Consider the following 114,600-nt stretch of genomic DNA (forward strand, 5'->3'; position numbering starts at 1 on the left):
CACACTCGCCAGCCGCTCCGGGGCAACCGTTCCATCTTATCCTACCAGCCTCACCGGCGCAAGCCGAGACGCTGAACAGAATCTAACCGGGATGGAAGCACCACCGTACACGACGGTGAACTTCCGATGTACCAGGCGCCTTCGTCCAACCTCGTGTCCCCCGCCTTCCGGCCGGGGTCGGTGTCCGTGTCGCTCTGACCTGGAATAAGTTACGCGAAGGGAAACTGCTTGCCAAATCGCCAGGTCACGGTGTTCGCCGGTTCGGATTCCGCTGGTCAGAGCCGGTGTGCCGGAACCGATTCGGCGTTCTGCCGCTCACACCGGCCGCTGTGACGCCGGACTCACCGCTGAGAAGCGGGATCCGCGGCCACCCTTTCGATGCGGCCGCCGAGTTCCTGGAGGATCTCGACGAAACGGGGGTAGCCCCGGTCGATGTGGAAGACGTCGTGCACTTCAGTCACGCCGTCGGCGACGAGTCCCGCCAGCACCAGGCCGGCGCCGGCCCGGATGTCCGAGGACCACACCGGCGCACTCGACAGCTGCGCGATTCCCCGGATCACAGCGTGGTGACCATCCGTCCGAGCATCGGCACCCAACCGGATCATCTCCTCGACGAACCGGAACCGCGCCTCGAAGACGTTCTCCGTGATCATCGACGTTCCCTCCGCGACCGCGGCGAGACCGATGGCCATCGGCTGGAGGTCGGTGGGGAAACCCGGATAGGGCAGAGTCGCGAAGTTGACGGCCGTGGGCCGCGCTTCCTGGACCACCCGGAATCCGTCGGACTCGGCCGTGACTTCGGCTCCGGCCACCCGCAGCTTGTCGAGCACCAGGCTGAGGTGCTTCGGGTTGACTCCGCGGACTCGCACGTCGCCACGGGTCATCGACGCGGCGATCCCCCACGTCGCTGCGACGATCCGATCGCCGATGACCCGGTGCGTGGTGGGCTCGAGTTTGGGGACGCCCTGGATCGTCAGCGTGGACGTGCCGGCACCCCGGATCTTCGCGCCCATCTGAATCAGCATGTTGCACAGGTCGACGATCTCGGGTTCGCGGGCCGCGTTGTCGATCACCGTCTCACCCTTGGCGAGTACGGCGGCCATCAGGATGTTCTCGGTCGCCCCCACCGACGGGAACGCGAGCCGGATGTTCGCGCCGTGCAGGTCGTCGGCCTGCGCCACCACGCAGCCGTGTTCGATCGTGCTGTGCGCGCCCAGCAATCGCAGCCCCGACTGGTGCATGTCGAGGGGCCGCGATCCGATGGCATCGCCACCCGGTAGCGCGACCACGGCGCGTCGGCACCGCGCGACCAGCGGTCCGAGCACACACACCGACGCGCGGAACTGACGTACCGCGGCGAAATCGGCGTGGTGTTTCGGCTCCGCGGGTGTGGTGATCCGGACGATGGAATCGTCGAGGTCCACCTCGCAGCCGAGGCCGCGCAGGACGTCGGCCATCAAAGGGACATCGAGGATGTCCGGGCAGTTGGTGACAGTTGTGGTGCCCTCAGCCAACAGCGCTGCCGCCATCAGCTTGAGAACGCTGTTCTTGGCGCCCCCGACAGACACTTCACCTACGAGGCGGTTACCGCCGGTGACAAGGAAGCGTTCACTCACAGAACACAGCCTAGAGCCAGGGATACCGACCCCGGAGGCCGGTACCGTAACGCTATGGCCGTACACCTCACCAAGATCTACACCCGGACCGGCGACGACGGGACCACCGGACTCAGCGATTTCTCCCGTGTGTCGAAGAACGATCCGCGGCTGATCGCCTACGCCGACTGCGACGAGGCGAACGCCTCGATCGGGGTCGCGGTGGCATTGGGCGACCCGCCCGAGGAGATCCGGTCGATCCTGCGGCAGATCCAGAACGACCTGTTCGACGCCGGCGCCGACCTCTCCACCCCGGTGGAGGAGGAACCGAAGTACCCGCCGCTGCGCATCTCCGACGAGTACATCGACCGTCTCGAGGGCTGGTGCGACGAACTGAACGAACGCCTGGAGCCGCTGAACTCCTTCATTCTCCCCGGCGGCACGGCACTCGGAGCGCTGCTGCACGTGGCACGGACCGTGACCCGGCGGGCCGAGCGGTCTGCGTGGGCGGCCGTCGACGCGAACCCGGAGACCACCAACGCACTTCCGGCGAAGTATCTCAACCGGCTGTCGGATCTGCTGTTCATCGTCAGCAGGCTCGCGAACCCCGAGGGCGACGTGCTCTGGAAGCCCGGAGCCGGGAAGTCCTGATCAGAGTCGGCGACCGCGAACCGATCGGCCGGACGGTCGTGATTCGACCCAGGACAGGAACGCGGTCAACGCTCCCCCGTCCAATGCGATCTCGTACGAGCTACCGCGGTCCTTGACCGACAGGATGATGATTTCCTCGGACATGATGTCGAACTCGGAGCCCTCCGGGCTGCGACGACCTGCGACTTCGATGCCCTGGCGGTCGATGCGCGAATCAGGGCCGGGGCGCAAACTCGACAGTTTGAAGAAGACGAGGGAACCCTCGCCGTAGCGGATGACGCCGTGGCGCCACCCGGTGTCCCCCGGGGCAGGCGTCACCCGAAGGATCGCCGCGGTGCCACCGCGGCGCAGTACTGCAAGCCGATACAAAAAGACCGCGACGAAGGCCGCGAGCAGCACAACCAGAATGATCAACACAGTCATTCCGATTGTCACTGTTCGTCGGCTCCGTCGCGGTCTTTCTCGTGCAGCCTAAGCGCGCTCTACAGCGCGGATCCGACCCTTGGCGACAGCAATCGCCTCGAGATCGTCTCCACTCTCTGCGAGCACGGCCTTGGCCGCTTCCACATCGATGTCCTCGGCCAAGTCGGCTGACTCGGCGAGGATCGTGACTGTCTTCGCGGTCACGGACAGGAACCCGCCGTGCACAGCAGCGACGATACGCTCACCGTCAGCCGTCGTGATCGCAACCACTCCGGCCTCGACCAGCTGTCCGAGAACCGGCTCATGCCCAGGCATGACACCGATCTCGCCCTCGGTCGTCTGTGCGCTGACGAGAGTCGCCGAACCAGACCACAACCGTCGCTCCACGGCGACGAGTTCCACGGTCATCTCAGCCATCGTCGACTACTTCCCGGCGATCTTCTTGGCTGCAGCCTCGACGTCGTCGAGTCCACCGCAGCTGTTGAACGCCTGCTCGGGCAGGTGATCGAACTCGCCCTTGCAGATGCGGTCGAACGCCTCGATGGTGTCGCGGAGCGGCACCACGGAGCCAGGCTCACCGGTGAACTTCTCGGCGACGATGAAGTTCTGGCCGAGGAACTTCTGCAGGCGGCGGGCACGGCCGACGAGCACCTTGTCCTCTTCCTGCAGCTCGTCCATACCGAGGATGGCGATGATGTCCTGCAGTTCCTTGTACTTCTGCAGGATGCGCTTGACCTCGTTGGCGACCCGGAAGTGCTCGGCACCGACGATGCCGGGCTCCAGGATGCGGGAGGTGGAGGTCAGCGGGTCCACAGCGGGGTAGATACCCATCTGCGAGATCGGACGCGACAGCTCGGTGGTGGCATCGAGGTGCGCGAACGTCGTTGCCGGCGCCGGGTCGGTGTAGTCGTCGGCGGGCACGTAGATCGCCTGCAGCGAGGTGATGGAGCGGCCTCGCGTCGAGGTGATGCGCTCCTGCAGCTCACCCATCTCGTCAGCCAGGGTCGGCTGGTAACCCACGGCCGAAGGCATACGACCGAGCAGGGTCGACACCTCGGAACCGGCCTGGGTGAAACGGAAGATGTTGTCGATGAACAGCAGCACGTCCTGGCCCTGGACATCGCGGAAGTACTCCGCCATGGTCAGCGCGGACAGGGCGACGCGCATACGCGTTCCCGGCGGCTCGTCCATCTGGCCGAAGACGAGGGCGGTGTCCTGGAGGACGCCCATCTCTTCCATCTCGAGGTGAAGGTCGGTGCCCTCACGGGTGCGCTCACCGACGCCTGCGAACACCGAGGTTCCGGAGAACTCGCGGGCGATACGGGTGATCATTTCCTGGATCAGAACGGTCTTGCCGACACCGGCACCACCGAACAGACCGATCTTTCCACCCTTGACGTACGGGGTGAGGAGGTCGATGACCTTGATGCCGGTCTCGAGGATCTCCGTCTTGCCCTCGAGCTGGTCGAAGGCCGGTGGCTTGCGGTGGATGCCCCACTGCTCGCCGTCGCGACCCGTGCCGGGAGCGTCGAGGCAGTCGCCCAGTGCGTTGAACACGTGGCCCTTGACGACGTCTCCGACGGGAACCGAGATCGGCTTGCCGGTGTCGGACACCGAGGTGCCGCGGATCAGGCCGTCGGTGGGCTGCATCGAGACGGTGCGCACCAGGTTGTCGCCGAGGTGCTGTGCGACCTCGAGGGTCAGCGTCTTGGCGACCGAGGGGAGCGTGATCTCGGCGTGCAGGGCGTTGAACAGTTCAGGAATAGCGCCACGCGGGAATTCAACGTCCACGACGGGACCGATGACCCGCACGACGCGGCCGGCGACGGACGAACCCGAGCCTGCCCCGTTGTTTTCGGTTACTGCTGCGGTCATTGCTTAGTCACTTCCTGCGCTCGAGGCAAGCGCATTCGCGCCGCCGACGATCTCGCTGATTTCCTGGGTGATCTGGGCCTGGCGAGCCTGGTTTGCCTGACGGCTCAACGTGTTCACCAGTTCGTTTGCGTTGTCCGTCGCCGCCTTCATGGCGGTACGACGGGCAGCCGACTCCGACGCCGCAGCATCCAGCAGCGAGGAGTAGATGCGGGTGCTGATGTACTTCGGCAGCAGGGCACCGAGCAACTTGTCGGGTTCCGGCTCGAAGTTGTATCCGGCGACCGGCTCCGAGTCGCTGGACCCGTGACCGTTCGACAGCATGTCTTCGCCGAGCTCGACGCGCTCCTCCGAAACCATCACCTCGAGGGGAGCCATCCGGCGAACCTCGGGAGACTGGGTCAGCATCGACACGAAGCGGGTGTAGACGATGTGCAGCTCGTCGACGCCTTCGATGGTGCCCTCGCCGTTCGGCGCGGGGACCTCCGAGCCGGATCCGGCCATGAACAGGTCGACCAGGTGACGGCTCGCCTTGGCAGCGTCGGAGTAGCCCGGATCCTGGGAGAACCCGGTCCACGCACCTCCCAAGTCGCGGCCACGGAACGTGTAGTACCCCAGGCCCTTGGATCCGAGCACGTAGATGACCGGATCCTTGCCCTCGCTGCGCAGCAGCTGGAACAGCTCCTCGGCCTCCTTGAGGACGTTGGAGTTGTATCCGCCGCACATACCGCGGTCGCTGGTGACGACCAGAACCGCGGCACGCTTGGGATCGGTGCGCTCGTTGAGCAACGGGTGGTCCAGCGAAGCCGACGCGCTCGCCAGCTCCGACAGAACCTTCGTGATCTCTTCGGCGTACGGCTTCGCCGCGGCGACGCGCGACTGTGCCTTCGTGATGCGCGAGGTCGCGATCAGTTCCTGGGCCTTGGTGATCTTCTTGGTCGAGTTGACCGACTTGATGCGAGACCTCAGTTCGAGAATGCTTGCCATCGATCGATCACTCTCCCTTCATGTTTCGCAGCATCATGGGCAGGCCGCTCACTTGCTGACGGTGGTGCGCTTGACGTTGATCTGCTCGTGGCCGACCTCGCCGGCGTCCAGAGCTTCGGCCTCGGCCTCGTTCACGACCCGGCTTCCGTCGGACGCGATGAAGGTTTCCTTGAACTTGTCGGTGGCCTCCACCAGCGCCTTGGCGTTGTCGGCGTCGAGGGCCTTGCCGCCCTTGATGCTCTCGTACACGCCGGAGGCGGTGCGGTGCAGCTCGTCGAGCAGTTCGGCTTCGAAGCGGCGGACGTCGCCGACCGGCACGCTGTCGAAGACACCTTCGCCGGCGAGGTAGATCGAGACGATCTGGTCCTCGACGGGGATCGGGCTGTACTGATCCTGCTTGAGCAGCTCCACCAGGCGGGCACCGCGCTCGAGCTGTGCCTTCGAGGCGGCGTCCAGGTCGGAGGCGAAGGCGGAGAACGCCTCGAGCTCACGGAACTGAGCCAGCTCCAGACGCAGCGAACCGGAGACCTTCTTCATGCCCTTGGTCTGCGCGGCGCCACCGACTCGGGACACCGAGATGCCGACGTTGATGGCCGGGCGGACACCCTTGTTGAACAGGTCCGACTCGAGGAACACCTGACCGTCGGTGATGGAAATGACGTTGGTCGGGATGTAGGCCGAGACGTCGTTGGCCTTGGTCTCGATGATCGGCAGCGCGGTCAGCGAGCCTCCACCCAGGGCGTCGGACAGCTTGGCCGAACGCTCCAGCAGGCGGGAGTGCAGGTAGAAGACGTCACCGGGGTATGCCTCACGTCCCGGCGGGCGACGCAGCAGCAGCGAGATGGCGCGGTACGCCTCGGCCTGCTTGGTCAGGTCGTCGAACACGACCAGGACGTGCTTGCCCTGGTACATCCAGTGCTGGCCGATGGCGGAGCCGGTGTAGGGCGCGAGCCACTTGAATCCGGCGGAGTCGGAGGCCGGGGCGGCGACGATGGTGGTGTACTCCATCGCGCCCTGCTCCTCGAGGGCAGCCTTGACGCCCGCAATGGTGGAGCCCTTCTGGCCGATCGCGACGTAGATGCAGCGAACCTGCTGCTTCTCGTCGCCGGTCTCCCAGTTGGCCTTCTGGTTCAGGATCGCGTCGATGCAGACGGCGGTCTTGCCCGTCTTACGGTCGCCGATGACGAGCTGGCGCTGTCCGCGGCCGATCGGGGTCATCGCGTCGATGGCCTTGATGCCGGTCTGCAGCGGCTCCTCGACGGGCTGACGCTCGAGCACCGAGGCAGCCTGCAGTTCGAGCGCGCGGGTCTCGTTGCTCTCGATCTCGCCCAGGCCGTCGATCGGCTGTCCGAGCGGGTTGATGACGCGGCCGAGGAAGGCGTCGCCGACGGGTACCGACAGCACGTCGCCGGTCCGCTTGACTTCCTGGCCTTCCTGGATGTTCTCGTAATCGCCCAGGATGACGGCACCGATCTCGGTGGCGTCCAGGTTGAGCGCGACACCCAGAATTCCGCCGGGGAACTCCAGCAGTTCGTTGGCCATCGCCGAAGGCAGGCCACTGACGTGCGCGATGCCGTCGCTGGTGTCGGTCACAAGGCCGACCTCTTCGCGGGAGGCCTCCGGGGAGTAGCTCGCGGTGTAGTTCTCGATCGCACTACGGATCTCGTCGGAGGAGATCGTCAGCTCCGCCATGTTTTTCCTGCTCTCGGTGTCTGGTCTTCGAAAAGATCTGGGGTATGGGGTTCGGTTGCGGACTACTTGAGGGATTTCCGCAGCGCTGCGAGACGTCCCGCGCCGCTGCCGTCGATCACCTCGTCGCCCACCCGGACGACCAAGCCGCTGAGGAGTTCAGGATCGACCTCCACGTGAACCGTCACCGGCTTCCCGTAGGTACGGGTGAGGGTGGCGGTCAGCCGATCCGACTGCTCACTGGACAGCGGAGCAGAGCTGCGCACCTTGGCGACAACTGCTTCCCGCTGTGCTGCTGCCAGATTCGACAGTTCGTCGAAGGCGTCCGCGGGTGCGGAGTTCTTCAACCGGCCCACTGCCTGGGTCGCCAGCGCCTCGGCGACAGCGGTGACCTTGCCGTACAGCAGCTTGGAGAGCAGTTCACGCTTCCTCTTCGCCGGCACGGAACGGTCGGACAGTGACTGCTCGAGCTTCGGGTTACCGGCAACGATGCGGCCGAGGCGGAAGAGCTCGTCCTCGACAGCGTCGAGCTGTCCCTGATCGGCCGCTGCCTTCAGCAGCGATTCCCGACCGACGAGCACCAGCGAGTTGAGCAGGTCGGAGGTGACGGACCAGTCCTGGCCCACCGCCGCCTTCAGGACGGCGAGGGTCTCGGCCGAGACCTTGCCACCGAATACCTGCTCGGCCAGACCTTCGCGAACGTTCCCGGGCGTCGAGGTGTCCGACAGGGCACTCCGGAGAGTGCGCTGCTCGTCCAGGATCTCGACGACCGAGAACAGCTCGGCCCCGATCTGGGCCGCGGCCGCTGTGGCTGCTCCGGCAGAGACGGATCCCAAGGCCGAAGACAACGCAGCACGGGTCTGCGTCAAGGCCTCACGGCTCGCTGCGTACATGGTGCTCACTTCCCTGCTGCGGAATTTGCGCCGATGGTGTCGAGCTCGTTCAGGAAGCGATCGACCGTGCCGGCCCGCTTGACGTCGTCGGCGAGGGACTCACCGATGACCTTCTCAGCGAGGTCGACCGCGGTGCGGCCGAGATCGGCGCGCAGTTCGGCGACGATCTGCTGACGCTGGGCAACCAACTGGTTGTTGCCGGCGGCCACGATGCGGTCGCTTTCTTCCTGAGCCTGTGCCTTCATTTCGGCGATGATCTGCTGCCCCTGGGTGCGCGCGTCCTCACGGATCTGCGCAGCCTCGGTGCGAGCTTCGGCGAGCTGAGCGCGGTACTGCTCGAGCGCCGCCTTCGCTTCGGCCTGGGCCTCTTCGGCCCTCTTGATGCCGCCGTCGATCTGCTCGGTTCGCTCGGCAAGGACCTTCTGGAACATCGGAAGGACGTACTTCCAGAAGACGAAACCAACGATGACCAGGCAGACGATCGACCAAACGATGTCATACGTCTCGGGCAGGAGAGGGTTGTGACTCTCTTCCTGCGCGAGGACTGCGATGTTGGCTGCCATGACGATCTTAGAAAATGAAGCCGGCGACGAGGCCGATCAGCGCGAGGGCTTCGGTGAAGGCGATACCGAGGAACATCGTGGTACGAACCTGTCCGGCCATCTCGGGCTGGCGAACCATTCCCTCGATCGCCTTACCGACGACGATGCCCACGCCGATGCCGGGGCCGATCGCGGCGAGGCCGTAGCCGATGGCTCCGAAACCCGTCGAGTTGGTTTCCTGGACAGCTTCCTGAGCGAGGTAGGCGAGGCTCATGGTGTTCCGTTCCCTTTCTGTTGACCTCCGCCGGATTCGGCGGGAGGCTCAGTTCTTGGTGTAGCTGGTCGTGAAATTTGTGGTGCTAGTGCGAATCCGCGTGCAGCGCCAGATCGATGTACACCGACGTGAGCAGCGCGAAGACGTAGGCCTGCAGGAAGATCACCAGCAGTTCGAAGAAGGTGAATGCAATGCCGGCGGCAAGCGAGGCCACACCGAACACGGCCTGGAAGCCACCGGAGACGAAGAAGAAGTACTGGGTGGCGCTGAAGAACAGCACCAGCAGGATGTGGCCGGCCAGCATGTTGGCCATGAGACGAACCATGAGCGTGAACGGCCGGAGGACGAACGTCGAGATGAACTCGATCGGCACGAGCAGGAAGTGCAGCGGAAGCGGAACACCGGGGACCACGATGCTGCTCTTCACGTACTTGAAGAAGCCGTACTTCTTGATGCCGACGTAGTTGAACACGATGTACGCGAGGGCGGCGAGCACGAGCGGCATGCCGATACGCGCGTTCGGAGAGATGTTGATGAAGGGGATGATGCTGCCGAGGTTGGAGGCGAGCACCAGGAAGAAGATGGTGGTGATGACCGGCAGGAAGCGCTTGCCCTGCTCCTTGCCGAGAATCTCTTCCGCGATGTTGATCCGGACGAAGTCGAGCGCGATCTCACCGATGTTCTGGACACCGCGAGGGATGATCTTCGGGCTGCGCAGCGCGATGACGAAGAAGAGCATCATCAGTCCGGACAGCAGGATGCGAACCAGCATCAGGCGGTCGAGTTCGAACGGAGTCCCTTCGAACAGGACCGCGGGCGGGAAGAAGTCGTTCAGGGAAGGCGCGTGGAATTCTTCTCCAGCAGCCACGTTGATGACGCTCAGCGTTCTCTCCCGTAGTCGGTCCGCAGCCTTCGTTGACTGCGGTTCGATCGGACATTGACGATCAAACAAGTCGACAAGCTCGACTCGCGTATTCGTCAGCTGCTGCGGACTGTTCGAGTCCAGCGTCTGTCGGTGTCGGCGACTCTCGTCGACTCGGCGGCCCTGAAAGTGCGGCCACCTACAAGCATGCAATACCGGCGAGTAACTTACTCGCACTCTCATTGCTCTCGCTTGACCCAGACCTTAGCAAGTCATCTACGACGTTGTGTAGACGGGGTCCGGGTCGATTCAATTTTACTACATCTCGTAGTACTACTTATCGTCCGATTCCGGCGATCCGGCGTCGTCCGACGGCGTCGGCTCGACGTACGGCGCCTTGGTTCCCAGGACGCCGAACGTTTCCGCTCCCAGCACGATCACCAACGACAGCACCATGACCAGCACCAATGCCGTCTTGTCGTAGAAGTCGAGCGGTTTGAGGATCGCCAGGACCGTGATCGCGAGAATCATCTTCAGCAACCACGTACCGAGCAGTACCGCTCCCGCCGTCAAGGCCGGAAGTTTCGCGGTGAACAGCACACCCAGTGCCGTGCACAGGATGAACCCTCCCCCGACTGCCGCACCGAGAAGAGCGCCGTACAGACCGGGCTTGCCCGCGACGAGAAATGCGATGATCGAGCCGACCACTGCCAGCACGATCAGACCGAGAACTCCGTAGCGGACGGCAGCCCGCAACGACGCGGTGTGATCAGGGGCGGAGGCGGGGGTGAACGTCACGGTCGCCAAGGGTAGTGGATCTTCGCCGGTCCGCCGCAACCCTCCGGTCAGCCGCGACGGTCGTGCTGCTGTCCGCGAATCGACGGGACGGCCGTCACGACCAGCGCGAAGACGAGGCCTCCCGCAACCAGGAGGACGACGACGCGACGGTCGAACAGGGCCGATCCGACCGCGCCGAACGCCAGGACACCGACCCACAAGTAGATGAGCAGCACGACGCGGCGGTGCGAGTGCCCGATCTGCAGCAACCGGTGGTGCAGGTGCATCTTGTCGGGACTGAACGGGCTCACGCCCGCACGGGTCCGCCGGACGACGGCGAGCAGCAGGTCGAGGATCGGGATGAACATGACGGCACCGACGAGGAGCAGCGGCGAGAGAAGACCGAGCAGGTCGCGGGTGCCGTACGCGGTCAGCGGGATGCGACCGGACGCGCTGGTGGAGATGGCCGCGAGCATCAGACCGATCAGCATGGAGCCGGAGTCGCCCATGAAGATCTTGGCGGGCTGGAAGTTGTGCGGAAGGAATCCGAGACACGCACCTGCCAGCGCCGCGGCGATCAGCGCGGGCGGATACGCGCTGACGTCGCCGCCCTGATCGTGCAGAAGCCCCACCGAGAACACGCAGATCGCGAGCGAGGAGATCAGACCGAGGCCCGCCGCGAGACCGTCGAGGCCGTCGACGAAGTTCATGGCGTTCACCATCACGACCGCGACACCCACAGTGACGAGACCGGCCTGGAGCTGGTCGAGGATGACGGTGCTGCCGTCCCCGAACGGCATATAGATGATGAACCAGCTCACTCCCATCACGACGAGAATGCCCGCCGCGGTGACCTGACCGACGAACTTGGTGAGCGCGTCCAGGCCCCATCGGTCGTCGACCACCCCCACCAGCACGATCACGAACCCCGAGACCAGCGCCGCGGGAATGTCGGAGGTGAACTCGAATCCCCGGGTCAGTGCGGGTAGCTGCTGCGCGAACAACAACGCGACGAGCATCCCGAGATACATGCCGACCCCGCCGAGACGGGGCGTCGGGGTGACGTGGACGTCCCGGTCCCGCGGCACGGCAACGGCCCCGAACCGGAGCGCGAACAGCCGCACCGCCCCGGTGGCCAGGTAGGTGACCACCGCAGCGGTGAAGAGTACGAGCAGGAGTTCGCGCAGCGGGACACCCGCGCCCCCACCTGCTTGAGCCAGCGCCACGCCGGCCGATTCGGCAGCACTCACTGGGCGGACAGACTCTCCGCCGTCACCCCGAGCACGTCGGCGACATCGCCGGTGGGAACGGCGCCTTCACGCAGGATCCGGGGGGTCGCGCCGGTGAGGTCGACGATCGTCGATGCCTGCCCCTGCTCCGCCCGGCCACCGTCGAGGTACACGCTCGCCGAGCCGCCGAGTTGCTCGCGCGCTTCCTCGACCGTCGTCGCGGGCGGCTGCCCGGAGACGTTCGCGCTCGACACCGCCAGCGGTCCGACTTCACGCAACAGTTCGAGGGCGACGGGGTGCAGCGGCATGCGCAGCATGACCGTGCCCCGGGTGTCGCCGAGGTCCCACGCCAGCGAAGGTGCTTGCTCCACAACGAGACTCAGCCCGCCCGGCCAGAACGCCCGGATGAGGTCGCGCGTCTGCGGGCGCACGCTGTACACCAGGCCGTCGATCGTGTTCCACGAGCCGACAAGCACGGGAACCGGCATGTCGCGCCCGCGACCCTTGGCCCGCAGGAGGGCGGCGACAGCCTCGCTGTCGAATGCGTCCGCGCCGATCCCGTACAGCGTGTCCGTGGGGAGCACGACGAGCCGCCCGGCCTTGAGCGCATTCTTGGCCGCACTCATTCCGGCGGAGCGTGAATCGGGAAGGCCACAGTCGTAAACGGTACTCACCCGCCCATTCTTTCACCCTCGGTGACGGCCCCTGCACGCTGCGCCTCGATATCCGTGGCGACGCGCCGGGCGACCACGAAGCGCGGCTTGCCTGCGAGGTCCGGGTGCTCCGCGACCTCGCCGAACACCCGGCGGGACGCGAACAGTGCCGCCACGTCGGCCCCGTTGGAGTCGTCGTGTTCGATGCCTACCGCTCCCCCGATCCGCAACCAGCGGGCGACGTTCGAGATCATCGGCTTGATGACGGACAGACCGTCCGGTCCGGCGAACAGTGCACTGTGCGGATCGTGGTCGGCCACCTCGGGTTCGAGCTCGACGCCCTCCGGGATGTAGGGCGGGTTCGCCACGATCAGGTCGACGCCGCCTTCGAGCCCGGCCAGTAACGTCCGGTCGGTCACGTCACCCTGGTACAGGCGGATCGGTGCGTCACCTGCCTGTTCGCGGGCGTCGGCGTTGCGCCGGGCCCATGCGAGCGCGTGCGGTTCGAGTTCGACGGCGTGCACGACGGCGTCGGGGCGGGCATTGGCGATCGCGAGCGCGAGCGCGCCCGAGCCGGTGCACAGGTCGAGGACCACCGGCGGATGCTGATCGCAGCTTCCGAGGAAGGCGAGCGCCCACCCGAGCAGCAGTTCCGTCTCGGGACGCGGCACGAAGACCCCGGGACCGACCTCGATGTCGATGTCCCCCATCGCGGCCGTACCGAGGATGTACTGCAACGGAATCCGCTTGGCGCGCTGGTCGACCATCTTCTTGTAGGCGTCGATCACCGACTCGTCGACCAGCGGGACGAGGCCGAGCCGGGTCCGTTCCACCCCCAGCAGGTGGGCCGCGAGCAGTTCGGCATCCGCACGGGAGCTACGCACCCCGGCCTCGTCGAGTTGCGCGGTTGCGTCGATCAGGGCCAGGCGAAGAGGAAGGCGACTCACAGGTACAGAGTGCCACGCGGCTTGCCGCCCGGTGGCGCGGTCCCGCTTCGCGGCTACTCCGCGGCGAGCCTCGCCTCGCGGTCGGACTTGCCCAGGGCATCCAGCAGGGCGTCGAGTTCGCCGTCCAGGACCGCATCCAGGTTGTGGGACTTGAAACCGATCCGGTGATCGGTGATGCGGTTCTCCGGGAAGTTGTAGGTGCGGATGCGCTCCGAACGATCGACGGTGCGCACCTGACTCTGCCTGCCCGCCGACGCCTCCGCATCCGCGGCTTCCTCGGCGGCGGCCTGCAGCCGCGCGGCGAGCACCTGCATGGCGCGGGCCTTGTTCTGCAGCTGTGAGCGCTCGTTCTGGCAGGTCACGACGATTCCGGTGGGCAGGTGCGTGATACGGACCGCGGAGTCGGTGGTGTTGACACCCTGACCGCCCTTGCCCGAGGAGCGGTAGACGTCGATGCGCAGATCGGTTTCGTCGATCTGCACCTCCTCGACCTCTTCCGGTTCGGGGTAGATGAGGACGCCGGCGGCGGACGTGTGCACGCGTCCCTGCGATTCCGTGACCGGCACGCGCTGCACGCGGTGGACACCGCCCTCGAACTTCAGTCGTGCCCAGACCCCGTCACGCACATCGCCCTTCGACTTGATCGACAGGGTCGCGTCCTTGTATCCACCGAGATCGGACACGGTCGCGTCGAGGATCTCGACACGCCAGCCGTGACGCTCGGCGTACCGGACGTACATCCGGGCCAGATCGGAGGCGAACAGCGCGGATTCCTCGCCGCCCTCCCCCGACTTCACCTCGAGCACCACGTCGTCACCGTCGTGCGGGTCGCGGGGGGCCAGAAGGTCGGTGAGGGCCTTGTCGAGTTCCAGGACCTGCGCCTCGAGTTCGGGCACCTCGGCGGCGAAGCTGGAGTCGTCGGCGGCGAGTTCGCGCGCGGCATCCAGATCGTCCTGCGCCGACTTGAGCTTGGCATACGTCGCCATGATCGGCGCGAGCTCGGCGAATCGCTTGCCCGCCTTGCGGGCGGCGGAAGGGTCGTTGTGCAGGGCCGGGTCCGCCAACTGCTGCTCCAGGCCGGCATGTTCGGCCAGGATGTCGTCGATGGCCGAAGGCTGGGTGGTCCCTGCCATGATTCGCTCCGCTCTGCGTTCTTTCGGGAATAGGCACAAAAAAGCCGACGCCCGGCCTGCAATTATCGCAGGACGGGCGTCGGCGGAACAGCTAGGACTCTGCAGATTCCTTGGCTGCGCCCTTGCCGGCGCGCTTGCCGTAGCGAGCCTCGAAGCGGGCGACACGTCCACCGGTGTCGAGGATCTTCTGCTTGCCGGTGTAGAACGGGTGGCACTGCGAGCAGACCTCGACGTTGATACGCCCGGTCTCCTTGGTGCTGTGGGTCTCGAAGGTGTTTCCGCAACCGCAGACCACGGTGGTGGCCACGTAGTTGGGGTGAATGCCTGACTTCATGGTGTCCCTTTCAATGGTCGCCGGGTCGCCTTCGCCGTTCGAAGACGTGAACCGGAACCGGACTCAGCCGCTCAGTATGCCAGATCGCAGGTTCGCGATCCCAATCGGCATTTGTGCTTGCGGTGTGGTCAACGCGGGTGGTCTGCGTTTTGTTCCACGGTGATTTCGAGGGGAAAACAGCGGGGCCCGGCGACCGAAAGTCGCCGGGCCCCGCTCTGGTCGCGATCAGTCGTCGATCGCGCCCGGAGCAGTCTTCGACACCTGCATGAGGAACTCGATGTTGCTCTTGCTCTTCTTGAGGCGGTCGATCAGCAGATCGATGGCCTGGTGCGAGTCGAGACCCGAGAGCACGCGCCGGAGCTTGTGCAGCACCGCGGCCTCGTCCGGGCTGAGCAGCAGCTCGTCCTTACGCGTACCCGAGGGGTTCACGTCCACGGCCGGGAACACACGACGTTCCGCGATCTTGCGGTCGAGCTTCAGCTCGGCGTTACCGGTGCCCTTGAACTCCTCGAAGATCACGGTGTCGCCGGTGGAACCGGTCTCGACCATGGCCGTCGCGATGATCGTGAGCGAACCGCCGTTCTCGATGTTGCGCGCAGCACCGAGGAAACGCTTCGGCGGGTAGAGCGCGGTCGAGTCGACACCACCGGAGAGGATGCGTCCCGAAGCCGGCGACGAGTTGTTGTACGCACGGCCGAGGCGAGTGATCGAGTCGAGGAGGACGACGACATCCTTACCCGCCTCCACCAGACGCTTCGCACGCTCGATGGCCAGTTCGGCGACCGAGGTGTGGTCTCCCGGCGGACGGTCGAAGGTCGAGGAGATGACCTCGCCCTTCACCGAACGCTGCATGTCGGTGACCTCTTCGGGCCGCTCGTCGACCAGCACGACCATGAGGTAGCACTCGGGGTTGTTGGTCGCGATGGCGTTCGCGATGGCCTGCAGAACGCTGGTCTTACCGGCCTTCGGCGGGCTCACGATCAGCGCACGCTGTCCCTTGCCGATCGGCATCACCAGGTCGATGACACGGGTCGTCAAGATGTTCGGCGTCGTCTCCAGACGCAGCCGCTGATTCGGGTACAGCGGGGTGAGCTTGCCGAACTCGGGGCGCTTCTTGGCCGCTTCCACGTCGCCACCGTTGACGGTGTCGATGCGGACCAGCGGGTTGAACTTCTGGCGCTGGTTGCCCTGTTCACCCTCGCGCCCGACCCGGACTGCGCCGGTGATGGCGTCGCCGCGACGGAGGCCGTTCTTACGGATCAGGTTCATCGACACGTAGACGTCGTTCGGTCCGGCCAGGTAGCCGGAGGTCCGCACGAACGCGTAGTTGTCGAGGACGTCCAGGATGCCGGCGACCGGCTGCAGGACGTCGTCCTCGCGGATCTCGGTCTCGCGGGCGTCACCGCCGCCGCCTTCGCCGCGGTCGCGTCCACGACGACGTTCGCGGAAGCGACGTCCGCGGCGTCCGCGACCGCCTTCCTCGTCGTCGCCCGGGCGGTTGTCGTTGTTGCGCGGGCCGTTGTTGCCCTGGCTGCGGTCCCCACGGTTGTCGCGATCGCCGCGTTCGCCGCGGTCACCGCGTTCGCCGCGGGTGTCGCCACGATCACCGCGGTCGCCGCCCCGCTCACGTCGGTTGCGGTCGCCGCCCTGTTCGCCGGAGCCGTCCTGCTTGGCCGGCTTCTCTGCGGAATCCTGACGGTCGTCGGCCTGCTTGCGCTCGGCCTGCTGCGTGTCGGCGGCATTCGCCGAGGCGGTGTCCTGAGCGTTACCGCTCTGGTCACCCTGCTCGGGTGCGCCTGCCCGACGCGCGGATCCGCGGCGCTGACGCCCGCGGCGGCCGCCTTCGGCGGTGTCCGTGTCGGCGGCTGCGCCGTCGCCCGTCGCGGGTTCGGCCGTCTTGGGCTCGGCGGCCTTCTCCGTGGTCTCCACCTGGGGAGTCACTTCGAGTTCGGTCTGAGCGGACTCGACGCGCTTCGCGCGGGTCGCCCGGGTCCGGGGAGCGGCTTCGGTCGCGGCAGCGGCCGGGGCGGAAGAGCCGCCCTGGCGCTCCTTGATCGCGGCAATCAGGTCGCCCTTGCGCATCCCCGAGATGCCCTTGATGCCCAGCTCACCTGCGAGAGTGCGGAGCTCGGTGAGCACCATTCCGGACAGCCCGGCACCCCGGCGCGCCTCGGCGCGCTTGGTGGAGGCCGTCACTGCACCTTGGCCGGGTGCGGTCGATGACGCCTGTGAAGAGTCGCCTGCCTGCGCGCCAACGGTATCCACCGAGGAGGCGCGCACAGGAGCGGCGATGAGGTCCGTATCGGTCACGGAGGTCCTTTCCTTCCCTCACTCGCGCTGCGCAGAGTCGAGGGTTCGTCCCGTAATTCGGTTTCGAATACCGAATTCGGATGTGCCGTACGTAGTTGCATGTGAAGAACTGCCGGCTTGCCCGCCATCACATCACCTTTGAAACAGGCGCGTACTCGCAATCCCTACACGACAGATAGTGCGGAGGATCGTGCCAGGAGCCGTCAACCCCGATTGACCTGGAGTAATTGCCCTGGTGAAGCACCGGCGTCTGATGCGCACGATGTACGGACATTGCCCAGGATAGCTGTGAACGACCGTAGGGGCAAGGACACGCCCCTACGGCGTGTCAGCTGGTCCGGACGCCGTCCGCCACGTCCAGTTCGAGAACCTGCAACCCCTCGGCCTCGGCCTGCGCCCGAAGATCCACGGGGAAAGGCTCCGTAGTCAACGCGAGGACGGTCGGTCCGGCTCCTGAGACGGTGGCGGCGATACCCGCCTTCCGGAGGACGGCAATCCATCGCGTCGTGAGCGGAAGGGCCGGAGCGCGCTGCGTCTGATGCAGTCGGTCCTCGGTGGCCGCCATCAGAAGGTCGGGACGCTCTGTGAGCGCCACCACAGCGAGGGCACCGCGGCTGACGTTGAATGCCGCGTCCCGGTGGGGAACCGTCTCGGGCAACAGACCCCGCGTGTGGGCGGTCGACGAGCGCTCCCCCGGCACCAGCGCGACGACGCGGATCGCGGGATGGACCTTCAGCGCGACGGCCGAGTAGATGTCGGTGGCCGCGGGCGCTCCGTCGGGCTGCTCGCTCGCGCAGCTCCACGACACCACGGCGCCCCCGAGCACGCTGGCCGACGCGTTGTCGGGGTGCCCTTCGAATTCGGACGACAGCTGGACGAGCTGATCGAGCGACAGCCCGAGTTCGGGGTCGAGCTTGATCGCCAGGCCGTTGGCGGCCGCCAGTCCCCCGACGACGGCGGAGGCCGACGAACCCAGGCCCCGAGAATGGGGTATCGCGTTGCGGCACACCACATCCAGTCCGTCGGCCCACACGCCCGCCGATTCCAGGCCACGTTCGATGGCCCGGACCACGAGATGGGACGGACCCCACGGCACGTCGTCGGCGCCCTCGCCCTCGACCCGGATCTTCAGCCCCGAACCCGTGGTCGTCACGGTGATCTCGTCGTACAGCCCGAGCGCGATGCCCAGCGTGTCGAAGCCCGGGCCGAGGTTGGCGCTCGACGCAGGCACGCGGGCGGTCACGGTGAGGCCCGTGGGGAGGGTCTGTGTCATGGCAGCGGTGTGGTCCTGCGGCGTGGTGGGCGTGGGCGCCACCACTACGCCAGCTCGAGGGCAGACGCGACAGCGACAGGATCGACCGGGATCGGTTGAACATCAGGCATACCCGCCAGCGCCGTGTCGGGGTCCTTGAGACCGTTGCCGGTGACCGTGCACACGACGGTCAGGCCCGAGTCCAGCCAGCCCTCCTTGCGGGCGGCGAGCAGACCCGCGACGCTCGCGGCCGAGGCGGGTTCGACGAACACCCCTTCGGTCCTGGCGATCAGCCGGTACGCCTCGAGGATCTCGTCGTCGGTCGCGGCCCGGAAGGCGCCGTGCGACTCTTCCTTGGCGGTGACCGCACCGTTCCAGGACGCGGGCGAGCCGATGCGGATCGCGGTCGCGATCGTCTCCGGGTCCTTCACCGGTGCGCCGTGGACGAGCGGTGCGGCGCCGGCGGCCTGGACACCGAGCATGCGGGGCTTCACGCTGGTGAGTCCGTCCGCGTAGTACTCGGAGTACCCGCGCCAGTACGCGGTGATGTTGCCCGCGTTGCCGACCGGGAGCGCGTGCACGTCGGGGGCCTTGCCCAGGGCGTCGCAGATCTCGAATGCCGCGGTCTTCTGGCCCTCGATGCGGACCGGGTTGACCGAGTTCACGAGCCCGATCGTGGGGAACTCCGCGGTGGTCTTGCGGGCCAGTTCGAGGCAGTCGTCGAAGTTGCCCTGCACCTGGATGATCCGCGCGCCGTGCATGACGGCCTGCGCGAGCTTGCCCATCGCGATCTTGCCCTGCGGCACCAGCACGGCGCAGGTCATCTTCGCCTTCGCGGCGTACGCGGCGGCGGAAGCGGACGTGTTACCCGTGGACGCACACAGGACGGCCTGCTGACCGCGGGCCAGCGCGTCGGTGACGGCCATCGTCATGCCGCGGTCCTTGAACGAACCGGTCGGGTTGAGCCCCTCGACCTTCAGGTAGACGTCGCAACCGGTGAGCTCCGACAGGTGCCCGGCGGGCAGCAGCGGGGTGCCGCCCTCGCGCAGGGTGACCGTCTTCCAGTTCGGTCCGATGGCGAGGCGGTCGCGGTAAGCCTCGATCAGCCCCGGCCAGGGGGTGTGAACGGGGTTACGGGTGCCGGTCATTGTTCGGTGCCTTCCAGTCGCAGCACGCTGGTCACAGCGGTGACGAATTCGAGTTTGCTCAGTGCCTCAACGGTTTCCGACAGAGCAGAATCCGTCGCGACGTGGGTGACGACGACGAGGCGGGCCCCGTCGCCGGCGCCTTCCTGCCGCACGGTGGAGATGCTGACGCCGTGCTGCGAGAATTCGGCAGCGACCGCCGACAGGACCCCGGCCTTGTCCGTCACCTGCATGTTGACGTAGTACCGCGTGGGGATGTCGCCGATCGGCGCGATCTTCAGCTTGGCGTACTTGGACTCGCGGGGGCCGCGGCCGCCGTTCACCTTGTTGCGCGCGGCCATCACCAGGTCGCCCATCACGGCCGACGCGGTGGGGGCGCCGCCTGCGCCCTGGCCGTAGAACATGAGGCGCCCGGCGTTCTCCGCCTCGACGACGACGGCGTTGAACGCACCGTTGACCGAGGCCAGCGGATGTTCCAGCGGCACGAGCGCCGGGTAGACCCGCGCGGAAATCCGCTCCTTGCCCTCGGGGGTGGCGATCCGCTCGCAGATGGACAGCAGCTTGATCGTGCAGTCGAGTGCGCGAGCCGACGTCAGGTCGGCCGCGGTGATCTTGGAGATCCCCTCGCGGTACACGTCGGCGGCGGTGACCCGGGTGTGGAACGCGATCGACGCGAGGATGGCCGCCTTGGCCGCGGCGTCGTAACCCTCCACGTCGGCGGTCGGGTCGGCCTCGGCGTAACCCAGACGTCCGGCCTCGGCGAGGGTCGCGGCGTAGTCCGCGCCGGTCTCGTCCATCGCCGACAGGATGAAGTTGGTGGTTCCGTTCACGATTCCGGCGACCTTGTTCACCCGGTCACCGGCGAGGGACTGGATGAGCGGGCGGATCACGGGGATCGCACCGGCCACGGCGGCCTCGAAGTAGAGGTCGACGTTGTGCAGTTCCGCCGCCTCGGCCAGTTCACCGGTGTGATCGGCGAGCAGCGCCTTGTTGGCGGTGACGACGGACTTGCCGGAATTGAGCGCCGAGAGGATCAGCTTGCGGGGCAGGTCCATGCCGCCGATCACCTCGACGACGATGTCGACGTCGTCGCGGGCCACGAGGGACTCCGCGTCGGTGGTCTGCAACTCCTCGGGAATTCCGCGGTCCTTGCCGGGGCGGCGCACGGCCACTCCACGCAGTTCCAGCGGGGCACCGACGCGAGCCTCGAGGTCTTCGCTGTGCTCCCGCAGGATGCGCACCACCTCGCTCCCGACGTTGCCGAGGCCGAGGACGGCCACACCGATAGCGCGATGCGCCGATTCGCTCGTCACTCCTGTACCTCCAAGCTCAGCAGGTCTTCCACGGTTTCCCTCCGGAGGATCACGCGCGACTGTCCGTCGCGCACCGCCACCACGGCAGGGCGGGCGAGCAGGTTGTACCTGCTCGACATCGAATAGCAGTATGCACCGGTGGCCGCGACGGCGAGCAAATCGCCGGCGTCGATGTCCTCGGGCATCCAGGTGTCGCGGATCACGACGTCACCGGACTCGCAGTGCTTGCCGACGACACGGGACACCACCGGCGCCGCGTCGCTGACCCGCGAGACCAGTTTGGCCTCGTACTCCGCCTGGTACAGCGCGGTACGGATGTTGTCGCTCATTCCGCCGTCGACGCTGACGTACCGGCGGGTGAGGTTGGCGCCGACGGTGACGTCCTTGATGGTGCCGACCTCGTACAGCGTCACCGTGCCGGGTCCGGCGATCGCGCGTCCGGGTTCGACGGCCAGCGTCGGCTCGGGCAGACCGGCGAGCGCCGACTCGTTGCGCACGATGTCGCCGAGTTTGGCGGCGAGCTGATCGACCGGCGGCGGGTCGTCGGAGGGGACGTACGAGATTCCCATGCCACCACCGAGGTCGATGATCGAGATCTGGGCGGTCTTCTCCACACCGAACTCCGCGACGACGTCCCGCAGCAGCCCGATCACACGGTGCGCGGCCAACTCGAATCCGTCGACATCGAAGATCTGCGAACCGATGTGGCTGTGGAGACCTACCAGCCGCAGGTTGCCGGCGGCGAAGACCCGGCGGACCGCGTCGATCGCCTTTCCGCCCGCGAGCGAGAACCCGAACTTCTGGTCCTCGTGGGCCGTGGAGATGAACTCGTGGGTGTGCGCCTCGACTCCGACCGTCACGCGGATCAGAACGTCCTGCACCACACCGGCTTCGGCGGCCACCTTGTCGAGGCGGTCGATCTCCGTGGCGGAGTCGAGCACGATGTGCCCGACCCGGGCCGACACGGCGGCGTTCAGCTCGGCGACCGATTTGTTGTTGCCGTGCATGGCAATTCGCTCAGCCGGGAATCCGGCGTGCAGGGCGACCGCCAGTTCGCCGCCCGACGCGACGTCCAGGGACAGGCCCTCGTCGGCGACCCAGCGGGCGATCTCGCCGCACAGGAACGCCTTGGACGCGTAGTGCACCTTGGCGGTGGGCCCGAACGCACGGGCCATGTCGCGGCAGCGGGACCGGAAATCGTCCTCGTCGACGACGAATAGTGGGGTGCCGTACTTCTCGGCCAGTTCGGTGACCGGGATGCCTGCCAGGCTCACGACCCCGTCCGCGCCGCGGTGGGCGTTGCGAGGCCACACCTCGGGCGAGAGTGCGGCGAACGCAGCCGCGTCGGCGGGACGTTCGGGCAGACCGGGTGCGTGCAGCTGTTCGGCGTGCTTGGGACCTGCGGGGTGCGCGTTCACATCTGCTCCGGTGCGCTGACGCCGAGCAGGGCGAGCCCGTTGGACAGGACCTGCCGGGACGCGTCGCACAGCGCCAGTCGCGCGATGTGCAGCGGGCCGACCTCCTCGTCGCCCTGGGGCAGGATCCGGCAGGCGCCGTAGAACCGGTGGTAGGCACCGGCCAGCTCCTCGAGATACCGCGCAATGCGGTGCGGCTCACGCAGATTCGCGGCACTGGTGACGACGCGCGGGTACTCGCCGAGGGTGCGGATCAGATCACCCTCCTGCTCCGAGACGAGCAGCGAGAAGTCGGGATCCGCGACGGCGATACCGAGGTCGGCGGCGTTGCGGGCGATGGCCGACAGGCGGGCATGTGCGTATTGCACGTAGTACACCGGATTCTCGTTGCCGGTGCTCGTCCACAGTTCGAGGTCGATGTCGATGCTCGAATCCACCGACGACCGGATCATCGCGTACCGCGACGCGTCGACGCCGATCGCCTCGACCAGGTCGTCGAGGGTGATGACCGTCCCGGCGCGCTTGCTCATCTTCACGGCGACACCGTCGCGGACGAGGTTCACCATCTGGCCGATCAGCACCTCGACGGTGTCGGGGTCGTCGCCGAACGCGGCCGCGGCCGCCTTGAGCCGGCCGATGTACCCGTGGTGGTCGGCACCGAGCATGTAGATGCACAGGTCGAAGCCGCGGGAGCGCTTGTCCTGGAAGTAGGCGATGTCACCGGCGATGTACGCCGCGTTGCCGTCGCTCTTGATGACGACACGGTCCTTGTCGTCGCCGAAGTCGGTGCTCTTGAGCCACCAGGCGCCGTCCTCCTGGAAGAGGTTGCCGGAGTCCTTGAGCGTCTCGACGGCCTTCTCCACCGCACCGGACTCGAACAGCGAGTTCTCGTGGAAGTAGACGTCGAAGTCGACACCGAACTCGTGCAGGGTGCGCTTGATGTGGGCGAACATCAGGTCGACGCCGATGGCGCGGAACACTTCCTGCTGCTCGCCCGCGGGCAGTTCCAGCACGTCGGGGCGCTGGGACTGCACCTGGGCGGCGATGTCGGCGATGTACGCGCCCGCGTAACCGTCCTCGGGGGCGGGTTCGCCCTTGGCGGCCGCGATCAGCGAGCGGGAGAACCGGTCGATCTGGGCGCCGTGGTCGTTGAAGTAGTACTCGCGGGTGACCGCCGCGCCCTGGGTGGACAGGATCCGGCCCAGCGCGTCGCCCACCGCGGCCCAGCGCGTTCCACCGAGGTGGATGGGCCCGGTCGGGTTGGCGGAGACGAACTCGAGGTTGATCCGCTTGCCGTCGAGCGTGTGGCCGGACCCGAAGGCGGCGCCCTCGTCGAGGATCTTCGCGACGATCGCGCCCTGCGCGTCGGCGGCCAGGCGGATGTTGAGGAAGCCCGGGCCTGCGATGTCGGCGCTGTCGATGCCCTCGGCCGCGGTCAGCGCCTCGGCGAGCCAGCCGGCCAGCTCACGCGGGTTGGTACCGACCTTCTTGGCCACCTGCATCGCGACGTTGGTGGCGTAATCGCCGTGCTCGGGATTGCGCGGACGCTCGACCGTGAGAGTTTCGGGAAGCACGGACACGTCGAGTCCGCGTTCGTCGAGCACTTTCGCGGCGGTTCCGCGGAGCAGTTCGGCAAGGTCAGCTGGAGTCACAGGTATCTATCCTATGGCCAACGTGTCCCGGGCGGTGATCCGCCTTGCCGCGAGTCCCGTCGCGGGCCCGGCGACCGCCGGCGAGCGTGGCCGCGGCCACTCTCCCAGGTTGCGCTCAGGGTGGGAAAGTACAGTGGTGTCGCCCTGAGTCCCGGCCCTCAGCTTCCGGTTGCCGGGGGTCGAGCGCCCGTAACCCTCACACCGAAAGATCACAATCGATGCCAAGCGGTTCGGAAAGTCGCGGTCCCGATAAGAACTCGGGCGCGAAGTCGGCGAAGGCCATCAAGGCCGCCAAGAAGAAGAGCGGCGGCGCGAAAGTCAAGGGTGGCGCGTCCGCTCCGCGGAGCATCCCCTGGCTGACGATCGGCGCCGGAGCTGCCGTTCTCGCACTCGTGGCGGTCCTCGCGATCAACCTGGTCCCCAAGTACCAGGCCAAGGAAGAGGCCGCGAAGTACGCGCCGAGCGCCGAAAATCCCGACCCGTCGGTCAACATCGACGGCGTCGTCAAGGTCGACTACCCGGCCGGCATCCACATCCAGCCGACGCAGCGCGTCGCGTACGACCAGTCGCCCCCGTTCGGCGGCCCCCACGACGCAATCTGGGCGACGTGCACCGGCACGGTCTACCCGAACGCGATCCGCACCGAGAACGCCGTGCACTCGCTCGAGCACGGCGCCGTGTGGATCGCCTACAACCCGGACGAGCTGTCCGCCGACCAGGTCGAGACGCTGAAGGACAAGGTGGACGGCGAGACGTACACGCTGCTCTCGCCGTACCCGGGCCTCGACAGCCCGGTCTCGCTGCAGTCGTGGGGCCACCAGCTGAAGCTGGACAGCGTCGACGACGAGCGCATCGACCAGTTCATCACCGCGTTGCGGATCAACAAGAACACCTACCCGGAGGTCGGTGCGAGCTGCTCGTCCATCCCGGGCTCCGGTTTCGACCCGGACAACCCGCCGCCGTTCGACCCGAGCACACCCGGCGCGGACGCGGTCCCGATGGACGGTGGCGGCATCAGCCCCGACCAGTCGGAATCCGGTGGTGCGGGAGCGCAGCTGCCCAGCGGCATGCAGCTCCCGAGCGACCTGCAGCTGCCGTCCGATCTGCAGCAGGCGCCGGCCGAGGGTGGCAATGGCTAGTCCTGCCGAACCCGCAGACGATCCAGCCCCGTCCCGGCCCAGTCAGCGAACAGCGCTGCTGGTCATCGGGTTGATCGGCGCCATCGCGCTCGGATTCGCGCTCGGGTTCCTCGCCCGGCTTCCGCTCGAGGACACCGGCGCCCCGGTCCCCGAGGCAGGTTCCGTCGATGTCGGATTCGCGCAGGACATGAGCGTGCACCACAGCCAGGCGGTGGAGATGTCGGCGATCGCGCTGCCGGGCGCCACCGACCCGGCGGTGCGCGGCCTCGCGTACGACATTCTCACCACGCAGCAGAATCAGCTCGGGCAGATGCAGGGCTGGCTCGCGTTGTGGGATCAGCCGGCGCTGCCGTCCGGCGGTTACATGGGCTGGATGGAATCCGAGCACTCCGACGGTCACGACCACGGGGCCGCCGACAGCGGGCACATGGGTTCGATGTCGAAGATGCCGGGCATGGCGTCCTCGGAGGACATGGCCGCGCTGCGTCAGGCCACCGGACCGGCTGTCGACGTCCTGTACCTGCAGCTGATGCTGCGCCACCACCAGGGCGGGCTCCCGATGATGGAGTACGCGGCCCAGCACGCGTCGGAGGACGCGGTGCGCTCTCTCGCGCAGACGATGGTGGACACGCAGCAGAGCGAATCGACGGTGATGACGACCATGCTCACCGCGAAGGGCGCCGCTCCCCTCCCGATGAACTGACCTCCGGCTTCACGACCACGTCCAGTCGCGCACCTCGGGCATGTCCTCGAGGTGCGCGACGACGTATTCGCCGTGCCGTTCGAGTTGCCGGAGGCAGAAGTCGGCCAGTTCCCCGGCACCGGACGGTTCCCTCCGCGTGCGTCGCAGCGCCTCGAGGACCAGGTGATAGCGGCTCATACGGTTGAGCACGACCATGTCGAACGGGGTGGTCGTGGTGCCCTGTTCGCTGAAGCCGCGAACGTGGAAACGGTCCGGGGTGGGACGCCCGTGGATCAGCTCGTGGACGGCGCGCGAGTACCCGTGGAACGCGAACACCACGTCCGTGTCCGCGGTGAACAGGTCCAGGAACATGCGCGCGTCGAATCCGTGCGGATGTTCCGTGGGTGTGAGCAACCCCATCAGGTCGACGACGTTGACCACCCGGGTGACCAGTTCCGGCGTGTGCTCGCGCAGCAACTGCGCCGCCGCCAGGATCTCCTGGGTCGGAACGTCCCCGGCGGCCGCGAGCACGACGTCCAGGTCGGCGCCCGCCGCGGCTTCCGTCCCCGCCCACGCCCACACCGACGCCCCGGCCGCGCAGTGTGCGTGCGCCTCCGCGAGGGTCAGGTACTGCAGGTGCGGCTGCTTGTCGACGACGATGAGGTTGACGTGGTCGGTGCTGCGGAGGCAGTGGTCGGAGATGGACAGCAGAGTGTTCGAGTCCGGTGGCAGCCAGATCCGGACGACGTCCGGTGCGAGCGGGATGACGGCGTCGATCATGCCCGGCCCTTGATGACTGAACCCGTTGTGGTCGTTGCGCCAGCAGGTGCTGGTCAGCAGGACGTTCAGCGACGCCACCGGCGCCCGCCACGGCAGATCCACCGCATGCTGCAACCACTTCGTGTGCTGGATGAGCATCGACACGCTCACCATCGCGAACGCCTCGTAGCTGGCGAACAGCCCGTGCCGCCCCGACAGCAGATACCCCTCGAGCCATCCCTCGCAGAGGTGCTCGCTGAGCACCTCCATCACCCGGCCGCGGGCCGACAGCCCGTCGTCGTGGTCGGTGACCGGCAGCTGCCAGCAGCGGTCGGTCACCTCGAACACGGCGCCCAACCGGTTGCTGGACGTTTCGTCCGGGCAGAACAGCCGGAAGTAGCCGCCGCCGTCGGGCGTGGTGGTGGCGGCGTACAGGTCGCGGAGCAGTTCCCCGAGCACCCGGGTGGTCTCGTGGTGGGTGGTGCCGGGTTTCTCGATCGCAAGCGCGTACTTCTCCAGCGGCGGCACGGGAAGATCCGCACGCAGGCGGCCGCCGTTCGCGTACGGCGACGAACCCATCCGCTTGTCGCCCTGCGGCGCCAGCCGCTCGAGGTCCGCAAAGAGTGCGCCGGACGAGTCGAACAGTGCGTCCGGGCGGTACGACCGCATCCACTCCTCGAGCTGACGCAGGTGCGCCTCGTCGGTCCGCACCCCCGACAGCGGAACCTGATGGGCCCGGTGCGTGCCCTCGACGAGCACGCCGTCGACGGTCCGCGGCCCGGTCCAGCCCTTCGGAGTGCGCAGCACGATCGCCGGCCACTTGGCGGCGCTGCGCCTGCCGGCCCGCGCCTCCCGCTGAAGGTCGGAGATCGCGGTGTGCGCGTCGGTGAGTGCGCGATGCAGCGCCGGGAAGACCTGCCGCGGGTCGTCGCCGGAGACGACGGTCGGCGCCCACCCCTGACCGCCGAGGAATGCCTCGATGTCCGCGTCGCTGCTGCGGCCGTAGACGGTGGGCCCGGCGATCTTCGCTCCGTTGACGTGCAGGATCGGCAACACCGCACCGTCGCGTTCCGGATTGAGGAAGGCGGGGAGTTTCCACGAACCGGACAGCGGTCCCGTCTCTGCCTCGCCGTCTCCGATCACGCACGCCACCAACAGATTCGGGTGATCGAACGCCGCCCCGGCGGCATGCGCGAGGGCGTAGCCGAGCTCGCCGCCCTCGTGGATGCTGCCCGGTGTCTGCACACTGACGTGACTCGGGATGCCACCCGGGGTCGAGAACTGCCGGCAGAGCCGGTGGATACCCGCTGCGTCGCGGGACACACCCGGATACACCTCCGAGTACGTCCCCTCCAGGTACGTGGCGGCGACGAGCGCCGGACCACCGTGTCCGGGACCCGTCACGTAGAGACAATCGGTGTCGGTCCGGCGGATGAGACGGTTCAGCAGGGCGTAGATCATCGACAGACCCGGGCTCGTCCCCCAGTGCCCGAGCAGCCGGGGTTTGATGTGTTCCGGGCGCAGCGGCTCACGCAGAAGCGCGTTGTCCTGCAGGTAGATCTGCGCGACCGTCAGATAGTTGGCCGCCGCCCACCACCGCAGGTCCAGCTCGAGGTCGGAATCGGAATAGTGCCCGTCGGGGTCCTGCGACCCCAACTGCGGTCCATCGGTCATTCTCGACGCCTCCCCGGGAGTTCGCGAGCGTCCACGTCCTCCCGACACTAGGCGTGTCCGGGCCGCTACCGGGGCGAGTCCACGAAGTAGGGGGACCGATTTGGTCGATCCCACTACCCATGCGCTACGATTGGCCAGCCCAATCGGCACACCGGTTTTCCGGTGCGCCCCCGTAGCTCAGGGGATAGAGCGTTCGCCTCCGGAGCGAAAGGTCGCAGGTTCGAATCCTGCCGGGGGCACCACGAGAAACTGGGTCGCCTGTCGCGGCGCAGTCTTTCTCTCTGGTGCTACCAGTCTTCCCCGAGTGATCTCCTCGGGCTTTGTCGAGAGCTGCAGCCGCGCCGGCAGATGCCGCGCGCCCACCGATCGAACGCTGGCCTCCTCCATTGCGGGTTCCGCGGTAAGAACTCTCTGCCGAAGACTCTCTCCGGCAGTGTCGACCAAGGGACACCCCTGTGCAGCAACACCGCTCTCATCCACTCACCCTCGGCGTCGTCGCGCGTTCGAGTAAGCCCGACGAACGCCGGCTCCCGATCCATCCGCTCCACTTCGACCGGATCGACCCCGACCTCCGTGGCCGCATCCACCTCGAGTACGGCTACGGCGAGCCCTTCGGTGTCTCCGACGAGCAGCTGGCCCGCTCGGTGGGCGGGCTGCGCACCCGGGAGCAGCTGATCGAGCACTCCGACGTCCTCCTGCTGCCCAAACCTCTCGCGAAGGATCTGGCGGACCTGCGCGACGGCCAGATCCTGTGGGGGTGGCCGCACTGCGTCCAGGACACGGAGCTCACCCAGGTGGCCGTCGATCGCCACCTCACGTTGATCGCGTTCGAGGCCATGAACCACTGGAGCGTCGAGGGGTCGTTCCAGCTCCATGTCTTCCACAAGAACAACGAACTTGCCGGATACAGCTCGGTGCTGCACGCCCTGTCGATCGCGGGTTCGACCGGCGACTACGGCCGCCGCCTGCGCGCCGTGGTGCTCGGCTTCGGTGCCACCGCTCGCGGCGCCGTCACCGCGTTGAACGCCTTGGGCATCCACGACGTCCACGTCGTCACGCAACGCGGGGTCACCGCCGTGAGCTCGCCGATCCACTCGGCTGAGATCGTGCAGTTCGATCACGACGACGCCGATCCGCGCCGCAGCCACGTCACCACGGACGAGGGCCGGATGCCGCTCGCCGGGTTCCTCGCCCGGCACGACATCATCGTCAACTGCGTCCTGCAGGACACGGAATCGCCGCTGACGTTCCTGATCGACTCGGACATCGAGACCCTCCTGCCCGGCAGCCTCGTCGTCGACGTGTCCTGCGACCAGGGAATGGGCTTCAGCTGGGCCCGGCCGACGTCGTTCGCCGATCCGACGTTCATGATCAGTGAGAACGTCCGCTACTACGCGGTCGACCACAGCCCGTCCTACCTGTGGAATTCGGCGACCTGGGAGATCAGCGAGGCCCTGCTCCCCCATCTGGGGACGGTCCTCGACGGACCCGCCGCCTGGGACCGCAGCGACACGATCCGGCGGGCCGTCGAGATCCGTGACGGAGTCGTGCAGAACCCCCGCATCCTGTCGTTCCAGCACCGCGCGGCGGACTACCCGCACCCGGTCGTCGCCTGATCGACTGGACGAACGGGACGCTCGTTCGATCTGACGCAACGAGCGTCCCGTTCGTCCGGGATGGCGGCGGGTTCAGGCCGGGGTGCTGCGGCGCATTTCGCGTCGGAGGATCTTTCCGCTGGCCGTCTTGGGTAGTTCGTCGACGATTTCGACGCGCCTCGGGGCCTTGTAGCTCGCCAGCCGCTCCCGGCAGTACTCGACGAGGTCGTCCGTCTCGGCCGTCTGCCCGGGGCGGAGGCTGACGAACGCGGCGACGGTCTCGCCGCGGTAGCTGTCCGGCTCCCCGACGACGGCGGCCTCCCGGACCGCGGGATGCCGGTAGAGGACGTCCTCGACCTCGCGGGGCCAGACCTTGAACCCGGACGCGTTGATCATGTCCTTCTTGCGGTCGACGACGTACACCCAGCCCTGGGCGTCCATGAATCCCACGTCGCCGGTGAGCAGCCGGCCGCCGGGCAGCGACTGCGCCGTGGCGTCGGGTTTGTTCCAGTACGCGGGCACGACCATCGGCCCGTCGACGGCGATCTCCCCGACCTCGAGTGGGTCGAGATCCTGCCCGTCCTCCCCCACGATCCGGATCACGGCGGAGGGAAGGGGCAGGCCGATCGCCAGCGTGCCCGACGACGGATCGACCGGCGCCTCCAGGTTCGGCGGGACGACGACGCAGGGCGCGCTGGTCTCGGTGAGCCCGTAGCCGTTGCGGATGTACTTTCCGGTCAGCTCCCGGAACCGTTCGACGATGGCAGGGGGCAGCGGGGCGCCACCGGACATCACGGCCTCCAGCGAGGCGAAGCGCTCACCGGAGAAGTCGGGGTGGGCCATCAGCGCCATATAGGCGGTGGACGGGCCGACCATGAACACCGGCCGCTCCCGCTCGAGGGCGTCGAGCACCACCCCTGCCTCGAACCGGTATGCGAGGATCAGCGGCGACGCCAGGTCGATCGCGGTGAGCAGCTGGCACACCATGCCCGTGATGTGGAACAGCGGCGCGAGCGCGAAGATCGGCGAACCGGCGGGCTTGCTCTCGTACAGGCGCAGGATGGAACTGTTGACGGTGAGATTCCGATGGGTGTTGGTCGCTCCCTTGGGGACTCCACTCGTTCCGGACGTGTAGGACACGAGCGCGACGTCGTCCGGGACCAGACCGGGATCCGGCACGTCGGCTCCCGCGCACGCCCGCGCCACCTCGAGCAGGTCCGGCACGCCCTGGGCGCGCACCCGGGTCACGCCCCCGAACACCCGTGGGTCGTCCGACGTCTGGATGTCGAGTTCGCTTGCGGTCATCGCGATCCGCACACCCGCGGCGGACGCCCGCTCCGCCACCCGATCGGCCCACGCGTTCTCGCTGCACACGATCGCGGTGACTCCGGCGTCGGTGAGGATGTGGGAGAGCTCGTCCCGGTACATCGGGTTCAGCGGGACGACGACACCGCCCGCCTTCCACGTGCCGAGCAACGCGAGCACGAACTGCGGGACGTTCTGCAGGTAGATGGCGAGCCGGTCGCCCTTCCCGAACCCGTTCTCGGCGAGGTAGGCGGCCACACCGTCGCTGAGTTCGTCGACCGCGCGGTAGTCGAGGGTGCCGCCGAGGTACCGGATGGCCGGCCCGTCCGGGGCGGATTCGACCGCGGCCGAGAACATGTCGAGCGCTGTCCGCGCGGGGATCTCCCCCACGGAACGTGTGTTCTCGTCGTACCGTTCCATCCAGGGTCTGTCGTCGTACCAGCTCATCGCCGCCGTGCCGCCTCTCGCTCGTTCCGTGTTCCGACTGTCTGACGTGCTGTTCAGCGTGTTCCCGAGATCCCGCCGTCGACGGGGACGACGGTGCCGGTGAGGTAGGCCCCGGCGCGCGAGGAGAGGAAGATCGCGGCGCCGGCGACGTCTTCCGGTGTGCCGACCCGGCCGAGCGGGACCGATCTCTCGACCGCTTCCTTGCGCTCCGGGTCGTCGAGGACGAACGCCATCATCTTGCTCGGGAACGGTCCGGGGGCAATGACATTGACGGTGATCCGCTCGGCAGCCAGCGTCGCTGCGAGCTTGCGGGTGAGCATGTGGACCGCGGCCTTGCTCGCCCCGTACGAGAAGTTCTCGCTACCCGACACCACGAGTCCGTCGATCGACCCGATGTTGATCACCCGGGCCGGGTCACCGTCCGTCGCCGCGGCCCGCAGACTCGGCAGCAACGCCTGGGTGAGCATGAACACGCCCTTGACGTTGATGTCGAAGATCTTGTCGAAACCGGCGGCGGGGAAATCGTCGACCGACGCACCCCACGTTGCTCCGGCATTGTTCACCAGGACGTCCAGTCGGGGTGACACCTCGGCGACCCGCGCGACGAGCCCCTCGATCCCCTCCTCGGTGGACAGGTCGGCGGGGTGTGCGTGACACGTCCCCGGCCCGGCGGCGGACAGTTCGGCCGCGGCCTTCTCGCATGCCTCGGCCTTGCGGGCGGAGATGATCACGGTCGCCCCGGCGAGGACGAATCCCTGTGCGATCATCCGGCCGATACCCCGCGAACCTCCGGTGACCACCACGGTCTTGCCCGCGACGTCGAACAGTGAACCTATGTCCATGTGCGTTCCCTTCAGGGTTGGAAGACGAGGCGGCCGACGGTGCTGCCGTCACCGAGACGGCCGATGCCGTCGGCCACGTCCGCGAGCGAGAGCCGCTCGCTGATGAGCGGCGTGATCGCACCGGAGTCGGCGAGCCGGGTCAGTTCCGCGTGGCAGTCGGCGATCGCCTGCTGGTTGTACTGCTTGTACAGACCCCAGTGCAGTCCGATGATCGAGTAGTTCTTGATCAGGGCGTGATTGAGGCCGGGTGTCGGGATGGTGCCGCCGGCGAAACCGATGATCAGGATCCGGCCTTCGAACGCGATGCACTTGGTGGACTTCGCGTAGGCGTCGCCGCCGACCGGGTCGTAGACGACGTCCGCGCCGCGTCCGCCGGTGAATTCCTTGACCAGCGGAACGAAATCGTCGGTGTGCCGGTCGATCACCAGATCCGCCCCCAGCCGGCGGCAGTACTCGACCTTGTCGGCGCCGCCGACGACGCCGATCACCTTCGCTCCCGCGGCCTTGCCCAATTGCACTGCGGCGCTGCCCACTCCGCCCGCGGCGGCATGGACGAGCAGCGTCTCCCCCGGCTTCAGTTGGGTGCGCCGGTGGAGAGCGAACCAGCTCGTCTGGTAGCCGATGCTCAACGCCGACGCCTCGGCGTCGTCGAGCGCGGACGGTGCGGCGAACGTGTTGGCCTCGTCCATCACCGCCAGCTGAGCGAATCCGCCGCCGGGAAGGTTGGGGTTGCCGATCACCCGGTCGCCGACGGCGAAGCGGGTCACGCCGTCACCGACCTCCAGCACCTCGCCGCACAGCTCGACTCCGGGTGTGAACGGCAGCGGTGGCTTGATCTGGTATTCGCCGCGGCACAGCAGCACGTCGGGGAAGTTCGCCGGTGCGGCGAGAACCTTCACCAGCACCTGGCCGGGGCCTGCTGTCGGGTCCGGGACCTCCTCGAGTTGCAGCGCGGTGCGCGGCTCGCCGAGTTCGTGGACACGCCATGCCTTCATGGATTGCTTCCTGACTGTCGGTGATGGAGCTCGCGTTACGCGGGCAGGTCGATCAGGTCGGCGAGATGCGCGCGGTGACGGTAGGCGGTGCCGAACGCGAGCTGATCGCTCTTCGCCCTCTTCAGATACAGGTGCGCGGGGTATTCCCACGTCATGCCGATCCCGCCGTGCAGCTGGACGCATTCCTCGGCGGCGTGGACGGCGACGTCGCTGCAGTACGCCTGCGCGACGGTGGCCGCGACCTCGGCGTCCGCGTCGCCCCGGGCGGCGGTGTCCGCGGCGTAGCGGGCAGCGGCGGCCGCGGAGGTGACCTCGAGCCACAGGTCGGCGAGGCGGTGTTTGATCGCCTGGAACGACCCGACGGCGCGGCCGAACTGGGTTCGCTCCTTGACGTACGCCAGGGTCGTCTCGAAGCACCACTGCGCGAGCCCGAGTTGCTCGGAGGCGAGCAGTGCGGCGCCGACGACGAGGGCCTCACGGACCGCCGCCGCGGCGTTGCCGTCGTCGATGCGGGTGGATGCGGCGGCGTCGAACGCGACATCCGACAGTGGCCGGGTCATGTCGAGCGCGAGCACGGGCGTGACCGTGACACCGGCGGTGCCGGCGGGCACCGTGTGCAGTTCGAGTCCACCCGGACCCAGGGCCGGCACGATCAGGATGTCGGCCTCCGAGACGCCCACGACGCTGGTCACGGTGCCCGTCAGGGTGTCGCCCTCTCGGCGCACGGTCGGAGTGAACCGCCCCGGTGCGGTTGCGAGCCCGACCGTGAGTGCACCGGTGGTCGTCCCGTCGGCGAGTGCGCCGACCGTTCGCGTGTCTCCCGCCTTCAGCAATGCGACCGTCGCGAGCACGGCACTGGACAGGTACGGGACGGGCGCGACGGCACGTCCGATCTCCTCCATGACCACGGCGGCCTCACGTGCGCCGGCTCCGGCGCCGCCCAGGTCCTCGGGAACGAGCAGCCCGGCCAGTCCGAGTTCGACGGCGAGGGATTTCCATACTCCGGAGAAGTCGGCGGGTGCCCGGTCGTACGCTCCGACCACCAGTTCCGGTGGGCAGCGGTCGGCGAGGAGGCGGCGGACGGAGTCGCGCAGGGCGTCTTCCGTATCGGAGTACAGCAGATCTGCGGTGCTCATCGTGGCAGGTCCTTCCAGGCGATGTCCTTGTCGACGCGGTGTTCCGGCGGGAGGCCGAGAACGCGTTCTGCGATGACGTTGCGCAGGATCTCGGACGTGCCGCCCTCGATCGAGTTGCCTTTCGCGCGCAGGTACCGGTAGCCGGGTTCACGGCCGGTGAAGTCGACCCTGTCCGGTCGGCGCATGGTCCAGTCGTCGTACCGCAGCCCGGCCTCGCCGTGGAGTTCGATGTCGAAACCCGAGATGGTCTGCGCGAGCCGGGCGAAGGCCAGCTTCAGGCCGGATCCCTCCGGGCCGGGTTGCCCGGCCTCGAGTTGCTGCCGCAGGCGTTCCCCGGTCAGCCGGGCGACCTCCGCCTCGACCCACAGCCGGAGCAGTTCGTCGTGCATCGCCGGGTCGCGGAGTTCGGGTTGCTCTCGCCAGGCCTGTGCGACCGGTCCGATCATGCCGCTCTCGCGGGCGGCCGCGGAACCGCCGATCGCGACGCGCTCGTTGTTGAGGGTCGCGGTGGCCACCCGCCAGCCCTGCCCCTCGTCGCCGAGCCGATCGGTATCGGGAATGTGGACGTCGGTGAGGAACACTTCGTTGAACTCGGCCTCACCGGTGATCTGCCGCAACGGCCGGACGTCGATACCGGGATCGCTCATGTCGCACAGGAAGTACGTGAGCCCGGCGTGCTTGGGCACCGTCGGATCCGTCCGGGCCACAAGGATGGCCATCTGCGCGTTCTGCGCCCCCGACGTCCACACTTTCTGCCCGTTGACCCTCCAGCCGTCACCCTCACGGACGGCTCGCGTCGCGACCGCGGCCAGGTCGGAGCCCGCCCCCGGTTCACTGAACAACTGGCAGTAGATGTGCTCGCTGGTGAAGATCGGCCGCAGGTACTTCTGTTGTTGTTCCTCGGTGCCGAACGCGGCGATGGTCGGAGCGGCCATGCCCAATCCGATCCCGTTGCGGCCCTTCGCCGGGCCGGGCGCTCCGGCGGCCGCGAGTTCGGCATCGACCTGTGCCTGGAAGCTCTGCGGCAGACCGAGTCCGCCGCGTCCGGGCGGGAAGTGGACCCACGCGAGGCCGGCGTCGAATCGGGCTCCGAGGAACCCGGTCGGATCCGACAGGTCGTTCTGTTCGACGAGGGTCGCGACGCGGCCGCTGAGGTCGCGTGCGATCGCCTGTTCGTCAGTGGTCATGTTCCTCAGTCCTTCGGTCCGCCGGCCACGTAGATCACTTGTCCGGACACGAATCCGGCACCCTCACTCGCCAGGAACGACGCGGTGTTGGCGATGTCCTCGGGCTGTCCGACGCGGTTGACGGGGATCTGCGACGCCGCCGCCTTCTTGAAGTCCTCGAATCCGACACCCACCCGTTCGGCGGTGGCGGCGGTCATCTCGGTCTCGATGAAGCCGGGCGCGATCGCGTTGGCGGTGACCCCGAACTTGCCCAGTTCGATGGCGAGGGTCTTGGTGAAGCCCTGCATGCCCGCCTTGGCGGCGGAGTAGTTGACCTGCCCGCGGTTACCGAGTGCGGACGTGCTCGAGAGGTTGACGATGCGGCCGAACCCGGCGTCGACCATGTGCTGCTGCACGGCCCGCGACATCAGGAACGCACCGCGCAGGTGCACGTTCATCACGGCGTCCCAGTCGTCGACGGTCATCTTGAACAGCAGGTTGTCGCGGGTGATCCCGGCGTTGTTGATCAGGATCGTCGGGGCACCGAGTTCGGTCGCCACCCGCTCGACTGCCGCGGCGACCGACGCCTCGTCGGCGACGTTCGCGCCCACGGCGAGTGCCCGGCCTCCGGTGGACTCGATGGCGTCGACGGTTGCCGCGCAGGCGGACTCGTCGAGGTCGAGCACGGCCACCGCGTACCCGTCGCTCGCCAGTTTCTTCGCCACCGCGGCACCGATGCCCCGTGCTGCGCCGGTGACGATTGCCGTTCGCTTCATGAAGTTCTCCATCGTCGTGTGATCAGATTCCGGCCCGGGCGGCGATGTCGCACGCCTTGGCCACGAGGTCGTCGATACGCTCGACGGTCGGGGTGCCCGCGGCCGCCTTGTTCTGCGGTTCGTCCCGCGCGCGGCGCATGACGCCCTCGGCGATGACCGCGACCTTCCAGAGGCCGAGGACGTGCCAGAACGCCAGGGCCTCCGGGTCGCGGCCGGTCTCGTCGAGGTACACCCCGGCGATCTCCACCCGGTCCGGGAAACCGTCGAGGGTGGACGCGGGGAAGTCGCCGCCGGTGGTCTCGCCCGGCTCCGGCCAGTACGCGAGCAGGCTGCCGACGTCGGCGAGCGGGTCGCCGAGGGTGCACAACTCCCAGTCCAGGGCCGCGGTCACCTCCCCGGTCTGGTGCGAGGTGATGACGTTGCGCAGGTGGAAGTCGCCGTGCACCAGTGTCAGTTCCCGCTGCTCCGGTACCGAGGCGGCGAGCCGCCGTGTCAGGTCGTCGAGGGCGGGCAGCTCGCGGGTCTTCGACTTCTCCCACTGACCCGACCACCGCTTGAGCTGACGCTGCGCATACGGCTTGTGGCTGGCCAGGTCGGTCAACCCGGTCCGGTCGAGGTCCACCGCGTGGATCTTCGCCAGCGTCCGCGGCAGCGACAGACCGATCGCCCGGCGACGTTCCGGCGTCAGGGACTCCGCGATCGACATGCGATCGACGACCTGTCCGTCGACGAACTCCATCAGCAGCAGCGGTACCTCGGTCACCTCCGGGTCGTCGGTGAGCCCGAATACCCGCGGGGTGGGCACCGCGGTGTCCTCGAGGGCGGAGAGGATCCGCGCCTCCCGTGCGACGTCGTGGGCCGACGCCAGCAGGTGTCCGAGGGGCGGGCGCCGGAGCACCCATCTGCCACCCGCCTCGTCCCGGACGAGGTAGGTGAGGTTGGACTGTCCGAGTCCGATCCGGTCGAAGGTCAGCGGTCCGGCACTGTCGATGCCGAGCGTGCCGAACCAGCGGCTCACGGCCTCGATGTCGATGCCGACGACGTCCACGCTAGACACCGAGTTGGGCCCCCTGCCGGAACGGGAGGGCGTCGCCGAGCAGTTGACCGCCGTCGATCACCATGGTTTCGCCGGTGATCCAGCTCGCGGCATCGGAGACGAGGAACGCGACCGCGGACGCGATGTCCTCGGGTTCACCGATCCGTCCCAGGGCCGTGGACGCCGACACGGCCTGCTCGTGTTCCTTCCACAGCGCCTCGGCCAGCTTGGTCCGCACCACACCCGGGGCGACGGCGTTGACCCGCACCTTCGGTGAGAGTTCCAGTGCCAGTTGCTTGGTGACGTGAATCAGCGCGGCCTTGGACGCGTTGTACAGGCCGATGTTCGCCTCGAAGGCCATGCCGCCGATGGAGGCGGTGTTGACCACGGCGCCGCCGTGCTCGCCCATCCACGCCTTCGTGACGAGCCCGGTCCACAGCACCGGCGCCCACAGGTTCACGTCGAAGGTCTTGGCGAATCGCGCGTGGTCCTGGTCGATGACCGGCCCGAACGAAGGGTTCGTTCCCGCATTGTTGACCAGGATGTCCAGGCTGCCGAAGCGTTCGAGGGTGACGTCGACGCAGCGCCGGGCGGCCTCTTCGTCGACGGCGTGGGCAGCAATTCCGATCGCGGTGCCCCCGACCTGGGCCGCGGCGGCGTCGGCCGATTCCTGGGACCGTGAGGTGAGCACCACGTTGCCGCCCGCGGCCGCGATGGCCTTGGCGACGGCCAGGCCGATGCCCCGCGAGGCGCCGGTGACGATCGCGGTGCGTCCGGTGAGGTCGAGTCCGGCCATGTCAGCTCACCGCAACCTTGTGTCCGTTGGTGGAGGCGCTGACGGCGGCGTCGCGGTACTGCCGAAGTTCCTGCCGTGCGATGGCGCGCTTGTGGACCTCGTCGGGACCGTCCGCCAGGCGCAGCGTGCGCAGGTGCGCCCAGGCCATGGCGAGGGGGAAGTCGTCGGTCACGCCGGCCCCACCGTGCACCTGAATCGCCCGATCCACAATCTTGAGCGCAATATTCGGAGCCGCCACCTTGATCGCCGCGATCTCTGTCCGCGCCTCCTTGTTCCCCACCGTATCCATCAGATACGCCGCCTTCAGCGTCAACAACCGAATCATCTCGATCTCGATCCGCGCCTCCGCAATCCAATCCTGAACATTCGCATTCTCACTGACCGGCTTACCGAACGTCACCCGCGACGACGCCCGACGACACATCAACTCCAACGCCCGCTCCGCCATCCCGATCGCCCGCATGCAATGGTGAATCCGACCCGGACCCAGGCGCGCCTGCGAAATCGCGAAACCCTCCCCCTCCCCCTTCAGCACATCCTCGACCGGAACCCGCACATCCGCGAAATCGATCTCCGCATGCCCCTCACGATCCTGATACCCGAACACCGGCAACCCCCGCATCACCGTCACCCCCGGCGCATCGATCGGCACCACCATCATCGACTGCTGCCGATGCGGCGCCGCCGACGGATCCGTCTTCCCCATCACGATCAACACCCGACAATTACGATGCAACGCATTCGACGCAAACCACTTCCGCCCGTTCAGCACATACTCGTCACCGTCCCGGACCATCGACAACTCCACATTCGTCGCATCCGAACTCGCCACCGCCGGCTCCGTCATCGCGAACGCCGACGCCATCGTCCCCTCCAGCAACGGCGTCAGATACTTCTCCTTGTGCTCGGCCGTACCGAACAACTCCAGCACCTCCATATTTCCCGTATCCGGCGCATTACAATTGCACGCCTCCGACGCAATATGACTGCGCCCCATGATCTCCGCCAACGGCGCATACTCGAGATTCGTCAACCCCGCACCCGTCCCCGGATGCGGATGAAACAGATTCCACAACCCCCGCCGCCGCGCCTCCGCCTTCAACTCCTCCAACACCGGCGGCTGGAAATGCGGATCCCCCGACTCCCGCATCTGCTCCTCGTACACCGCCTCCGCCGGATACACATGCGAATCCATGAACTCCAGCAGATCGGTCTGCAACTGCTGGGCGCGATCCGAGATGTCAAACAGGGACATGGGAACTCCTGACGGGTAGTGAGGGAAACATGGGTGTGCGCTTGTCGAGGTGACTCTGTATGCCCTCGACGAGATCGGCCCCGCGGAACGCCTGCAACATCAGGCCTTCCGCGCGGGCCACGGACTCGGCGTAGGTGCCGTCCGCATCGTTCTGTAGTTGGTCCTTGATGACGGCCATCGACGTCGGGGAGCAGTGCGCCGACAGCTGTTCGGCATACGCGACCGCGGCGTCGACGACCGAACCGTCCGGCACGAGGTGGTCGACGAGTCCGATGCGCAGTGCCTCCTCGGCGTCCACCATGCGGCTCGACAGCAGCAGGTCGGCGGCGCGGCTGCGTCCCACGAGCCGGGGCAGCAGCCAGGAGATGCCGTATTCGGCGATCAGTCCCCGCTTGGCGAAGGCGGTCGTGAACCGGGCGGACGCCGAGGCGAACCGGACGTCGCAGTAGAGGGCTTCCACCATTCCGAGCCCGGCGGCGACCCCGTTGATCGCCCCGATCAGCGGCTTGCGCAGTGTCGCGGGAAGGTCGCGGGGACGCGGTCGGAGGAGGTCTTCTTCGGAGACGTCACCGACGGCCTGCAGGCGTCCGAGGTCGGCGCCTGCGCAGAACCCGCGCCCGGCTCCGGTCACGACGATCGCGCGTACGCCGGGGTCGTCCTCGGCGTCGCTCAGCAGCGTGAAGTAGCGGTCCTCGAGGTCGTCGGTCCAGGCGTTCAGCTTGTCCGGCCGGTTGAACGTCAGCACCAGGACCGGTCCGCGCCGCTCGGCGAGGACCAGGTCTGCGTGCTCGGGTGTCACGCGTGCTCCATCAGCGAACTCTGGTAGCGGCGCATCCCGCGGAGCCAGCGGTCGTAGTCGGACCCCTTCTGCCGGTACATGGTGAGGACGCTCTCGTGGGGCAGGATCAGGAACGTCTCCCGGTCCACGGCGTCGAGCACGATGTCGGCGACCTGCTCCGGCTGCAGCACGTCGCCTGCCGAGACGACGGCCCGGGTGGCCGCGACGCCGAGTGGATCACCCGAGTTCTCGCCGGAGCGCATCAACTTCGTCTCGACTCCCATCGGACAGAGGCAGCTGACCCGGACTCCGTTGTCCCCGTAGGTGACCGACAGCCATTCGGAGAACGCGACAGCCGCATGCTTGGTGACGGCGTAGGTGGCCGAGCCGATCTGAGTGAGGAGCCCGGCCGCGGACGCGGTCGACACGAAGTACCCCTCCCCCCGCTCGATCCACTTCGGCACGAGTTGCCGGGCGGCGCGGATGTGGGCGCGGACGTTGACGTCGATCGCGAGATCCCAGCCGGCGTCGTCGGCGTCGAGGCCGGGTGCTCCCGCGATACCGGCGTTGGCGAAGTAGAGATCGACCGGGCCGAACTCGGTCTCGGCGCGCTCGATGATGCGCCGGATCTGATCGGCGTCCGCGACGTCGGCGCCCTCGGCGACGGCCGTTCCGGGGTGGCGTGCGTTGATTCGGTCCGCAACCGCGGCGGCTGCGTTCGGATCGAGATCGGCGACCAGCACCTTGGCACCCTGGTCGGCGAGACGGTCTGCGATCGCTCCGCCGATACCGCCTCCACCGCCGGTCACGATGGCGACCTTCTGTGCAACCTTCACGAGGTGTCCTCTCCTTCGCCGTGCGTTGTGACTCGCGTCTCTCTTTTGTATAGTTGAATCCGTCGTCAAGTTCAAGTGTCGGAGTTCGACGAACACCTCGAAGTTCGATGCAGCCAACGTGACACATCCAGGCCCTGCACCACCCGGAATTGAGGGAGACAGATGACCGACACCACCGCACTGCCCGTTCGCCCCGCGAGCTTCGACGAGCTCACGGCGCTGATCGGCAAGGAGCTGGGCCCCACCGACTGGCACGACGTCACCCAGGAACGCGTCAACGCCTTCGCCGACGCGACCGGCGACCACCAGTGGATTCACATCGATCCCGAGCGCGCCGCCGCCAGCCCGCTCGGCAGCACCATCGCGCACGGGTTGTACAGCCTGTCCCTCGGACCGGCACTGTCGGCGACCCTGCTGCGGTTCGACGGTTTCGCCCACAGCCTGAACTACGGCTACAACAAGGTGCGTTTCCCCGCGCCGGTGCCGGTGGGTTCACGCATCCGGATGCGCGCCACCGTGCAGTCCGCGGAACAGGTCGGGGGCGGCATCCAGGTGACGATGAGCCAGGTCGTCGAGCGCGAGGGCTCCGACAAGCCGGTGGTCGTGTCCGAGTCCGTCGCCCGCGTCGTCGAGGCCGGATAATCCTGCTACCGCGTCGGAGGTTGACGACATGGCAAACGTGATCGATCCGGTGTCCCGCCACGCGGACGCCACTCCCGGCAACATCGCGCTACGGGGCGCGGACAGCACCCTGACCTACGGACAGTTGCGCGACGCGAGCACCCGGTATGCGGGAGCACTCACCCGAGCGGGCCTGTCCCCTGGCAGCAGAGTCCTCCTGGCCGCACCCTCCGTGCCCGAATTCGTGGTGGCGTATCTGGGAATTCAGGCGGCGGGGTGCGTCGTGGTCCCGGTGAACACGATGTCCACCCGGCCCGAGACCGAGTACGTCCTCGCCGACGCCGGCGCCGCGCTCGCCATCGTGTGGCACGAACTCGGGCCCGCGATCGGCGACGCCGCGTCCGCGTTGGACATCCCCGTCTGGACGCTCGCACCCGGTGCCGCCGCACCGGACGCCGAGCCGGTTCCCGTCGTCGAGCGGGACCGCGACGACACCGCCGCCATCCTCTACACGTCCGGCACCACCGGGCGGCCGAAGGGCGCGGAGCTGACGGTCGGGAACCTGTTGTCCGGCGGTGAGATCGGCGCCGAATGCAGTCGCGGTTCCAGCGACGACCGGACGGGCACCGGGCTTCCCCTGTTCCACGTCTTCGGCCAGGCCTCGGTCATGATGGCGACGTTCACGGGCGGCGGGTCGCTGTCGCTGCTGGCGCGGTTCGACCCGGCCGCGATGCTCGCCCTCCTGCGACGCGACCGGCTCACGATCATGGCCGGGGTGCCGACGATGTGGAACGCAATGCTCCACGCCGCGGACGGCGCCGACTCGCAGGACTTCATCCAACTGCGCATCGCCATCTCCGGGGGCGCGTCGCTGCCGGGCGAAGTGGCCCGCGAATTCGAGTCCCGCTTCGGGTGCACCATCCTCGAGGGATACGGGCTCACCGAAACCACCGCGTTCGGCACGTTCAACGACATCGACCGCGGCGGAAAGATCGGCTACACCGGACGCGCGGTGCCCCGGCTGGAGGTCGAGGTGCGGGACCACGACGACACCGCCTGCCCTCCCGGCACCGTCGGCGAGGTGTTCGTGAAGGGGGCGACCGTGATGAAGGGCTACTGGAACCGGCCGTCCGACACGGCGGCCGTCCTGGACGCGGACGGCTGGCTGCGCACGGGCGATCTGGGTGAGATCGATGCGGACGGGGATCTGCGCATCGTCGACCGGGTGAAGGACCTCATCATCCGCGGCGGCTACAACGTGTACCCGAGCGAAGTCGAGGAGGTGTTGTACACACACCCCGACATCCTCGAGGCCGCCGTCGTGGGTGTTCCCGACGATCACTACGGCGAGGAGGTGGCCGCGGTCGTGGCCACCGTCCCCGGTTCCGGACTGGACGGCGGCGAACTGACCAGCTGGGCGCGGGAACGACTGTCCGCATACAAGATTCCCCGGATCGTCGCGATCGTCGATTCCCTCCCCAAGGGGTCGACCGGAAAGATCCTCAAGCGGTCGATCGACCGGACCGCACTGAAGAACGACGCATTGACCGCAGAAGTACCCGAAAGGTGAACACCGTGACATCCGTGAACAGGCAGGTCCGACTGGCGAAGCGCCCGGTCGGCCGTCCCGACGACTCCACCTGGGAGATCACGTCGGAACCGATCCCCGAACCCGCGGACGGCGAATTCACCGTGAAGGTGGACTACGTGTCCCTCGACCCCGCGATGCGCGGGTGGCTCGACGACGTGAAGTCGTACGTGCCGCCGGTGGCGATCGGTGAGGTGATGCGCACCCATGCCGTCGGCCGGGTGGTGGCGTCGAAGAACGCGAAGTTCCCGGAGGGGCAACTGGTCTCCGGGCAGTTCGGCGTGCAGGAGTTCGCGCTCTCCGACGGCCGCGGCGCTCTCGCCGTCGACGAGTCGCTCGCCCCGGCACCGACATGGCTGGGCGCGCTCGGGTTTCCCGGCATGACCGCCTATTTCGGCCTCACCGACGTCGGCAAGCTAGAAAAGGGCGACACCGTGCTCATCTCGGGTGCGGCGGGAGCGGTCGGGAGTATCGCCGGGCAGATCGCCAAGCTGAAGGGCGCCACCGTGATCGGCATCGCCGGCGGCCCGGAGAAGTGCGCGTGGCTGACCGAGGATCTGGGTTTCGACGCGGCGATCGACTACAAATCCGAATCGGTCGGGAAGGCGCTGCGCGCCGCCGCACCGGACGGAATCGACATCTACTTCGACAACGTCGGCGGCGAGATCCTCGACGCCGCACTGGCCCGGCTCCGCAAGAACGCCCGGGTCGCGCTGTGCGGTGCGATCTCCGGATACAACGCCACCGACCCGCAGCCCGGCCCGTCCCGGTATCTGTCGCTGCTGGTCAACCGGGCGTCGATGACCGGGTTCATCGTGTTCGACTACCTCGACCGGTTCCCCGAGGGCATGGAGGCGATGTCGGAGTGGATCCGCGCCGGGGAGATCGTGACCCGCGAGCAGGTGGAGACCGGGGGCGTCGAGGCCTTCGGCCGCACACTCAATCTGCTGTTCGACGGCGCCAACACCGGCAAGCTCGTGCTGGAGATCGGCGACCACTGACAGCACACACGCTCGGAGGGCTCGTCGCGGCCGTCACCGTACTACGGTGGCGGCCGTACCCGTGCGACGACGAGATGACGAGGTAGGCATGCGCGCGATCACCATTTCACGCTTCGGCGAGGTAGACGTCCTCGAGGCGGCCGACCTCGCCGTTCCGGAACCGGGGCCCGGCCAGGTGAGTATCGACGTGTCGCACGCCGCGGTCGGGTTGGCGGACGTCCTCATGCGGCGTGGTGAATTCGGTGGGACACCACCGATCGTGCCCGGCCTCGAGGTGGCGGGAACGGTGCGGGAAGTCGGTGCCGGCGTACATCATCTGCGGGTCGGCCAGCCCGTCGTGACGCTCTCTCGCCCCACCGCGGGCGGTTATGCCGAGGTGTCGGTGGCCGATGCGGCCATCACGATCCCGCTGGATTCCGTCGACCCTCGCCTCGATGCGGCCGAGGCGGTCGCGGTGGTCCCGAACACGACCACGGCGCTGCTGTCTCTGGAACTCGTGGGCAATGTCGGCCCGGGAAGTCAGGTGCTGATCCACGGCGCCGCAGGTGCCCTCTCGGGAATCACTGCACAGGTGGCCCGTCGGCTCGGCGCCGCGCAGGTGCTGGGCACGGTCCGGTCCTCCCGGCGTGCGGCGGAGGCCGAGCGGTACGGATACGACCTGGTGATGTCGAGCAACGGATTCCGCATCGCTCTGTCGGACGCGGGCATCGATTCGGTGGACATCGTCGTGGACCCGGTCGGCGGCCGGTTGCGCGCCGAGAGCCTCGAGGTGCTGGCGCCGCTGGGCCGGCTTCTCGCCGTGGGCAATGCGAGCGGAGAGGACGACGTGCGGGTCGGGGCCAACGAGTTGTGGCTCGCCAACCGCGCCGTCCTGGGTTTCAACGTCGGTGGACTGCTGATGCAGGATCCGACTGCCGCGGAGGCCGCCGCGCGCCGCGCGATCGCATGGGTGGCCGCGGGCACGGTGAGCATGCCGCACGCCACGCTGCCGCTGGCGCAGGCCGCCGAGGCGCACCGCCTGCTCGAATCCGGGGACTGCGAGGGCCGGATCGTGCTGACGGTGCCGGACTGACGGCTGTGGGGTGGCTGGATCCCAGCCACCCCACGCCGCCCGGAAGTGCCGGCTAGTAGAACTGGGCGCCGGGTACGGCGGTGGGATCGTTCCGGACCTCGGCGGTGTTGGTCTCGCGGAGCTTCCACGCGCAGAGGAACGTGACCAGCCCCATCAGTGCGACGAAGACGGCGACGAACGTGGTGGTTCCGGTCTTGGCGATCAGCGCGGTCATGATGAACGGAGTGCCGCCGCTCACCGTGATCGCCGCCAGCTGGTACGCGAGCGACGCCGCCGAGTATCGGACGTTGGGAGCGAACAGTTCACCCATGTATGCGGCGATCGGGCCGTAGGTCATGGACTGGAAGACGCTGCCGACCGTGACGGCGATGAAGAACAGCAGCAGGTTCCGGGTGTTGATCAGCCAGAAGTACGGGAACGCCCACACGATGATCATCGCCGCGCCGATCAGGATCATCGGCCTGCGCCCGATCTTGTCGGACATGTGCCCGGACCACAGCACGACACCGACCGTGAGTCCGGCGCTGAGCAGCGAGATCGCGAGCAGGTCGTTGCGCTTCATTCCCAGTTCCGCGGTGCCGTAGCTGAGCACGCCGGCAATGGAGATGTAGAACAGGGAGTTGGTGGCCGCGAGCAGGCCGCAGCCGAGCAGGATCTTGCGCCAGTGTTCCTTGATCGCCTCCGTCAACGGTGCGCGGACGACGGTCTTGTTCTTCTTCTGCGCCTCCTCCTGCAGGTCCCGGAATTCGGGGGTGTCCTCGACCTTGGTCTGGATGTAGAGCACCACCGGGAACAGCAGTGCGCTCGCGAAGAACGGGATCCGCCAGCCCCAGCTGAGGAACGCCTCGTTCGAGATCGCCGCCGTGGCGCCGAGGAATACGAGGTTGCCGAGCAGGACGCCGAAGGAGACGCCCATCTGGCCGAAGGTCCCGGAGAATCCCCGGCGCTTCGGGCTCGCCGATTCGGTCAGCAGCAGGACGATCCCACCCCATTGACCACCGCATGCGAGGCCCTGGACGAACCGCAGGGCCACCAGCAGGATCGGGGCCGCGACGCCGATGGTCGCGGCACCCGGAAGGCAGCCGATGAGGAACGTCGCCAGTCCCATGAACAGCAGGCAGGTGACGACGGCCGGCTTGCGGCCGTACTTGTCGCCGAAGTGCCCGGCCACGAGGCCGCCGAGTGGGCGTGCGACGAAGCCCGCCCAGAATGTGCTGAACGAGAGCAGGGTGCCCATCAACGCCGACGAGTCGGGGAAGAAGACGTGGGGAAAGACCAGTGCCGCAGCGGTTCCGTACAGGAAGAAGTCGTACCACTCGATCGAGCTGCCGACGAGCCCCGCCGCAAGCAGTTTCCGATGTGCACGCTTGCGCGAGACGGCTGTGTCGCCGGCTGCGTCCTTACTCGGCTGCACCGCGGATGTAGTCATCCGATCACTCCTCGAGATAGGTCTTCGTATGGATGTGGGAATGAGACTTTTCAGAACATGACGCCAACTTCAAGTCAGTGAGCGCTTGCTTAGTGTGTTTGAATAGCTGTGTGATGTCAATCACTCGAGGGGATTGATCTTGCCGGATCCCGCCGGTGCGGACGAAGCTCGAAACGGCGGAGAGGACTACCGATGACCGAATTGCGAGACGACGTGTCCGCGACCGAGGAGCCGAGCCCGGGTCCGCCGACATCCGAGGAACGCCTGCTCCGGGCGGCGACGACACTGTTCTCCGACAAGGGTTTCGAAGCCACCCGCACGAGGGACATCTCCACCATGGCCGGGATGAGCCCCTCCGCGATGTACGTGCACTTCCCCTCCAAGGAGGATTTGCTGTTCCAGCTCGTCCGCCGGTCGAACGAGCGCGCGCTCGCGCTGGTGCTGGAGGCCGTGGCGCCGTTCACCGACCCCATCGACCGTGTCCGGGCCTTGGTTCGCGAATTCAGCATCATGCACGCCCGGAACTTCCGGCGAGCGCGCATCGCCCAGTACGAGAGCAGGCATCTCTCCCCCGACCACCGCGAGGTGGTCGCCGAGACCCGGCTCCAGATCCGGGTCGCGGCAATCCGGGAGGTGCAGAACGGGATCGATCAGGGGGTGTTCCTGATCCCCGACCCCCGCGTCGCGGTCCTGGCGATCATGTCGCTCGCGGTGGACATCTGCCGGTGGTACAGCCCCGACGGTGAATTCACACCGGAGGAGCTGGGCGACATCAACGCCGACCTCGTTCTGCGCATCCTCCACGCACCCGGCTACTGACAGCTCCTCACACGCGGTCGGGGACGCGTAGCGCGTTCGTCCACATCCGCGCGAGTCCGGCGGTCAACTGCTCGAAGGTGAGTGATCTCCGCTCGCTCGGCGGTCCGACGAAATAGCTGTAGGCCATCCTTCCGACCATGGCGGACAACGCCTTCGACGTCAGCATCGGATCGAGCGACGCGTCGGCGAGACTGCGGTCCTGCAGATCGGCGATCGCCCGCGCGTTCCGGCGGTAGAACGTCTCGTCCCGTGAGCGTTCCAGTTCACGGAATGCGGGGTCGACGTGCGCGACCTGCTCGAGCAGGGCCAGCAGTCGCGCATTCCGGCGGCACGCGTGCAGGTAGGCGCGGATGCTCGCCTCCACCACCGCGTGCACGTCGCCTTCGTCCGCGACCCGTCCCATGCCGGGATGCAGCAGGTCGTTCTGCGTGACCTCGACGACCGCCGCGAACACCTCCTCCTTGTTGGTGAAGTAGGTGTAGAACGATCCGGTCGAGAGTCCGGCCTCCTTGCTGATGTCGACGAGACGGGCGTCGAGGTACCCCTCCCGCTCGAACACCACCCGGGCGGCGGCGACGAGACGATCGCGGGTGCGGACGCCCCTGGCCGTGACCGGTGGCGTGGGTGCGATTCGCGGGCGCGACATGTCAGTAGGGGTCGACGTTCTCGAAGTATCGCCGAGGCACCTCGACCAGCATCTCGGTGATCATCTTCTCGGTGACACCCCGCTCGCGGACGTACGGCAGCACGTCGTTCTCGATGTGCAGGTAGTGCCACTGCGGGAGCGCGGCCATCAGGTTGGGGTCGATCCAGTCGATGTAGCAGGAGGCGTCCTGCGACAGGACCATCTGCCCCGCGAATCCCCGGCGGCACATCTCGACGAGCGTGTCGGCGCGGGCCTCGAACGTCGTCTCGAGGTTGATCCCGAACCGGTCCATCCCGAGAACGAAGCCGGCCTCGGCGAGGCTCGTCAGATGCTCGATGTCGGTACTGTCTCCGCTGTGCCCGAGCACGATCCGGTCCGGCCGCACCCCCTCCTCGTCGCACATCACACGTTTGACGTGCACTCCGGCCTCACTGCCGGGGTGGGTGTGCACCGTGATGGGAACGCCCGTGCGCCGATGCGCCTTCGCGACCGCCCGCATCACCCGCTCGACACCGGGCGTGGGCCCCTGGTGGTCGATCGCGCACTTGAGCAGCCCCGCGCGAACCCCGGTGCCGGCGATCCCCTCTTCGATGTCCTTCACGAACATGTCCACCATCGGGTCGGGGACCTCGGCCCCCACGATCGCATCCAGCGCCGGACCGCGGTAGTGGAAGAAGAACGGCACGTCGTCGTAGGTGTACAGCCCTGTTGCCGCAACGATGTTCAGCTCGGGAAGCTGTTCCGCGACCCGCTGGATGCGCGGGATGTACCGGCCGAGGCCGACGACGGTGGGGTCGACGATGGTCCGGACACCCTGCGCCGCCAGCGCGCGCAGCTTGGTGACGGCGTCGGCGACCCGCTCGTCCTCGCCCCCCCACTCGTCCGGGTAGTTCTGCTGCACGTCGGGCGTCAGCACGAACACGTGTTCGTGCATGTAGGTGCGTCCGAGTTCGGCGCTGTCGATCGGTCCGCGGACCGTGTTGACTTGGCTCATACAGACTCGCCCTCTCCGGGTGTGACCGTCGTCATACTCCCGAGCTCAGCGTAGAGCTAACTTGAACCTGACGTCAACATTTATTCCGGAGTGAATGCACCCCGAGCCAGACGGAATCCGACGTCGTCGATGCGATAGGTCGGGTGACTGCGCCGACGCACGGAGGCACGGCAACTCCAGTGCTCGTCGAACCACCCACCGCCGCGCAGTACCCGGTACGTGCCGTACACCTCGGGGTCGTACAGATCCCAGCACCACTCCCACACATTGCCCAGGGTGTCGTGCAGGCCCCAGGCGTTCGGCTGCTTCCCCCCCCACATCCCGCGACCGGCCGTCGGAGTTGCCGCGGTACCACGCAATCGCGTCGAGCGGGCCGTACCGCGGACCCGTGGTGCCCGCCCGGCAGGCGCGTTCCCATTCCGCCTCGGCCGGAAGCCGGTACCCGTCGGCCGTGGTGTCCCACACGACGTCGTTGCTGGTTACGCGATAGGCAGCGCCGAGCCCGGCGCGCTCGGACAGGGTGTTGCAGAACAGGATCGCGTCCCGCCACGACACTCCGTCGACCGGCAGCCGCGTTCCCCGCGTCGTGCCCGGCCACTCGCCGGTGATCTCGGCGTACTCTCCCTGCGTCACAGGGTGGACGGCGACCTCGAAGGCATTCAGCTCAACGCTCCAGCTGCGGGTGGTCCGCCGATCCGACAGCGTGATCTCCCCGGCCGCGACGGCGATCATCGGGCCGCTATCCACCGCCGGCAGCAGCCTGGATCGGTGCCATGTCGAAGTAGTCGCGCCAGGTGGTGATCTTGCCGCCGGTGATCTCGAAGACCCCGACGACGGGCAGTTCGACGACGTTGCCGTTCAGCGTGAACACGTCGATCCGCTCGTTCATCACCACCCCGCTCGATTCCTCGGCGTTGGGGCTCTGACCGCCATCGGTGACCTGCCGGTGCACACGGAAGTCGATGCCGCCGAACGCCGCGATGAAGCCGGCGACGAACTCGCGGATCGCGTCACGCCCGATGACGGGTTCCATCGGAATGTTGTGGTAAACGGCATCTTCCGCGAAGTACTCCGCGATTTTCGCCGGATCGGGCTCGATCCACTCGGCGCAGAATTGGGTGACCAGTTGATCCGGAGTCATCGGTTCTCCCTTTCGATCGCGGACGGTTCGATGATGGCCATGACGGACTGGATCGCCCCGGCCGGGATGTCGAAGTGTTCCGTGATCCGGACGGACGTCACCTCGGTGGGCGTGGCGCCGAGATCGAGCACGAACCGCGCCACCACGTTGTCACCCCACTCGTGGAAGGAGAGTTCGCGCACGGCCTGGATGGCCTGATACTGCAGGCCGTTCTCGAGTTCGTCCCGGATGAAGGCCCCCGATTCGCCCGTATGCTGCCCGTTCTCCACGCGCCATGCATTGTCCGCGAGACGCACCTTGGTGGCGTCGTGGCTGACCAGCGCATCGATATAGGCCCTGGCCATCGCGACCCGGCCGCTGTCGGCCGTGTCGGTGGCGTGTGTCGCGATCGCGGCGAGCAGCGGCCGAGCCAGCTCCGGTCGGCAGATCAGGAGGTCGGGCAGGTAGGGGTGGGACTCGTTGTAATCCAACGGAGTTCCGTCGATCCGCGAGCAGTGCAGGCCCGCAGCCTCGGCGACGCCGACGGGGGCGGCCGAGTCCCATTCCCACTGCCCACCCGCGTGGATGTAGGCGTCCACGTCCCCACGAAGCACGGCCATCGCCTTCGCTCCGGCCGAACCCATGGTGGTGACCTCGGCACCGATCTCCGTCGCGACGGCGTCGACGAAGGCGGGCGGCCTGCTCGCGGACACGACGATCCGTGGTCGTGCCGGGAGCTGTTCGGTATGCACCGCGTGGCTGTCGTCGTCACTGGCATACACCGCACCCAGTGCCGGTTGCGCGACCGCTGCCGCCGTGATGCCCCGGCCGCGTTCCCACAGTGCGACGTGCACCGCCCAATCCGAGTGACCGGGCAGTCCGTACTCCTTGGAACCGTCGAGCGGGTCGATGATCCACACCCGGGAACTCTCCAGCCGCGACCGGTCGTCGGCGGACTCCTCGGAGAGGATCGCGTCGTCGGGTCGCTCCGCGGAGAGCTTGCCGAGAATGAACGCGTCGGCGGCGACGTCGCCCCGCCTGCCCAGTTCACGACCGTCCGCCGATCCGAGTCCCGCGGTGCGGATGTCCAGCAGCAGGGCACCGGCACCGGAGGCGATGTCGGCCGCGAGTCGTGCGTCAGTGATCACGTCTCAACAATTCCATAATTCTCTCGGCTTGTTCGGTCGGCGTGCCGTCCCCGGGCCGGAGGACGAGTTCGGCGTGCTCCGGGGCCTCGTACGGGTCGTCGACCCCGGTGAACCCGGTGATCTCCCCCGCGCGGGCTTTCGCGTACATGCCCTTGGGGTCCCGCGCCTCGCACTGCTCCACCGGCGTGTCGACGAACACCTCGACGAAGTCGAGCCCGGCAGCCCGGTGCTGCTCCCGGACGCGGTCCCGGTCGGCGCGGTACGGGCTGATCAGGGACGCGATCGCGACCACCCCGGAGTCCGCGAGCAGTTGTGCCACGGCGCCGACGCGGCGCACGTTCTCGGCGCGGTCCTCGGCACTGAAACCGAGGTCGGCGTTCAGACCGTGACGCAGGTTGTCGCCGTCCAGCCGGTAGGCGGGCACCCCGGCCGCGACGAGACGTCGTTCGAGTTCCACCGCGACCGTCGACTTTCCCGACGCCGACAGTCCCGTCAGCCACACCGTGCGACCCCGCGTCGCCCGCTCGTCCCGCGAGACGGCCGCGGCGTGCCACACCACCTTGGAACGCGACAGCGTCGGCCCGGTGATCATGCCGGCGGCGACGGTGTTGTGGGTCGACTCGTCGACGAGGATGAAACTGCCCGTCACGTGGTTGCGGCGGTACGGGTCGAACATCAGCGGCTGCGACGTCCTCAACTGGACACGGCCGATCTCGTTGAGCGAGAGCGACTGTGTGGACTCGTCGCGGTGCAGGGTGTTCACGTCGAGGCGGTAGTCGAGCCGCACGACGGAAGCCCTGGTGGCGCGGGTGGTGTGCAGCAGCGTGTACCGCGCGTCCGGCGTCAGCGAGGACTGTTCGCTGAACCAGCAGACCATCGCGTCGAGTTCCTGCCCGACGAGCGGACGGTTGTTGGGGCGGCACAGCACGTCTCCGCGACCCACGTCCAGCTGGTCGGCGAGCTGCACGCACACCGCCGACGGTGCGAACGCCTCGTCGAGGCGGGTTCCGCCGGGACCCCAGATGGCGCTGACGGTGGAGGTGAATCCGGACGGCAGCACCACCACCTCGTCGCCCGGCTTGAACACGCCGCTGGCGACCGTGCCCGCGTATCCGCGGAAATCGTGCAGCGCGGAATCGGTCCGGCGCTGCGGCCGGACCACGTACTGCACCGGGAACCGCGCGTCGATGAGGTTGCGGTCGGATGCCACGTGGACCTGCTCGAGGTAGTGCAGCAGCGACGCGCCCCCGTACCAGGCCATGTTGGCGGTGCGCTGCGCGATGTTGTCGCCGCGCAGCGCCGACACCGGGATGAACGTCAGGTCGTGGACCTCGAGTTTGATCGCGAACTGCCGGAACTCCTCCTTGATCTCCTCGAACCGTTCCTCGGACCATCCGACGAGATCCATCTTGTTGACGCACAGCACGAGGTGGGGAATTCCGAGGAGGCTGGCGATGAACGCGTGGCGGCGCGTCTGCTCGAGGATCCCCTTGCGGGCGTCGACGAGGATGAGGGCCAGGTCGGCGGTGGACGCGCCGGTCACCATGTTCCGGGTGTACTGCTCGTGCCCCGGCGTGTCCGCGATGATGAACTTGCGGTGCGGTGTGGCGAAATAGCGGTGCGCGACGTCGATGGTGATGCCCTGTTCGCGTTCGGCGCGCAGACCGTCGGTGAGCAGTGCCAGGTCGGCGTGCTCGTCGCCCCGCTCGCGGCTGGTGCGTTCGACCGCCTCGAGCTGATCCTCGAAGATCGCCTTGGAGTCGTACAGCAGCCGGCCGATGAGGGTGGACTTGCCGTCGTCGACGCTGCCCGCGGTCGCGACCCGCAGTAGCTGCGGCATCAGAAGTACCCTTCCTTCTTGCGGTCTTCCATGCCGGCCTCGGAGATCCGGTCGTCGGCCCGGGTGGCCCCGCGCTCGGTCAGCCTGCTCGCGGCGACCTCGGTGACCACGGCCGCGGCGGTGGTTGCCGACGACTCGACGCAGCCCGTGCACGTGGCGTCGCCGACGGTCCGGAAGCGGACGAGGGCCTCGTACGGCTCGTCACCGGGGAGCAGGGTCAGGAACCGGGTGTGCGCCAACAGCATTCCGTCGCGGGGCACGACCTCCCTGCGGTGCGCGTAGTACAGGGGCGGCAGTTCGATCTTCTCCTCGCTGATGTACTGCCAGATGTCGAGTTCGGTCCAGTTGGACAGCGGGAACACCCGGATGTGCTCCCCCTTGCGGTGCCTGCCGTTGTAGAGGCTCCACAACTCGGGGCGCTGCGCCCGCGGATCCCACTGCCCGAACTCGTCGCGGAAGCTGAACACCCGCTCCTTCGCGCGGGCCTTCTCCTCGTCGCGGCGGGCGCCGCCGAAGATGGCGTCGAATCCGTTGTCCCGGATCCCGCGCAGCAGCGCCGTGGTCTGGAGACGGTTGCGGCTGGCCCGCGGACCCGTCTCCTCGCTGACGCGGCCGGCGTCGATGTCGTCCTGCACGCTGGACACCACCATCCGCAGGTCGAGGCGGTCGACGGTCCGGTCGCGGAATTCGATGACCTCGTCGAAGTTGTGGCCGGTGTCGACGTGCATGACGGCGAACGGGAGCGGTGCGGGCCAGAACGCCTTGGCGGCCACGTGGAGCATCACCACCGAGTCCTTGCCGCCGGAGAACAGCAGAACCGGACGCTCGAACGTGGCGGCCACTTCTCGGAAGATGTGCACGGCTTCGGCTTCGAGCGCGCCGAGATGGGACAACTCGTACACGGGCGGTGCGGTCATGGGCGACTCCTCGTCGCGAGTGCCTTACCGGTCACTGGTCCATATTTGGACCAGCTCGGTCGAAAATGATTGCACCTCCGAGAATAGAACGTGTTTCAGATTGCGGTCAATGCCCGGTGTCACCGCGGCCGGCGGCCGCCCACCTCCGCCGTGATCGCGTCCGCGGCCGCAGCGAGAGCCTTGCCCCGCCGCGCGATCTCCGACGGCGCGAGTTCGGCGCCCACATAGAGCGTCAGGACCATCGCCTGATGCCCCTCGGGGTCGTACGTCGGCGCGGCGATGAGACTGACGGGGTGCGGCGCAGCGGGGTCCGCGCGTTCGGCGTCCAGGTACACCCGCTCCCCCAGGCTGGACACCATCTCACCGAGCACGTCGCGCAACTCCGGCGGCAGGTCGTGCGCGGCAACCCCGGCCATGAGCGTGTGCAGGCGCTGACCGACCGGAGTGAGCGTCTCCACGAGATACCCGGCCCGGGAACACTCGTCCACCACGGTGCGCAACCGGTCGCGGTCGAGACGCACCGGCAGGGTCGGCTCCCGGCGCAACCACGACTGCAGCGCGTCGTCGCCGTCCCACAGCACGTACATCAGGCCGACGGGCGGCGCGAACGGGTACATCTCCCCGACCTTGGCGGCGGCCCGCACACCCGGCGGACTCGTCAGCTCCAGGACGGTGATGCGGTCGCCGACCACCGCCGACGCCGTGCACGTCGTCCGGAACTCCTCGCTGAGCACGGCGAGATGCCTGCGCGCCACCGGCCCGGCCGCGAATCCTTGCTGCGCCGCGCGGCCGGCCGCGATGAGGGCGGGCCCGAGGCCGTACGTCTTGGTGGCGGGATCCCGGACGAGGTAGCCGCCGCGGGCCAGTTCGGTGAGGATTCCCAGGCAGGTGGGCTTGCTGATGTCGAGCTGCCGGGCCAGCTCCGACAACCCGAAGCGGTGCTCCTTGCGCGCCACCAGGAAGTCGAGCACCTGCACCACACGTTCGGTGGGCGGCGACCGTCGGCCCTGCGCCCGGTCAGGCGTCTCGTCCTCGTGCCCCATTGACCACTCCTTAGAACACGTTCTATTGTCGGTTCATCAACGTTCTACCACGCAGGTACATATTTGTACCACCCCCATCGTGAGGAGCACGGTGTGCTGACCGACCCATTCGCCGACGCCATGGCCGAGGCCGAGAAACTGATCGAGGGCGCCCCCCACATCCGCACCGAACAGGATCTGCTGGAGGGCTACCAGTACCTCGCCGGCGGCATTCTCGCCACGACGCACGCGGCCTGGGCCACCGAACAGTCGCACCCGACGTTCATCTCGGGCACCGGCCCGTACATGAAGATGGGCCTCGACAACCCCGACACGCTGTACTTCGGCGCGCGGATCAACGACGACGTCGAATACGTGGTCACCGGGCGGCGCGGCACCACCGCGGACCTGAGCTTCCAGGTGCTGAGCGGAAACTACACGGCCGCACACGTACCCGGCAGTGTCACCGCGTTCGACGACCGCGAGATCGACATCGCCCCCGACGGCTCGTTCGAGGTGCGATTCGGCCCCGACGAGAGCTCAGGCAGGCGCAACTACTTCACCCTCGCGCCGGGTTCGTCGCAACTGGTGGTCCGGGAGGTGTACAGCGACTGGAGCCAGCAGCGCGGCACCATCCGCATCGCCAGGGCGGATACGACGGGTACTCCTCCGGGTCCGCTCACCCGGGAAGCCGTCGAGAAGCGTTACGCCCGTGCGGGCAGAGCCCTCGTCTCCCGGGTCAAGACGTGGCTGCAGTTCCCGGAGTGGTTCTATCTGAACCTGCCGGTGAACACGATGACCGAACCGCGGCTGACGCCGGGCGGCCTCGCCACGCAGTACTCGTCCGTCGGGCACTACGAACTCGCCGACGACGAGGCCATCGTCATCACCGTCCCGAAAGCCGATGTGCCCTACCAGGGTTTTCAGCTGGGCAGCATGTGGTACATCTCCCTCGACTACGTCAATCACCAGACCTCGCTGAACGTCGCCCAGTCGCAGGTGGATCCGGACGACCACATCCGTCTCGTCGTCAGCGAGCGCAACCCCGGCGTGGCCAACTGGATCGCCACCGTCGGGCACCTCCGCGGGTACCTGCAGTTCCGCTGGCAACGCGTCTCCCGCGAACTGACCCCGGCCGACGGGCCCCGCATCGAGGTCGTGAAGTTCGACGAGATCCATCGGGCGCTGCCGTACTACGACTCCAACAAGATCTCGCCCGAGGACTTCGCCGCACGCATCGCCGCACGCCAGGCCGCGGTCGCGGACCGGATGCTGGGGTGACCGCCATGACTGCTCCGCAACTCCTGCAGGACAGGGTGGTCGTCATCTCCGGCGTCGGACCGGCCCTGGGCCGCACCCTCGCCGTCCGCTGCGCCGACGCCGGCGCGGACGTGGTGCTGGCCGCCCGCACCGCATCGCGTCTCGACGAGGTTGCCAAAGAGATCATCGCCGTCGGCCGCCGCGCGGTGACCGTCCCGACCGACATCACGGATCAGGCATCGGCCGAGAATCTGGTGTCCGCTGCCGTCGACGCGTACGGCAAGGTCGACGTGCTGATCAACAACGCGTTCTCGGTTCCGTCGATGAAACCGCTGGCCCGCACGGAATTCGACCACCTCCGCAGCAGTTTCGAGCTGACCGTGATCGGGGCGCTGCGGCTGACCCAGCTGTTCACCCCCGCGCTCGCCGAAGCGAACGGAGCGGTGGTGAACATCAACTCGATGGTGCTCCGGCACTCACAGGAGCGGTACGGCAGCTACAAGATGGCCAAATCCGCCCTGCTCGCGACGTCGCAGTCGCTTGCCACGGAACTGGGACCGCAGGGTATCCGCGTCAATTCCGTTGCTCCCGGCTATATCTGGGGAGACACGCTGAAGCAGTACTTCACGCACCAGGCCGAGAAGTACGGGACGACCGTCGAGCAGATCGACGAGCACACCGCCGCGAACACCGATCTGAAGAGGCTCCCCACCACCGAGGAGGTGGCCGACGCCGTGATCTTCCTGGCCTCACCGTTGGCGAGCGCCGTGACCGGCCAGTGCCTCGACGTCAACTGCGGCGAATTCCATCATTAGCGACGAGAACCGGAGCATCATGAGCGAGCGCACCACCGTCGGCACGGTCGAGGACCTTCACGCCTCGGCCACCCGTCTGACCGGCCTCACCGACTTCGGCGTGGACGACTACACCGAGGCCCTCGGCGTCCTGCTGGACTCGTATCACGTCGACGAGAAACTGACCCCGCTCGGCAGCAAGGTGTCCCGGGTGTTCCTCCGCGGCGCCCTGGTGGCGCGGCTGCTGAGCGAGGCGGCGTGGAAGCAGAACCCCGAGCACGCGGACGTGCGGATCGAGCGGCCGATCTTCGTCACCGGACTTCCCCGCACGGGGACGACGGCGCTGCACCGGCTGCTCACCGCGGACCCGTCGCATCAGGGCCTGGAGATGTGGCTGACCGAGATGCCCCAGCCCCGGCCGCCGCGCGAGACGTGGGAATCGAATCCCGTGTTCCAGAAGATCGAGGAGGGCTTCAGCCGCCACCACATCGAACGCCCCGAATTCATGGGCGTGCACTACATGTCGGCGAGCGAGGTCGAGGAGTGCTGGCAACTGCTGCGGCAGACGTTCAAATCGATCTCCTACGAGTGCCTGGCCTCTCTCCCGACGTACTCCCGCTGGCTGGAAGGCCAGGACTGGACCAACGCCTATCAGCGGCACATGAAGAACTTGCAGCTGATCGGACTTCCCGATCGGGACCGCCGCTGGGTGCTGAAGAATCCCAGCCACCTGTTCGCGCTCGACGAGTTGCTCGCGGTGTATCCGGATGCCCTGATCGTCCAGACCCACCGGCCGCCGTGCACGATCGTCCCGTCGGTGTGCAGCCTGGCGGAACAGGCGACGGAAGGGTGGTCGGAGAAGTTCCGGGGCAGCGTCATCGGGGAGAGCCAGCTCGAGCTGTGGGCGCGGGGCCTGGAGCAGTTCACCGCGGCCCGCGCCCGGCACGACCCCGCTCAGTTCATCGACGTCGACTACCACGATTTCGTGGCCGATCCGCTCGGCACTGTCGAAGGGGTCTACACGCACTTCGGGCTCGATCTCAGCTCCTCGGCCCAGTCGGCGATGGAGGCGATGCACGCCGAAAGTCGCAGCGGCGACCGCCGCCCGTCCCACAAGTACACACTCGAGGAATTCGGGCTGACGGCCGAGCAGGTGGACGAGAGATTCGCCAACTATCAGTTCAGCGCGACCAGCTGACGGGATAGTCGAGGATCGACGACGCCGCCCGCGCCGCGATCAACGGCCTGGGCGACAGGGGCAGGTGGACGACCGGGGACGGCAGCGGTTCGGGTTCGGGTTCGGGTTCCCGCATCTTCGTGCCGCTGCCGAGGTCGAGTGCGTCGAGCAGCGGCATCAGTTCGGCGGCGATCCGATCTCCCACCTGTGTGAACGCCGCCTCGCCGAGGCCGACGGGGTCGCTGATGTTCGCGTCGTCGATGGGCCCGTACTCCCTTCGCGCAATGGCGAGTTCGGCGACGGTGCGGGCACCGGTGTCGGTGGCGATCCGGCGGGCCTCGACAAGCGTGAACGTGCAGTGGCTCGTCCCGAGGAGCAGTTCCATCGAACGGTCCCGGATCTGCTCGGTCATCGCGAGGACGAGGTCGGCGCGTTTGATCATCTCGGGCCGCAGGCGCCGCGCTCGGAATCCTTCGGCGCTCGCGCCCAGGCCTTCGATGACGCGGGCGGCGACGGGTTCGATCGGAAAGCCCACGAGGGCGCGGACACCGGCGCTCTCCGCGGTGAGGTTCGGCAGGTCGTGGGCAAGCGCGTACGCGTGCGTCAGCCGCTCTGCAATCGGCGAGCGGCAGACGTTCCCGCTGCAGATGAACAGAACGTGCATGAGGGCACCCTAACCAGCGACTTCGCCTTCGCGCGCGGGCAATTCCACTGTCCGAGCGGTCTGTTTCCGACGTTCATCTGCCCGTGGCGAGTCGTTCACCCCTCGGACTCCTCGCAGTCACCTCGAATCACGAACGCCCAGCTCACCGCGGTCGACGCCGGAGTGCCGCCACGTATGCGATCTGCGTCACTTTCCGGGTGGGCGCCCCGCCGTCGCCGGGGGTTCGGAACCTCCCCGGCACAGGCCGTCTGCCCACAGCAGACAAGTGCCGGTCCGGCGCCGACGCGGCGGTAGTAATGGAGGCATGACCACAGCCGCACTACCCGACCTGAACTACCGCGACCTGTTGGCGGACAGACTGTTTCGCCAGCGCACGATCCTCCTCACCGGCGAGGTGGACGACGCCATGGCCGAGCGGGCCTGCTCCGAACTGGTGCTGCTCGCGGCCGCCGACCCCAAACGCGACATCGTGCTGTACATCAATTCCCCGGGCGGCTCCGTCTTCGCCGGCCTGGCCATCTACGACACGATGAAGCTCGTTCCGAACGACGTGGTCACCGTCGCCATGGGTTTCGCCGCCAGCATGGGCCAGGTACTGCTGTGCTCGGGCACCCACGGCAAGCGAATCAGCCTGGCGCACAGCCGCATCATGATGCACCAGCCCTCGGCGGGCATCGGCGGCACCGCCGTCGACATCGCCATCCAGGCCGAGAGCCTCGAACGGATGAAACGACAGTCGCAGGAGATCCTCGCCGCCGAGACGGGGCATCCGGTCGAGCAGATCGCCGAGGACAGCGACCGGGACCGGTGGTTCACCGCCGACGAGGCCCGTGACTACGGGATCGTCGACCGCGTCGTGTCCTCGTTCGCCGAGATCGCCCCGCACACCACCGCCCCGAGAATTGGATTGTGAAGCCATGTCCCAATACACCATTCCCCACGTCATCGAGCGCACCCCGGCAGGCGAGCGGTCGTTCGACATCTTCAGCCGACTGCTGAACGAGCGGATCGTCTTCCTGGGCACCGAGATCGACGACGGAGTCGCCAACGTCGTGATGGCACAGCTGCTCCACCTCCAGGCGGACAGTTCCGATCAGGAGATCGGGCTGTACATCAATTCGCCCGGCGGCTCCACGACCGCGATGCTCGCGATCTACGACACGATGCAGTTCCTCCGCCCGACCATCGCCACGTACTGCATGGGTCAGGCCGCGTCCGCCGCCGCCGTGCTCCTGGCGGCGGGAACCAAGGGACACCGCCACGTCCTGGCCCATTCCCGGACGCTTCTGCACCAGCCGTCCACCCAGGGCAACGGCACGATCTCCGACCTGGCGCTCCAGGCCGCGGAGATCATGCGGGTCCGTTCGCAGACCGAGGCGATCCTCAGTAAACACACCGGTCAGACCGTCGAGCGCCTGCGGCGGGACACCGACCGGGACCGCATCTTCACAGCCGAGGAGGCCATCGAGTACGGCCTGGCCGACACGCTCGTCGCGGCCTGACGGAAGCCGCTACGCGGCGAGCAGCGTGGGCACCTGCCGGTTCGGGCTCCTGGTCGCCGGGTTCCGGTTCGCCGCGCCGAGCCGGCGCCCGGACCGGAACAGCAGGTGTTCCACCGGCAGACCGAGCGCGCCACACACTGCGCGCAGCATCTCCGACGACGGCTCCTTCTTCCCGCGTTCGATCTCGGAGAGGTACTGCTTCGACATGCCGACGGCGGCGGCGACGTCCTCGAGACTCCGATCCTGGTCCCGGCGCGCCTCGCGGAGCACTCGCCCGTACAGCTCACGCACCAGCGGCTCCTCCCGTGATTGCTCGGGAGCGGCCGTCACCAGCGTCAGTCTGCGCTGAGCTTCCATACCTCCGGAGTCTTCCAGACGACGCACCCGGCCGGAGCGGCGTTCACCGACAGCGGACAGCCGATCAATACCGCCCGCCGACGGAGCGCGGACGGATCGATCGGCGTCACGACTGATCGAGCAGGTGGCTGCCGAGTAGTTCGTCGACGCGCTCGGCCGCCTCGTCCGGAATCCAGTGGCTCACGCCGCGGAGCACCTCGTAGGTGTACGGGCCGTCGACGAAGCGTGCGGTCAGCTCGGGACCTACCGGCCCGATCGCCGTGTCGCCGTCGCTCCACACGAAGAGCGTGGGCACCCGCACCTTCCGGGAGGCCGATCGGGGTGCGGTGAACGGGATGGCCCGATACCAGTTCAGGGCGCCCCGGGCCCGCGTCCGGTCGCGCATGGGCTCCAGGTCGCGCTTCGCACCGTCTTCGGATTGGCCGCTGGCGAGCAGTGCCCGGTAGCCGTAACCGTCCGGGGTGATCAGCCGCTCCGGAATCCACGGCAGCTGGAACGCGAACATGTACCAGGACTTCAGGATCTGGCGACTGGTGAGCATCGCCCGCACGAACGCCGCCGGGTGCGGCACCGACAGCGCCGTGAGCGTGCGAACCCTGTCGGGCCGTTCCGCCGCGATTCCCCAGGCCACCGCCGCGCCCCAGTCGTGCCCGACGACATGCGCCGGACCGAGGCCCGCCTGGTCGATGAGCGCGACGACGTCCGCGACCAGTTCCGAGGCGCGGTACGCCCAGCGGGCGCGGGGCCGGGCCCCGGCCGAATAGCCACGCTGGTCCGGCGCGAGGGTGCGGAATCCTCGCCGGTGCAGCAGCGGCGCCAGTTCGTCCCACGACCGCGAGTCCTGCGGAAATCCATGTAACAGCACCACCGGCGTGCCATCGATCGGACCCTCGTCGCGGACGTCGAACACGAGCCCGTCCCGGGTGAACGTGCCGATCCGTTCCGTGCCGCTCATCGGACGACCGGCTCACGCTGGCTGCGGTCGGCGGCCGACGCTCCGGCGCGGAGGAACCGTCCCGTCTTGGTGACGCCGAACCCGCCGGTGAACTCCCCGTCGCGGTAGACGAGCCTGCCGTTGATCACCGTCGCGACCGCCGCGCCGTCGCTGCGGTTCACCATCCGGCGCAGACCGCCGTACTCGGGGACCTCGGCCTCGAACAATCCGTCCACGGTGGCGTCGAGGCCCGCCGGATCGATGACGACGAGATCGGCGCGGTCCCCCTCGCGCAGATGTCCGGCGTCGATGCCGTACCAGTCGGCCAGTTCTCCCGTCAGCCGGTGGACGGCGCGTTCGACGGACAGGAATGGCTTGCGGTCGGACTGCGCGTCCTTGACCTTCTTCAGCAACCGGATCGGATAGTTGTAGAACGCCATGTTGCGTAGGTGCGCACCCGCGTCGCCGAATCCCATCTGCACGCCGGAGCTCGCCGCGAGTTTCTTCGCGAACTTGGGTCGATGATTGGCGATAGTGGTCCGCCACCGCAGGTCGGTGCCGTACTTCACGACGAGATCGAGGTACGCGTCGACCGGGTGGACGCCACGCAGGTCGCCCACCGCGCCGAACGTCTTGCCGATCAGCGTCTCGTCGGGGCAACCGACGATCACCGCGTCGTAGAAATTGCGGTGCCAGATGCGGGGGCTGAACTTGTTGTCGTAGTCCTTGCGGAACCGACGTCGGTAGGATTCGTCCTGCAGCAGGGCGTTTCGCTCCACCTGGTCCTTGAGATGCAGGGCCGCCGCGCCGGCACCGAACTCCTCGAACACCACGAGGTCGATTCCGTCCGCGTAGACGGTGAACGGCACCGGGAGGTGCTGCCACTTGAAGTCGGTCTTCGCGAAGCGGTTCAGCAGTGGCGCCGCGGCGAGCATGAAGTACACGATCGGCGGGTAGGCCTTCGAGTCCGCCGCCGACAGCAGCGACGTCTTGAGCGGCTTGCGTCGTCCCAGACCCGAACTCTCCGCGAAGAATCCCGCGATGTTGGGGTGCAGGTTGATCGTCGGCGCGCTCTGCAGGATCTTGCCATGCTCGCGCAGGATGCGGTTGAGGAAGCGGAACTCCTTCCACCGCGCGTACGTGGACGGCAATGAGCGCGAACGGTATTCGTCGCCGTCGATCTTGTCGAGCGCATTCGTCATCGAGGACAGGCCGAGGAAGCCGGCGTCCACGGCCTCGGTGAGCATCGTGCCCATCCGCTCGAGTTCGCGAGCACTCGGCTTGACCCGCTTGTCGGTGCCCCGGCCGAGGCCGAGCACATGGGTGCGGATGTCCGAGTGCCCGATGAAACCGGCGATGTTGGGGCCGAGCGGCAGCGATTCGAGTGCCTCGACGTACTCCGCCGGGCTCTGCCAGATCTTGTTCTCCTCCAGGATCCTGAGCACGGACTCGTGTGGCACGGCCTCGACCCGGCTGAACAGGTCGGCGCACTCGCGCGGCGTCGAGTACACGGTGGACAGGGAGCAGTTTCCGAGGACGACGGTGGTCACGCCGTGTCGCACCGACTCCGGCAGTCCGGGGCTGACCAGCACCTCGGCGTCGTAGTGGGTGTGCACGTCCACGAACCCGGGGACCACCCATTTGCCTGCCGCATCGATGATCTCGGTGTCGGGCCCGACGGGCAGCGGACGGATCGATGCGCGGACGACGACACCGTCGCGGATGCCGAGATTGCGCCGCCGGGGCGCGGATCCGGTTCCGTCGAACCACAGCCCACCATTGACGACGACATCGAAATCCGACATTGTTGCGCTCCTCACACGGTATGTGTAACCCGAGGTTACGTTTCCCGTTGAGTAAAAGTCAATGGACGCCTCGAGGGGTTCCCAATAGAGTGCAGGGGTGGCCGCCGCACCCCGCTCTCCCGAAGATCGGCGCGCGCAGATCCTCGACGTGGCCGTCCGGCTACTCGAGACGGTGCCGTTCGACGACCTGTCGATGGACCAGGTGGCGGCCGAGGCGGGCGTCTCCCCGCCCCTGCTGTTCCACTACTTCAAGAACAAGCAGGGTTTTCGCAACGCCGTCCTCGAGGCCTCGGCCTCCGAACTCCAACGCCGGATGACACCGGACGCGGCGCTCCCCGTGTCCGGGCAGCTCCGGGCCGGGGTCGAGACGTTCGCGGACGCGGTGATCGAGCACCCCACCATCTATCTGGCGGTCATGCGGATGGCCGGTAGCGGCGACGAGCGGATGCGGCAGATCTACCGCGGCATGCGGCGCACGTTCACCCGCTGGATAGGCGCGTCGCTGGCCGAGTTCGGGGTGCCGACGACGCCCGCGCTCGAGGCCGCGATCTCGGGATGGCAGGCGTTCATGGAAGAGATCGTGCTGTCGTGGCTCGACGAGCCGACCATGGACCGTACGGACATGATCGATCTCTGCGAACGCGCTTTCTATCACCTGCTTCCGGCGGCAGGCGTCGACGTCGATGCACTCGACGTGACACGCTGATCCGGATCACACGGTCTCTCCCGGAGCGCGTCCGATGCAGGCCGGAACTGCTGGACGAGCGCCGTTTCGGCAGCGGCGTCGCCTTCCTCCACTACCGCGTCGCGTACCAGTAATTCGGCGCGCGTCGTGCCTCCCAGGGCCTACGGGATGTCATTGGCCGGCGCGCTGCGCCTCCAGGAATTGCCGTCCCGGCGTCGGGTCGACGCCGAAGCGCTCGGCGTAGCGCTCGTGAAGTTCCTCCCACCGGTCCCACGACCCGTGCGCCTCCGCCTCGGAGAGGAACCCGCCGGCGAGATGAGGCTCGAGCCGCGCGAAGTAGGTCTCCCAGCCGGCCGCGGTCTGCGCTGCGATCGCACGGTCGCCGAAGACATGAATGAAGATCAGCCGGCACCCGTCTCCCTCCGCGGTCAGATCGAAGCTGTACCGCTCACCGCCGAAGGTCCACGCCAGCCGATGGGGTGCATCGACCTCGATCACCTCGCCGGTCGCGCCGTAGGCCTCGAAGGTCTCCCCTGTCGCCGGTGTCCACTCGGCGGCGGCGGGAAACCAGCGCTCGAGCTCCGCCGGCACGCTGACCGCCCGCCACACGCGCTCGACCGAGTGGGCGAGCGTGCGCTCGAAACGCAGCGCCGGACGGCCGTCGATCGTCTCCAGGGTTCCGTCGGTCATGGGTTCTCCTCCAGGTGTCGTTCGAGGGCGTCGAGGCGCCTCGACCAGTACGCGCGATACGGCTCCAGCCACCGGTCGACCTCGGCGAGGGGTTCTGGGCGCAGCGCGTACAGACGTTGTTTGCCATCCGCGCGCACCACGACGAGCCCGGCCTCGCGCAGCACCTTGAGATGCTTGGACACGCCGGGCTGACTGAGCGCGATGCGCTCCACCAGTTCTCCGGCGGGTCGCTCACCCTCACGCAGCAGGTCGAGAATCTGCCTGCGGTGCGGCTCGGCCAGGGCGGCGTAGGCGCTCATAGCCTCATATTGCCAGACGGAAATATGAGCCGCAACCGTCGCTGGGGTCGCCACGGAAACCCCGGTTTCCGCCGAGCGGCGGGGGGCCCGACTTGACACACCTCGTGTGACACACAACACTTGCCCACACCGACCGAGCGAGTGATCGGTCGGCCGCTCGAATTCGGACATCCCGTTCCGACCGAGCCGGAGAAAGGACATGCGGTGTCGTCGACGTTCATCAACGACGGAATCCAAAAGCCACCCGTAGCGACCACTCTCGACGCGTGGCGATCGCGCGTGCAGGCGCATCCCGATCACCCGGCCGTGGCCTATTTCGATGGCGTCCTCACGGCCCGTGAGGTCGACGACCTGTCGGACGCCCTCGCCGTCGCGCTGAGCGAGTGGGGTGTCGGGCGCGGTGACCGGGTCGGCATCTACCTACAGAACGTGCCGCAGTACGTCCTCGCTCTGCTGGCGCTGTGGAAGGTCGGCGCAGCGGCGCTGGTACTCAACCCGATGTACCGCGGCAACGAACTCCGCCGCCTCGTCGACGACGGCGAACCGATCGGCATCATTTGCGAAGACGTGAGCGCCGCGGCCACGGCCGAGACCCTGCGCGGCAGCAGCGTGCGATTCTCGATCAGCACCAGCGCCCTCGATTTCCAGACCCGCAACGATCCGCGGGTGTTCGAGTCCACCACCCGCGCCACGCCGGCGACCGACGGCGACCTCGTCGAACTCCTCGCGCGTTTTGGCGGCAGGCGGCCTCCCCTGGTCGAACTCGGCGGAGACGACCTCGCGCTGCTCACCTACACCTCCGGGACCACCGGCCCACCGAAGGGCGCGCTCAACTCCCACGCCAACGTGCTGGCCACCGCACTCGACTTCGGTGACTGTGCCGGCGTCGTCGACGGGGACGTCGTGTTCGCCGTCGCTCCCCTGTTCCACATCACCGGTGCCATGCTCAATGCGGGTGTGGCCCTCGTCCGGGACTGTCTGCTCGTCTTCGCGAACAGGTTCAACGCGGCCGTCGCACTGGAAACATTCGTGGAGCACCGGGTGACCTACACGATCGGATCGATCACCGTGTTCAACGCACTGTCCGAGGTGCCGGGAGTGAGCGCGGACCACTTCGCCTCGGTCAAGACCCTCTACTCGGGCGGCGCGCCCATCCCGCCTGCGACCGTGGAGAAGTTCGAGGCCCGATTCGGCAAGTACATCCACAACGCATACGGGATGACCGAGACGACGGCCGGAGTGATCGCGGTGCCACCCGGCAAGCGGGCGCCGGTCGACCCGTCGAGCGGCTCACTGTCCATCGGTCTCCCGCTGCCCCGGGTGGACGTCCGCGCCGTCGACCCGAATGGCGACCCCGTTCCGCCCCACACAGCAGGCGAACTGGAAATCGCCGGACCGCAAGTTGTTTCGGGCTACTGGCGCAACCCCGACGCCTCCCGGGACACACTGCCCGGCGGACGGCTGCGCACCGGGGACGTCGCGATCATCGACGAGGCGGGGTGGGTGTACCTCGTCGACCGGCTCAAGGATCAGATCAACGTGTCCGGGTACAAGGTGTGGCCCCGTGAGGTCGAGGACACCCTCTACGAGCACCCGGCCGTGCACGAGGCCGCCGTCGTCGGGCAACCCGACGACTACCAGGGCGAATCGGTGGTGGCCTACGTCTCGCTCCGTAAGGGCGCGACCGCCACCGAGGACGAACTCGTCGCGTTCGCCCGCGACCGGCTCGCCGCGTACAAGCGGCCGCGACTGGTGCACATCATCACCGACCTCCCGAAGACTCAGACGGGCAAGATCCGTCGCAGCGACCTGCGCTGACAGCACCTCCCCTCGACATCTCGACTCCGCAACCCCGACGAAAGTGACTGCACGTGAACGTCGACCTCACTCGCCAGGACCAGCCTGACACCCATTTCGGCACCACCCTCGCCTCCCGCAAGAAATCGCTCCTCGCCAGCTCCGTCGGCAACGTCCTCGAGTGGTACGAGTGGAGCGCGTACGCGGTGTTCGCCCCGTTCATCGCGGCGGCGATGTTCAGCAACTCGGACCCGGTCTCGGCCTTGCTGTCCACGCTCGCCGTGTTCGCGGTCGGGTTCCTGATGCGCCCGCTCGGCGGGATCATCTTCGGCCGGATCGCCGACAAGCGCGGACGCAAGTTCGTCCTCGTCACCACCATGCTGATGATGGCCACCGGCAGCCTGATCATCGGGGTGATGCCCACCTACTCGACGATCGGCGCGTGGGCGTCGCTGATCCTGCTCACCGCGCGCGTCATGCAGGGCTTCGCGCACGGCGGCGAGTCCGCGACCGCGTATTCCTACGTCGGTGAGATCGCGCCTCCGCACCGGCGCGGCATGTGGGGCAGCGTCGCGTTCATCGCGATCTTCGGCGGTTCGGTGCTGGCCTACACCGTCGGCGGCGTCGTCACCACCTCCCTGTCCGACACCGCTGTCGGTCAATGGGGTTGGCGGATCCCGTTCCTCATCGGCGCGCTCCTGGCACTGTTCGCCCTGTACCTGCGCCGCAGCATGGACGAGAGCGACGTCTTCGACGCTGCGCAGAAGGATGACGATCAGCCGAGCATCCCCCGTCGCACCGTCGTCCGGGCGATCCTCCTGATGATCGGGATGACCTCGGGCATCACGGCCGCGCACTACACGTGGACGTCGTACATCTCCACGTACGCGATCACGCAGCAGGGCATGAACCCCGACACCGCGTACTGGATGCTGGTGATCGCTCAGCTGATCGCTCTGGTCTCGCTGCCGTTCCTCGGGTTGCTCTCCGACAAGATCGGCCGACGTCCCATGCTGGGCGCCTTCGCGGTTCTGATGTTCGTCCTGCAGTTGCCGCTGACGATGATGATCACGTCCGACGGGTGGACCCTGCTCGTCGCCACCACCGCCGCCCTGCTGATCGTCGCGGTCCCGGCGTCGATTCTGTCCTCCACGCTGTCGGAGAGTTTCCCGACGCGACTGCGCACCCAGGCGATCGGATTCGCGTATTCGTTCTCCGTCGCGGTGTTCGGTGGCACCGCCCCGTACCTGAACCAGCTCCTCCTCGGACTCGACCTCGGCTGGGTGTTCGGCGTCTACATCATGGTGCTGGCCGTCCTCACCGGCGTCGCGTGCCTGTTCATGAAGGAGACCAAGGGCATTCGCCTCGAAGACGTGTGAAACACGAAAGAGAACCGGCAGGTGCATCACCTGCCGGTTCTCACCCGAGCGAGTGACGGGATTCGAACCCGTGTGAACGGCTTTGCAGGCCGGTACCTCAACCACTCAGTCACACCCGCATCGATGATTACTGTGCCCGGCCGGTGCCCCGGACGCGAGGGTTACGCTCAGGGTGATTCTGAAACCGACACGCCGGGGCGGGAACAAACCACGTGCCCTCGTTGCTGTGTTGCTTCATGACCGAGACCGAAGAACGCGCCGCCCCGACCGCCGACCGGACAACCACCCGTCCCAGCCTTCGGGTGATCCTGGTACTGGGCGCGATGGTGGCCCTCGGTCCCTTCACCATCGACATGTACCTGCCCGCGCTTCCGGACATCGGAACCGACCTCGGCGCATCCTCGTCCGCGGTCCAGCTGACCATCACCGGCACTCTGCTCGGCCTCGCGCTGGGACAGTTGATCGTCGGACCGCTCGCGGACAGCCTCGGTCGCAGGCGGCCGCTGATCGCCGGTATCGGAGTCCACGTCGTCGCGTCCGTGCTCGCGGTCTTCGCGCCGACCGTCGCCGTTCTGGGTGTGCTTCGCGTCTTCCAGGGCATCGGGGCCGCCGCCGCAGCGGTGGTCGCGCTCGCCGTCGTGCGCGACCTGTTCTCGGGGAACACCGTGGCCGTCGTGATGTCGCGACTGATGCTCGTGCTCGGTGTCGCACCCGTTCTCGCCCCGAGTATCGGCGGGGCGCTCCTCATCGCCGTCGACTGGCGCGGAATCTTCGTCGTCCTCGCCGTGATCGGCACGCTGACGGCGTTGATCGGCGTGTGGGGTCTGACGGAGACGCTGCCGCCGGAGCGGCGGCGCAAGAGCAATCTGCGCGCCGTGCTGAGCACCTATAAGAGCCTGCTGGGCGACCGCGCGTTCATGGTGCTCGCCCTCGTGTCGAGTGTGGCGATGGGATCGTTGTTCTCGTACGTCTCCGGTGCGTCGTTCGTGTTCCAGGACCAGTACGGCCTGGACGAGCAGCAGTTCGCACTGCTGTTCAGCTCCGGCGCGATCGCTCTGATCGGCGCCTCGCAACTCAACGTCCGCGCCCTGGCACGCTGGTCACCGTTGCAGATCACGGTGTCGGCCCTCGCCTTCGCGACGGTGGCCGGGCTGGCGCTCGTCACCACCGCCCACTTCGAGTTCGGCGGGCTCGTCGGGTTCGTCGTTCCGCTGTGGTTCCTCCTCGCCGGTGTCGGCTTCGTCCTGCCCAACGCCCCGGCGCTGGCCCTCGGCCGGCACGGGGAGGCGGCCGGCACGGCGGCCGCACTGCTCGGCGCCCTGCAGTTCGGTGTCGGCGCACTGATCGCTCCCCTGGTCGGCGTGCTCGGCAACACCGGCGTCGCACTCGCGATCACGATGACGGCGTGCGCGGGACTCGGGCTGGTGGCGTTGGCGGCCGCCGCGAAGGCGGAAGCGCACTGACGACACGCTCGGCAGACTTTCGCGGCCCATCACCCGACATGGGATGATCGACGCATGCCACCACCGTCACCACTTCATCTCGACCCCATCGAAGAGGCCCACCGGCAGTGGACGAAGCACGGCTGGGGTGATGTCGCCGACGGCATGGCCGCGGTGACCTCGGTGATGCGGGCACAGCAGATCATGATGGCCAGGGTGGAAGAGGTGCTCAAGCCGTCGGGGCTCACTTTCGCCCGGTACGAATTGCTGACACTGCTGACGTTCACGCGCACGGGCGCGCTCCCGATGGCGAAGGCCAGCGCGCGCCTTCAGGTTCACCCCACGAGCGTCACCAACGCCGTCGACCGGCTCGAGACTGCGAACCTCGTGCGGCGTGTCCCGCATCCGAGCGATCGCCGCGCCACCCTGATCGAAATCACCGACGCGGGAAGGAAACTGGCTGTCGAGTCCACCGAGCGACTCAACGCCCAGGTGTTCTCGCGCCCCGGGGTGTCCGGCGACAAGCTGGAGCAGCTGGTCACGATCCTCGCCGAACTGCGCCGCGAGGCAGGCGATTTCGACACCGGGGACGCCCCCACCAAGTGGTGAGAGACGACTGTCGCCCCGCACCGGATCCCGGTGCGGGGCGACAGTCGTTTTCAGGGCTTCTAGCGGTGCTTGAATACTGGCGCACGCTTCTCGACGAACGCCGCCATCCCTTCCTTCTGATCCTCGGTGGCGAACGTCGAATGGAACACCCGACGCTCGAACCGGACACCCTCGGTGAGGGTGGTCTCGAACGAGCGGTTCACGGCTTCCTTCGCCATCATCGCGACCGGAAGCGACATCTCGGCGATGGTGGTCGCCGTCTGCAGCGCCTCGTCCAGGAGATCCGCGGCGGGCACGATCCGCGACACCAGTCCGGCGCGTTCGGCTTCCTCGGCGTCCATGTTCCGGCCGGTCAGGCACAATTCCATGGCCTTGGCCTTACCCACCGCGCGCGTCAGCCGCTGTGAACCGCCGATGCCGGGGATGACACCGAGCTTGATCTCCGGCTGACCGAACTTCGCGGTGTCGGCGGCGATCAGGATGTCGCAGAGCATCGCCAGCTCGCATCCGCCGCCGAGCGCGTAACCGGCGACGGCCGCGATCGTCGGCTTGCGGGCCGCGGCGAGCCGATCCCACGCGGCGAAGAAGTCGTCCAGGTAGACGTCCATGTACGACTTGGGCTGCATCTCCTTGATGTCGGCGCCCGCCGCGAATGCGCGATCGGAACCGGTGATCAGAATGGCACCGATCTCCGAATCCTTCTCCAACTCCTCTACCGCCGACACGACCTCGCGCATCAGCTCGGAGTTCAGGGCGTTGAGCGCTTTCGGACGGTTGAGGGTGATGATCCCCACCCGGCCCGTGCGTTCGAGCAGGATGGTCTCGAAGTCGGTCACTGGTCTCCCTTGGTAGAACGGTCACGGATGTCGTTGATGATGGCCGAGAAGTCCTGGCCACCACCACCGGCGGCGTGGAACCGGCTGTACAGCTCCGCGGCACGCAGCCCGAGGTCCGCCTCGACGCCGTTGGTCTTCAGCGCATTCGCGGCGAGACCGAGATCCTTGTCCATCAGCGCGGCCGCGAAGCCCGGCTGGTAGTCGTTGTTGGCCGGGCTCGTCGGAACCGGTCCGGGCACAGGACAGTTGGTGGTGAGCGCCCAGCACTGACCCGACGCGTTGGACGCGACGTCGAACAGGGCCTGGTTGCTCAGACCCAGCTTCTCGCCGAGGACGAACGCCTCGCTGACGGCGATCATCGACACGCCCAGAATCATGTTGTTACAGATCTTCGCGGCCTGACCGTTGCCCGGGTCTCCGCAGTGGACGACCTTCTTGCCCATCACGTCGAGCAGCGGCTTCGCGGACTCGAAGTCGTCCGCCGTGCCGCCGACCATGAACGCGAGAGTTCCCGCGGTGGCGCCGACGACGCCACCGGAGACGGGTGCGTCCACCGAACGGTGGCCCGCCTCGACCGCCTCGTCGTGCGCCGCCCGGGCGTCCGCGACGTCGATGGTGGACGAATCGATGAACAGGGTACCCGGCTTCGCGGCGGGCAGGATCTCCGCGTAGAGCCCGAGAACGTGCTTGCCGCTCGGCAGCATCGTGATCACGACGTCCACCTCACGCACGGCCTCGACGGCCGAATCAGCGACGGTGACACCGTCTTTCACTGCCTGTTCGAGTGCGGCGGGCGCGAGGTCGAAGCCGACCACCGTGTGCCCCGCCTTGACGAGGTTGGCCGCCATGGGACCACCCATGTGGCCGAGTCCCAGAAATCCGACGGTAGTGCTCATAGCAGTCCCTCCTGGACGCGTGTGGCTGGTGGTCAGTGCTGGCGCTGCGGGGCCGTGAGCCCGAGTTCGAGGTCGCCGAGTGGGGCGAAGAACGCGTCGACCTGCGCTTCGTCGACCTCCTCGATGGTGGCGGGCGACCATTGCGGGTTGCGGTCCTTGTCCACGACCTGCGCGCGGATGCCCTCGACGAGGTCGGGTGAGCTCAGGCAGGCGACGGACACCCGGAATTCGTCGTTGAGGACTTCCTCGAGGCTGCCGGCCCGCCGGGCGCGGCGCAGCGATGTCAGGGTGACCGCGCACGCGGTCGGCGACTTCGCGCGCACCTGCTCGGCCGCCTTCCGAGCCTCGGGGACCCCGCTGGCCTGCAGCCGGGCGACGATGTCGGCGACACTGTTCGCCGAGTACGCGGCGTCGATCCAACCCCGCTGCGCCAGCAGTTCCGAGGCGGGAGCCGGTTCGGTGAACTGTGCGAGCGCCTCCTGAACCGGCGTGGTCGACAATGCGTCGAGGAACCGCTCGATCTTCCCGGACGGGATGAAGTGGTCGGCGAACCCGCAGGCGATCGCGTCGCCGGCACCGAGCCGGGCGGTGGTCAGGGCGATGTGCGTGCCCAGCTCACCCGGGGTGCGGGCGAGCAGGTAGGTGCCCCCGACATCGGGGACGAAACCGATCCCGGTCTCGGGCATGCCGATCATCGACCGCTCGGTGACGATCCGCACGCTGCCGTGCGCCGACACCCCGACGCCGCCGCCCATCACGATGCCGTCCATGATCGCCACATACGGCTTGCCGTAGTTCGCGATGGCCGCGTTGAGGAGGTACTCCTCGCGCCAGAACTCCCGCGAACCGGTGCCCCCGTCCTTCGCGTCGTGGTAGATCGAGACGATGTCGCCGCCGGCGCACAGGCCACGCTCACCGGCACCGGTGATCACCACCGCCCGCACCGCATCGTCGCCGGACCACTCGGCCAACGCCGCCGCGATCTGCCGCACCATCGCATGATTGAGGGCGTTGATCGCCCGGGGCCGATTGAGCACGATCCGGCCCAGCCCGCCGCTCGTGGTGATCAGAACTTCCGGTTCCGTGGGTACCGCGTCGGTCATACCGCTCCTCTGTTTCCGATGACGCTGCGGGCGATGACCACCCGCATGATCTCGTTGCTGCCCTCGAGGATCTGGTGGACCCGCAGGTCGCGGACGATCTTCTCGATTCCGTACTCCGCAAGATAGCCGTAACCCCCGTGCAGCTGCAGCGCCCGGTTGGCCACCTCGAAACCGGTGTCGGTGGCGAAGCGCTTCGCCATCGCACACAGCTCGACGACGTCCGGAGCGCCGTCCTCCAGCGCGGCCGCCGCCCGCCACAGCAGGGTGCGGGCCGCCTCCAGCTCGGTGCGCATGTCGGCGAGCTGGAACTGCAGGGCCTGCGAGTCGAGCAACGGCGCACCGAACGCCTTCCGGTCCGCCAGGTAGGCGACGGCCCGCTCCAGCGCGGTCTGCGCGCCGCCCACCGAACACGCCGCGATGTTGAGCCGGCCCCCGTTCAGGCCCGCCATCGCGATCCGGAACCCGCCGCCCTCGGAACCGAGCAGATTGCCCGCCGGCACCCGCACGTCCTCGAAGATCACCTGACGGGTGGGCTGGGCGTTCCAGCCCATCTTCACCTCGTTCGGCCCGAACGACAGACCCGGCGAACCCTTCGGGACGATGAACGCCGAAATCCCGCCGGGCCCGCCCTCCCCGGTGCGGGCCATCACCACATACACCTCCGAGGTGCCGGCACCGGAGATGAACTGCTTGACCCCGTTGAGGACGTAGTCGTCGCCGTCGCGGACCGCCCGGGTGCTCAGCGCCGCCGCATCCGAACCGGCACCCGGCTCGGTCAGGCAGTAACTGCCGAGCTGATCCATCGAACACAGCCCCGGCACCCACGCACGGCGCTGCTCGTCGGTGCCGAACCGGTCGATCATCCACGTCACCATGTTGTGGATCGAGATGTAGGCGGCGATCGACGGGCACCCCTTCGCGAGCTGCTCGAAGATCCGGGCCGCATCGACACGAGTGAGCTCGGATCCCCCCACATCCTCGCGGATGTAGATCCCACCCATCCCCAACGACGCCGCCTTACGCAGGACATCCACGGGGAAATGCTTGGCCTGATCCCATTCCACGGCGTGAGGCGCGAGATGCTCGGCCGCGAAGTCGCGGGCAGTGTCGCTGATCGCCCGCTCGTCATCAGTCAAGGTGAACATGGAGGTCCGTTCAGTTCATGGTGGGGATGACGAAGTGGTTGGTCTCTTCCTTCTTGCCTGAGGGCCAACGCTGCGTCACGGTCTTGGTCTTGGTGTAGAAGCGGAACGAGTCGGGACCGTGCTGGTTCAGGTCGCCGAAGCCGGAGCGCTTCCAGCCGCCGAACGTGTGGTACGCGATCGGCACGGGGATCGGGACGTTGACGCCGACCATGCCGACGTTCACGCGGTTGGTGAAGTCGCGGGCGGTGTCGCCGTCGCGGGTGAAGATCGCGACGCCGTTGCCGTACTCGTGCTCGGTGGGCAGGCGGAGTGCTTCCTCGTAGTCCGCGGCGCGGGCGACGAGCAGGACGGGTCCGAAGATCTCTTCCTTGTAGACGCGCATGTCGGTGGTGACCTTGTCGAACAGGGTCGCGCCGGCGAAGAAGCCGTTCTCGTGGCCCTCGAGGGTGAAGCCGCGGCCGTCGATCACGGCCTCCGCGCCCTCGTCGATGCCGATCTGGATGTAGTTGTTCACCCGCTCGAGGGCGTCCTTGCTGACGAGCGGACCGAAGTCGGCGGACTCGTCGTCGCTGCGGCCGATCGTGAGCTTGCCGACCCGTTCGGTCAGCTTGGCGACCAGCGCATCCGCCGTCTCCTCGCCCACCGGGACCGCGACGGAAATCGCCATGCAGCGCTCACCCGCGGAGCCGTAACCTGCGCCGATGAGGGCGTCGGCCACCTCGTCGAGGTCGGCGTCGGGCATGATGATCGCGTGGTTCTTCGCGCCACCGAAGCACTGCGCACGCTTGCCGTGGGCCGCGGCGGTCTCGTAGATGTACTGCGCGATCGGCGTGGAACCGACGAAGCCGACAGCCTTGACGCGGTCGTCGGTGAGCAGGACGTCCACCACTTCCTTGTCACCGTTGACCACGTTGAACACGCCTGCGGGCAGACCGGCCTCGAGGAACAGCTCGGCCAGACGCAGCGGCACCGACGGGTCGCGCTCGGACGGCTTGAGGATGAACGCGTTACCGGCGGCCAGCGCGGGACCGGCCTTCCACAGCGGGATCATGGCCGGGAAGTTGAAGGGCGTGATGCCCGCGACGACGCCGAGCGGCTGACGCATCGAGTACACGTCGATGCCGGTTCCGGCGGATTCCGTGTACTCACCCTTGAGCAGGTGCGGGGCGCCGAGGGCGAACTCGATGACCTCGAGGCCGCGCTGGATGTCGCCCTTCGCGTCGGGGATCGTCTTGCCGTGCTCGGACGACAGGAGGCGCGCCAGCGAATCCATCTCCTCCTGCACGAGCTGGAGGAACTTCATCAGGACGCGGGCCCGCTTCTGCGGGTTGAACAGCGCCCATTCCCGCTGAGCATCCACCGCGTTCGCGATGATCGCCTCGGTCTCGGCCTTGTCGGCGAGAGGCACGCGCGCCTGGACCTCACCGGTATTGGGGTCGTAGACGTCGCCGAACTTGTTGGAGGCACCGGGGACGCGCTTGCCGCCGACGAAGTGGGATAGCTCTTGAACCATTGTGCGAACCCGTTTCTTGCTCGATGATGAAGGAGTTCCGAATATGTAGCCCATCCTATAGTTGGATGTCCATGTATGTCCAGGCCATACGATCGGATCATGCAGAGCCGCCCTCCCGAGGAGCGGAACTTCGTCCGCATCCTTCGGACCAACCCGTGCATTACCACCATCCTGGACCGCGCACCCCAACTCGGCCTCTCGGAGTGGTACCTGACCGCAGGCGCCGTGTTCCAGAACGACCTCGACGTGCGCGTCGAGGTCAGAAACGAACGGATTCACCGACCTCTTCGACATGATCCTGCGCCCGAACCCCGTCCTCGCCGCGCGGGAGGTGTACGAATCCAAAGCCGCCCGGTGGCAGAAGGAATGGCCCCGTTTGACGGTGGTGCCGTGGCCGGAGTGAGCAGTCAGTGCTTCCGCACGACGTGTTCGGGCTCTCCCGGTTTCCAGATGGTGATGTCCATGTGGCCGTCGCCGACCTCCACCGCCGAGCCCCCGGTCAGGTCGGCTCGGTAGCAGTGATCGAATTCCTGCCCCCGGATGTCGAACCCGGTCTCGTCGAACAGCGCCTGTGCGAAACGCTGATGCAGGGCCTTGTCCTGGACGTCGTCGACGACCCCCCACAGTTTTGCGTCACCCTCCTTCACCTCGGTATCAACGGTCGCGGTGTGCAGGCAGAACCGCGGATCGCGAGCCAGATCCCGGAACTTCGTGGTGTTCGGCATTCCGGCGATCCACAACTGATTCTCGAAGAACCTCGGCTCGACCGGGCTGATCCGCGGGAATCCGTCGGAGCGAAGGGTGCCGAGCATGCACAGGTTTCCGGTCGCCGCGTGCCGGCGGGAGAAGATAGCGGCAATCCGCGGAGCAGCTTCGGCGAACTCATTCCAGCTGGCCATGCCACGACCCTACGACGAATCCCGTGGCCGCCGGGTCAAGACGCACGCAATTGTGCGATGAGCACCGCCTCGACCTCCGACTGCCGCGCGGCGGCCGGGAGCGGCGGGGCCGCAGACCTGTAGTGGTGCCCGGTCGGGGTGCCCAGGTCGAGGAGATGGGTGCGGCCAGGGCGGTGTATCGGGCGGGCCGTCCACCCCGGTGCCTCCTTCGCGTAATTGCACGCCTCGCAGAGCCCGGACCCGTTGTACACGCTGGTCGCCCCGTGCTTTCGGCGTGACCGGATGTGGTCGTGATGCCGGATCGGCGCGTCACACCACGGGGTGCGGCACGTCCGATCCCTCAGGTCGATCAGCTTTCGGAGGCCCTTCGGGAACGTGCGCGACTGTGACTCCATCGCCGTCAACGCACCTGACTGCGGGCACGAATACACCCGCCGCAACGACGTCTCGGTGTCACGATCGACGGCGTCGGCCACCAACTGCCGCGCGATTCCCGCCGGCACCGGCCCGAACCCCTGCAACTGCGCGGCCTCGTGACCACCCGCCAGCTGAGTCTCGTCCGAGAGCACCAGATTCACCGCCACCGGCACCCCCGATGCCACTGATGCTCCGGTGCCGCGGTGGAACAACAAGTCCACCATCAGCTGATTGCGGGTACGGCCACCGCTGTTCCCGGTCGCGATGAGACTGTCCGCATCCCGACCCAACGTGGCCTGCAAACACACCGCCTGCTCCACCGGCATCAGCACACTCAGATACGCCATCGAGTCCGGCGCCGGCCGTGTCGTCACCCGACGCTCCGACACCGCCTTACGATGCCGGGCCACGACCGCCGCGGCATCGAGTTCCACCGCCAATGCTTTCGCCCGTGCGATCAGACCGCGGTCGCCGACGCCGTCGAGAGTGGCCGGGTCCGAGCACAACCGACGGTCCACGATCGCCCGATCGGCCGCGGACAGGCAGGCTGTTTCGCGCACCAGCAGGGTGGCACGCCATTCGTTCAGCCGGCCGGTCTGCAACATCGCCAGGGCGTGCGGCATCTCATGCACCAGAGCCTGCGCAAAACCCAGATGCCGGCCGCCGCGGTTCGGGGATTCCCTGCGCGCCAACGCAATCTGCGAGGCGATGCCGCGGTCCCACTCCGCCCGCGGTAACCCGGCAGCCTTGCGGTCCGCGCGGATACTCGTGGCGACGTCGTCGGTGATCACCTCCTGCGCCGCGCACCCGACGGACTTCAACGTCTCGATCGCGTCGAGCAGATCGATGCCCAATCCCGCATCACCACTAGCCGCCTCGGCACATTGCAACCGCGCCGTGAATGCGCGCAATTCCTCGAGAAGTAATGCCCCCACAACCAACCTCCCCCAAGGTTATTCGAATGTATGTTCGATTATAACAACAGCCCCTACCCCGTGGCAATAGTCCGCGTTGACTCTTCAGAGATGCCCCGCGTAGTCCATCCGTCGCCTCACCCGAGAATGCCTGCGCAGCGGTCACCTCTGCAGAGTTGTTGCTGCTCAATCAGATTTGGGTGCTGCAGTCGCAGCTGACAAACTCCTTCTACCTGCCGCAGAAACTGGTGTCGAAAGAACGTGACGGCGCGAAGGTGATCAAGAAGTACGAGATCGCCACCACTCCGCATCGGTGTGCAGACCAGCACGAGGCCGTCACCGGAGAGGACAAGCAATCCTCGCCGACAGATACTCCCGATCAACCCCACCGCCGTCCAACGTCAGATACAGGCATTGACCACCGAGCTCATCGCCCTCGCCACCGCCCCGAACACACCAACGAGAGAAGCCGCTGCCACGGGGGCATTTCTGGATGAGTCAACGAATCAGACTTCGCGGGCATCGTGACATGAGGCAACAGGGAGCCACCGAAGTCAGCGCCCCAGCGCCGCCGCCGCTGCCGCTGCCCGGGCGAGGGTTTCGTCGACGGCGTCGTAACCGCCGGACCCACCGCCCGGTCCGCCGTTGTCGGCGACGGTGCGGCGGGCGGAGAGGTGCACGGCGTCGACCCCGGTGCCTGCGACGGCGGCGATGTCCTCGACGCGGATCCCGCCACCGGCCATCACTTGGATCCGCCCGTGCGCGTGAGCGACCATGCCGGACAGGGCTTCGAGACCGTCGATGCACCGCGGTGCTCCGCCCGAGGTGAGAACCCGGACGATGCCCGACCGCGCGAGCGTGTCGACTGCGGTCGCCCTGTCGGCGACGACATCCATCGCACGATGGAACGTCACCTCGACCGCGTACGGGTCGATGCCGTCGAGCAGGCGGCGCAGAGCGTCGCGGTCGACGGACATGTCGGGAGTGAGTGCGCCGAGCACGACCCCGGAGGCGCCTGCGTTCACCGCGGCCAGGATGTCGCGAGCCATGACCGCGATCTCGTCGGCGTCATAGACGAATCCGCCGGGCCGGCAACGGATCAGCGGGTGCACCGCGATCCCCTGGGCCGCAACCGCTTCGATCGTCCCGATGCTCGGCGTCAACCCGCCGGTCGCGCCGAGTGCGGTGCACAACTCGACGCGCACCGCGCCGGCACGTCGTGCGATCCGGGCGCCCGCGACGTCCTGGACCGCCAATTCGAGTACGGGTGTCATCTAGAACGACTGCCAGGAAGGCTTGTGTTCCAGCGCATACCGGTAGTAGTCGGCGAGTTGCAGCTTGCTCGCTGCGGCTTCGTCGATCACGACGGTCACGTGCCGGTGCAGCTGCATCACCGAAGCCGGGCAGAACGCGGATAGCGGACCTTCCGCGGCTGCGGCGATCGCCTCGGCCTTGCCCTTGCCGAACGCGATCATCACCAGGTGCCGGGCCTCGCCGATGGTACCCAGCCCCTGAGTCAGGACGTGGTGCGGGACGTCGTCGACGCTGTCGAAGAACCGCGCGTTGTCGAGGCGGGTCTGCTCGGTGAGGGTCTTGACGCGGGTGCGTGAGGTCAGCGCGGAGCCCGGCTCGTTGAAGCCGATGTGGCCGTCCGTCCCGATGCCGAGAAGCTGCACGTCGACGCCGCCTGCCTCGGCGATGGCTGCGTCGTACCGCGCACCTTCCTCCGCGATGTCGGGCGATTCGCCGTTCGGGCTGAGCACGCGATCGGTGTCGAGGTTGACGTGGTCGACGAACTCCGAGCGGATCACCGAGAAGTACGACTGGTCATGGCTTTTCGGAAGTCCGACGTACTCGTCCAGCAGGAAGGCCCGAGCGTCCGAGAAGTCCAGTCCGGACTCACGGTGCCTGCGTGCGAGTTCCCGGTAACTCCCGAGCGGGGACGAGCCGGTCGCGAGGCCCAGCGTCGCCGGACCGCGTCGTACGTACCCCTCGACGATGTCCGCGACGGTCGAGCTGACCTCCGACGGTGTCTGCCGGATCACGATTTCCATGCGAGTCCTTCCGTTTCGGCGGGCATTCCGCCGACGAACACGCCGCGGGGGCGCAGTTGGTGATCGGTCACGACGATATCGGCGCGGCGGCCCGGGGCGAGGGTGCCGCGGTCGGACTCCAGGCCGAGCAGCCGGGCCGGAGTCCTGGTGGCGGACGCGACGGCGTCGACGAGTCCGATGCCGCTGTCGACGACGGCGGTGCGCACCACGTCCAGCAGCCGTGCGGTGCCGCCCGCGATGGCCCCCTCGGACCCGTCGGCGGTCGCGAGCCGGGCCACACCGTGCGAGACGCGCACGTCCAGGGGCCCGAGCTGGTAGTCGCCATCCGTGACACCGGTGGCGGCCATGGCATCACTGACGAGGACGATCTGGTCGGGCCCGACGGTGTCGAACACCATGGACACGGTCTCGGCCGCGAGATGCACTCCGTCCGCGATCAATTCGACGACGATGTCGCCGCGGCCGGCCGCTGCCAGGAACGCGGCCACCGGTCCCGGCGCGCGGTGATGCAGCGGCGGCATCGCGTTGAATAGGTGGGTGGCGGTCAGTGGGCCGCCGGCGGCGTCGGCGATCCTCGCGGACGTGGTCGCCGCGTCGGTGTCGGTGTGTCCGAGGCTGGGTAGCACGTCACGCCGGCGCATCGCGGCGAGAAGTTCGCCGAAGTGCGCAGTCTCCGGCGCGAGCGTCATCGACCGGACGGTGCCACGCGCGGCGTCGCAGATCCTTTCGAAGAGAACGGGATCGCCGGGGATCACGGACGCGGGATCCTGCGCGCCGCACCGGGCACCGGAGATGAACGGACCCTCCAGGTGGATCCCGAGGAGCTCACCGCGTTCCACCAGATCGGCGAGAATCCCGGCCTGCCGGAGCAGGTCCTGCTCCCCTGCCGAGACGAGACTGCCGAGCAGTCCGGTGGTGCCGTGCTCGCGGTGATGGTCCGCGGCCTGCCTCGCCCCGTCGGCGTCGGTGTTGGGAAACCCCGCACCGGCACCGCCGTGGCAGTGCAGGTCGATCAGACCGGGCAGCAGTATCGAGGAACTCGGTTCCGGCAGCGGCACCTGTCCGCGGTACTGCGCCGCGGACCCGACCCAGGAGATTCGGTCGCCGTCGGTGGTCACCACACCGTCGGCGATGACGCCGTCCTCCACGACGACCTTGCCCCGCAGGATCATCGACGCGCCCCGGACGCGAGAGCGGCGACCGCCGACCGTGCGGCCTGCGGGGACCGTGCGCGCCGTGCGGCGGCCGCCATCTCCCGGCACAGGCCGAGGTCGGTGTCGGCCAGACTGGCACGCACGGCACCCAGCGACGGGGCCACCATCGACAGGCTGGTGACGCCCAGCCCGACCAGCACCGGCGCCAGCGCGGGATCGGACGCGGCCTCCCCGCAGACGCCGACGGGTGTGCCTGCTTCCGCTCCTGCCGCGCCGACCAGGCCGATCAGGTCCAGGACCGCGGGCTGCCACGGGTCGAGCAGTGGGGCGAGACTGCCTGCCATCCGGTCCACGGCACACGTGTACTGACTCAGGTCGTTGGTCCCGATACTGACGAAATCGAGGTGCTCGAGCAGGTCACGCGCACGCAGTGCTGCCGAGGGGATTTCGATCATCGCCCCGACCGTGGCGATACCGAGGGAGCGGGCGAGCGCGGCGAAGCCCTCCGCCTCCTCCGCCGTCGCCACCATCGGCGCCATCACCCACAGGTCCGCGCCGGTGACGGCCGCCGCGGCGCCGAGCGCCTCCAACTGAGTGGCCGGAACGTCCGGGTAGACGGCGCCGACCCGCAGCCCCCGCACGCCGAGTGCCGGGTTCTCCTCCGCGCCGAGGTCGAGGAACGGCAGTGGTTTGTCGGAACCGCTGTCGAGTGTCCGGACCACCACCTTGCGTCCCGCGAACTGCTCCAGCACCGACGTGTAGGTGGCGATCTGTTCGTCGAGGGTGGGCGCGATCTGCCTGCCGAGGTACAGGAACTCGGTGCGGAACAGCCCGACACCCTCCGAATCCGCGGTGGCGGCGCGGGTGGCGTCGTCGACGGTGCCGATGTTGACGAGCAGTCCGACATGTGCACCGTCCCGGGTGCGGCCGGGTCCGCTCGTGGCCGCGACCCGCGCTCGCGCCTCCGCGAGCTGCTCGGCCACCTCTGCCTGCCGAAGGTCGCCGGGGTCGACGACGATCTCGCCGGTCGTCCCGTCGAGCACCACCGGCCTTCCCTCGACCAACAGGTCGAGGTCGGCGCAGTTCACGATCGCGGGCAGGCCGAGCGATTTCGCCAGGATCGCAGTGTGACTCGTCGGCCCGCCCTCGGCGGTGAGCAGACCGACCACGTCGCTGCCGCCGAGCATCGCAGTGTCCGCGGGCGACAGGTCCCGGGCGACGAGAACGAACGGGTACCCGGGATCGGGGATGCCGGGCATCGGCACTCCCAGCAGCACCGCGACCGCGCGATGCCCGAGGTCACGCAGGTCTGCGACGCGCTCGGCCAGGTACCCACCGAGGGCCTCGAGTTTGGCGCAGTAACCGTCGAACGCGACGCTCACGGCGTGTGCCGTCGGCATGCCGGCGCGAAGGTTCTCCTCGGCGGCGGCCACGATTCCCCGGTCGCGGGCCATGGCCGCCGACACGAGCAGGATTTCGGACGCGACGCCGTCCACCTGGGCGGCGCGGGCTTCGAGGTCGCCGGACACGGTCGCCAGGGCGTCCCGCACACGGGCGGCCTCGGCCGTGATCGATTCGCCTACAGGGTCTTCGGCCGACGTCGCGACCGGTGTCCCGAACGCGAGCCAGGGTGCGCAGACCAGTCCCGGACTCACCCCGAGGCCGTGCACGAGAACTTCCGTAGCCGTCGACATCAGGCGGCGTCGAGGTCGGAGGCGAGCAGGTCTGCGAGGCGGTCGAGAGCCTCCTCGCTGCCCTCCCCTTCCGCGGTGATCGTCACCTCGGTACCGAATTCGGCGCCGAGGGTCATCACCGCGAGCATGCTGCCTGCGTCCACCGGCGCGGACTCGCCTACCGCGATCTGCACTGCCACCGGTACCGCCGCGGCGGCCTGGGTGAACTGCGCAGCGGGGCGGGCGTGCAGTCCGACCTTGGAACCGATGAGGACCGTTCGTGTAGCCATGCTCACTGACCTGCCTTTTCGGTGTCGGCGTTCGTTTCCGCGTCGTCCTCCCGACCGGGAGTGCGCAGGTTCCACTTCTTGATGACGAAGCTGAACAGGACGTAATAGATGACCGCATACCCGAGCCCGATGGGGATCAGCATCCACGCGTTGGTGGCCTTGCCGAAGTTGAGCACGTAGTCGAAGAAGCCTGCGGAGAACGTGAATCCGTCGTGAATGCCGAGCGCGTTGACGAGCGCCATCGACGTGCCGGTGAGAAACGCGTGGATCAGGTACAGCGGCCAGGCCACGAACATGAACGCGAATTCGAGGGGCTCGGTGATGCCGGTGAGGAACGCCGTCAGCGCGGTGGAGAGCATGATGCCACCCACGACCTTCTTCTGCGACGGCCGGGCGTTGCGCCAGATCGCCAGTGCGGCAGCGGGAAGGGCGAACATCATGATCGGGAAGAAGCCGGTCATGAAGATGCCTGCGCTCGGGTCGCCGGCGAAGAACCGGTTGAGGTCGCCGCGGACGAGTTCACCGCTCGCGTTCTGGTAGTCGCCGACGAGGAACCACACGGTGGAGTTCAGGATGTGGTGCAGTCCGGTCGGGATGAGCAGGCGGTTGGCCATGCCGTAGATGCCGCCACCGACGACGGAGTTCTCGGCGACGGACTCGCCCACCCACGTCAGTGCGGAGTTGAAGGCCGGGTACAGGAACGCCATCAGGACGCCGACGACGAGACCGGTGACGGCGGTGAGGATGGGAACGAGCCTGCGCCCGTTGAAGAATCCGAGGTAGTCGGGCAGTTTGGTGCGGTAGAACCGCTGCCACAGAATCGCGGACAGCAGACCCATCACGATGCCTGCGAGCACACCGTAGTTGATCAGCGCCTGGTCGCCGTTCGGATCGGTCTTGCCTTCGAGGACGACCGGCGACATGGCCTCGAACACGCCGTTGATGACCATGTATCCGACCACTGCGGCCAGGGCGGTGGAACCGTCGGCCTTCTTGGCCCATCCGATGGCGATGCCCACCGCGAAGATGAGGGGCAGCCAGGTGAACACTGCCTGGCCGGCTGCGGAGATGACGGACGCGGCGGTGTGCATCGAGTCGAATCGGCCGAGGAGGTCGTCCTGGCCGAGCCGCAGCAAGATGCCGGCCGCGGGAAGTACCGCGATCGGCAGCATCAGGCTGCGCCCGAGGCGCTGTAACCCGGCAAACACCGCTGATTCCTTTTTCGGGCTGTCTACGACAGTCATATCGGCCTTCTCTGTGCGCTTCGGTCGCCGAATCGGCGTCTGGTGAGTCCCGAAACCGGTGGCGGCGAGCGCGTCGTGCGGCTTCGGGCAAACTATTGTGGACCAGCACCCCCAACGGGTACTGTCCGGTCATAACCAGTTGCTAGTTTGACCAGGTGAGCACAGGATGTCAACAGGCAAATGTGATCCAGCTAACCCATCCGGCACCATTCACCTGCGGCTCGAACACGAACTACGAGGGAGAACCGATGTCCAAAGCGGACGCAATCATCAGCGGCCTCGGCGGTGCCGACAACATCGTCGAGATCGAGGCCTGCATCACCCGCCTGCGCACCGAGGTCAAGGACGGGGCCAAGGTCGACGAGGCCGCACTCAAAGCCGCGGGCGCGCACGGCGTCTTGAAGGCGGGCAGCGTCGTCCAGGTCATCGTCGGCCCCGAGGCGGACACGCTGGCCGAGGACATCGAGGACATCCTGTGAGCCTGTCCGTGCAAGCTCCACTGCCCGGCCGCGTGCTCGCCCTGGCCGACGTGCCCGACCCCGTGTTCGCCGGACAGATGGTGGGTTCCGGAGTCGCGATCGATCCGCCGCGCGACCGCGGCGCCCTCGACGTGCTCGCGCCGATCTCGGGCAAGATCCTCAAACTGCACCCGCACGCGTTCGTCATCCTGGGCTCGGCCGGCGGCGGTGTGCTGGTGCACCTCGGAATCGACACCGTGAAGCTGAAGGGCGAAGGGTTCACCCTGCTGGCAGCGGAAGGCGACGACGTCGACGCGGGCGACCCCGTGGTGCGATTCGATCCGACCGAGATCGACGGCACCGGATACTCCGCCATCTGCCCGGTCGTCGTCATGGACTCCAAGTCGGATTCGGTGTCCACCGACACCATCGGATCCGACGTGGCCACCGGCGACGCCCTGTTCGACTGGACGGCGCCGTAGAAACTTCGACGTGGGGCGGGTCGGCACGGGCGTGATCGAGGCGCACTTCAGCAAATGCTTACGACGCGGAGGGAACACCGCGGTCGTATTCGTGGCTCAGACGCTGCGCTGAGCCCGCTCCCCCTGAACTTCCATCTGCAGTTGATAGCGATCGGACCGGTACCAGCTGCGGGTGTGCTCGACCGGTGTGGGACCGCTGAAGGACACGCGGTCGAAGTACATCACCGGGGCGCCCTTCTTGATGCCGAGCAACGTCGCGATCTCCTGGCTCGCCCCGTCGGCGCTCACGGTCTGCTCCGCCCGGTCGATCGGCATGCCGTACTTGTCGGCGGTCGCCCGGTAGATCGAGCCGGTGAGGTCGAGGTCCAGCAGGCCGGGAAGCAGTGCCGCATTGAACCAGCCGTCGTCGACGCTGACCGGTTCGCCGTCCGCCAGCCGCAACCGTTTGACGTGATACGCGCTGGTGTCCGGTGCGATGCGCAGCGCCTTCGCAGTGGCCTCCGGCGCCGCGTCCTCCTCGCTCTGGAGCACCACCGTCGTCGGCTTGTGCCCCTGTGCCCGCATCTCCTCCGTGAACGAGGCCAGGTGGAGTTTCGACTGCACCGGACGATGCGCCACGAACGTGCCCTTGCCACGCACCCGCACCAGGTGACCCTCGTTGACGAGCTGCCCGATCGCCTCACGAACCGTGATGCGACTGACGCCGTAGTCCTGCATCAGCTTTCGTTCACTCGTCATCAGGTCGCCGGGCTGAAGTTCCTTGGTGCACTTGTGCAGCAGGATGGCACGGAGTTGTTCGTGCTTCGGAATCACGCTGTCGCGTAGATGTACGGGCATCATTCCGGCGGCTCCAGCTCTGTCAGTGGTGGGACACATCGGATCAGGCAGTCGGACTGCAAAGGTCCCGTCCGGTCCGGTCCAACCACGAGAATACGTGATCCGGACGCTCCGGCCTACCGTGCGGCCTCGGCCAACGCCTCCAGATACTTGCGCGTCATCACCTTCTGCACGACCCGGCCGGCGGGTCCACCGAGCCGGGTGAACCACCGATCCGGTGTGGAGAACGCCGAGATGGTCGCGAGCACGGTGCCGTCCGGCCGCTGTTCGACGACGAATCGCTCCTCGCCGCGCTCGGGGTGGCCCGGCAGCGTCCCGTAGGCGAATCCCTTGCGGTGCGGTTCGTCGAGCACGTAGACGACACGGCACGAGAACGTCAGCCGAAGCGGACCGATGCCCCATCGCAGTTCGACCGACGTGCCGGGCGCGGCCGCCGGCGCGTCGGCCCGTACGTCGATCCCGGCGCCGCGGTGCATCCCCCAGGTGCACAGGCAGGTGGCGGCTGCGTCGAATGCGTCTGCCCCGTAACCGATCACCTTCCGCTCGGTCAGATGGTGATATCCCGCGGGGAAGGGGACGTCGCGGCTCGCACCCACCTCGGGGTACGTGAACGCGGGCAGGTCGTCTCGGGAGGTACTGATGGCGGGATCCTCTCGGTCCGGACGTCACGAGCAGGTGGAAAGGCACGTTACCCGGCGCACGGTCTCGAGCCCCTCAGGGGTACCCGGCCAGTGCCGCGCCACGACCTGCGGACCTGCGCGGCGCACCACCGAACGAAGCGTGAGGCCGATGACGATCACGTCGTCGGCGTACCCGATGACGGGGACGAAATCGGGTATCACGTCGATCGGAACCGCGAGGTAGGCCAGCAGCAGGACGAGCCGGACGCGCACGCCCCGGGGCAGGTCCGGATCGGCGGCGAGCCGGCGCAGGAGACGGAGCAGGTCCGGCAGCACCCGGATCGTCTCCCCGAGCCCGGTGCCGTCGGGTCTCGATCGCCACAGCACGAGCGCCAGTACCGCCCAGACGGCCAGCAGGCCCGCTGCCGCGGCGATCAGGACGGGCCATGCCACCGCCCACACCTGCACCGGATCCATACGGCCGCGCCTATTGCTCCGACCGGACCGCGGGACGGATGTTCTGGTTCACGTGGAAGAGGTTGTCCGGATCGTACTTCGCCTTCACCTGTGCGAGCCGGTCATAGTTGCCGAGGTAGGAGGCACGCACGCGGTCCTCGCCCTCGGACATCATGAAATTGACGTACGCCCCGCCCGCGGTCGTCGGGTGGAGGGCCTCCCAGTACCGCTTGGCCCAGTCCGTGATGACCTCGGCGTTGGCCGGATCGGGGTCGACACCGACGATCACCGCGGCCCAGCCGCCGTCCCGATACGCGAACGCCGTGGCATCCTCGGCGACCCGCGTCGCCGCGCCGTCGATGGGATACATGTGCATCGTCGAATGCCCGGTGGGCAGCTGACGGCCGAACCCCAGATGGATGTCGATGGCGTCGTCCGAGATCTCCCGGACGAAGTCGGCGCGCCAGTACCACTGCAACCCGGCCGGGTACAGTCCGTCGAAGGCGGATTGCAATGCGGTGAAGGGCATTTCGTGGAGTCCGACCAGCAGCGGGTTTCCGAAGTCGCGGATCGGTTCGAGAACCGCGTCGGCCTTGCCCGGGTCGCCGGTGTAGCACCAGACGATGCCGCACGCCTTGCGCCCCCACAGTTCCTCGGGGAACGGCGGCGCAGGCGGAATGGTCAGCAGCCCGATCCAGCCGTTGAGTTCCTCGGGCAGCGACGGCAGGAGTTCGCGGTACCACCGCATCACGTCGGGGGCGTCTTCCAGGTCGTACAGCACCGGCCCGCCGACGACGGTGCCGTGGTCGCCGATCTCATGACACGCGAACTGGAACGACGTGACCACACCGAAGTTTCCGCCGCCGCCGCGCAGCGCCCAGAACAGGTCCGGGTGCGATCGTTCGCTCGCCGTCACCAGGGTGCCGTCGGCGAGGACGACGTCGGCGCTGAGCAGGTTGTCCACGGTGAGACCGAAACGGCGCGTCAAGTACCCGATTCCGCCGCCGAGCGTCAGCCCGCCGACACCGGTGGACGCGATGAACCCGGACGGAGTGGCCATCCCGAACGGCACGGTGGCATGGTCGACATCGCTCCAGGTGCACCCGCCGTCCACCCGGACGGTCCGATCGGCGGGCGAGACCGTGGTTCCGCGCATCCCCGACAGATCGATCACGAGGGCGTCGTCCCACACGCCGAGACCTCCCGCATTGTGTCCTCCGCCGCGAACCGCGAGTTCGACGTGATGCTCCCGCGCGAACTTCACGCACGCGACGACATCCGCGGCGTTGGCGCACCGCGCGATGGCCGCGGGCCTGCGGTCGATCATCGCGTTGTACACCGCACGCGCGTCGTCGTAGCCGGCGTCGTCGGGGGTGATCAACTCTCCGCGCAGCGCTGCGGCCAGTTCCGCGTAGGGCGGCGGTGTCGTCGTCGACGGTGTCGAATTCGTGGTGGTGGTACTCATGGCCTTCTCCTCGGATCGGCAAGCCCCCGGAACGGGCCGTACCTGGTAGTTCACACCGTAGGAATCCGGCGTTCGCGCACCGTTCGCGCCGACGCGCCGCCCGCGAACGGTCCGGCGTCCGCACGTAGTCGCAGTACCTGCGGCAACCACCAGCGGTCGTCGTATTGCTCGGCGGCGATCCGGGCGGCATCGAGCGTGGCGTGGGCCGCGTCGCACCGGCCGACGTCGATCTGGACCTCCGCCAGCAGTGAGAGCCAGTAGGGCATGCGAGCGAATGCCCGCTGCCGCCGCAACTCGGCGAGCCCCTCGCGGATCTTCGCGATTCCCGGTTCGCCGCCGAGGAGCCGGCCTTCGAGGATCTGCGACCACTGGCTGTAGTAGGCGAAACGGTAGCGCTCGCACAGCTCCCGCAATTCGGTGACAGCGGCGAGGAGCGAAGCGTCGTCGCCGCGTATCTGATACAGCATCGACGCGTATCCCAGCGCCACCGCGAGACTGTAGGGGTGGCCGCAGGTCCTGCCCAGCGCGAGGGCCTCGGTGCACGACCGCGCCGCATCCTGCTCGTCACCGATCATCCAGTACGCGTGTGACTTCCAGGCGTGGGCATGCACCTCGAGCCTGGTGCCGAGGATGAAGGAATAGTCGTCGGAGAACGATCTCAGCGCGACGTCGAAATGTTCGATCGCTTCCCTCGGCCTGCCGAGGCCGAGGGCGGCGCCCGCCACCGCGAAGTGCGCCTGACCCTCGAATTCGGGATCGGCCGCGGACAGTTCGAGGGCACGTACTCCGATGCCGTGGGCCTGCGCGGTGTGCCCCTGCACGAAGTGTGCCGCGAACAACCCGATCAGGGCACCGAGCACGACTTTCGGCCTGCGTAGCCGCTGCCCCAGCTCGACGGTGCGGTCCAGTGTCTGTTCGAGCGCGGCGGAGGAGTACCCGTAGAGGGTGGTCAGCGGCGCCGACATGCCCTGTCGCACGTCCACCTCGTGAGCGTCCCGGTTGCGGCCCACCGGCATCGCCTCGAGAAGGTCGAGGCAGTCCCGGAAATGCCGCAGAGCCTCCGCGTTCGCGAACACGCTGGCCGCCACCTCGGCGGCGCGCTGCAGATAGTGGAGCGCGCGGTCGGGGCGACCGCCGCGCCGGTACTGCTCGGCGAGGTGCGCTGCCACGTCGTCGGTGCGGCCGGCGTGGAGAAGTTCGAGTCCCTGCGCCAGGCGCCGATGCAGAAGCCAGCGTCGCGGCGGGCTGACCGAGCGGTACGCGGCCTCCCGGACCAGGTCGTGCACGAAGTCGTAGCCGGTGCCCGCCGGCCGGACGATCCTCCGTCGCCACAGTTCGTCGACCGCCTGCACGAGAGAGTCCGTGTCCAGGTCGCTCGCCTCGCTGAGTAGGTCCAGATCGAAATCCGTGCCGAGCGCAGCGGCGAGGCCTGCGACGTCCCGCGCGGGTTCCGAACACTGTTCGAGCCGCCGCTGCAGCACCTCGCCGAGGTCGTCGGCGCCCCCGCCGCGCCCGGCCGCATCCGTGCCCGGGACCATCCTGGCAGCCTCCACGACGTACAGCGGGTAGCCCCCGGTCGCGGCGTACAGGACCGCTTCCTCCGCGGGATTCAGCGCCCGGCCGCCGAGGGACCGCGCCAGCTCCGCGGTTCCGTCCGCCGTCAACGGGTCCACCTCGACGTCCGTGACCACCCGCGCCGACCGGAGCGCCCGCAGCGCTTCCCGCACATCGTGGCGTGACCGCGCCTCGTCCGTGCGGGCGGTCGCCGCCACCAGTACCCGCATGCGGGTGTCGAGTGAGAGCAGGAAGGCCAGCCAGGCCGTGGTCTCCGCGTCGCACCACTGCAGATCGTCGAGGACGAGCAGAACCGGCCGGCCCGACGACAGCACCGCGCGCGCCGTTCCCTCGAAGAAGCGGTGTCGCTGCCAGGCGTCGACCATCGCCCGGGACGTCGACGGCCGCGGCCCGGATTCGGCGCTCGGGACCAGCCGTTCGACCTCGGCCCGCCACAACGGATTCAGGGACCCGATCGCGGACCGAAATTCCGGGCTGCGCAGCCAGTCGGCGACGGGCGCCAGCGCGACACGGCCCGGCAGTCCGAAACACCGCGTGGACGCCACCACCGCCCCGTCGGCGCGGGCGATCTCCGCGAGTTCGGTGGTCAACCGGGTCTTGCCGACCCCCGCGTCCCCCGAGACGAGCAGCAGTCCCTGCCTGCCGTCGAGGGACTGCCGCCACCGCCGTTGCAGCTCGTCGCGTTCACGCTCCCGCCCGATCAGGACGGGCACCGCGGTCCGGACGCGTTCGGGCCGGCGAGCCGCGGCGGCACCGACCCTCGGGTGCTCCCCCAGCAGGGTGTCGAACAGCCTGCTGGTCGCCGCACTCGGCGCGACCCCGAGTTCGGTCTCGAGAACGGCCGCGCATCGGTGGTAGGTGGTCATCGCCGCCGCCCGGTCGCCCGACGCGGCCTCCAGTTCCATGAGCGTCCGGTACCCGACCTCCTCCAGCGGGTCGAGCTGGATACGCCTGCGTGCGCACGCCGTGGCCGTCTCCACGTCACCCGACTCCCGCAACACCCGCACCGTCGCCTCGCAGAGTTCGACGCACTGCCGGCGCAGCACCTCGCGATGCTCGAGGACCCAGTCTTCATAGGTCCCCGGCATGAGCTCGCCGCGATAGATGTCGATCGCGCGGTCCGCGTGATCGAGAAACGCCCGTGGGTCGGAATCGGCGAGGGCCGCGACGGCGGCCGACCGTTCGTTGCGGAAGGTGTCGACGTCCACCCGGCACGACGACGAGTTCGTCCACGTGAGCGTCGGCCCGTCTGCCGCGAGCGCGCCGTCCGATCCCAGGAGGCCGCGGAGGTTGTGTAGTTCCCGCCGGAGGTTGGTACGGGCCTGCTGCTCGCTCGATTCGGGCCAGAACAGCCCCGCGAGACGGGTCCTGGACTGAGCGAGACCGGCATGCAGCACGAGGTAGGCCAGCAACGCGATCGCCCGTGACGAGATGGGGCCGACCCTGACATCTTCCGGGTTCGATACGCGCTGTTCGCCGAGCAGGTAGACCGTCAACATGACTGACCAGCTCCCGGTCGCGGAACGAGGCGAGCCTCCGCGTCCTCATCATCGCACGGTCAGCGGAAGTGCTGGTACAGCGCTCTCAGCTCCCGGATCGCGGCGTCCACCGCCCGCTCGTCCTCACTGACCGATCGGATCGCCTTCCGCAACAGCAGCGGGTCGAGGTCGTCGATCGCCGCCCGGAAGTCGGCATCGGGCAGGGCGGGCAGCGGGGACTCGTCACCGAACCAGTCGTCGACGTCCGCGTCGGAGGAGTCGCCGCCGACGCCGTCGATCAGCATCTCCAGGTCGACGCCCCGCAATGTCAGGATTTCGAGCGGGTTCTCGTCGAGGCGTTCGGTGGTGAGGTACGCGACCGCCGCCGCATGCTTGCAGGGCCAGCCGTCGTCCGGGCAGGTGCAGTCGTAATTCAGCGCGGACGCCCCCGCGGGCAGCAGCAGTGGTCCGAGAACCTCCGGAACTCCGCCGCCCGCCAGCATCGCGAGACTGCCGGGTTGCCGACGCACCAGCGCGACGAGTTCCGCGACCTCCGCGTCGTCGAGGCGATCGATCGAGACGGTCGCGACGAACGGCTGGAGCTGACTGCCCTGGACCTCCCCCGTCACCATCCCAGCCGCGATCTCGAGCGAGATCACCTGACCGCTGCGCGCGTAGCTCCGCCCACGGCTCATTCGGCCCTTGTCGGCGACGAACTCGATGATGTCCACGAACTCGCGGCCCCACCACGTGCGCCCGAACGATCCGCGCTGGGACCGTGCCTCCAGCCCGCCCGCCACCGGTCGACGCTTGCCGTACTGACCGAAGTACGGCCCCGGTCGCCGATTCGTCATTCGCCCACCGCCTCGTCACCGAGGCGGAGCAGTTCGCCCAGTTGTTCGGTGCTCATCTCCGTCACCCAGTTCTCGCCCGTCCCGACGGCGAGATCGGCCAGCTCCTGCTTGGTGGCGATCATCGCGTCGATCCGCTCCTCCAGGGTGCCGACGCACACGAGCTTGCGCACCTGCACGTCCCGCCGCTGGCCGATCCGGAACGCCCTGTCCGTGGCCTGGTTCTCGACCGCCGGATTCCACCACCGGTCGAGGTGGACGACGTGATTGGCCGCGGTGAGGTTCAAACCCGTCCCGCCCGCCTTCAGCGAGAGCATCATGATCGGCGGCCCGTCGTCGCCCTGGAACGAGGCCACCATGTCGTCGCGCTTCTGCTTGGACACGCCCCCGTGCAGAAACGGCACGGGAGTACCGAAACGCTCCGCGAGGTACGGGGTGACGAGGTCGCCGAATTCCCGGAACTGGGTGAACAGCAACGCCTTCTCGCCGTCCGCGACCACGGAATCCAGGATGTCCTCGACGAGCCCCAGCTTGCCGGAGCGGTGCTGTCCGCGCCGCATCACCGCCGACCCGTCGCGCAGGAAGTGTGCCGGGTGGTTGCACACCTGCTTGAGTTTCGTCAGGGCGGCGAGGACGGCGCCCTTGCGCTTCATCCCCTTCTTGTCCTTGATCTGCGCCATCATGTCGTCGACCACCGCCCGGTACAGCGCGGCCTGCTCCGCGGTGAGGTTGGCGCGCACCGTCATCTCGAACTTGTCGGGGAGGTCGGCGATGACCGCGGGATCGGTCTTGACCCGGCGCAGCACGAACGGGGACGTGACCGCGCGGAGCCGGGCGACGGCTGTCTCGTCCTGCTCCCGCTCGATCGGCACCACGAAGCGCTTGCGGAACATCACCTCCGAGCCCAGGATGCCCGAGTTCGCGAAGTCGAGGATCGAGCGCAGTTCGTCGAGGCGGTTCTCGACCGGAGTGCCGGTCAGCGCGACGCGGTGCGCCGCCGGAATGCTCCGCGCCGCCCGCGCCTGCGACGTCTTCGCGTTCTTGATGTGCTGCGCCTCGTCCAGCACGACACGCCGCCAGTCCTGCTCCTTCAGGTGCGCGACGTCGCGGGCCAGCAGCGCATACGTGGTGATCACCAGATCGCTCTGTGTCACGGCGGCGGTGAACTCCGCGCCGCTCAGCCGCTGCGGACCGTGGTGGACGAGCACCCGCAGCGAGGGGACGAAGCGCGCTGCCTCGCGCTGCCAGTTGCCGACCACCGACATCGGGCACACCAGCAGCGTGGGCGTGGGCGCCTTCTCGTGTGCCAGCAGCGCCAGCAACTGCAGCGTCTTGCCGAGTCCCATGTCGTCGGCGAGGACGGCCCCGAGGCCGAGACGGCTCATGAACACCAGCCAGTCGAGCCCCCGCTTCTGGTACGGGCGCAGCGTGGCGTCCAACCCGTCCGGGGTCGGCACGTCCTGCGGCTTCGTGTCGCCGTCCAGCAACGCGGCCGCCCAGCCGGTGGCCGTGACCTCCTCCACGGGAAGATCGGACAGATCGTCCGCGATCAGGTCCTTCAGCAGGTCCACGATGGCCCGGTCGCCGCTGGCGTGCCGCTCCGCCACGTAGCGCGCGGCGCGGGAGAGCACCTCCTGATCCGCCCGAACCCACTCACCGCGCAACCGCACGAGATCGCTCTTGGAGTTGACCAGTCGATTCATCTCCGCGGCGGTGAGCACCGTGTCGCCGAGTGCCAGCTCCCAGTTGTATTGCACCAACTGGTCTTTGCCGACGGCCCGGTTCTCCGCGCTCGCCGGAGTGCTCGGCGAGCTCACCCGCAGACGCATCGACGGCGACGCCACACTCCACGCCCGCGGCAGCAGCAGGCTGATGCCCTTCTCCTTCAACGCCACCGCACCGTGCCCGACAAGGTCGATGACCACGGCGGTGGGCAACATCAGGTCCAGGCTGTCGGGGTCACTGGGAACGTCCTGCAGTCGCGGGTAGGCGGCCACGGCCTCCGTCAGCTTGCGCACCCCGATCTGCAGACGACTCGCCTCCGTGCGGTGCAACGGAATCGGCACCGGGGCTTCGCCTTCCGGTCGAAGGCAGACCTCCAGTCGCCACAGCACCGTGTCCGGGTCCCAATCCCCCTCCACGTCCACGTCTTCCGGCTCGAGGAGCCGCAGCACCAGTTCGGGCTCGTCCACCTTGAGGCTGTCGCGCCACCCGTCCAGCGATCCCGACAGCTGGGCGGTGCCCTCGGCGAACTGGTCACCCCGCACGAGCGCGTCGATCAGCGGATGATCCACGTCGCCGCCGGAATCGTCCGGGTGCCGTCGTTCGAGGACACGGCGGGCGACGGGGTCGGTCAGCTCGGTGACCATGTCGTCGAGCACGGCCCGGGGGGTCGTGCCGTGACGCTGGACCGGCGGCATCGCCACGGCCAGCTCCGTGAGCCACGCACGCTGCCGTTCACCGCCGAGCAGCCGCCAGCGCGGCCACCAGCCGCCCTCCGCCCGGTGTACCTCGGGCACCACCCGCCCGGCCCGTGCCCACCGCTCGACACCGCGGGCGACGTGGGCGAGGTAGCGCAGATCCCCGGCGATCCGGGGGTCGCGGGACGACACCGACAGCAGGAACTCCGTCGCATCCGGTGGTGCGAGCGCAACCGCGGCCCACTCGAGCATCTCCGGCCCCGACGGCGTCGGCATCGGCACCTTCACGTGATGCCGGAACTTCCGCGCCAGCATCCGCCCGACCGCGTCCGTCGGCTCCGGAGCTGCCGGATTCCGATCCTCCACCCACAGCATGAGACCCGAACCCGGTGTCCAGAGGCCGTGCAGCATGCACCCATCCAAGCAGGTGCGACCGACAGCGCGTGAAGTCCCTGCTCGCGCCATGTAACCCTCGACCATATTCCACCGATGAACGAGTTGGCGGCTGTCCACGCCGGTAACTCACCGGGATCGCTGCCGAACGTGATCGCAGTGATCGGAGGAAGACAAAATGGACATGACAGAAATCTTGCAGGTTCTCGTCCAACTCATCCAGGTCCTCGGACCGTTGATGGGTGGTGGCGGAGGGGGCGGAGGCACAGGCTCCCTGGGCGGCCTGTTCGGCTCCTGAGTTCTTACGAGAAGGCTCACCGACACCGGTTCGGTGGGCCTTCTTCGTGCCCGGATCCCGGCCCCGGTTCGTGATAGGACTGTGGGCGTGAGCATGGCATACGGCTTCAGCGAGTACGGCGGCCCCGAGACGCAGCAGTTCTTCGACATCCCCGTTCCCTCCCCCGGACCCGGACAGTTGCTGGTCGCCGTCCACGCGGCCGGCGTGAATCCCGCCGATTGGAAGGTGCGCGCGGGCACGCGCAAGGACACCGTCCCCGTCACCCTTCCCGCCGTTCTGGGCCGGGAGGTCGCCGGTGTGGTCGCGGATGTCGGCCCCCGGGTGACCGGCTTCATGGTCGGCGACGCCGTGTTCGGCGCGACCGCCACCGGATTCGGCGGATACACCGAGTACACCCTGGTCAACACGGCCTCGGCGGCGCACAAGCCCGATCCGGTCTCGTTCGCGGACGCGGCCACGCTCCCCGTCGCGGCGGGAACCGCGTACGACGCGCTGACCACCCTGGACCTGGCGCCCGGCAGTCGGTTGCTCGTCGTCGGCGCGGGCGGTGGCGTGGGGGTGGCGGCGTTGCAGTTGGCCGCGGCGCGGAACGTCACGGTGATCGGGGTCGCGAGCGAGAGCAAACGGGAGGTCGTCGAATCCCTCGGCGCCACCTGGGTGGCATCCGGAGACGGACTGGCCGCACGCCTACCCGGCCCGGTCGACGCCGTCTTCGACCTCGTCGGCGGTGACGCGCTCGCCGAGGCGGCGCGGGTGGTTGCGGATCCGGCGGTGATCATCAGCATCGGCGACTCGCTCGCCGCGCGCGATCTCGGCGGCTCGGGAGTGGAACGGCGCCGAACGTCCGCGGTGTTCGCGGAGGTGGCCGCGCTGGTGGCGGACGGGACCCTGGACCCGCGGGTCGCCCACCGATTCCCGTTCGCACACGCCGGTGACGCTCTCGCGATGGTCGAGTCCGGTCACACGAGCGGCAAGGTCGTGATCGAGTTCGGTTAGCAGGTCTGGATTTCACCCGTTCCGAGGTAGATGCTGGAGAGACGTAACTGCCGGACACTCGGGAGTCGGTCATGAGCATCCTGATCCAGGTTCTCGAACAGGGGTACGCGCTCACCACTCCGTGGGAGCAACGGAAGTACGCCTTCGTCGATGCCACGCACATCGTCACGATTCGACTGGACGGACAGTCGGGTGTGTGGCTCGACGGCATGAAACACGGTGAGGCACACAGGCTTGCGGTCACGCCCACCCCCAGCGAGGCTATCTTCTTCCTCCTCCGCACCCTCGACCTGCTCGCCGAGTGCAGGCAGAGCGGAGGTTCCTGGGTGATCGGCCACGACGGCACGCACCTGTCGTCGATCGCCGCTGTGCGCCTGCCCTTCACTTGACCTGTCGGGGGCCCGGTGCATACTCCGGGTGGTAGGGGGAGATTCGTCGAGCGCCGGGGGACGCATGAGACTTCTGTACGTGGCCGCGTGGCTGGCGGCGATCCTGACGGTCTGCGGTTGCGGGGTGTCGCTTCTCGACCTCAGCGGCCCCGGCCCTGCGCCGGGCAGTCCGCCCCGCGCACACATCGAGGAGTTGCTCGGCCGGGTCGCGACGGTCGAGTCCCGCCCGCACCCCGGCGGATACCAGCGCGGCTGCTCCGGCAAGGAGTTGTGTGTGTTCGGCCCGGCCTGGACCGACGACCAGGACGCCGCGGCGGGTCACGACGGGTGCGACACCCGCAACAACGTTCTCGCGCTCGATCTCCGCTCGGTGGCGTTCCGCGACGGCACCCGCGACTGCGTGGTGCTGAGCGGCGTCCTGGCCGATCCATATTCCGGCGAGGTGCTTCCATTCGACCGGGCCGACGCGAAAGCCGTTCAGATCGACCACGTCTACCCGCTGGCGGCGGCGTGGGACATGGGCGCGTCGACGTGGTCGCCCGAGCGTCGGCTCCGGTTCGCCAACGACGTCACGTTCAATCTGCTGGCCGTCAACGGTGCGGACAATCAGGACAAGGGCGACCGGACCCCGCAGGACTGGCTGCCACCGAATCCGGCGTACCACTGCTTCTACGCGGGCAAGTACCTGTCGGTGGCGGTGGAGTACGGGCTTCCGGCGACGGTGGCGGACCGCGACGCGCTCGCCGAGGTGGCGAAGAAGTGTCTGTGAGCGCCTCAGGCGACGGCGCCTCAGGCCACGGTGAAGGACCGCGTGTGCCAGCCGGTGGCGCCACCCGGAATCGGAGGCGTCCGCTCCTCCACCTGAACGTTGCCGTCCAGATCCGTGGCACGCACCTGGAGGGTGTGCAGGCCGGACGTGGCCTGCCACTCCCACGTCCACTGCCGCCAGGTGTCGATGGTGTACTGCGGGGCGAGGGTCGCCGTCTGCCATTCGCCGTTGTCGACCCGTATCTCCACCTTCGCGATGCCGCGGTGCTGCGCCCATGCGGTTCCGGCGACGAGGACGGGTCCGGGCGGGGTGGGCGCGAACGAGGCGGGCACGTCGATCCGGGACGCGGTCTTGATCGGACCTTTCGCGGACCATCCGCGCTGGGTCCAGTAGGCCTCCGCCTCGTCGAATCGCGTGAGTTCCCAATCCACCACCCATTTGGTGGCCGACACGTAGCCGTAGAGACCGGGGACGACCTGCCGCACCGGATAACCGTGCTCGAACGGCAACGGCTGACCGTTCATCGCCACCGCGAGAATCGCGTCGCGCCCGTCCCGCAGGGCGTCGACCGGGGTGCCCGCCGTGAAGTCGTCGCTGCTGGTGGACAGCAGCATGTCGGCGCCCGGGTGCACACCGGCCTCGTCGAGGATGTCCTTGATCGGGTAGCCGATCCACGTCGCGTTGCCGGCAAGGTTTCCGCCGACCTCGTTGGACACGCACGTCAGCGTGATCACCCGTTCGACGGGCGTCCTCGCGACCAGGTCGTCCCACGTCAGCGTGAGCTCGCGGTCGACCATGCCGTGGATGTGCAGTTGCCAGTCGTCCGTCGTCAACCGCGGGACCCGCAGGGCGGTGTCGATCCGGTAGAAATCCTCGTTCGACGTGACGAACGGGGTGGCTCCCGGCACGTCGACGTCGGTGCCGGGAGCGATCGGGGCCGCCCGGTCCGACACCTCGGGAAGGGCGAAAGCGCGGCGGTTGTCCAGAGCTCCCGCGGCTTGCTGCCCGAGGTAGCGGCCGGCGGCTCCCGCGGCAGCGGCCGTCGCGGCGGCAGCCGCCGCCAGCAGAAGAAAAGTCCGGCGCGGCAACCACGAATCCTCGGCATCCGAATCCTCGGGCGCCCGCGCGGCGGTCGTCAGCACCCGCAGAACCGCGATGCCGGCGACGACCCCCACCACGGTCGGCAGTGCAAACATCCACGTGGCGCTGGGACGCTGGGTCGAGGCAACGATGCCCACCAGCCCGAGAACCGCCAGGATCGCGCTGCCGAACGGGGCGCGGGGGCGCTCGACGATTCCCGCTGTCGCGGCGAGGAGCACGATGAGGATCGTCATCCCGACGAACAGTGCGGGTTTGTCGTTGGTGCCGAACGTGTCGATCGCGAACTCGCGAGCCCAGGCAGGACTGCGGTCCACCGTCGTCGATCCGACCGCATAGAACGGCGACGAGTTCGGGTCGATCAGCACCGACAGCAGTTCGCCCACCCCGAGCACGACTCCGGCGGCGATCACTCCGGCGAGCGCGCGGGAGAACAGGTGCCGCCGCCTCCGAGGCGTCCGCGCCGCCTCGTCCCGGTCACCGATCGTCGTAGTCATCGCAGCCCTGCTCCTTTGCCGTCGTCACCGTGTATTCGGAGCTGAGAACGCGCACGGATGGGAGCCCACTACTAGTATTTGCCGGATGAACCAGCTCGACAAAGACACTCTTCTCTGCATCTCACTCTCCGGCCGACCGAGCAACATCGGCACCCGGTTTCACAATTATCTGTACGGCGAGCTGGGCCTCAATTTCGTCTACAAAGCGTTCACCACCAACGACCTCCAGGCTGCGGTCGGCGGCATCCGCGCGCTGGGCATTCGCGGCGCCGGCGTCTCCATGCCGTTCAAGGAGCAGATCATCGAGTACGTCGACGTGATGCACGAATCGGCGTCGGTCATCGAGTCCGTCAACACGGTGGTCAACGAGAACGGAGTGTTGCACGCCTACAACACCGACTATCAGGCCATCGCGAACCTGTTGCGCGACAACGCGTTGCCGCACTCGCTGTCCGTCGCGGTGGCCGGGAGCGGCGGAATGGCCAAAGCTGTGGTCGCCGCCGTGCGCGACTACGGCTTCACCGACGTCACCGTGGTCGCCCGCAACGAGACCACGGGCGGTGCCGTCGCGAAGCAGTACGGATTCGACTGGCAACCCGAACTCGGCGCGGCACGGCCGGGGCTCCTGATCAATGCCACCCCCGTCGGCATGGCGGGCGGTCCCGAAGCGGACGATCTGGCGTTCGAACTCGATGCGATCGATGCGGCGGAGGCCGTGTTCGATGTGGTTGCCATGCCCGCCGCGACGCCGCTGATCCGGGCCGCGGCCGAACGTCACAAGACCGTCATCACCGGCGCCGAGGTGATTGCACTGCAAGCGGCGGAGCAGTTCGTGCTCTACACCGGTGTCCGCCCGTCCCCCGAAGAGATCCGCAGGGCCTCCGAGTACTCACGGTCGTGAGGTGAGCACCGAGGAGACACCCGCGCAACGGCTCGCACGCAACTTCAGCGAGCTGCTGCAGGAACTCCGTGTCGCGCAGGCAGGCGTGCAGATCCTGTTCGCCTTCCTCCTCGCGGTCGCCTTCACCGAGGCGTACGAGGAGCAGTCGTCCGGCCTTCGCATGCTCCATCTCGTCACGGTGCTCCTGGCAACGGTGTCCTCGGCGCTGCTCATCGCCCCGGCGGTCTGGCACCGGGTGCTGTTCCGTCAGGGCTGCCGGGTCGACATCCTGCGCAAGGCCAACCTGTTCGCACTGTGGGGTGTCGGATTTCTCGCCGCAGCCATGACCGGCACCGTGCTCCTGATTGCCGAAGTGGCAGTGGGCGGTCCGGTCGCGATCGTGATCGGGGTGGCGGCCGCGCTGATGTTCGCGACGCTGTGGTTCGCGTTTCCCCGCCTTCTCGCTCACGATCCCGGCGGCGAGGACTAGAACCCCACATTTCGGCGCGATCGCGCTCGCGCACTGTTGTGCTACAACGGCTTTCGCCGGTTCTGATTCCGGCACGCCGCGGACCGCACTCGCATCCGAATCTGGATCAATTCAATTTTGGGTCTTGACATGAATTGTGACCCCTGTCACGCTTCTCTATACGGAATCATTATTTCGCATTGCGGAAGAAGGGTCGCATGGATCTCGATGCAGGACTCCAACGATTCAACGAGGCTTCACAGTCCGAGGCAACGGAACTGGCGCGGATCTGCCTGGATATTCCCCGGTGGGCAGACGAACTCGTGTCCGCCCGGCCGTACACCGATCGTGCCTCACTCCTCACCGCGGCCAGGACGGGCGCCGGCCCGCTCTCCGCGGGGGAGATCGAGCAAGCCCTCGCGCACCATCCCCGAATCGGTGAACCCCCGGGAGGCGACGACGCCCAGGCGCACCTGGCACGCTCGGAACAGTCGAATGTCGATTCGTCCGACGCAGCGGCGCAGAAACGGCTCATCGACGGCAACCGCGCCTACGAGGACAAGTTCGGCCGGGTCTTCCTCGTCCGCGCCGCCGGCCGCAGCACGTCCGACATCCTCACCGCACTCGACCGCCGGCTCCTCAACGACGAGGACAGCGAATTAGCCGTTGTCGCAGAGGAACTGCGCGACATCGCCGCACGTCGGCTCGCCGGGATGCTGGACGCATGAGCGAGATCAGCCAGGTCACCACCCACGTGCTGGACGCGGCCGAAGGCATGCCCGCGCGGGAGGTGCCGGTCACGCTGACGGTCCAGCGACAGTCCGACTGGATCACCGTGGCCGAGGCCGTCACCGACGACGACGGACGCGTCACAACCCTGGGCCCCGCCCGACTCGAGCCGGGCACCTACCGGATCGTCTTCGACACCGGACGCTATTTCGCAGTGAAGGGACGTCCGGCGTTCTACCCCGACATCACCATCACGTTCGCGCTGACCGACAGCGAACAGCACTACCACGTACCAGTGCTTCTCAGCCCGTTCGCATACTCGACCTACCGAGGGAGCTAATCATGAGCAAGATCGTGCTCGGCCAGAACCAGTACGGCAAGGCAGAAGTCCGGTTGGTCAAGATCACCCGGGACACGAAGCGACACGAGATCGAAGACGTCACCGTGACGTCGCAACTGCGCGGCGACCTCGACGCGGTGCACACCGAAGGCGACAACGCGCACGTCGTGGCCACGGACACCCAGAAGAACACGGTGTACGCGTTCGCCCGCGACGGCGTCGGCTCGATCGAGACGTTCGCCATGCGGCTCGGACAGCACTTCACAGGGGAATTCGAGTGGATCACCGGCGGCCGGTGGGAGATCGAGCAGTACTCGTGGGCGCGGATCCCGGTCGACGGCGAGGGCCACGACCATTCCTTCGTCCGATCGAGCGACGAACGGCGAAACACCGTGGTCACCATGGACGGCGATCGGACGTGGATCGTGTCCGGTCTCAGCAACATGGTGGTGTTGAAGTCGACGGGCTCGGAGTTCCGGGGCTACCCGAAGGACAAGTACACCACGCTGCAGGAGACGTCCGACCGGATCCTCGCCACGTCGGTGAGCGCCCGGTGGCGTTACCTCACCACCGACGTCGACTTCGACAAGACCTTCGAGAACGTGCGGGCAATCATGCTGGAGGCCTTCGCCACGACGCATTCGCTCGCGCTGCAGCAGTCCCTGTTCCAGATGGGTTCGGCGGTACTCGAGGCGCACCCCGAGATCGCCGAGGTGAAGTTCTCGATGCCGAACAAACACCACTTCCTCGTCGACCTGGAACCGTTCGGACTCGACAACCCCGGCGAGGTGTTCTTCGCGGCCGACCGCCCCTACGGGTTGATCGAGGCGACCGTCGAGCGCGAGGACGCTCCCGACGCCGGCCGCGCCTGGGATTCCGTTCCCGGATTCTGCTAGGAGCGCGGCGATGAAGCGGATCGGACACCGGGTTGCCGGAACTCCCGGACCCGAGGACGAGCGTTTGCCGCTCGGAAAGTCGTACGTCTACGGGTTGCAGCACATCCTGACGATGTACGGCGGCGTGATCGCGCCTCCCCTGATCGTCGGCGGCGCCGCCGGGCTGACCGGCGTCGAGATCGGCCTGCTCGTGTCGGCGGCATTGTTCGTCAGCGGTGCGGCCACACTGCTGCAGACCCTCGGCGTTCCGTATTTCGGGGCAAAACTTCCCCTGGTGCAGGGCATTTCCTTTGCCTCGGTGTCCACGATGGTGGCAGTGGCCAGCGGTCCGGGTGGACTGCGCTCGGTGTTCGGAGCAATCATGGTCGCCGGCGCGATCGGACTGTTGATCAGCCCGTTCTTCTGCAGGATCGTGCGCTACTTCCCGCCCGTCGTCACCGGATCGATCATCACGGTCATCGGCATCTCCCTCCTTCCGGTCGCGGTGCGCTGGGCGATGGGCGGCAACGCCAAGGCGCCGGACTGGGGTTCGATGTCCAATATCGGGCTCGCCGGATTCAGCCTGTTCGTCGTGCTGCTGGTGAGCCGGCTGGTACAGGGAACCCTGTCGCGGCTGTCGATCCTGATCGGCATCGTCGTGGGAACCCTGTTCGCCGCGCTGATCGGCAAGGCCGACTTCGGTGCCGTCGGGAAGGGCGCGATCTTCGAACTGCCGCAGGTGTTCTCGTTCGGCACTCCGCTGTTCCAGATCGGCGCGATCATCTCGATGACCGTGGTGATCCTCGTGATCATGACCGAGACGACGGCGGACATCCTGGCGGTCGGCGAAATCGTGGGAACGAGGGTCGATGCCCGCCGGGTCGGCGACGGTCTCCGCGCCGACATGCTCGCCACCACCGTGGCACCGGTGTTCGGCACGTTCCCGGCCAGCGCGTTCGCTCAGAACGTCGGGCTGGTCGCGATCACGGGGATCAAGAGCAGATACGTTGTCGCGGCCGGAGGTTCGGTTCTGTTCGCTCTCGGGCTGTTCCCCGTCCTGGGGCGACTGGTGGCGTCCGTGCCACTGCCGGTCCTCGGCGGTGCGGGGATCGTCCTCTTCGGTTCGGTGGCCGCGAGCGGAATCCGGACACTGTCCAAGGTGTCGTACGACGGCAACCTCAACCTGGTCATCGTCGCGGTGGCCCTCGGATTCGGGGTCATTCCGATCGCCGTGCCCGAGTTCTACTCGGCCTTCCCGGAGTGGGTCCACATCGTCTTCGACTCGGGCATCAGCGCGGCCAGCATCGTCGCGGTGCTGCTGAACATCCTGTTCAACGAGGTCAAGGCCGGCAACCGGCCCACACCCTCGGTGGTCTCGGCGGCGCCGCCCGTCCTCGTCCACCCAGCCGAGGACTCGGAGCACCCGGCAGACACGGCGCGCACCTCCGCCGTGCGCAATGAGTAGACAGCCGGAACAGGCCACCCCCCGGTCGAGCGGTGCGGTCGCGACGCTACCGGTCCGCGACTGCACCGCCCTCCCGGCGAAGATCGAGCAGGCGCATCACCCGTGTCGCACTCACCCCGTGGACGAGGACGGAGAGGACGACGGTGAAGGCCACCGTCGACCACAACCATTTCTCGTCGTCCACGCCGGCTTCCGCAGCGGCGTAGGCGAGATAGTAGATCGACCCGATTCCGCGAACCCCGAAGAAGGCGGTGACCCGGCGCTCGGGACCGGACATCTCCTCGCAGCCCAGCAGTGAAAGCCATCCCACCACCGGCCGGATGACGAACACGAGGGCTGCCGCGACGAGAACCCCGCCCCACGTCAGTCCGGTCAGCAGACCGGAGGTGAGTGCCACCCCCAGCAGGAGCAGGACGGCGAGGGTGAGCACGTGTTCGAGTTGCTCGATCAGGCTGTGCATCTCGGCGTGGTAGTCGTGGGCCCGCTCCGTCCGACGGATCGCGACGGCGCAGGCGAAGACGGCGAGAAAGCCGTATCCCCCGGCCAGTTCGGTGAGTCCGTACACGGCGAACGTGGCGGCGAGCGCGAAGATGGGTTCGCTGCGTTCGGCGAGGCGCATGTGGGTGATCGGGAAGCGGAAGACCGCGCGGCCGAACAGATCACCGGCAATCCACCCCAGAGCCGCGCCGATGACGACCTTGCCGATCAGCTCCCAGGCCACCCACTGCACGATCCACTGCTCGATCGGCCCCTTGCCGATCATGAACAGTGCCAGATACACGAACGGGAAGGCGAGAGCGTCGTTGAGCCCGGCCTCCGAGGTGAGCGCGAACCGGACCTCGTCGTCCTCCCGATGGGACTCGCCGCCCGAGGTGGGACCTTCGACCTGCACGTCGGACGCCAGAACCGGGTCGGTGGGCGCGAGGACCGCCCCGAGCAGGATCGCGACGGCGGGAGTCAGTGCCGCCACCCACCAGCCGAGCAGCGCGACAGCGGCGATTCCGAGAGGCATCGCGATCAGCAGCAGACGCCACGTCGAATTCCACGTCCGCCAGCCCAGAGGCCTGTCGATCGCCAGTCCCACACCCATCAGGGCGACGATGACGCAGGTTTCACTCAGGTGCTCCGTCACGGCCGGATGCAGTGCCGGCGACAATGTGTCCGTGCCCGACTCGCCGAGCAGCAGGCCGCCGCCCGCCCCGACCGCCAGGACGATCAGCGGCGCCGAGACGGCACGGTCCTGGAACAGGCGCGGAACGGTGGCGGCCAGCAGAAGAGCCAGTCCTGCCGTGAGATACACGAAATCGGTGTTCAGTGCGGTCCACCGCCTCCGCGTGGGGAAGATCCAGTCCGGTCGCCTCCGGTTACCCCCGTGCGCGGATCCGAACCAGCGCCGTCACCCCACCTCACCCCGCAGCAGGGACGCCATCCGTGCGTCGAACGCCACGAACAGCACCCGGGGAATTCCGGCGTCCGACTCACGGACGGCACCGACCGCCTGCCGGACGGCGTCGTCCGCGGGCCAGCCGTACACCCCGGACGAGATCAGCGGGAACGCAACGGACTGTGCGCCGAGATCGGAGGCCACCGCCAGGCTGCTGGTGTAGGCGCTGCGCAGGGTGGCCGACCGATCGTCCGACGCGGAGTACACGGGGCCGACCGTGTGGATCACCCATCGAGCCGGCAACCGGCCCGCCGTCGTCGCGACGGCCTGCCCCGCCGGGAGTCCGTCCTGCAGTGTGGTGGCCCGCAGATGCCTGCATTCGGCCAGGATCTCAGGGCCACCGGCCCGGTGGATGGCGCCGTCCACGCCGCCACCCCCGAGCAGTCCGGAGTTGGCGGCGTTGACGATGGCGTCGACCTCGACCGTCGTGATGTCACCCTGCACTACCTCGATGGTGGTCATCACCCCATTATCGCCGCGAGCTCACCGCGACCCGGACGATCAGTCCGGCGACCAGCGCCCAGAACGCGGACCCGATGCCGAGGATGCTCACCCCCGACGCGGCGATCAGGAAGGTGACGACGGCGCCTTCCCGTTCGCGGACGTCGTCGAGGGCGGAGGCCAGTGCCCCGCCGAGGGTGCCGAGGAGCGCGAGACCGGCGACCGCCTCCACGACGCCCTCGGGTGCCGCGGCGATGAGCGTGGCCACCGCGGCGGAACAGGCGGCGAGCACCAGGTAGGCCCAGCCTGCCGTGAAGGCCGCAACCCAGCGCTTTTTAGGATCGGGGTGTGCGGACGGCGCGGCGGCGAGGGCGGCGCTGATGGCGGCGAGGTTGATGGCGTGTCCGCCCGCGGGTGCGCCCACCAGGGTCCCGACTCCGGTCACCAGCATGGCCGGCCGCCACGGCACCCGGTAGCCGAACGAATTCATGACGGCGGTCCCGGGGATGTTCTGGGATGCCATCGTCACGATGTACAGCGGGATCGCGATCCCGATCATCGCCTGCCACGTCCAGGCCGGTGCGGTGACGTCGAGTCTCGGCAGGAGCGCGCTGGTGTCGAGTCCGTCGCTGCCGGAGGCGAGACCGACCGCGATCACCACTGCGGCAGCCGCGAACGCGGCCGGCACCGCCCACCTCGGCGAGTACCGCTGCAGAACCAGCCACACGAGAACCACGGGCGCGACGGCCAGCGGAGCGTCACGCAGCGCCAGCACCGGCGCCAGGCACAGCGGCAGCAGCACCCCCGCGAGCATCGCCTGCGCCAACGCCGAGGGGATGGCCGCGATGAGCCGTCCCAGCCGCGGCCACAGCCCGGTGAGGATCACCGCCGCCCCCACGACGACGAACGCCCCGACCGCAGCCGGCCAGCCGCCGCTCACCGTCCCCGCACCGGCGAGGAGAGCGGCGCCCGGCGTCGACCACGCCAGCGTGATCGGCATGCGGTAGTGCCGCGACATCCACAGCATGCCCAGCGCCTGCGTCACACACAACGCCAGCAGTCCCGACGCGGCCTGGGCGGAGTTCGCTCCCACCGCCGTCAATCCCGTGAGGACGACCGCGAACGAACTGGTGAAGCCCACCAGGGCGGTGACGATTCCGGCGCTGATCGGCTGGGCGGCGGAATCGGGTGAACGCACATCGCTGTCGGGCACAGACATAGGACGCGATTCTGCCCGACGCGTGGTCCGGGGGATCCGTGGCATTAGGGTCGGCACGGTGAAACACGACGACGCCCCCGCGCTGCCGACCGCCGCCGACTTCCCCGCCCTGTGGCCGGTGCCGACCCGTTGGGAAGACAACGACCACTACGGGCACGTCAACAACGTCACGTACTACTCGTACTTCGACACGGCCGTCAACGGCTGGCTGATCGCGACGACGGGCACCGACATCCGCGATCTGCCCGCCATCGGCGTGGTCGCCGAGACGTCCTGCAAGTACGTCAGCGAGTTGACGTTTCCGGACCGTCTGCAGGTGGGGTTGTCCGTCGAGAAGCTGGGCACCCGGAGCATCGTGTATGCGCTCGCGATCTTCCGCGAGAACGACGACGCACTCGAACTCGCGGCTCTCGGCCGTTTCGTGCACGTGTATGTGGACGCGAAGACCCGGAGACCGGTGCCGATTCCCGACGAAATCCGAAGCGCTGCAACCCTTCTGGTGGTGCCGGACGCCGTCTGAACGTCCGGCACGACCAGGCGGTTCAGCGCAGTCCCTCGGCCTCCGCCGTGGCGACCGCCCGGGCGATGATGCCGTCGATCAGCGCGACCGTGGGCGCACCGGTCTCGGCCTTGTTCCGGGGGTCGTCGATCACCCGGCGCAGGACGCCCTCGGCGATGATCGCCAGCTTCCACAACGCCAGCACGTGCCAGTACCCGACATGCGTGACATCGCGTTTCGTGTGGTGGACGTAGGCCTCCACGAGGTCGGCCCGGGTGGGGAATCCCTCCAGGGTGGAGGCCGGGAACGGTCCGGCGTCCTCGTCGCCCGCTTCGGGCCAGTAGGCCAGCAATGCGCCGACGTCGGCGAGGGGGTCGCCCAGCGTGCACAGTTCCCAGTCGACCACCGCGACCACCTCACCTTCCTCGGGCGAGGTGATGACGTTGCTGAGGTGAAAATCACCGTGCACCAACGACAGTTCGGTCTGCTCCGGCATGTTGCGCTCGAGGATGCCCGCCAGGTCCTCGATTGCCGGGACCTCGCGGGTACGGGACTTCTCCCACTGATCCGTCCAGCGCTTCAACTGCCTTGCCGCGTACGGCTTGTGACTGGCCAGATCCTCCAGCCCGGCATCTCCGAGATCGACCGCATGAATCTTCGCGAGAGCCTTCGGCATCGCCAGTCCGACGGCATTCCGCTGTTCGGGTGTCAGCTTTTTCGCCACGCCGACACTGTCGATCACCACCCCCGCGACATAGCTCATCAGCACGAGCGGCGCGTCCGTGACCTCCGGATCGTCGGTGAGCCCGAGGATCTTCGGCACCGGAACGTCGGATCCCTGCAGAGAGGACAGAATCCGATGTTCGCGGACCACGTCGTGCGCCGACGCGAGCAGATGTCCGAGCGGTGGCCGCCGCAGCACCCACCGACCACCACCCGCATCGCTGACCGCGTACGTGAGATTCGACTGACCGTTCCCGATCCTCTCGAAGCTCAGCGGCGCGATCGCTCCCACGCCGAGTCCGGCAATCCACGCAGAAACGGCATCTTCGTTCAGCCCCACAGCATTCACGCGCTCGATGCTAACCGCTCGGAAGCCCGATGCGGAGGGAACCGGTCCGCACCGCAGGTCGCGGCCCTAGGGTGGCAACAGTGAGGCCGATTCGGCCGGAACTGGAGGGACCGACGTGGAAGTTTTCCTCATCGTGTGCGGCGTGCTCCTCGCCGTGAGTGCCGTCGCCGTGAGCATTCCCAAGCTGAGGCTGAAGGGAACCGCGTGGACGGGGTTGCAATCCCGGGGCCTGAGCGGACAGCAGGTGCGGCTGATCGGCGTGGCGGAACTCGCCGGGGGTGTCGGCGTTCTCGTCGGCCTCTACTGGACTCCACTGGGAGTGATCGCGGCGGTGGCGCTGCTGATCCTCCTCTTGTGCGCAATCGCCTTCCACGTCCGGCACGGCGACTACGGCAACCCCGATACCCGGGCCGTCGCGATGCCCGCGGTGTACCTCGCGGTGCTGGCCGTCCTCGCCTCGATCGGGTTCGTGTTCGCGGGGTGATCCGGGGTTCTCCGACCCTTGCGGCAACAACCTGGCGTCGGCTGTGTCCGAATTGGTCATTAGACGCAGCATGACACCTCGGCGCCCCCTCAAACTGGGCATTCTGCCCGGAGCCGGCGGTGCCACTTGCGCACTTCGCATTCTCGTGGATGCTGTGAAGTAGGACACACCCTTGCCCTACTGCAGTACCCGTCTCCTACGAACCCACAAGGTTCACGGACTCGACAACGCGAGGTGACCCCGATGGTCGACAAGATTGCCTATCCGGTCCAGCTCATCCAGCCGGACGGCCGACGGGTCTTCAGACCCGACTACACGAGCCTGGTCCGCGACATCGGACCCGACCAACTGCGCGGCCTCTACGAGGACCTCGTGGTCGCGCGTCGGATGGATGTCGAAGCCGTCGCCCTGCAACGCCAGGGCGAACTGGGACTCTGGGCCCCCATGCTCGGGCAGGAAGCCGCACAGGTCGGCTCCGCCCGCGCCCTCCGATCCGACGACTACGCGTTCATCAGTTACCGCGAACACGCCGTCGCCTACTGCCGGGGCGTGGACCCGGGGGTGATGACCCGCATGTGGCGGGGATGCGCCCATTCCGCGTGGGATCCGAGTTCCGTGAACGTGACGAATCCCGCGATCGTCGTCGGCTCCCAGGGGCTGCACGCCACCGGGTACGCCATGGGCGCCCATCTGGACGGCGCGGAGATCGCGACGATCGCCTATTTCGGCGACGGCGCCACCAGTCAGGGCGACCTCGCCGAGGCCCTCGGCTTCTCGATGAGCTTCAACGCGCCGGTCGTATTCTTCTGCCAGAACAACCAGTTCGCGATCAGCGAACCGGTCCACCTGCAGAGTCCCGTCCCCATCGCGCAGCGCGCCGCCGGTTACGGCATGCCCGCCCTCCGAGTGGACGGCAACGACGTTCTCGCGGTCCTCGCGGTCACCCGCCAGGCCACTCAGCGGGCGCGCGAAGGCAGTGGGCCGACGTTCATCGAGGCCGTCACGTACCGGATGGGCCCCCACACCACATCGGACGATCCCACCCGGTATCGGGCGGCAGCCGAGACCGAGGTCTGGAAGGCCCGCGACCCGATCAACCGGATGAGGCGCCTCCTCGACCGGGAGGGCCTGCTCGACGACACGTTCCTCGCCGGGGTGCAGGCCGCCGCCGACGACGTCGCGGCGCGACTGCGGTCCGGGACCATCGGTGCTCCCGATCCGGAGCCGCTCGACTTGTTCGAGCACGTGTATTCCGCCGACCACCCACTCATCGACGAGGAACGCGAGCAGTACGCCGCGTACCTCGCGGGCTTCGCAGGCATCGAGGAGGCACTGTCATGACCACCACCACACTGTCGCTCGGCGCCGCACTCAACGCAGGCCTCCGGCGCGCCCTCGAACACGACCGCAAGGTCGTGATCATGGGTGAGGACGTCGGACGCCTCGGCGGGGTCTTCCGCGTCACCGACACCCTGCAGAAGGATTTCGGCGACAACCGGGTCATCGACACCCCACTCGCCGAATCCGGAATCATCGGCGCCGCGTTCGGCATGGCCCTGCGCGGTTACCGGCCCGTCTGCGAGATCCAGTTCGACGGCTTCGTCTACCCCGCGTTCGACCAGATCGTGTCCCAGGTGGCCAAGATTCACTACCGCACGCAGGGCCGGGTCACCGCGCCCCTCACGATCCGGATCCCGTACGGCGGCGGCATCGGCGCGGTCGAGCACCATTCGGAGTCACCGGAGGCGTACTTCGCACACACCGCCGGACTGCGCGTCGTCACACCCAGCAACCCGGCGGACGCGTTCCACATGATTCAGCAGTCCGTCGCGGCGGACGATCCGGTGGTGTTCTTCGAACCGAAGCGGCGGTACTGGGACAAGGCCGAGTTCGACGTGGACGCCGAACCGGACCTGCCACTGCACCGGGCCCGGGTGGCCAGAGAGGGTACGGACGCCACCATCGTCGCGTACGGCTCCGTCGTGCCGACGGCCCTGTCGGCCGCGTCCATCGCCGCCGACGAGGGGCACTCGCTCGAGGTGATAGACCTGCGCTCCCTCTCGCCGATCGACTTCGACACCATCGAGGAGTCGGTTCGCAAGACCGGAAGACTCGTCGTCGCGCACGAGGCGTCGACGTTCCTCGGCCTGGGCGCGGAGATCGCCGCGCGCATCTCCGAGCGGTGCTTCTACCAACTGGACGCGCCCGTCTTGAGGGTCGGCGGATTCGACGTTCCGTATCCCCCGGCGAAGCTGGAACTGCACCATCTGCCGGACGCCGACCGCCTGCTCGACGCGGTCGACCGCAGCCTCGCGGCCTGATCGCACTCATCGGAGGAGAGGAGCCGTCCGTTGGCGCAGGAATTCCGCCTACCCGATCTCGGTGAGGGGCTGACGGAGGCCGAGCTGGTCTCCTGGGCCGTCGAGGTGGGCCAGACGATCGAACTCAATCAGGTGATCGGAGAAGTCGAGACAGCGAAGGCGCTCGTCGAGTTGCCTTCGCCGTACGCGGGTGTCGTAGAGGAACTGCTGGTTCCGGCGGGCGCGACGGTGCCGGTCGGGACGCCGATCATCCGGGTTGCGACGAATGCGGCCACCGAGGAACCTCCCGCGCGCACGCCCGTTCTGGTGGGGTACGGGCCCGAGGCCGCCGCCGAGAGCAAACGGGCTCGGCGGAGGCTGGTGACCGCTCCGGAGACCGGCACGTCCGGTCCGGACCGTCGGCGCCCCGACGCGTCGCCGGCGGCCCGGGCGACCGCCCGTGAACTCGGGGTCGACCTCGCCGTCGTCGCGGGGACGGGGCCGTCCGGCGCCGTCACCCGGAACGACGTCGAATCCCACGCGGGTTCGGCCGGGCAGTCCGTGCCGTCGACACCGGAGCCGCCGGAACCGTCGGAGCAGTCGGAGCGCGAGACCCGCACGCCGATCCGCAGCGTCCGGAAGCAGACCGCGGCGGCAATGGTCCGCAGCGCGTTCACCGCCCCGCACGTCACCGAATTCGTGACCGTCGACGTGACCCGGTCGGTGGAACTGCTCGAACGACTGCGAGGCCTCCCCGACTTCGAGGGACTGTCGGTGACACCGCTGAGCCTGGTCGCGAAGGCGATGATCGTCGCGCTGCGCGAGAACCCGAGTCTCAACGCCTCGTGGGACGAGGAGAACCAGGAGATCGTCACCAAGCACTACGTCAATCTCGGTATCGCCGCGGCCACGCCCCGCGGTCTGGTGGTCCCGAACATCAAGGAGGCGCAGTCGCTGAGCCTGCTCGAACTGTGCCGCGCGATCACCGAACTGACTGCTACCGCGCGCAGCGGCAGAGCCGAACCCGCGCAGCTGACCGGCGGCACGGTGTCGATCACCAACGTCGGAGTGTTCGGTGTCGACGCGGGGACGCCGATTCTCAACCCCGGCGAATCGGCCATCCTCTGCCTGGGCAGCGTCACCAGGCGACCGTGGGTGCACGAGGACGAACTCGCGGTGCGGTGGGTCACCACCCTGAGCGTGTCGTTCGATCACCGGGTGGTCGACGGCGAGCAGGGGTCGAGGTTCCTGTCGTCCGTGGCGGCGATGCTGCACGATCCCGCCTCACTGCTCGCGCACCTCTGATCCTCGGTACGTTTGGTCGGTGAGCACTTCCCGAGCGTCCGCGGTCGACACGCGCGAACCAGTGGCCGAGCCGCTCCGCCGGGCGCGCGCGGGAACGTTCGGGATCTTCGGGATCAACGGATTCCTGCTCGGCATGTGGGTCGTGCACATTCCGGCGATCGAGGACCGGATCGGCATCAGCCACTCGACGCTGGGTTCGCTGCTGCTCCTGCTCGCGGTCGGCGCGATCGGCGGCATGCAGGTCAGCGGTCCACTGGCCGACCGGTTCGGCAGCAGGCGCATGGTGATCATCGCCGGACTCGCACTGTCGGCCGCCACCGTGGGCCCGGGGCTGGCGTCCGCGGCCTGGCAACTCGGTCTCGCCCTGCTCGTGTTCGGCTTCGCGAACGGCGCACTGGACGTGTCGATGAACTCGCAGGCCGTCGAAGTCGAGCAGCGGTACGGACGGCCGATCATGTCGGCGTTCCACGCCCTGTTCTCCGTGGGCGGGGTGGCAGGATCGCTGCTCGGGGCGGCGACGCTCGCAGCCGGGTGGGCACCCGTGACGGCGTTGCTGGTCGCCGCAGGTGTCGGGGTCGTCACCGTCGCCGCGGGCTCGCGGTGGCTGATGGCGGACCGTCCCCGCTCTCGGCACGACACCGCTCCCGCCGACAAGGCACAGGGCCGGCTGTCCACCCGGGTCCTCGCGCTCGGTGGCATCGCCTTCGTCCTCATGCTGTCGGAGGGTGTCGCGAACGACTGGAGCACCCTGCAGGTCAAGGAACACCTCGGAACGTCGGATTCCGTCGCCGCCCTCGCGTTCGGTGCCTTCTCCGTGATGATGACGGTGGGCCGGTTCACCGCGGACCGTGTGAGCGGAGCGCTCGGTCCCGTCGCCGTCGTCCGCTACGGCACCCTGATCGCGGCCCTCGGAATGCTGCTCGTCGTCGTCTCCGGGCTGCTCCCGCTCACCGTCCTGGGCTGGGCGTTGTTCGGCCTCGGGTTGTCGGGCTGTGTCCCGCAGATCTTCACCGCCGCGGGAAACCTCGGCGCGGGTTCCGCGGGCACCAACATGTCCCGGGTGGTGGGGCTGGGGTACGTCG

General features: G+C 67.9%; 110 protein-coding genes, 2 tRNA genes and 1 pseudogene (1 of these 113 cut by a window edge). 38 read left to right on the forward strand and 75 right to left on the reverse strand.

All coding sequences use genetic code 11. The annotated features are described in order from the left end of the window. Positions 1–341: 341 nt before the first annotated feature. Complete coding sequence (gene murA / locus RHA1_RS07125) at positions 342–1,616, reverse strand: UDP-N-acetylglucosamine 1-carboxyvinyltransferase (RefSeq protein ID WP_011594473.1); 1,275 nt, start codon at positions 1,614–1,616, stop codon at positions 342–344. Positions 1,617–1,670: 54 nt separating this feature from the next. On the opposite strand from murA, the gene RHA1_RS07130 reads away from it, so the two are divergent. After that, positions 1,671–2,246 carry a cob(I)yrinic acid a,c-diamide adenosyltransferase gene (locus RHA1_RS07130; RefSeq protein ID WP_009474164.1) on the forward strand — a complete coding sequence of 192 codons (576 nt, stop codon included), beginning with the start codon at positions 1,671–1,673 and terminating at the stop codon, positions 2,244–2,246. Here the strand turns inward: RHA1_RS07130 and RHA1_RS07135 are convergent, their stop codons facing one another. From RHA1_RS07135 to argS, 21 genes are all read right to left on the reverse strand, one after another. After that, positions 2,247–2,669, reverse strand: coding sequence for a DUF2550 domain-containing protein (locus tag RHA1_RS07135; RefSeq protein ID WP_005571048.1), 423 nt, complete (start codon positions 2,667–2,669; stop codon positions 2,247–2,249). A gap of 48 nt (positions 2,670–2,717) precedes the next feature. Further along, complete coding sequence (locus RHA1_RS07140) at positions 2,718–3,086, reverse strand: F0F1 ATP synthase subunit epsilon (RefSeq protein WP_005252961.1); 369 nt, start codon at positions 3,084–3,086, stop codon at positions 2,718–2,720. A 6-nt stretch (positions 3,087–3,092) separates the two neighbouring features. Next, on the reverse strand, positions 3,093–4,544 hold the full coding sequence (gene atpD, locus RHA1_RS07145) for a F0F1 ATP synthase subunit beta (RefSeq protein WP_005252960.1): 1,452 nt from the start codon (positions 4,542–4,544) through the stop codon (positions 3,093–3,095). A 3-nt stretch (positions 4,545–4,547) separates the two neighbouring features. Then, complete coding sequence (locus RHA1_RS07150) at positions 4,548–5,528, reverse strand: F0F1 ATP synthase subunit gamma (RefSeq protein ID WP_009474166.1); 981 nt, start codon at positions 5,526–5,528, stop codon at positions 4,548–4,550. Between the two features lie 48 nt (positions 5,529–5,576). Then, complete coding sequence (gene atpA / locus RHA1_RS07155; RefSeq protein ID WP_005252958.1) at positions 5,577–7,220, reverse strand: F0F1 ATP synthase subunit alpha; 1,644 nt, start codon at positions 7,218–7,220, stop codon at positions 5,577–5,579. A gap of 62 nt (positions 7,221–7,282) precedes the next feature. Continuing rightward, complete coding sequence (locus tag RHA1_RS07160) at positions 7,283–8,110, reverse strand: F0F1 ATP synthase subunit delta (protein ID WP_009474167.1); 828 nt, start codon at positions 8,108–8,110, stop codon at positions 7,283–7,285. 5 nt (positions 8,111–8,115) lie between these two features. Further along, positions 8,116–8,673, reverse strand: a complete 558-nt coding sequence (locus RHA1_RS07165) for a F0F1 ATP synthase subunit B (protein WP_009474168.1) — start codon at positions 8,671–8,673, stop codon at positions 8,116–8,118. A 7-nt stretch (positions 8,674–8,680) separates the two neighbouring features. Next, the gene (locus RHA1_RS07170; RefSeq protein ID WP_005252955.1) at positions 8,681–8,926 is read right to left on the reverse strand and encodes an ATP synthase F0 subunit C; all 246 of its coding nucleotides are present in this window, start codon (positions 8,924–8,926) and stop codon (positions 8,681–8,683) included. Between the two features lie 85 nt (positions 8,927–9,011). Continuing rightward, positions 9,012–9,794, reverse strand: a complete 783-nt coding sequence (gene atpB / locus RHA1_RS07175) for a F0F1 ATP synthase subunit A (protein WP_009474169.1) — start codon at positions 9,792–9,794, stop codon at positions 9,012–9,014. A gap of 327 nt (positions 9,795–10,121) precedes the next feature. Beyond that, complete coding sequence (locus RHA1_RS07180; RefSeq protein ID WP_007300049.1) at positions 10,122–10,595, reverse strand: Cg1360 family ATP-synthase-associated protein; 474 nt, start codon at positions 10,593–10,595, stop codon at positions 10,122–10,124. A gap of 38 nt (positions 10,596–10,633) precedes the next feature. After that, the gene (locus RHA1_RS07185; RefSeq protein WP_005252952.1) at positions 10,634–11,815 is read right to left on the reverse strand and encodes a glycosyltransferase family 4 protein; all 1,182 of its coding nucleotides are present in this window, start codon (positions 11,813–11,815) and stop codon (positions 10,634–10,636) included. Continuing rightward, complete coding sequence (locus RHA1_RS07190) at positions 11,812–12,468, reverse strand: L-threonylcarbamoyladenylate synthase (protein WP_011594474.1); 657 nt, start codon at positions 12,466–12,468, stop codon at positions 11,812–11,814. The genes RHA1_RS07185 and RHA1_RS07190 overlap by 4 nt, the downstream gene beginning before the upstream one ends. Then, complete coding sequence (gene prmC / locus RHA1_RS07195; RefSeq protein ID WP_009474172.1) at positions 12,465–13,394, reverse strand: peptide chain release factor N(5)-glutamine methyltransferase; 930 nt, start codon at positions 13,392–13,394, stop codon at positions 12,465–12,467. The genes RHA1_RS07190 and prmC overlap by 4 nt, the downstream gene beginning before the upstream one ends. Before the next feature lie 53 nt (positions 13,395–13,447). Next, positions 13,448–14,527 carry a peptide chain release factor 1 gene (gene prfA / locus RHA1_RS07200; protein WP_011594475.1) on the reverse strand — a complete coding sequence of 360 codons (1,080 nt, stop codon included), beginning with the start codon at positions 14,525–14,527 and terminating at the stop codon, positions 13,448–13,450. 91 nt (positions 14,528–14,618) lie between these two features. Continuing rightward, positions 14,619–14,861, reverse strand: coding sequence for a 50S ribosomal protein L31 (gene rpmE, locus RHA1_RS07205; RefSeq protein ID WP_005252948.1), 243 nt, complete (start codon positions 14,859–14,861; stop codon positions 14,619–14,621). A gap of 225 nt (positions 14,862–15,086) precedes the next feature. Continuing rightward, complete coding sequence (gene rho / locus RHA1_RS07210) at positions 15,087–17,171, reverse strand: transcription termination factor Rho (RefSeq protein ID WP_011594476.1); 2,085 nt, start codon at positions 17,169–17,171, stop codon at positions 15,087–15,089. Positions 17,172–17,499: 328 nt separating this feature from the next. Next, complete coding sequence (thrB, locus tag RHA1_RS07215; RefSeq protein WP_029539442.1) at positions 17,500–18,444, reverse strand: homoserine kinase; 945 nt, start codon at positions 18,442–18,444, stop codon at positions 17,500–17,502. A 44-nt stretch (positions 18,445–18,488) separates the two neighbouring features. Then, a complete protein-coding gene (thrC, locus tag RHA1_RS07220) occupies positions 18,489–19,571 on the reverse strand; it encodes a threonine synthase (protein WP_011594478.1) in 1,083 nt (360 codons plus the stop codon). Then, entirely contained in the window at positions 19,568–20,881 is a 1,314-nt protein-coding gene (locus RHA1_RS07225) for a homoserine dehydrogenase (RefSeq protein ID WP_009474179.1), read from the reverse strand. Before RHA1_RS07225 ends, thrC begins: the two co-directional genes overlap by 4 nt. Continuing rightward, on the reverse strand, positions 20,878–22,299 hold the full coding sequence (lysA, locus tag RHA1_RS07230; RefSeq protein ID WP_009474180.1) for a diaminopimelate decarboxylase: 1,422 nt from the start codon (positions 22,297–22,299) through the stop codon (positions 20,878–20,880). The genes RHA1_RS07225 and lysA overlap by 4 nt, the downstream gene beginning before the upstream one ends. Then, positions 22,296–23,948, reverse strand: a complete 1,653-nt coding sequence (gene argS, locus RHA1_RS07235) for an arginine--tRNA ligase (protein WP_009474181.1) — start codon at positions 23,946–23,948, stop codon at positions 22,296–22,298. Before argS ends, lysA begins: the two co-directional genes overlap by 4 nt. Positions 23,949–24,166: 218 nt before the next feature. Here argS and RHA1_RS07240 point away from each other — a divergent pair, with 218 nt between their 5' ends. Continuing rightward, complete coding sequence (locus tag RHA1_RS07240; protein WP_009474182.1) at positions 24,167–25,087, forward strand: thioredoxin-like domain-containing protein; 921 nt, start codon at positions 24,167–24,169, stop codon at positions 25,085–25,087. After that, positions 25,080–25,790, forward strand: a complete 711-nt coding sequence (locus RHA1_RS07245; protein ID WP_050787258.1) for a DUF305 domain-containing protein — start codon at positions 25,080–25,082, stop codon at positions 25,788–25,790. Before RHA1_RS07240 ends, RHA1_RS07245 begins: the two co-directional genes overlap by 8 nt. 9 nt (positions 25,791–25,799) lie before the next feature. On the opposite strand, the gene RHA1_RS07250 is transcribed toward RHA1_RS07245, so the two are convergent. Beyond that, positions 25,800–28,202, reverse strand: coding sequence for a phosphoketolase family protein (locus RHA1_RS07250; protein ID WP_050787259.1), 2,403 nt, complete (start codon positions 28,200–28,202; stop codon positions 25,800–25,802). A 166-nt stretch (positions 28,203–28,368) separates the two neighbouring features. On the opposite strand from RHA1_RS07250, the gene RHA1_RS07255 reads away from it, so the two are divergent. Then, positions 28,369–28,444: transfer RNA gene (locus tag RHA1_RS07255), tRNA-Arg, on the forward strand. A 213-nt stretch (positions 28,445–28,657) separates the two neighbouring features. After that, positions 28,658–29,818 (forward strand): N(5)-(carboxyethyl)ornithine synthase, encoded by a 1,161-nt coding sequence (locus tag RHA1_RS07260; protein WP_009474185.1) that lies wholly within the window; start codon positions 28,658–28,660, stop codon positions 29,816–29,818. 72 nt (positions 29,819–29,890) lie between these two features. On the opposite strand, the gene RHA1_RS07265 is transcribed toward RHA1_RS07260, so the two are convergent. The 11 genes from RHA1_RS07265 to RHA1_RS07315 are packed head-to-tail and all read right to left on the reverse strand — an operon-like array spanning position 29,891 to position 41,165. Next, positions 29,891–31,549, reverse strand: coding sequence for an AMP-binding protein (locus tag RHA1_RS07265; RefSeq protein WP_011594482.1), 1,659 nt, complete (start codon positions 31,547–31,549; stop codon positions 29,891–29,893). A gap of 53 nt (positions 31,550–31,602) precedes the next feature. Then, positions 31,603–32,391, reverse strand: a complete 789-nt coding sequence (locus RHA1_RS07270) for a RhlG family 3-oxoacyl-ACP reductase (RefSeq protein WP_011594483.1) — start codon at positions 32,389–32,391, stop codon at positions 31,603–31,605. A gap of 11 nt (positions 32,392–32,402) precedes the next feature. Continuing rightward, on the reverse strand, positions 32,403–33,386 hold the full coding sequence (locus tag RHA1_RS07275; protein WP_009474188.1) for an NADPH:quinone oxidoreductase family protein: 984 nt from the start codon (positions 33,384–33,386) through the stop codon (positions 32,403–32,405). A gap of 35 nt (positions 33,387–33,421) precedes the next feature. Beyond that, positions 33,422–34,522: an acyl-CoA dehydrogenase family protein gene (locus tag RHA1_RS07280; RefSeq protein ID WP_011594484.1), complete on the reverse strand. Its 1,101-nt coding sequence runs from the start codon at positions 34,520–34,522 to the stop codon at positions 33,422–33,424. Then, positions 34,519–35,709 carry an acyl-CoA dehydrogenase family protein gene (locus RHA1_RS07285; protein ID WP_009474190.1) on the reverse strand — a complete coding sequence of 397 codons (1,191 nt, stop codon included), beginning with the start codon at positions 35,707–35,709 and terminating at the stop codon, positions 34,519–34,521. Before RHA1_RS07285 ends, RHA1_RS07280 begins: the two co-directional genes overlap by 4 nt. Positions 35,710–35,714: 5 nt before the next feature. Next, complete coding sequence (gene fabG / locus RHA1_RS07290) at positions 35,715–36,476, reverse strand: 3-oxoacyl-ACP reductase FabG (protein WP_009474191.1); 762 nt, start codon at positions 36,474–36,476, stop codon at positions 35,715–35,717. Between the two features lie 10 nt (positions 36,477–36,486). After that, positions 36,487–37,521, reverse strand: a complete 1,035-nt coding sequence (locus tag RHA1_RS07295; RefSeq protein ID WP_011594485.1) for a phosphotransferase family protein — start codon at positions 37,519–37,521, stop codon at positions 36,487–36,489. After that, positions 37,514–38,296, reverse strand: coding sequence for an SDR family oxidoreductase (locus RHA1_RS07300; protein ID WP_011594486.1), 783 nt, complete (start codon positions 38,294–38,296; stop codon positions 37,514–37,516). Before RHA1_RS07300 ends, RHA1_RS07295 begins: the two co-directional genes overlap by 8 nt. Position 38,297: 1 nt before the next feature. Further along, entirely contained in the window at positions 38,298–39,551 is a 1,254-nt protein-coding gene (locus tag RHA1_RS07305; protein WP_011594487.1) for an acyl-CoA dehydrogenase family protein, read from the reverse strand. After that, the gene (locus tag RHA1_RS07310) at positions 39,538–40,350 is read right to left on the reverse strand and encodes an enoyl-CoA hydratase-related protein (RefSeq protein WP_011594488.1); all 813 of its coding nucleotides are present in this window, start codon (positions 40,348–40,350) and stop codon (positions 39,538–39,540) included. The genes RHA1_RS07305 and RHA1_RS07310 overlap by 14 nt, the downstream gene beginning before the upstream one ends. Further along, the gene (locus RHA1_RS07315) at positions 40,347–41,165 is read right to left on the reverse strand and encodes an SDR family oxidoreductase (protein WP_011594489.1); all 819 of its coding nucleotides are present in this window, start codon (positions 41,163–41,165) and stop codon (positions 40,347–40,349) included. Before RHA1_RS07315 ends, RHA1_RS07310 begins: the two co-directional genes overlap by 4 nt. A 162-nt stretch (positions 41,166–41,327) precedes the next feature. Between RHA1_RS07315 and RHA1_RS07320 the strand changes: the two genes are divergently transcribed. From RHA1_RS07320 to RHA1_RS07335, 4 genes are all read left to right on the forward strand, one after another. Next, the gene (locus tag RHA1_RS07320; protein ID WP_009474197.1) at positions 41,328–41,807 is read left to right on the forward strand and encodes a MaoC family dehydratase; all 480 of its coding nucleotides are present in this window, start codon (positions 41,328–41,330) and stop codon (positions 41,805–41,807) included. 28 nt (positions 41,808–41,835) lie between these two features. Further along, positions 41,836–43,356, forward strand: coding sequence for an AMP-binding protein (locus tag RHA1_RS07325; protein WP_011594490.1), 1,521 nt, complete (start codon positions 41,836–41,838; stop codon positions 43,354–43,356). Positions 43,357–43,361: 5 nt separating this feature from the next. Beyond that, positions 43,362–44,375, forward strand: a complete 1,014-nt coding sequence (locus RHA1_RS07330; protein ID WP_009474199.1) for an NADP-dependent oxidoreductase — start codon at positions 43,362–43,364, stop codon at positions 44,373–44,375. 88 nt (positions 44,376–44,463) lie between these two features. Next, entirely contained in the window at positions 44,464–45,447 is a 984-nt protein-coding gene (locus RHA1_RS07335; RefSeq protein ID WP_011594491.1) for a quinone oxidoreductase family protein, read from the forward strand. A gap of 52 nt (positions 45,448–45,499) precedes the next feature. On the opposite strand, the gene RHA1_RS07340 is transcribed toward RHA1_RS07335, so the two are convergent. Continuing rightward, on the reverse strand, positions 45,500–46,876 hold the full coding sequence (locus RHA1_RS07340) for an MFS transporter (protein ID WP_009474201.1): 1,377 nt from the start codon (positions 46,874–46,876) through the stop codon (positions 45,500–45,502). Between the two features lie 192 nt (positions 46,877–47,068). On the opposite strand from RHA1_RS07340, the gene RHA1_RS07345 reads away from it, so the two are divergent. Further along, the gene (locus tag RHA1_RS07345; protein ID WP_011594492.1) at positions 47,069–47,695 is read left to right on the forward strand and encodes a TetR/AcrR family transcriptional regulator; all 627 of its coding nucleotides are present in this window, start codon (positions 47,069–47,071) and stop codon (positions 47,693–47,695) included. A 7-nt stretch (positions 47,696–47,702) separates the two neighbouring features. Here RHA1_RS07345 and RHA1_RS07350 read toward each other — a convergent pair whose 3' ends face one another. The 8 genes and pseudogenes from RHA1_RS07350 to RHA1_RS07385 form a co-directional block, all read right to left on the reverse strand. Then, the gene (locus tag RHA1_RS07350; RefSeq protein WP_011594493.1) at positions 47,703–48,341 is read right to left on the reverse strand and encodes a TetR/AcrR family transcriptional regulator; all 639 of its coding nucleotides are present in this window, start codon (positions 48,339–48,341) and stop codon (positions 47,703–47,705) included. Between the two features lies 1 nt (position 48,342). Next, positions 48,343–49,335, reverse strand: a complete 993-nt coding sequence (locus tag RHA1_RS07355; protein ID WP_011594494.1) for a phosphotriesterase family protein — start codon at positions 49,333–49,335, stop codon at positions 48,343–48,345. Between the two features lie 80 nt (positions 49,336–49,415). Next, positions 49,416–50,067: pseudogene (locus RHA1_RS07360) on the reverse strand (formylglycine-generating enzyme family protein). Positions 50,068–50,074: 7 nt separating this feature from the next. Further along, complete coding sequence (locus RHA1_RS07365; RefSeq protein WP_009474206.1) at positions 50,075–50,476, reverse strand: nuclear transport factor 2 family protein; 402 nt, start codon at positions 50,474–50,476, stop codon at positions 50,075–50,077. After that, positions 50,473–51,603, reverse strand: coding sequence for a 3'(2'),5'-bisphosphate nucleotidase CysQ (locus tag RHA1_RS07370; RefSeq protein ID WP_011594496.1), 1,131 nt, complete (start codon positions 51,601–51,603; stop codon positions 50,473–50,475). The genes RHA1_RS07365 and RHA1_RS07370 overlap by 4 nt, the downstream gene beginning before the upstream one ends. Next, positions 51,593–53,443 carry a sulfate adenylyltransferase subunit CysN gene (gene cysC / locus RHA1_RS07375; protein ID WP_011594497.1) on the reverse strand — a complete coding sequence of 617 codons (1,851 nt, stop codon included), beginning with the start codon at positions 53,441–53,443 and terminating at the stop codon, positions 51,593–51,595. Before cysC ends, RHA1_RS07370 begins: the two co-directional genes overlap by 11 nt. Further along, positions 53,443–54,360, reverse strand: coding sequence for a sulfate adenylyltransferase subunit CysD (gene cysD / locus RHA1_RS07380; RefSeq protein WP_011594498.1), 918 nt, complete (start codon positions 54,358–54,360; stop codon positions 53,443–53,445). The genes cysC and cysD overlap by 1 nt, the downstream gene beginning before the upstream one ends. A gap of 119 nt (positions 54,361–54,479) precedes the next feature. Further along, positions 54,480–55,403 carry a helix-turn-helix domain-containing protein gene (locus RHA1_RS07385; protein ID WP_011594499.1) on the reverse strand — a complete coding sequence of 308 codons (924 nt, stop codon included), beginning with the start codon at positions 55,401–55,403 and terminating at the stop codon, positions 54,480–54,482. A 93-nt stretch (positions 55,404–55,496) separates the two neighbouring features. On the opposite strand from RHA1_RS07385, the gene RHA1_RS07390 reads away from it, so the two are divergent. Genes RHA1_RS07390 through RHA1_RS07400 form a run of 3 tightly spaced genes read left to right on the forward strand, consistent with a single transcriptional unit; the run spans position 55,497 to position 58,634 of the window. Next, complete coding sequence (locus RHA1_RS07390; protein WP_011594500.1) at positions 55,497–56,663, forward strand: hypothetical protein; 1,167 nt, start codon at positions 55,497–55,499, stop codon at positions 56,661–56,663. A 5-nt stretch (positions 56,664–56,668) separates the two neighbouring features. Continuing rightward, positions 56,669–57,457: an SDR family oxidoreductase gene (locus RHA1_RS07395; RefSeq protein ID WP_011594501.1), complete on the forward strand. Its 789-nt coding sequence runs from the start codon at positions 56,669–56,671 to the stop codon at positions 57,455–57,457. Positions 57,458–57,476: 19 nt separating this feature from the next. Beyond that, positions 57,477–58,634 (forward strand): sulfotransferase family protein, encoded by a 1,158-nt coding sequence (locus tag RHA1_RS07400; protein WP_011594502.1) that lies wholly within the window; start codon positions 57,477–57,479, stop codon positions 58,632–58,634. Here the strand turns inward: RHA1_RS07400 and RHA1_RS07405 are convergent. Next, positions 58,618–59,277, reverse strand: coding sequence for an arsenate reductase/protein-tyrosine-phosphatase family protein (locus RHA1_RS07405; protein ID WP_011594503.1), 660 nt, complete (start codon positions 59,275–59,277; stop codon positions 58,618–58,620). The two genes, RHA1_RS07400 and RHA1_RS07405, sit on opposite strands and share 17 nt — an antisense overlap. A 304-nt stretch (positions 59,278–59,581) precedes the next feature. Here RHA1_RS07405 and RHA1_RS07410 point away from each other — a divergent pair, with 304 nt between their 5' ends. Together RHA1_RS07410 and RHA1_RS07415 are read left to right on the forward strand one after the other, a co-directional pair. Next, positions 59,582–60,190, forward strand: a complete 609-nt coding sequence (locus RHA1_RS07410) for a ClpP family protease (protein ID WP_005568279.1) — start codon at positions 59,582–59,584, stop codon at positions 60,188–60,190. 4 nt (positions 60,191–60,194) lie between these two features. Next, entirely contained in the window at positions 60,195–60,779 is a 585-nt protein-coding gene (locus RHA1_RS07415; RefSeq protein WP_005264590.1) for an ATP-dependent Clp protease proteolytic subunit, read from the forward strand. A gap of 9 nt (positions 60,780–60,788) precedes the next feature. Here the strand turns inward: RHA1_RS07415 and RHA1_RS07420 are convergent, their stop codons facing one another. From RHA1_RS07420 to RHA1_RS07430, 3 genes are all read right to left on the reverse strand, one after another. Next, a complete protein-coding gene (locus RHA1_RS07420) occupies positions 60,789–61,136 on the reverse strand; it encodes a helix-turn-helix domain-containing protein (RefSeq protein ID WP_011594504.1) in 348 nt (115 codons plus the stop codon). 106 nt (positions 61,137–61,242) lie between these two features. Then, positions 61,243–62,091: an alpha/beta fold hydrolase gene (locus RHA1_RS07425; RefSeq protein ID WP_009474216.1), complete on the reverse strand. Its 849-nt coding sequence runs from the start codon at positions 62,089–62,091 to the stop codon at positions 61,243–61,245. Continuing rightward, positions 62,088–63,875, reverse strand: a complete 1,788-nt coding sequence (locus tag RHA1_RS07430) for an N-acyl-D-amino-acid deacylase family protein (RefSeq protein ID WP_011594505.1) — start codon at positions 63,873–63,875, stop codon at positions 62,088–62,090. The genes RHA1_RS07425 and RHA1_RS07430 overlap by 4 nt, the downstream gene beginning before the upstream one ends. A gap of 97 nt (positions 63,876–63,972) precedes the next feature. Between RHA1_RS07430 and RHA1_RS07435 the strand changes: the two genes are divergently transcribed. Further along, positions 63,973–64,581, forward strand: coding sequence for a TetR/AcrR family transcriptional regulator (locus RHA1_RS07435; protein ID WP_011594506.1), 609 nt, complete (start codon positions 63,973–63,975; stop codon positions 64,579–64,581). Between the two features lie 150 nt (positions 64,582–64,731). On the opposite strand, the gene RHA1_RS07440 is transcribed toward RHA1_RS07435, so the two are convergent. Together RHA1_RS07440 and RHA1_RS07445 are read right to left on the reverse strand one after the other, a co-directional pair. Then, positions 64,732–65,250 (reverse strand): SRPBCC domain-containing protein, encoded by a 519-nt coding sequence (locus RHA1_RS07440; RefSeq protein WP_011594507.1) that lies wholly within the window; start codon positions 65,248–65,250, stop codon positions 64,732–64,734. Then, a complete protein-coding gene (locus RHA1_RS07445; protein ID WP_009474220.1) occupies positions 65,247–65,549 on the reverse strand; it encodes an ArsR/SmtB family transcription factor in 303 nt (100 codons plus the stop codon). Before RHA1_RS07445 ends, RHA1_RS07440 begins: the two co-directional genes overlap by 4 nt. Before the next feature lie 204 nt (positions 65,550–65,753). On the opposite strand from RHA1_RS07445, the gene RHA1_RS07450 reads away from it, so the two are divergent. After that, positions 65,754–67,367: a class I adenylate-forming enzyme family protein gene (locus tag RHA1_RS07450; RefSeq protein ID WP_011594508.1), complete on the forward strand. Its 1,614-nt coding sequence runs from the start codon at positions 65,754–65,756 to the stop codon at positions 67,365–67,367. Positions 67,368–67,420: 53 nt separating this feature from the next. Further along, complete coding sequence (locus RHA1_RS07455) at positions 67,421–68,725, forward strand: MFS transporter (RefSeq protein WP_011594509.1); 1,305 nt, start codon at positions 67,421–67,423, stop codon at positions 68,723–68,725. Positions 68,726–68,772: 47 nt separating this feature from the next. On the opposite strand, the gene RHA1_RS07460 is transcribed toward RHA1_RS07455, so the two are convergent. Next, positions 68,773–68,844 (reverse strand) — tRNA-Cys (locus tag RHA1_RS07460). 93 nt (positions 68,845–68,937) lie between these two features. Between RHA1_RS07460 and RHA1_RS07465 the strand changes: the two genes are divergently transcribed. Then, complete coding sequence (locus tag RHA1_RS07465) at positions 68,938–70,188, forward strand: multidrug effflux MFS transporter (protein ID WP_011594510.1); 1,251 nt, start codon at positions 68,938–68,940, stop codon at positions 70,186–70,188. A gap of 54 nt (positions 70,189–70,242) precedes the next feature. Continuing rightward, positions 70,243–70,776, forward strand: coding sequence for a MarR family winged helix-turn-helix transcriptional regulator (locus RHA1_RS07470; protein ID WP_009474224.1), 534 nt, complete (start codon positions 70,243–70,245; stop codon positions 70,774–70,776). Between the two features lie 59 nt (positions 70,777–70,835). Here RHA1_RS07470 and RHA1_RS07475 read toward each other — a convergent pair whose 3' ends face one another. From RHA1_RS07475 to RHA1_RS07495, 5 genes are read right to left on the reverse strand one after another with little or no spacing between them, the layout of a single operon-like run. After that, on the reverse strand, positions 70,836–71,612 hold the full coding sequence (locus RHA1_RS07475) for an enoyl-CoA hydratase (protein ID WP_011594511.1): 777 nt from the start codon (positions 71,610–71,612) through the stop codon (positions 70,836–70,838). Beyond that, on the reverse strand, positions 71,609–72,649 hold the full coding sequence (mmsB, locus tag RHA1_RS07480; protein WP_272942751.1) for a 3-hydroxyisobutyrate dehydrogenase: 1,041 nt from the start codon (positions 72,647–72,649) through the stop codon (positions 71,609–71,611). Before mmsB ends, RHA1_RS07475 begins: the two co-directional genes overlap by 4 nt. Further along, positions 72,541–73,611, reverse strand: a complete 1,071-nt coding sequence (locus RHA1_RS07485) for an enoyl-CoA hydratase/isomerase family protein (protein WP_011594512.1) — start codon at positions 73,609–73,611, stop codon at positions 72,541–72,543. The genes mmsB and RHA1_RS07485 overlap by 109 nt, the downstream gene beginning before the upstream one ends. Further along, positions 73,608–74,756 (reverse strand): isobutyryl-CoA dehydrogenase, encoded by a 1,149-nt coding sequence (locus RHA1_RS07490; RefSeq protein ID WP_011594513.1) that lies wholly within the window; start codon positions 74,754–74,756, stop codon positions 73,608–73,610. The genes RHA1_RS07485 and RHA1_RS07490 overlap by 4 nt, the downstream gene beginning before the upstream one ends. A gap of 10 nt (positions 74,757–74,766) precedes the next feature. Then, positions 74,767–76,269 (reverse strand): CoA-acylating methylmalonate-semialdehyde dehydrogenase, encoded by a 1,503-nt coding sequence (locus RHA1_RS07495; protein ID WP_005564060.1) that lies wholly within the window; start codon positions 76,267–76,269, stop codon positions 74,767–74,769. Positions 76,270–76,561: 292 nt separating this feature from the next. On the opposite strand from RHA1_RS07495, the gene RHA1_RS51650 reads away from it, so the two are divergent. After that, entirely contained in the window at positions 76,562–76,672 is a 111-nt protein-coding gene (locus RHA1_RS51650) for a nucleotidyltransferase family protein (RefSeq protein WP_237726852.1), read from the forward strand. Between the two features lie 4 nt (positions 76,673–76,676). On the opposite strand, the gene RHA1_RS07500 is transcribed toward RHA1_RS51650, so the two are convergent. The 8 genes from RHA1_RS07500 to RHA1_RS07535 all read right to left on the reverse strand — a co-directional run bounded on the left by RHA1_RS07500 (position 76,677) and on the right by RHA1_RS07535 (position 84,914). Continuing rightward, complete coding sequence (locus RHA1_RS07500; protein WP_005252867.1) at positions 76,677–77,168, reverse strand: pyridoxamine 5'-phosphate oxidase family protein; 492 nt, start codon at positions 77,166–77,168, stop codon at positions 76,677–76,679. 35 nt (positions 77,169–77,203) lie between these two features. Next, the gene (locus RHA1_RS07505) at positions 77,204–78,520 is read right to left on the reverse strand and encodes an HNH endonuclease (RefSeq protein WP_011594514.1); all 1,317 of its coding nucleotides are present in this window, start codon (positions 78,518–78,520) and stop codon (positions 77,204–77,206) included. A gap of 533 nt (positions 78,521–79,053) precedes the next feature. Beyond that, the gene (locus RHA1_RS07510; RefSeq protein ID WP_011594516.1) at positions 79,054–79,773 is read right to left on the reverse strand and encodes a copper homeostasis protein CutC; all 720 of its coding nucleotides are present in this window, start codon (positions 79,771–79,773) and stop codon (positions 79,054–79,056) included. Continuing rightward, entirely contained in the window at positions 79,774–80,553 is a 780-nt protein-coding gene (nagB, locus tag RHA1_RS07515) for a glucosamine-6-phosphate deaminase (RefSeq protein WP_011594517.1), read from the reverse strand. Continuing rightward, on the reverse strand, positions 80,541–81,725 hold the full coding sequence (locus RHA1_RS07520; RefSeq protein WP_011594518.1) for an N-acetylglucosamine-6-phosphate deacetylase: 1,185 nt from the start codon (positions 81,723–81,725) through the stop codon (positions 80,541–80,543). Before RHA1_RS07520 ends, nagB begins: the two co-directional genes overlap by 13 nt. After that, positions 81,722–83,401, reverse strand: a complete 1,680-nt coding sequence (gene ptsP / locus RHA1_RS07525; protein ID WP_011594519.1) for a phosphoenolpyruvate--protein phosphotransferase — start codon at positions 83,399–83,401, stop codon at positions 81,722–81,724. Before ptsP ends, RHA1_RS07520 begins: the two co-directional genes overlap by 4 nt. After that, entirely contained in the window at positions 83,401–83,676 is a 276-nt protein-coding gene (locus RHA1_RS07530; RefSeq protein WP_009474237.1) for an HPr family phosphocarrier protein, read from the reverse strand. The genes ptsP and RHA1_RS07530 overlap by 1 nt, the downstream gene beginning before the upstream one ends. Next, on the reverse strand, positions 83,673–84,914 hold the full coding sequence (locus tag RHA1_RS07535; RefSeq protein WP_050787260.1) for a PTS transporter subunit EIIC: 1,242 nt from the start codon (positions 84,912–84,914) through the stop codon (positions 83,673–83,675). Before RHA1_RS07535 ends, RHA1_RS07530 begins: the two co-directional genes overlap by 4 nt. A gap of 248 nt (positions 84,915–85,162) precedes the next feature. On the opposite strand from RHA1_RS07535, the gene RHA1_RS07540 reads away from it, so the two are divergent. Beyond that, positions 85,163–85,393: a PTS sugar transporter subunit IIB gene (locus RHA1_RS07540; protein WP_005563039.1), complete on the forward strand. Its 231-nt coding sequence runs from the start codon at positions 85,163–85,165 to the stop codon at positions 85,391–85,393. Continuing rightward, complete coding sequence (locus RHA1_RS07545) at positions 85,390–85,854, forward strand: PTS sugar transporter subunit IIA (RefSeq protein WP_011594521.1); 465 nt, start codon at positions 85,390–85,392, stop codon at positions 85,852–85,854. The genes RHA1_RS07540 and RHA1_RS07545 overlap by 4 nt, the downstream gene beginning before the upstream one ends. Positions 85,855–85,950: 96 nt before the next feature. Here RHA1_RS07545 and RHA1_RS07550 read toward each other — a convergent pair whose 3' ends face one another. The 7 genes from RHA1_RS07550 to RHA1_RS07580 all read right to left on the reverse strand — a co-directional run bounded on the left by RHA1_RS07550 (position 85,951) and on the right by RHA1_RS07580 (position 95,967). Beyond that, on the reverse strand, positions 85,951–86,694 hold the full coding sequence (locus RHA1_RS07550) for a GntR family transcriptional regulator (protein WP_005265200.1): 744 nt from the start codon (positions 86,692–86,694) through the stop codon (positions 85,951–85,953). A 113-nt stretch (positions 86,695–86,807) separates the two neighbouring features. Continuing rightward, positions 86,808–87,287 (reverse strand): DUF1990 domain-containing protein, encoded by a 480-nt coding sequence (locus tag RHA1_RS07555; protein WP_009474239.1) that lies wholly within the window; start codon positions 87,285–87,287, stop codon positions 86,808–86,810. A 69-nt stretch (positions 87,288–87,356) separates the two neighbouring features. Then, positions 87,357–87,788 carry a YkvA family protein gene (locus tag RHA1_RS07560; RefSeq protein WP_011594522.1) on the reverse strand — a complete coding sequence of 144 codons (432 nt, stop codon included), beginning with the start codon at positions 87,786–87,788 and terminating at the stop codon, positions 87,357–87,359. Between the two features lie 10 nt (positions 87,789–87,798). Continuing rightward, positions 87,799–89,232, reverse strand: a complete 1,434-nt coding sequence (locus tag RHA1_RS07565) for an FAD-binding oxidoreductase (RefSeq protein WP_011594523.1) — start codon at positions 89,230–89,232, stop codon at positions 87,799–87,801. A 50-nt stretch (positions 89,233–89,282) separates the two neighbouring features. Next, positions 89,283–92,306 carry an ATP-binding protein gene (locus RHA1_RS07570; RefSeq protein WP_011594524.1) on the reverse strand — a complete coding sequence of 1,008 codons (3,024 nt, stop codon included), beginning with the start codon at positions 92,304–92,306 and terminating at the stop codon, positions 89,283–89,285. 59 nt (positions 92,307–92,365) lie between these two features. Next, entirely contained in the window at positions 92,366–93,139 is a 774-nt protein-coding gene (locus RHA1_RS07575; protein ID WP_011594525.1) for an SWIM zinc finger family protein, read from the reverse strand. Next, positions 93,136–95,967: a DEAD/DEAH box helicase gene (locus RHA1_RS07580; RefSeq protein ID WP_041811219.1), complete on the reverse strand. Its 2,832-nt coding sequence runs from the start codon at positions 95,965–95,967 to the stop codon at positions 93,136–93,138. The genes RHA1_RS07575 and RHA1_RS07580 overlap by 4 nt, the downstream gene beginning before the upstream one ends. Before the next feature lie 373 nt (positions 95,968–96,340). Here RHA1_RS07580 and RHA1_RS07585 point away from each other — a divergent pair, with 373 nt between their 5' ends. The 3 genes from RHA1_RS07585 (at position 96,341) to RHA1_RS07595 (ending at position 98,401) form a co-directional block, all read left to right on the forward strand. Beyond that, positions 96,341–97,243, forward strand: a complete 903-nt coding sequence (locus RHA1_RS07585) for an NADP-dependent oxidoreductase (RefSeq protein ID WP_041811221.1) — start codon at positions 96,341–96,343, stop codon at positions 97,241–97,243. 71 nt (positions 97,244–97,314) lie between these two features. Beyond that, positions 97,315–97,632, forward strand: a complete 318-nt coding sequence (locus RHA1_RS07590) for a hypothetical protein (RefSeq protein ID WP_005252838.1) — start codon at positions 97,315–97,317, stop codon at positions 97,630–97,632. Positions 97,633–97,696: 64 nt separating this feature from the next. Beyond that, a complete protein-coding gene (locus RHA1_RS07595; protein ID WP_011594528.1) occupies positions 97,697–98,401 on the forward strand; it encodes an HNH endonuclease family protein in 705 nt (234 codons plus the stop codon). Positions 98,402–98,421: 20 nt separating this feature from the next. Here the strand turns inward: RHA1_RS07595 and RHA1_RS07600 are convergent, their stop codons facing one another. Continuing rightward, a complete protein-coding gene (locus tag RHA1_RS07600) occupies positions 98,422–99,996 on the reverse strand; it encodes a molybdopterin-dependent oxidoreductase (protein ID WP_009474248.1) in 1,575 nt (524 codons plus the stop codon). Between the two features lie 85 nt (positions 99,997–100,081). Between RHA1_RS07600 and RHA1_RS07605 the strand changes: the two genes are divergently transcribed. The 6 genes from RHA1_RS07605 (at position 100,082) to RHA1_RS07630 (ending at position 104,754) form a co-directional block, all read left to right on the forward strand. Continuing rightward, positions 100,082–100,897: a shikimate 5-dehydrogenase gene (locus RHA1_RS07605; protein ID WP_011594529.1), complete on the forward strand. Its 816-nt coding sequence runs from the start codon at positions 100,082–100,084 to the stop codon at positions 100,895–100,897. Position 100,898: 1 nt separating this feature from the next. Next, complete coding sequence (locus tag RHA1_RS07610) at positions 100,899–101,366, forward strand: DUF6328 family protein (protein WP_011594530.1); 468 nt, start codon at positions 100,899–100,901, stop codon at positions 101,364–101,366. Positions 101,367–101,563: 197 nt separating this feature from the next. Continuing rightward, positions 101,564–102,073, forward strand: a complete 510-nt coding sequence (uraD, locus tag RHA1_RS07615; protein WP_011594531.1) for a 2-oxo-4-hydroxy-4-carboxy-5-ureidoimidazoline decarboxylase — start codon at positions 101,564–101,566, stop codon at positions 102,071–102,073. After that, on the forward strand, positions 102,070–102,414 hold the full coding sequence (uraH, locus tag RHA1_RS07620) for a hydroxyisourate hydrolase (RefSeq protein ID WP_009474252.1): 345 nt from the start codon (positions 102,070–102,072) through the stop codon (positions 102,412–102,414). The genes uraD and uraH overlap by 4 nt, the downstream gene beginning before the upstream one ends. Positions 102,415–102,416: 2 nt before the next feature. Next, complete coding sequence (gene pucL / locus RHA1_RS07625) at positions 102,417–103,310, forward strand: factor-independent urate hydroxylase (protein WP_011594532.1); 894 nt, start codon at positions 102,417–102,419, stop codon at positions 103,308–103,310. A gap of 10 nt (positions 103,311–103,320) precedes the next feature. Continuing rightward, a complete protein-coding gene (locus RHA1_RS07630) occupies positions 103,321–104,754 on the forward strand; it encodes a nucleobase:cation symporter-2 family protein (RefSeq protein ID WP_011594533.1) in 1,434 nt (477 codons plus the stop codon). Positions 104,755–104,800: 46 nt separating this feature from the next. Here the strand turns inward: RHA1_RS07630 and RHA1_RS07635 are convergent, their stop codons facing one another. The 3 genes from RHA1_RS07635 to RHA1_RS07645 form a co-directional block, all read right to left on the reverse strand. Continuing rightward, positions 104,801–106,054, reverse strand: coding sequence for a cation:proton antiporter (locus RHA1_RS07635; RefSeq protein ID WP_009474254.1), 1,254 nt, complete (start codon positions 106,052–106,054; stop codon positions 104,801–104,803). A gap of 96 nt (positions 106,055–106,150) precedes the next feature. After that, a complete protein-coding gene (locus tag RHA1_RS07640) occupies positions 106,151–106,660 on the reverse strand; it encodes an O-acetyl-ADP-ribose deacetylase (RefSeq protein WP_011594534.1) in 510 nt (169 codons plus the stop codon). Between the two features lie 7 nt (positions 106,661–106,667). Then, positions 106,668–107,858, reverse strand: coding sequence for a benzoate/H(+) symporter BenE family transporter (locus RHA1_RS07645; protein WP_085990442.1), 1,191 nt, complete (start codon positions 107,856–107,858; stop codon positions 106,668–106,670). A gap of 58 nt (positions 107,859–107,916) precedes the next feature. On the opposite strand from RHA1_RS07645, the gene RHA1_RS07650 reads away from it, so the two are divergent. Further along, positions 107,917–108,378 carry an acyl-CoA thioesterase gene (locus tag RHA1_RS07650; protein ID WP_009474257.1) on the forward strand — a complete coding sequence of 154 codons (462 nt, stop codon included), beginning with the start codon at positions 107,917–107,919 and terminating at the stop codon, positions 108,376–108,378. A gap of 22 nt (positions 108,379–108,400) precedes the next feature. On the opposite strand, the gene RHA1_RS07655 is transcribed toward RHA1_RS07650, so the two are convergent. Then, entirely contained in the window at positions 108,401–109,429 is a 1,029-nt protein-coding gene (locus tag RHA1_RS07655; RefSeq protein ID WP_037197187.1) for a phosphotransferase family protein, read from the reverse strand. 115 nt (positions 109,430–109,544) lie between these two features. On the opposite strand from RHA1_RS07655, the gene RHA1_RS07660 reads away from it, so the two are divergent. The 5 genes from RHA1_RS07660 to RHA1_RS07680 all read left to right on the forward strand — a co-directional run. Further along, a complete protein-coding gene (locus RHA1_RS07660) occupies positions 109,545–109,913 on the forward strand; it encodes a DoxX family protein (protein ID WP_009474259.1) in 369 nt (122 codons plus the stop codon). A 243-nt stretch (positions 109,914–110,156) separates the two neighbouring features. After that, positions 110,157–111,254 (forward strand): pyruvate dehydrogenase (acetyl-transferring) E1 component subunit alpha, encoded by a 1,098-nt coding sequence (gene pdhA / locus RHA1_RS07665; protein WP_011594536.1) that lies wholly within the window; start codon positions 110,157–110,159, stop codon positions 111,252–111,254. Continuing rightward, positions 111,251–112,234, forward strand: coding sequence for an alpha-ketoacid dehydrogenase subunit beta (locus tag RHA1_RS07670; RefSeq protein WP_009474261.1), 984 nt, complete (start codon positions 111,251–111,253; stop codon positions 112,232–112,234). Before pdhA ends, RHA1_RS07670 begins: the two co-directional genes overlap by 4 nt. Before the next feature lie 30 nt (positions 112,235–112,264). Next, positions 112,265–113,518, forward strand: a complete 1,254-nt coding sequence (locus tag RHA1_RS07675; RefSeq protein WP_009474262.1) for a dihydrolipoamide acetyltransferase family protein — start codon at positions 112,265–112,267, stop codon at positions 113,516–113,518. Positions 113,519–113,579: 61 nt separating this feature from the next. Next, positions 113,580–114,600: the 5' portion of an MFS transporter gene (locus RHA1_RS07680; RefSeq protein ID WP_037197185.1), read on the forward strand. Its footprint extends 128 nt past the window's final position; the window shows 1,021 of its 1,149 coding nt (coding positions 1–1,021); it begins with the start codon at positions 113,580–113,582; the stop codon falls past the right edge of the window.

The sequence above is a fragment of the Rhodococcus jostii RHA1 genome (assembly GCF_000014565.1).
In the GTDB taxonomy this organism is placed as follows: domain Bacteria; phylum Actinomycetota; class Actinomycetes; order Mycobacteriales; family Mycobacteriaceae; genus Rhodococcus_F; species Rhodococcus_F jostii_A.

Coding starts and splice junctions, on each gene's coding strand:
- RHA1_RS07335 (WP_011594491.1), top strand. CDS start 44,464: ATGCGCGCGATCACCATTTCACGCTTCGGCGAGGTAGACGTCCTCGAG.
- RHA1_RS07320 (WP_009474197.1), top strand. CDS start 41,328: ATGACCGACACCACCGCACTGCCCGTTCGCCCCGCGAGCTTCGACGAG.
- RHA1_RS07570 (WP_011594524.1), bottom strand. CDS start 92,306: ATGTTGACGGTCTACCTGCTCGGCGAACAGCGCGTATCGAACCCGGAA.
- RHA1_RS07585 (WP_041811221.1), top strand. CDS start 96,341: ATGGCATACGGCTTCAGCGAGTACGGCGGCCCCGAGACGCAGCAGTTC.
- RHA1_RS07670 (WP_009474261.1), top strand. CDS start 111,251: ATGACCACCACCACACTGTCGCTCGGCGCCGCACTCAACGCAGGCCTC.
- RHA1_RS07605 (WP_011594529.1), top strand. CDS start 100,082: ATGAACCAGCTCGACAAAGACACTCTTCTCTGCATCTCACTCTCCGGC.
- RHA1_RS07340 (WP_009474201.1), bottom strand. CDS start 46,876: ATGACTACATCCGCGGTGCAGCCGAGTAAGGACGCAGCCGGCGACACA.
- atpA (WP_005252958.1), bottom strand. CDS start 7,220: ATGGCGGAGCTGACGATCTCCTCCGACGAGATCCGTAGTGCGATCGAG.
- RHA1_RS07425 (WP_009474216.1), bottom strand. CDS start 62,091: ATGAGCGGCACGGAACGGATCGGCACGTTCACCCGGGACGGGCTCGTG.
- RHA1_RS07440 (WP_011594507.1), bottom strand. CDS start 65,250: ATGACCGACGGAACCCTGGAGACGATCGACGGCCGTCCGGCGCTGCGT.
- RHA1_RS07270 (WP_011594483.1), bottom strand. CDS start 32,391: ATGGACATAGGTTCACTGTTCGACGTCGCGGGCAAGACCGTGGTGGTC.
- RHA1_RS07400 (WP_011594502.1), top strand. CDS start 57,477: ATGAGCGAGCGCACCACCGTCGGCACGGTCGAGGACCTTCACGCCTCG.
- RHA1_RS07395 (WP_011594501.1), top strand. CDS start 56,669: ATGACTGCTCCGCAACTCCTGCAGGACAGGGTGGTCGTCATCTCCGGC.
- RHA1_RS07130 (WP_009474164.1), top strand. CDS start 1,671: ATGGCCGTACACCTCACCAAGATCTACACCCGGACCGGCGACGACGGG.
- RHA1_RS07300 (WP_011594486.1), bottom strand. CDS start 38,296: ATGGCCGGACTCGACCTCACCGGACGCACCGCGATCGTCACCGGCGCC.
- RHA1_RS07645 (WP_085990442.1), bottom strand. CDS start 107,858: ATGTCTGTGCCCGACAGCGATGTGCGTTCACCCGATTCCGCCGCCCAG.
- RHA1_RS07265 (WP_011594482.1), bottom strand. CDS start 31,549: ATGAGCTGGTACGACGACAGACCCTGGATGGAACGGTACGACGAGAAC.
- RHA1_RS07170 (WP_005252955.1), bottom strand. CDS start 8,926: ATGAGCCTCGCCTACCTCGCTCAGGAAGCTGTCCAGGAAACCAACTCG.
- RHA1_RS07640 (WP_011594534.1), bottom strand. CDS start 106,660: ATGACCACCATCGAGGTAGTGCAGGGTGACATCACGACGGTCGAGGTC.
- thrB (WP_029539442.1), bottom strand. CDS start 18,444: ATGACACAGACCCTCCCCACGGGCCTCACCGTGACCGCCCGCGTGCCT.
- RHA1_RS07565 (WP_011594523.1), bottom strand. CDS start 89,232: ATGAGTACCACCACCACGAATTCGACACCGTCGACGACGACACCGCCG.
- RHA1_RS07415 (WP_005264590.1), top strand. CDS start 60,195: ATGTCCCAATACACCATTCCCCACGTCATCGAGCGCACCCCGGCAGGC.
- pucL (WP_011594532.1), top strand. CDS start 102,417: ATGAGCAAGATCGTGCTCGGCCAGAACCAGTACGGCAAGGCAGAAGTC.
- RHA1_RS07135 (WP_005571048.1), bottom strand. CDS start 2,669: ATGACTGTGTTGATCATTCTGGTTGTGCTGCTCGCGGCCTTCGTCGCG.
- uraD (WP_011594531.1), top strand. CDS start 101,564: ATGGATCTCGATGCAGGACTCCAACGATTCAACGAGGCTTCACAGTCC.
- RHA1_RS07350 (WP_011594493.1), bottom strand. CDS start 48,341: ATGTCGCGCCCGCGAATCGCACCCACGCCACCGGTCACGGCCAGGGGC.
- RHA1_RS07500 (WP_005252867.1), bottom strand. CDS start 77,168: ATGGCCAGCTGGAATGAGTTCGCCGAAGCTGCTCCGCGGATTGCCGCT.
- thrC (WP_011594478.1), bottom strand. CDS start 19,571: ATGACCGGCACCCGTAACCCCGTTCACACCCCCTGGCCGGGGCTGATC.
- cysC (WP_011594497.1), bottom strand. CDS start 53,443: ATGCCGCAGCTACTGCGGGTCGCGACCGCGGGCAGCGTCGACGACGGC.
- RHA1_RS07385 (WP_011594499.1), bottom strand. CDS start 55,403: ATGGGGCACGAGGACGAGACGCCTGACCGGGCGCAGGGCCGACGGTCG.
- RHA1_RS07355 (WP_011594494.1), bottom strand. CDS start 49,335: ATGAGCCAAGTCAACACGGTCCGCGGACCGATCGACAGCGCCGAACTC.
- RHA1_RS07630 (WP_011594533.1), top strand. CDS start 103,321: ATGAAGCGGATCGGACACCGGGTTGCCGGAACTCCCGGACCCGAGGAC.
- fabG (WP_009474191.1), bottom strand. CDS start 36,476: ATGGAGAACTTCATGAAGCGAACGGCAATCGTCACCGGCGCAGCACGG.
- RHA1_RS07540 (WP_005563039.1), top strand. CDS start 85,163: ATGTCCAAAGCGGACGCAATCATCAGCGGCCTCGGCGGTGCCGACAAC.
- RHA1_RS07550 (WP_005265200.1), bottom strand. CDS start 86,694: ATGATGCCCGTACATCTACGCGACAGCGTGATTCCGAAGCACGAACAA.
- RHA1_RS07345 (WP_011594492.1), top strand. CDS start 47,069: ATGACCGAATTGCGAGACGACGTGTCCGCGACCGAGGAGCCGAGCCCG.
- RHA1_RS07160 (WP_009474167.1), bottom strand. CDS start 8,110: ATGTACGCAGCGAGCCGTGAGGCCTTGACGCAGACCCGTGCTGCGTTG.
- RHA1_RS07250 (WP_050787259.1), bottom strand. CDS start 28,202: ATGACCGATGGACCGCAGTTGGGGTCGCAGGACCCCGACGGGCACTAT.
- RHA1_RS07560 (WP_011594522.1), bottom strand. CDS start 87,788: ATGGATCCGGTGCAGGTGTGGGCGGTGGCATGGCCCGTCCTGATCGCC.
- RHA1_RS07445 (WP_009474220.1), bottom strand. CDS start 65,549: ATGAGCGCCTACGCCGCCCTGGCCGAGCCGCACCGCAGGCAGATTCTC.
- RHA1_RS07590 (WP_005252838.1), top strand. CDS start 97,315: ATGAGCATCCTGATCCAGGTTCTCGAACAGGGGTACGCGCTCACCACT.
- RHA1_RS07285 (WP_009474190.1), bottom strand. CDS start 35,709: ATGACCACTGACGAACAGGCGATCGCACGCGACCTCAGCGGCCGCGTC.
- mmsB (WP_272942751.1), bottom strand. CDS start 72,649: ATGGTCGCCCGCCACCATCGAGGAGGTCGACGAAGCGCAGGTCGACGC.
- RHA1_RS51650 (WP_237726852.1), top strand. CDS start 76,562: ATGATCCTGCGCCCGAACCCCGTCCTCGCCGCGCGGGAGGTGTACGAA.
- RHA1_RS07420 (WP_011594504.1), bottom strand. CDS start 61,136: ATGGAAGCTCAGCGCAGACTGACGCTGGTGACGGCCGCTCCCGAGCAA.
- prfA (WP_011594475.1), bottom strand. CDS start 14,527: ATGGCAGGGACCACCCAGCCTTCGGCCATCGACGACATCCTGGCCGAA.
- RHA1_RS07305 (WP_011594487.1), bottom strand. CDS start 39,551: ATGTCCCTGTTTGACATCTCGGATCGCGCCCAGCAGTTGCAGACCGAT.
- RHA1_RS07580 (WP_041811219.1), bottom strand. CDS start 95,967: ATGCTGCACGGCCTCTGGACACCGGGTTCGGGTCTCATGCTGTGGGTG.
- RHA1_RS07410 (WP_005568279.1), top strand. CDS start 59,582: ATGACCACAGCCGCACTACCCGACCTGAACTACCGCGACCTGTTGGCG.
- RHA1_RS07575 (WP_011594525.1), bottom strand. CDS start 93,139: ATGACGAATCGGCGACCGGGGCCGTACTTCGGTCAGTACGGCAAGCGT.
- RHA1_RS07275 (WP_009474188.1), bottom strand. CDS start 33,386: ATGAAGGCATGGCGTGTCCACGAACTCGGCGAGCCGCGCACCGCGCTG.
- RHA1_RS07485 (WP_011594512.1), bottom strand. CDS start 73,611: ATGACCGACGCGGTACCCACGGAACCGGAAGTTCTGATCACCACGAGC.
- RHA1_RS07245 (WP_050787258.1), top strand. CDS start 25,080: ATGGCTAGTCCTGCCGAACCCGCAGACGATCCAGCCCCGTCCCGGCCC.
- RHA1_RS07365 (WP_009474206.1), bottom strand. CDS start 50,476: ATGACTCCGGATCAACTGGTCACCCAATTCTGCGCCGAGTGGATCGAG.
- RHA1_RS07490 (WP_011594513.1), bottom strand. CDS start 74,756: ATGTTCACCTTGACTGATGACGAGCGGGCGATCAGCGACACTGCCCGC.
- RHA1_RS07510 (WP_011594516.1), bottom strand. CDS start 79,773: ATGACACCCGTACTCGAATTGGCGGTCCAGGACGTCGCGGGCGCCCGG.
- RHA1_RS07430 (WP_011594505.1), bottom strand. CDS start 63,875: ATGTCGGATTTCGATGTCGTCGTCAATGGTGGGCTGTGGTTCGACGGA.
- RHA1_RS07600 (WP_009474248.1), bottom strand. CDS start 99,996: ATGACTACGACGATCGGTGACCGGGACGAGGCGGCGCGGACGCCTCGG.
- cysD (WP_011594498.1), bottom strand. CDS start 54,360: ATGACCGCACCGCCCGTGTACGAGTTGTCCCATCTCGGCGCGCTCGAA.
- RHA1_RS07150 (WP_009474166.1), bottom strand. CDS start 5,528: ATGGCAAGCATTCTCGAACTGAGGTCTCGCATCAAGTCGGTCAACTCG.
- rpmE (WP_005252948.1), bottom strand. CDS start 14,861: ATGAAGTCAGGCATTCACCCCAACTACGTGGCCACCACCGTGGTCTGC.
- RHA1_RS07280 (WP_011594484.1), bottom strand. CDS start 34,522: ATGAGCACCGCAGATCTGCTGTACTCCGATACGGAAGACGCCCTGCGC.
- pdhA (WP_011594536.1), top strand. CDS start 110,157: ATGGTCGACAAGATTGCCTATCCGGTCCAGCTCATCCAGCCGGACGGC.
- RHA1_RS07405 (WP_011594503.1), bottom strand. CDS start 59,277: ATGCACGTTCTGTTCATCTGCAGCGGGAACGTCTGCCGCTCGCCGATT.
- RHA1_RS07535 (WP_050787260.1), bottom strand. CDS start 84,914: ATGACTGTCGTAGACAGCCCGAAAAAGGAATCAGCGGTGTTTGCCGGG.
- RHA1_RS07140 (WP_005252961.1), bottom strand. CDS start 3,086: ATGGCTGAGATGACCGTGGAACTCGTCGCCGTGGAGCGACGGTTGTGG.
- ptsP (WP_011594519.1), bottom strand. CDS start 83,401: ATGTCGACGGCTACGGAAGTTCTCGTGCACGGCCTCGGGGTGAGTCCG.
- atpD (WP_005252960.1), bottom strand. CDS start 4,544: ATGACCGCAGCAGTAACCGAAAACAACGGGGCAGGCTCGGGTTCGTCC.
- RHA1_RS07470 (WP_009474224.1), top strand. CDS start 70,243: ATGCCACCACCGTCACCACTTCATCTCGACCCCATCGAAGAGGCCCAC.
- RHA1_RS07325 (WP_011594490.1), top strand. CDS start 41,836: ATGGCAAACGTGATCGATCCGGTGTCCCGCCACGCGGACGCCACTCCC.
- RHA1_RS07595 (WP_011594528.1), top strand. CDS start 97,697: ATGAGACTTCTGTACGTGGCCGCGTGGCTGGCGGCGATCCTGACGGTC.
- nagB (WP_011594517.1), bottom strand. CDS start 80,553: ATGGAAATCGTGATCCGGCAGACACCGTCGGAGGTCAGCTCGACCGTC.
- RHA1_RS07165 (WP_009474168.1), bottom strand. CDS start 8,673: ATGGCAGCCAACATCGCAGTCCTCGCGCAGGAAGAGAGTCACAACCCT.
- RHA1_RS07495 (WP_005564060.1), bottom strand. CDS start 76,269: ATGGTTCAAGAGCTATCCCACTTCGTCGGCGGCAAGCGCGTCCCCGGT.
- RHA1_RS07520 (WP_011594518.1), bottom strand. CDS start 81,725: ATGATCCTGCGGGGCAAGGTCGTCGTGGAGGACGGCGTCATCGCCGAC.
- uraH (WP_009474252.1), top strand. CDS start 102,070: ATGAGCGAGATCAGCCAGGTCACCACCCACGTGCTGGACGCGGCCGAA.
- RHA1_RS07240 (WP_009474182.1), top strand. CDS start 24,167: ATGCCAAGCGGTTCGGAAAGTCGCGGTCCCGATAAGAACTCGGGCGCG.